Raw genomic sequence first — 113,333 nt, 5'->3', positions numbered from 1 at the left:
CTTCCCATCTGCCGCTCGATGCCCCGCTGACCAGCGACATAGAAGGCCTGGCGTCGCCGATGTCGAACTGGGTTGGCCGCGTCAAGGGGCCGGCCGATATTGTGCCGGCCGCAGAGGCGGCTTTCCGCGCCTCACTCACGCCGCCTGGCGTCACGACGCTGATCCTGCCTGCGGATGCCGCCTGGGGCGAAGTTGCTGCGATTTCACCTGGCAAGGTGGAGCTGGAGCCGCCGCCCGCCGTCGACATGGCTGTTGTGCGCACGATCGCCGAAGCAATCCGCGCCGCGCCGGGCCGTGTCGGCATGGTGGTGCGTGGGCAGGCGGCGCGCGCCGATGGACTTGAAATCGCAGGGAGAATCTCATCGGGAAGCGATGTCAGGCTGTTCAGTGAGGTTCTGATCGCCCGCATGCAGCGCGGCCGCGGGCGGTTCGCCCCGACCCGCATTCCCTATCCGGTCGATGCGGCGACGGCCACGCTCCGGGATATCGATTTGCTGGTGCTGGTCGGCGCCAAGGAGCCGGTTGCCTTCTTCGCCTATCCCGGCAAGCCCGGGCGGCTGGTTCGGGACGATTGCAAGGTGCTTTCGCTGGCGGCGCATGGCCAGGATCTGAAAGCGGCGCTGGAGGCGCTGGCCGACGAGGTCGGCATCAAGCCGACGCAGCAATTCGCCGCCGCAACCGCCTTTCCAGACGAACCGACGCTGAGCGGCAGACTGACGGACGATGCCATCGCGCTGTCGGTGGCGCGCAAACTTCCGGCCAATGCCATCGTCTGCGACGAAGCGGTCACCTCGGCGAGACGGTTCTTCGCGCTATCCGCCTTTGCGGCGCCGCACGACTACATGATGGGTACGGGCGGATCGATCGGCGGCGGCATTCCGATGGCGACAGGAGCAGCGATCGCCTGCCCGGACCGCAAGGTGATCAATCTCGAGGCCGACGGCAGCGGCATGTACACGGTGCAGGGACTGTGGACCCAGGCCAGGGAAAAGCTTGACGTCGTGACCATCATCTTTTCCAACCGGACCTACGCCATCCTGCATGGCGAAATGAAGAATGTCGGGGTCAATGAGATCGGCGAGAACGCCAGGCGCATGCTCGATCTCGACCATCCGGCGCTGGACTGGGTTGCGCTGGCCAAAGGCATGGGCGTCGAGGCGGCCCGCGCCGACACGTGCGAGCGGTTCGACGCGCTGCTCGACAGTGCCCTGTCGCGTCCGGGACCGTTTCTCATCGAAGCGGTGATCTGAGGCGGAGAGACTTACCAACGGGTCTTTTCGCCGGGTGCAGCCGGTTCGATTGCCAGCGCATGGACGCCGGCTTGCAGCTCCGCTGCGAGCAATTCGTTGACGGCGCGGTGGCGGTCGATGCGGCTCATGCCGGCAAAGACGGATGAGACGATGCGGACGCGAAAATGCGTCTCGCCAGTGCCGTCATAGGCAGCGTGATGGTCGGAGCCGTGGTGGTGATGACCGGCATGGAGATGGCTTTCATTGACGATCGCCAGGCGCTCCGGCGAAAACGCCTTGTTCAGCTTGTCTTCCATCGTCGCCTGTATGGACATCGCCATCTCCCTTCACCATATCTGCAAGGCGTGATCGGGAAATCGGGATCGATCCCGCCGGGCCGCCTCAAAAATCGCCATTCGCCCTGCTTTATGCCGCGATTCAGCGGTTAGGGCGATGATCGCGAAAATGTCAATTCTTGTTTCGCACGTGCGAACAGCCCATAAATGGGTGAGATGAAACCGTACCCCAAATATTTCGAGAAAATTCGGGTCCGTCCCGACAAGGATGCGGAGCTGAAGTCGCACTCGCCGATCTGCCAGTGGGACGGCTGCAAGGAGGCCGGTACCCACCGGGCGCCGGTCGGACGCATGAAGGAAGGCGAGTATTTTCAGTTCTGCTTCGATCATGTGCGCGAATACAACAAGGGTTTCAACTACTTCTCCGGCGTGCCGGACACCGAGATAGCCCGCTTCCAGAAGGAAGCGATGACCGGCCACCGGCCGACATGGAAGATGGGCGTCGCCGGTGCCTCGACGCGCTCCTCGCCCGATTTCGCCCAGCAGCGTTCCGGTCGCGCCGGCTATTACAACCGCATGCGCGATCCTTTCGACCTGTTCAAAGGGCCGAAGGATCCGCGCGAGGCGCGCGAACGCAAGGCCAAACCACTTGAGGCCAAGGCGCTGGAAACGCTTGGCCTTGATACAAAGGCGACTGGCAAGGACATCAAGGCGCGCTATAAGGAACTTGTGAAGCGCCACCATCCGGATGCGAATGGCGGCGATAGAGGTTCGGAAGACCGGTTCCGCGATGTGCTGCAGGCCTATCGCGTGCTCAAGCAGGCGGGTTTGTGCTGAGCAACCTAACGGTTCGTGTCGTTTTCCAACTTTCATAAGGGTGGAAAAGGCTCTAAGACCGCCCCCGGACAAAATCGATTGCCGGCGAAATCGGGCATTTCGCCAGTGGAGACTTGGATAGAGATGAACAAGGTCGATCGCGACATCGCCAATTTGCCCGACACGACGGTGTCGGTGAAAGACAAATTCGGCTTCGAGTCCAAGATGGTGGTGCCGGCCTATTCGGTGACCTCGGAACATGTGCCGGACATCGATCCGGACTATCTGTTCGACAAGGCGACGACGCTGGCGATCCTTGCCGGCTTTGCCTACAATCGCCGCGTCATGGTGTCTGGATATCACGGCACCGGCAAATCGACCCATATCGAACAGGTCGCCGCCCGCCTTAACTGGCCCTGCGTGCGCGTCAACCTCGACAGCCATGTCAGCCGTATCGACCTCGTCGGCAAGGACGCCATCGTTGTCAAGGATGGCCTGCAGATCACCGAATTCCGCGACGGCATCCTGCCCTGGGCCTACCAGCACAATGTCGCGCTCTGCTTCGACGAGTACGATGCAGGCCGTCCGGACGTGATGTTCGTCATCCAGCGCGTGCTGGAATCGTCGGGCCGCCTGACGCTGCTCGACCAGAGCCGGGTCATCCGCCCGCATCCGGCGTTCCGGCTGTTTTCGACCGCCAACACGGTCGGCCTCGGCGACACTACCGGCCTCTATCACGGCACGCAGCAGATCAACCAGGCGCAGATGGATCGCTGGTCGATCGTCACCACGCTGAACTACCTGCCGCACGACAATGAGGTGAACATCGTGCTGGCCAAGGCCAAGCACTATCGCGACGGCAAGGGCAAGGACATCGTCAACAAGATGGTGCGGGTCGCCGACATGACGCGCTCGGCCTTCATCAATGGCGATCTGTCGACCGTGATGAGCCCGCGTACCGTCATCACCTGGGCCGAAAATGCCGAGATATTCGGCAATATCGGCATGGCGTTCCGGCTGACCTTCCTCAACAAGTGCGACGAGCTGGAGCGTTCGGTGGTGGCCGAGTTCTACCAGCGCGCCTTCGGCGAGGACCTGCCCGAGAGCGCCGCCAACGTGGTGCTGGGCTGAGCAGAGCCTCGATGGCGGGTCCGGGCGACAACACGCGCAACAAGTCGAAGACGGGGTCTGAAGCCGACAGCTTCAAGCGTGCCGTCACCGTCTGCATGCGCGCCATCGCCGGCGACAAGGAGCTCGAAGTCGGTTTCGCCAAGGACCGCCCGGCGCTCGCCGGCAGCCGCGCCCGTCTGCCCGAACTGCCGAAGAAAGCGTCCAAGACAGACATCGCGATTACTCGTGGCCTGGGCGATTCCATGGCGCTGAAGCGCGCCTGCCACGATCAGCGCATCCACACCAAACTGGCGCCGGAAGGCAAGCTGGCGCGCTCGATCTATGACGCCGTGGAACAGGCCCGCGTCGAGGCGATCGGCAGCCGCGCCATGCAGGGCGTCGCCGACAATATCGGCTCCATGCTGGAGGACAAATACGCCAAGGCCAACCTTGTCGACGTCAAGGACAAGGCCGACGCGCCGATCGAGGAAGCGCTGGCGCTGATGGTGCGCGAGAAGCTGACCGGACGGCCGATCCCGAAGAGCGGCGAGCGGCTGGTCGAACTCTGGCGGCCCTGGGTCGAGGAGAAGGCCAAGGCCGATCTCGACGGACTGTCGGCCAAGCTCGGCGACCAGCAGGCCTTCGCCCGGGTCGTGCGTGAGATGCTGGCGTCCATGGAGATGGCCGAGGAACTCGGCGACGATCAGGAGACCGAAGACTCCGAGGACAATGACGAGAACCAGCCGCAAGGCGAGGAGCAGAGCGAGGAGGGCGGCGAAGAGGATTCCGGCTCCGAGCAGTCGCAATCCGAGGATGCCGAGGCCTCGGCCGACGACGAACAGTCGTCCGAGACTGAGGCCTCCGACGCCACTGCCGACGATCTTTCCGACGATGACGATGCGGACGCCGAAACGCCGGGCGAGGCGCGCCGTAACGACAACCCGTTCGCCAACCTGCCGAAAGAGATCGACTACAAGGTTTTCACCACCGCCTTCGACGAGACCGTCGGTGCGGAAGAGCTGTGCGAGGAAGAAGAACTCGACCGGCTGCGCGCCTTCCTCGACAAGCAACTGGCCAATCTCTCCGGCGTCGTCGGACGGCTCGCCAACCGGCTGCAGCGCCGCCTGATGGCGCAGCAGAACCGTTCCTGGGATTTCGACCTCGAAGAGGGTTATCTCGATCCGGCACGCCTGGTTCGTGTCGTCATCGACCCGATGCAGCCGTTGTCGTTCAAGCAGGAGCGCGACACCAAATTCCGCGACACGGTGGTGACGCTGGTGCTCGACAATTCGGGCTCGATGCGCGGTCGGCCGATCACGGTTGCCGCCACCTGTGCCGACATTCTGGCGCGCACGCTGGAGCGCTGCGGCGTCTCGGTCGAGATCCTCGGCTTCACCACGCGGGCGTGGAAGGGCGGACAGGCTCGCGAGAAGTGGCTGAAGGACGGCAAGCCGCCGAACCCCGGCCGGCTCAACGATCTGCGCCACATCATCTACAAATCCGCCGATCATCCGTGGCGTCGCGCCCGGCGCAATCTCGGCCTGATGATGCGCGAGGGCCTGCTCAAGGAAAACATCGACGGCGAGGCGTTGTTATGGGCGCACAACCGGCTGATCGCCCGGCCCGAACAGCGCAAGATCCTGATGATGATCTCGGACGGCGCGCCGGTGGACGATTCGACGCTGTCGGTCAATCCTGGCAACTATCTCGAGCGGCATCTGCGCGCCGTCATCGAGCTGATCGAGACGCGCTCGCCGGTCGAGCTGCTGGCCATCGGCATCGGCCACGACGTTACCCGCTATTACAGGCGCGCCGTCACCATCGTCGATGCCGAGGAACTGGCCGGCGCCATGACCGAGCAGCTGGCCTCGCTGTTTGCCGAGGAAAACGTGCGCGATACACGCCGCGGCGGCTACCGGCGCGCTGGATGATTTTTTTGCGCGGCGGGTTTCGGCAGATGCTCTTCGCGGTCACTGCCTTGTTCGGCATGGCGTTTGCGCCAGCCATCGCCGCCGGCCCAAGCGCGGTCGAGCCGGTCGAAGTCTCGGCGCGGCCGATCACCACCTTCAATATCGGCAGCGCCGACAAGCAGTTTGGGCTGCTGGAATTCGTCGGCGGTCTTGAGATGAACTCGACGACGCGCGATTTCGGCGCGCTGTCGGCATTTCGGTTCGTCAAACCCGGCAGCGATTTCATCGGCGTCGCCGATACGGGCTTCTGGTTCTTCGGCTCGATCACCCATGATGCCGACAAGCGGCCGTCCGGCATCCAGAATTTCCGCATGCAGCAGATGGTCGATGAAAAGGGCCGGCCGATCGACAGGAAATGGGAAGTCGATGCCGAGGGCCTTGCAGTCAAGGACGGCATCGCCACCGTCGGCTTCGAGCGCGATCACCGCGTCGCCCAGTTCAAGATTGACCCCAGCAACATGACGGCGCCGTTCAAGCAACTGAACTTTCTGGTTCCAGCCCGCGAACTGCGACAGAACCGCGGTTTCGAGACCGTCACCCACGCCAATCCCAACGGCCAGCACGAGGGCGGCCTCGTCGTGGTCTCGGAAAAGAGCTTGGACAAGGCTGGCAACATCTATGCCGCCATCATCGAAGGGCCGCACAAGGGCGTCTTCACGGTCAAGCGCAACGGTGATTTCGACATCACTGACGGCGCTTTCCTGCCGGATGGCGACCTGCTGCTTTTGGAGCGCAGTTTCTCGATGGCCGGCGGTGTCAGGATGCGGCTAAGGCGCATCTATGGCGAAAGCGTCGAGAAGGGCGCGGTTGCCGACGGGCCGGTGCTGATGGAAGCCGACATGGGCTACCAGATCGACAATATGGAAGGACTCGACGTCTGGACCCGCGATGACGGAGCGCTGATGGTGTCGCTGATCTCGGACGACAACCACTCGATCCTGCAGCGCAACCTCTATCTGGAATTCATCCTGCACCAGGATTGAGAGCCCTAAGGCTTGGTGGCGATCCAGATGACGTGGCGCGCGCCGCGCTTGCCATTGGCGCGCGTCTTCACCTCGTCCACGACAAAGCCCGCCTGCTTGAGCCTAAGTGTGAAGCCGGCATCGGGGCCTTGCGACCAAACAGCCAGCACGCCCCCGGGCCTGAGCGCTGCACGCGCCGCGCCGAGGCCGGCAGCGCCATAGAGGGCGTCGTTGCCCTTGTAGACGATGCCTTCGGGGCCATTGTCGACATCGAGCAGGATGGCGTCCCAGGCTGCCTTGTCGGATCTTATGATGTGCCCGGCGTCGGCTTCGCGAACCGTCACACGGGGATCGTCGAGACAGCCGGCGAAGACCGCCTCCATGGGGCCGCGCGCCCAGGCGATGACGGCGGGGACAAGCTCGGCAACGGTGATGCCTGCGTCGGCGCCCATTTGGGCAAGCGCAGCGCGCAGCGTAAAACCCATGCCGAGGCCGCCGATCAGGATTTTCGGTTGGGCGCGGCCGCCGATCTTTTCACAGGAGAGCTTGGCCAGCGCTTCCTCGGAGCCGCTGAGGCGGCTGTTCATCAGCTCATTGGTGCCGAGCATGATCGAGAATTCGCTGCCGCGCTGCTTGAGGCGCAGTTCCTGTCCGCCGTCAGGCGTTTTGGCCGAGCCGAGCTGGACCCAGGGAATCACGGCCTAGACAGCCACGGCCGGCTGGCTCCAGTGGGCGGCGAGCAGCCGGTAGGGGATCAGGGCCACAACAGCGATGATCAGCTTCACCGAGAGGTCGCCCAGCGCCCAGGAGACCCAGCGCATGGACTCGACCGGCAGCACGCCCATCAGCGGCGCCGTCTCCAGCGCAAAGCTGTCGTTCGGGCCGGCAAAAGCGAAGGCGGCCGAAAAGGCGATGCTGAAGAACACCAGGGTGTCGAACACCGAGCCGACCAGCGTGCCGACGATCGGCGCGCGCCACCAGCTCTGCCGGCGCAACCGGTTGAACACGGTGACGTCGAGCAATTGCGCGCAAAGGAAGGCCGCGCCGGAAGCTGTGGCGATGCGCACCAGCCGGTCGGCTGATGTCTCGAACTCGATCAGGCCGTGGCGAAACAGGAAGGGCGGGACGAGGATCGAGCAGACCACAGCGGTCATGAAGCCGACAAGGACGATGCGGCGCGCCACGGTCGGCCCGTAGCGGCGGTTGGCAAGGTCGGTGACCAGGAAGGAGAAGGGATAGGTGAAGGCGCCCCAGGTCAGGATGTCGCCCAGCGACAGACCGCCGGCCTGGCCCTGCATCGGGAACTGCACGAGGATGTTCGATGCCACGACGACAAGCGCCATGGCGGCCACAAAGGGCAGATATCGCGAGAAGGAAGTCATTTTTTTATCCTGGGTAATGGAACCAGCCAGGCGCTAGCCGAAGTTCGGGTCGCGCTGCCTTGCAAGTTTTGAGCATCGGATTGCTCCGATGCTGCTGCCTTAGAAGTTTTGAGCATCGGATTGCGCCGATGCTCAGGGCGGTCGTCCCCCGCCTTGATATCGTTAAGCGGCGGGCTGGTCGGCCAGCTTCTTGGCGATCTGCTTCTTCAACAGGCGCGCGCGCTGCGACAGTTCCTTGGCGTCGGCCTTGGCCAGGAAGGCGTCGAGGCCGCCGCGATGCTCGACCGAACGCAGCGCGTTGGCCGAAATGCGCAGGCGCACATTCTGGTTCAGCGCTTCCGAAATCAGCGTCACATTGACGAGGTTCGGCAGGAAGCGGCGCTTGGTCTTGTTGTTGGCGTGGCTCACATTGTTGCCGGTCTGGACTGCCTTGGCAGTGAGTTCGCAAGTGCGGGACATGGTTCTAACCTTCAGTTCTGTCTAAGCCTGCCAAACCTTGTTCGCCCGCGCCGGGTGGCGCGCGGTTTCAGTCAGGCGGCCTTATGGAAAAGTTGGCGTTCCTTAGTTGCATTTCGCCAATGCGTCAAGCTCCGGCTTGCCCACGACTGTGACGGGCGTTTCACATAAAGGCCGAAATTCAGCCTATAAGCGGTCGGACAGGGACATTCAAGCCGGAGTCGCCCGCCTCCGGTTAAAAAAATCAAGGACCGAGCCCGCCATGCTTCGCCCGTCACATGCCGTTGTCGCCATACTTGTCGCCGCCTTGCCGACATCAACCCTTGCCGCCGCGCCCGCAGCCACCGCACAGTCCTTCAAGGGCGAATACACGGTGTCGTTCCTCGGCCTTTCCGTGGCCAAGGCGACATTTTCCAGCCACTACGAAGGCGATAGCTATTCCATAGACGGCACCGTCTCCAGCGCCGGTCTCGCCACCTTGTTCGACGACACGAGCGGCACGATCTCGTCAAAGGGCAAGATCCTGGGCAAGCAGATGCAGCCGCAGGTATTTCGCGCCGATTATAAGTCCGGCAAGAAGGCTTCCATGGTCGATATCCGCTTTGCCAATGGCGCGGTGACCGCCACCCAGGTCATTCCCGAGCCGAAAAAGCGCAATCCCAAAAACTGGATACCGCTGGGCAGCAACGATCTGGCATCTGTGCTCGATCCGATGGCGGCTACCGTCATCCATGCCGACAGCCTCGACCAGGTCTGTGGGCGCAAGGTGAAATTCTATGACGGCGAGATGCGCGCCGACCTGACGCTGACCTACGCCTCGAAAGGATCGATCTCGGTCAAGGGCTACAAGGGCGACACCGTTACCTGCAAGATGAGCTTCGAGCCGGTGGCAGGCTACCGCAAGGGCCGCAAGGCGCTTAATTACCTGAAGAAGAAGAGCCAGATGATGGTGACGTTTGCACCGCTCGGCCAAACCGGCATATATGCCCCGATCCACGCCACGGTCGGGACGCAGATCGGCACCTTGACTGTCAGCGCGGGGCGGTTCGAAGCTACTGAATAGACGCGCCCACCCGAATAGAAATGGGGCGAGTCGCCGGAGACGGGCATGGGGCGCGCAACACTGATCGGTTTCTCGGCGGTCGCCATGTGGGCGCTGCTGGCGTTGCTCACCGATGCGTCGGGCGCCGTGCCGCCATTCTTGCTCTCGGCCATCACCTTCACCATCGGCACCGCGGTCGGGCTGGTTGCCCGGCTGTTCATGCCGGCGACCGATAAAAGCCTGAAGATCCCACGCCAGGTCTGGGTGATCGGCATTGCCGGACTGTTCGGATACCATTTCTTCTATTTCACCGCGCTGCGCAACGCGCCGGCGGTGGAGGCAAGCCTGATCGCCTATCTGTGGCCGCTGCTGATCGTGCTGGGATCAGCGCTGATGCCGGGCGAGAAGCTGGCCTGGAACCATGTCGTCGGCGCGCTGCTCGGGCTCGCCGGGACCGTGCTGATCGTCACCAAGGGTGGCGGCCTCGCCTTCGATGCTCGCTACACCTTCGGCTATGCGATGGCGGCCGTGTGTGCGCTGCTGTGGTCGTCCTATTCGCTGCTGTCGCGGCGCTTTCCGGCGGTGCCGACCTCGATTGTCACCTGGTTCTGCGCCGCCACGGCAGCCCTGTCTCTCGTCTGCCATCTTCTGCTGGAAAAGACGGTGCTGCCCGATGGTCCCGGCCAGTGGCTGGCGGTGCTTGGTTTGGGGTTGATGCCGGTGGGCGCGGCCTTCTACGCCTGGGATATCGGCGTCAAGCGCGGCAACATCCAGGTGCTCGGCGCGGCAAGCTATGCGGCGCCACTGCTGTCGACATTGGTGCTGATCGCGGCGGGCGTTGCCGAGCCGTCGCTGCGTATCCTGGCGGCCTGCGTGCTGATCACCGGCGGCGCGGCACTGGCGGCGAAATCGTTGTTCCTGCGCAAGGCGGCAACGGGTGGGGCAAGCGCATGACGATGCCGTTTGCCGGCGGCATCGACGCCAACGCCAATGCAACATTGATTTTTTCGCTGGTGGCGGCAGTGATCTACGCCTTCACCCTGGATATGCGGCCGACGCTGGCCCGCTCGGCGGCAAAGACGCTGGCCGTGGCCATGCTTGCGGCACTCGCCTTCATGCAAGGTGGGCCGCTGTTGCTCGTCGTCGCACTGCTGCTCAGCGGCGTCGGCGATGCCTTCCTGTCGCGTGACGGCGAAAAGGCCTTCCTCGGCGGGCTGGCCAGCTTCCTTGCGGCGCATGTCCTCTATGTGCCGCTCTTCCTGCGCAGCGGCGGCGGGCTGGATGTGCTCAGCACCGAGACATGGCGCGGCGCCATCGCGCTGGCCATGGCGGCCTTCGCAGTCGTCATGCTGGCAGCACTCTGGCGCCGTGTCAGTCCCGGCCTGCGGGTGCCGATCGCCGTCTATATCGCGGCCATTCTGGCGATGGGCATCTCGGCGTTGACGCTCGACAATCCGTGGGTCATCGGCGGCGCTGTTATGTTCATGGCATCGGACGGGCTGCTTGCCGCGGAGAAATTCCTGGTTCCGGCAATAGCACCCTATCGCGCCGGCATCCGTTATGCGGTCTGGGTGCTGTACTACGCCGCCCAGCTCTGCATAACTCTTGGTTTTCTTCTGGCCTAAGGCTGCCAGCCCGGCTCGGCCATTTCAAACGCGGCGAAGTCGAAGCCCGGCGCCACGGTGCAGCCGACCAACGTCCATTCGCCGAGGCTGCGCGCCGATTGCCACCAGCCGGCCGGCACGACGATCTGCGGCCGCTCGCCCGCCGCAAGTTCAATGCCGAGCACCTGCTCGATCACCTGGTTAACCTTTGGACTGCCTTCCTCCCAGATTGACAGCGCCAGCGGTGCTCCGGCATGGAAGTGCCAGACCTCGGCCGCGTCCTTGACCCGGTGCCAGGCCGAAATCTGGTCCTGTTCGAGGAGGAAATAGATCGCCGTCGAATGGCCACGCGCGCCACCGGCGCCGTCGCGAAAGGTCTCGGCATACCAGCCGCCTTCCGGATGCGGCTTGAGGCCGAGCGTGGCGATGATTTCAGCGGCGCTGGTCATGGCTGATCCCGGTACGATGCTCAGAAATTGTCCTTGCGCTTGCGGATTTCCGCGAACACTTCGGCGTCCGGGGCCGCCTCCATACCGAGATGCTTGCGGATCGCCGGGTCGTGCCAGCGCAGGAACGGATTGGTCGACAATTCCTCGCCGATCGTGGTCGGCAGCGTCGCCTTGTTGTCGGCGCGCAGGGTCTCGATTTTGGCGGCGCGTTCCCTGAGCGCCGAATTGGTCGGGTCGACGGTCAACGCAAAGCGGGCGTTCGAAAGCGTATACTCATGGCCGCAATAGATGACCGTGTCCGCCGGGAGTGCGGCGAGCTTCTTCAGCGACTCATACATCACCGGCGGCTTGCATTCGAACAGCCGGCCGCAGCCGAGCGCGAACAAAGTGTCGGCGGTGAACGCCACTTTCGAGGCCGGAAAATGATAGGAGACATGGCCCGCAGTGTGGCCGGGCGTGGCGATGACATCGATCCGCTCGCCGCCGAGATGGACGACCGAGCCTTGCCCGACGGTCTCGTCGATGCCGGGGATCTTTTCCTTTTCAGCCTCCGGTCCGACGATGCGCAGCTTGAAGCGCTCCTTCAGCGCCAGATTGGCCTCGACATGGTCGACATGGTGGTGGGTGGTCAGGATCATCGTCGGCTTCCAGCCGGTACGCTCGATCGCGGCAATGATCGGCGCTTCTTCGGGCGCGTCGATAATGGCGGTCTCGCCGCTTTTCGGGTCATGCACCAGCACGCCGAAATTGTCGCTGCGGCACATGAACTGTTCGATTTCGACGGGCATTGGCATCTCTCCATCTGTTGGCGCAGACATAGGGCGCTTGGCCGCCGATGTCACTCTAGCTTTGCAGAACGTGCCGGCTTTGTTGAACTTGGGCGGCATCGCAGCTACCGTCCCGCGCATGCATTCCGATATCGTCGATCTCCGCTCCTTCTATTCGACCACGCTCGGCCGCCTGGCTGAACGCTCGATCACCATGGCGCTGTCCTCAATATGGGCAACAGTGCCCAATGAGCGGCTGGTCGGGCTCGGCTATACCTTGCCGTGGCTGGAGCGGTTCGGCACCGATGCCGAGCGGGTGTTTGCCTTCATGCCTGCTACGCAAGGCGCCGTCGTCTGGCCGGCGAACGGGCCGACGGCTACGGCGCTGGTCTTCGACGAGGAACTGCCGCTGGTCGATTCCTGCATCGACCGCATGCTGCTCGTGCATTCGCTCGAACATGTCGAAAACCCGCGCGAGACGCTGAACGAGATCTGGCGGGTGCTGTCGCCGGCAGGGCGCGTCGTCATCGTCGTGCCCAACCGGCGCGGTGTCTGGGCGCGGTTCGAGCACACGCCGTTCGGCAATGGCCGGCCGTTCTCGCGCGGCCAGCTGACAGAATTGCTGCGCGAGGCGAATTTCACACCGGCTTCCTGGTCCGACGCGCTGTTCTTCCCGCCATCGCCGCGGCGCTTCATGATGCGGTTCCACAATGTGCTGGAGCGCGCCGGCCGGCGGTTCTGGCCGATCTTTTCCGGCGTCATCGTGGTCGAGGCGCAGAAGCGGCTCTATCAGGGCGTGCCGGTCGCGCAGCGCGCCTCGCGCCGTGTCTTCGTGCCGGTACTGTCACCGCACGGTGCGACGCGGCTTGGCCGCCGGGCGGAAGGGGTGACATCGACGACGCGTCAGGTGACACCTTCGTGATCATCATGAAAACTGGTGTTGCGTGGGTTTTTCCCACCTATCTGTCGCAGATGCATTCGCGGTCCGTTTGAGCGGCGGATGCCTTCAAGTCTCTCCATCTGGTTTCAGCAACGCTTCTGAACGCAAGGACCTCGTGCATGGCTGATCAACCGGACAAGTCCGCCACCGTTCAGCCGGTAACCGTCGAAGCCAGCAGCCTGCGCGATCAGGTAGCGACGATCAAACGGGCGCTGATAGGCTCACCGGTGCGCAAGTGGCTGGTCTGGACGTCGGTCGGCATTATGGCGGTCATCGTCGCGACGTCGATCGGCCAGGTTCTGCTCAACCGCTGGAACCAGCCTTTCTACGATGCGCTGGCGCGTCGCGACATGGCGGCCTTCCTGCATCAGCTGATGATCTTTGCCGTGATTGCCGGCACGCTGCTGCTGCTCAACATCGCTCAGACCTGGCTCAACCAGATGATCCGGCTGAAGCTGCGCGAGGCGCTGACGCTCGACCTGATCGACCAATGGATGCGGCCGGCGCGGGCCTTCCGGCTCGCCAATGCCGGCGCCATCGGCGTCAATCCCGACCAGCGCATGCAGCAGGATGCCGCGCATCTGTCCGATCTGTCGACGGACCTCGGCGTCGGCCTGCTGCAATCCTTCATCCTGCTGGTGTCGTTCGTCGGCGTGCTTTGGCAACTCTCGTCGGGCTTCGTCTTCCACATCAACGGCTGGTCGCTGGCGATACCGGGCTACATGGTCTGGGCCGCGTTCCTCTATGCCGGCATCGCCTCCTGGCTGAGCTGGCTGGTCGGGCGGCCGCTGATCCGCCTCAACAGCGACCGCTACACCCGCGAGGCCGAGCTGCGTTCCGGGATGGTGCGCGTCAACGAGAATGTAGACGCCATCGCGCTCTATCACGGCGAAGCCGATGCCAAGAGACGGCTCGAAATCGACCTTGGCACGGTGCTGGGCGCGATGCGAAACATCTACAAAGCGCAGATCAACCTTTCCTGGGTGACCGATACCTATGGCTGGATCACCGTGGTGGCGCCGATCCTGGTTGCATCGCCGGTCTATTTTTCAGGCGACATCAGCTTTGGCGGGTTGATGATGGCGGTCGGCGCCTTCAACCAGGTGCACTCGTCGCTGCGCTGGTTCATCAACAATATCGGCGGCATCGCCGACTGGCGCGCCACGCTGATGCGCGTTGCCGACTTCCGCATTGCGCTCGATGAAACCGATGTGTTGCACGACAAGGAAAAGCGCATCGAATTCGGCGATAACGCCAATGGCAGCCTGACCTTCGAGAAGCTCCAAGTGGCCTCGCCGGAGGGCTGCACCAAACTTTCAGGCAGCCATGTCGAGATCCATCCCGGTGAGCGCGTCATGATCACCGGCGACCCAGGCGCCGGCAAGACATTGTTCTTCCGCGCCATTGCCGGCCTTTGGCCCTGGGGCAGCGGGCGGATCGGCTTGCCGGCCGGAGAAACGCCGATTTTCGTGCCGCGTGTTCCGTATTTTCCTGCCGGCACGTTACGCGAAGTGCTGCATCCGAATGGCTCGGCGCCGGCTGGCGATGCTGATTTTGGGGCGGTGCTGGCCGAGGTCGGCCTCGAGCGGCTGTCATCCTCGCTCGACCGTTCCGCACGCTGGGAGCGTGAACTCAACGATGACGAACAGCGGTCGCTGGCCTTCGCCAGGCTGGCCTTGCGGCAGCCGAAATGGGTGATCATCGACGAAGCGATGGACGCGTTCGATGGTCCTTCGCTGCGAAGGGTACTGTCCATGCTGGAGAAACGCCTGCCGGAAACCGCGATCCTCAACATCGGGCGCGGACTGCACAATGGTCATTTCTTTCCACGCGCATTGAACATCGTGAAGGATACGGGTGCTGCGCCACTGAAACCCGCCCGAGTCAGGACCGGCGCCATCGACCCGCCGCCGAAAGCGGCCGTGCGGCGAAAGAAGTAGAAGGGGCTTTATTTCGCCGCGATCGCGGCGAAGATTCACGGGTCGAAACGTCCGTGGTGCGGCCATGCTCGATGCGCTCAGCCTGCTTGCCTGCCTTGCCTGCACCACGCCCGTGGCTGCCCCGGCCGTTGCCGTGGATGTCGAACTGGTGCTGGCCGTCGACATCTCACAGTCGATGGACGAGAGGGAGTTCGCGCTGCAGCGCGCGGGCTATGTCGAGGCGCTCAGGCATCCCGATTTCATCAAGGCCGCGCGCTCGGGAACCACCGGGCGCATCGCGCTTGCCTATTTCGAATGGGCGGGCGTCGTGCGCGAGGATGGCGTCATCGCCTGGCAGGTGATCGACAGCGCAGAGAGCGCCAGCGCCTTCGCCGACAGAATAGAAGCGCGGCCGTTCCGCAGCTTTCGCGGCACCTCGATTTCCGGTGCGCTTGCCTTCGGCGCCGGGCTGTTCGAGGGCACGGGGTTCGATGCGCCACGCAGCGTCATCGACATTTCCGGCGACGGTCCCAACAACACCGGGCCGCCCGTCGCCACGACACGCGATGCCGCTGTAGCCAAGGGTATTGTCATCAACGGCCTGCCGATCCTGATCAGCCCGTCGCCGACCTTCAGCCATCTCGACCAGTATTATGACGAGTGCGTCACCGGTGGGCCCGGCTCCTTCGTGTTGCCGATCTATGCGGCCTCGGAGTTCGCCACCGCCATACGCCGCAAGCTGATCCTGGAGGTGAGCGGCATCGCCGATGCGACCGTGGTCCCGATCGATGCCGCCGCACCCATGGACTGCCTGCAGGGCGAACGCGACCGGCGGCTATATTCCGACCCATATCTGCCGGAACTCGACAAATGAGGTTTGAGGCAGTTCGGAGGGGAAAGCCGCTGCTCGGCTTGTCGGCAAACTTCAGGCCGGCCGTGCACCGTATTTGTCGCGAAATTCGGCATAGAGATCGCGGCGCCAGCGCCGGCCGCCGACATAGCCACGCAACAGCTGCGGCAGCGAATAGCCAAGCGCCTTCGACGACCGGTTGGCCATATAGCCGGAGAACGCCTGCGAAACCCTGCCCTTGAGTGCATCGGCGATGAGCTGCCGGGCGATCATGTAAGGCGGAATGTAGGGGTAGCGGTCGGCGATATAGGGGTGCTTGTCGATCAAGCTCGCATAGGCTTCGACATAGCCGTCCCGGCGACCGGAGATCGAATTCTCCGAGTTGTACTTTTTCCAGTCGATCACTTCGGACAGCTGCGCGCCGCTGCGACGGGCAAAGCGCAGCAACAATTCGCGATCCTGCATGCGCGTGACGTCACTGTCGTAGCCGCCGATGGCCAGCAGCGACTCGCGCCGGGCGGTGATTGCCGACCCGGCAATGAAGATGGTCTGCGCGACAAGGGCCCGCTCCAGCGAGTCGCGGCTCAGCAGCGCCTCGCGGTTGACGCAGTTGGTGCGGCGATTGCCCTTCAGCGACACGAAGGAACTGATCAGCACTTCGAGCGAGGGATTGTTGTCGAACTGCTCCAGCGTCCGCGCCAGGCGATCCGGCAAATAGACGTCGTCGGAATCGAGGAATGTCACCACCGGCGCCTGCGCCCGCTCGATGCCGGCATTACGGGCGGCATTGGCGCCGCGCCATTTCGAGCCAACATAGATCAGCCGTGGATCGCGGATTTCGGCAAGTGCGGCTGCCGTACCGTCGGTCGAGCCGTCATCGACGACAATGTGTTCGAACCGGGGAAAATTCTGCGCCAGCACGCTCTCCACGGCGCGCACCACCTTGCTGCGGCGATTGTGCGTCGGTGTGATCACCGAGATCAGCGGAGCGAGGTCGGTTGCCTTGGACATGTTGCTTCGATTGTGCCCCGAAATGCCTGGAGGCCGGAGGTTTTGATGGTCGCCGTCCAAGCCTTACCCGGGATGGCATTCGATTCGACGCTACAAAAAACCAGCGGCAATGTCATCACAAACTGTTGAGCCAGGACGCCGGTAAGCCGGCCGATTACCCCAGACGTAATCGACCGATGGCCATCATGTCTGCAGATTGCGCCAACGAAGCCGGTCGTCGGGCTTCGATCTCACAGGGAGTTCAGCCATGGCCGCCTACGCCGTCGCCCATATGCGTCAAGTCACAATGGGCCCGCAGATTGTCGGGTATCTGCAGAGGATCGACGCCACATTGGAGCCGTTCGGCGGCCGCTTCCTTGTCCACGGCGGCGACATGGACGTGGTCGAAAACGAATGGCCCGGGCATCTGATCGTCATCGAGTTTCCGGACAGGGCGCATGCGTGGGGCTGGTACGATTCATCAGCCTATCGGGAGATTCTGGCCTTGCGCACCGACAACTCCCACGCCGATGTGATCATCGCCGATGGCGTTCAGCACCCGCACAAGCGACGGACGTGCTGGAATAGGGGCAAACTACCGCTTCAGCAAGAACACCGCTTGCTGGCCGAAGAAATTCCAGAACCACCATGGCATCGACAGGCCGATCTTCTGGCCGTTGCCGTCGAGCGCGGTGGCTTTCTCGACCGAAGCGCCGAGTTCCTCGACCAGATTGACGAAGTCGCGGATGGTGCAGAAATGGATGTTGGGCGTGTCGTACCAGGAATAGGGCAGGTCCGCGGTCACCGGCATCCGGCCATTGACGAACAGCGACAGCCGCACCCGCCAGTGGCCGAAATTGGGGAAGGAGACGATGGCGCGGTTGCCGATTCGCAGCAACTCGTCGAGCACCAGCTTCGGGTTGCGGGTCGCCTGCAGCGTCTGAGACAGGACGACGAAGTCAAAACCCTTGTCCGGATAGAATTCGAGGTCGGTATCGGCATCGCCCTGGATGACCGAGAGACCGCGCGCCACGCATTCATTGACGCCGCGCTGTGACAGCTCCAGCCCGCGGCCGTCGACCTGCTTGGTCTCCTGCAGGAGTTCGAGCAGCAGGCCGTCGCCGGAGCCGACATCGAGCACCCGCGACTGCGGCGGTATCAGGTTGGCCACGACTTCGAGGTCGACGCGCTGGCTGCCATTGACGCTCATGAGGCGAGCCCCCTTGCGCGGGCCGCCGAGCCGATGAAGCCCTTGATGGCGGCAAACAGTTCGGGTTCATCGAGCAGGAAGGCATCATGGCCGCGGTCGGTGTCGATCTCGACGAAGGAGACGGAGGCGCCGGCGGCGTTGAGCGCATGCACGATCGAGCGGCTCTCCTCGGTCGGGAACAGCCAGTCCGAGGTGAAGGACACCAGGCAGAAGCGGGTCTTGGTCCCGGCAAAGGCATCTGCCAACCGGCCGCCATGGTCGGCGGCGAGGTCGAAATAATCCATCGAACGGGTCATGTAGAGGTAGGAGTTGGCGTCGAAGCGGTCGACGAATGTCATGCCCTGGTGGCGCAGATAGCTTTCGATCTGGAAATCTGCGTCGAAACCGAAGGTCAGCGCTTCGCGGTCCTGCAGATTGCGGCCGAATTTCCGATGCAGGGCGGCTTCCGACAGATAGGTGATGTGGGCGGCCATGCGCGCCACGGCGAGCCCCTTTTCCGGGCGCTTGCCGTGCTCGAAATATTTGCCGCCATGCCAGTCCGGATCAGCCATGACAGCCTGGCGGCCGACCTCGTGGAAGGCGATGTTCTGCGAGGAATGGCGTGCGCCTGTGGCGATCGGCAGGGCCGAGAAGACGCGCTCGGAATAGCATGACGCCCATTCCAGCACCTGCATGCCGCCCATCGAGCCGCCGAGCACGCAAAACAGCTTTTCGATGCCGAAATGGTCGACCAGCATCAATTGCGCCCGCACCATGTCGCGGATGGTGATGATTGGCAGGTCGAGGCCGTAGGGCTTGCCGGTGGCGGGATTGGTCGAGGCCGGACCGGTGGAGCCGAGGCAGCCGCCGATGACGTTGGAGCAAATGACGAAGAAGCGGTTGGTGTCGATGATCTTGCCGGGACCGATCAGCACTTCCCACCAGCCGGGCTTGCCGGTCACCGGATTGGTGCTGGCGACATGCTGGTCGCCGGTCAGCGCGTGGCAGACCAGGATGGCGTTGGTGCGGGCATCGTTGAGGGCGCCATATGTCTGGTAGGCGATCTGGAACGGCGACAAAAGCGTGCCGGCGTCGAGCTTCAGCGGCTTGTCAGGGCCAAAACGCAACACAGGGCTCGACGGGTTGTCGGCCTCGTTGTTGGTTTTTGTAGCGCGGAGCGCGGCCATGTGACTCTCCTTGCCCGCCGTCAGGCAATAAAAAACCGGCAATGCGATCGCAAAGCCGGTTACGTCACGCAAACGGCCCTTTAGCGAGTTGTTTAACGTGGCTGCAAGCCGACCGGCCAAATCACCACGGAACTGTTGCGTTCTTCTAGAACTCGTGCGGCCCGGCGTCAACGGCCAGCTATTGCCCGCCTCTCGACATTCGCGGCTACGGCTTGTATTTCCGCTGCGGCCTCCGGACGGAGGCGTTCTCAACGGGTTTGCGACATGGACAAGACAGCGGACAAGGCACGGCCGACGCCCCGCGCGGGCATTATGGACATCGACGCCTATGTGCCGGGCAAGAGCACGGCACCTGCCGGCGTCGCCAAGGTCCATAAATTGTCGTCGAACGAGAACCCGCTCGGCCCGTCGCCGAAGGCGATCGAGGCCGCGCGCGAAGTGGCCAGCAAGCTTGATGTCTATCCCGACGGCACCGCCCGCCGGCTGCGCGAGGCGATCGCCGAGGTGCACGGCCTCAACCCGGCAAACATCATCTGCTCCAACGGTTCCGACGAGATACTTGGCCTGCTGGCGCAGACCTATCTTGCGCCAGGCGATGAGGCGATTTTTACCGAACATGCCTTCATGGTCTACAAGATCTACATTCAGTCGGCGGGGGCCAAGCCGGTTGCTGTGAAGGAAACCGAGGAGCGCGCCGACGTCGACGCGATCCTGGCCGCGGTGACGCCGCGGACCAAAATCATCTTCCTCGCCAATCCCAACAACCCGACCGGCACCTATCTGCCGTTCCAGGAGGTCCGCCGCCTGCATTCCGCGCTCCCGGGCAACGTGCTTCTGGTGCTGGACGCGGCCTATGCCGAGTACGTCAGGCGCAATGACTATGAGGCAGGTATCGAGCTGGCGGGCAGCGCGCAGAATGTGGTCATGACCCGCACCTTCTCCAAGCTCGGCCTTGGCGGCGCGCGCATCGGCTGGATGTATGGCCCACTGCACATCGTCGATGCCATCAACCGTGTTCGCGGCCCTTTCAACGTTAACGCAACAGCGATCGAGGCCGGCATTGCCGCCATCCGCGACCGCGCCCATGTCGAGCGCAGTTCGTTGCACAACGAGACCTGGCTTACCTGGTTGAATGAAGAACTGACGAAGCTTGGGCTGCGCGTGACGCCCAGCGTCGGCAATTTCGTCCTCATCCACTTTCCCGACGACAAGAAGCATTCGGCTGAGGCGGCGGACGACTACCTCACCCAGCGCGGCTATATATTGCGGCGCGTTACCGGCTATGGCTTTCCCAATGCGCTGCGCATGAGCGTCGGCACCGAAGAAGCCAATCGCGGCGTCATCGATGCCCTCACGACATTCCTGAAAAGCTGAAACAATGACTTCACCGATGTTTGAAAAGATCGCGCTGGTCGGCATCGGCCTGATTGGCTCGTCGCTGGCCCGCATCATCCGCCGCGAGGGCCTGGCCCGCCATGTCGCCATCGCGACGCGCAGCCCGACCACGCTGGCACGGGCGAAGGAGCTCGGTCTTGGCGAGAGCTACACCACCGACGCCAGGGAAGCGGTCCGCAATGCCGACCTGATCATCGTCTCGGTGCCAGTGGGATCGTCGGGCGAGGTGGCGCAAGAGATCGCGCCGGCGCTGAAAAAGGGCGCCATCCTCACCGATGTCGGTTCGACCAAGGCCTCGGTCATTGCGCAAATGCAGCCCTATGTACCGGACGGCGTGCACTTTATTCCGGGGCACCCGCTGGCAGGTACGGAGAAATCGGGCCCGGATGCGGGTTTCGCCGAGCTGTTCGAAAACCGCTGGTGCATCTTCACGCCCCTGCCGGGAACCGATCCGGCCGCGCTGGAAAAGCTGTCGGAATTCTGGCGGCGCTGCGGCTCCAACATCGACACGATGGACCCGCAGCATCATGACATGACGCTGGCCATCGTTTCGCATCTTCCGCACATCATTGCCTACAACATCGTCGGCACGGCCGACGATCTGGAATCGGTGACCAAGTCGGAAGTGATCAAATATTCGGCTTCCGGTTTCCGCGACTTCACCCGTCTGGCCGCCTCCGACCCGACCATGTGGCGCGACGTGTGCCTGCACAACAAGGATGCCATCCTGGAAATGCTGGCGCGCTTTTCGGAGGACCTCGCCTCGCTGCAGCGGGCGATCCGCTGGGGCGACGGCGACAAGCTGTTCGACCTGTTCACCCGCACCCGGGCCGTTCGCCGTTCGATCATCGAGGCCGGCCAGGATATCGACGTGCCGGATTTCGGCCGGCAGGCGGTCGAGCACCCGGTGAAAAGTTAAATCTGTTTCAGACGGGCCAGGTCGCCGCGACCATGGCCATTGCCTCGTCCCTGTTTGGCGCCCCCAGCCGGCCGCCGAAGCGCTGGCATTTGAGCGCGGCCGCCGCGCTGGCAAAGCGCAACGCCTGCTCGATCGGCATGGTTTCCGCCAACGCGACAGCAAAGGCGCCGTGGAAAACGTCGCCGGCGGCCAGCGTGTCGACCGCCTTGATCTTCGGCGCCGCGATGTGGCGCACGCATCCGGCGGACCGGTCATGCCACCAGCTTCCCGCGGCGCCGCCGGTCACCGCGACAAAGGCGTCTGTGCGGCTGGCGAGGTCGGCGCAGGCGGTTTCGGGATCCAGCGCGTGGTCGCAGATAATGCGTGCAGCCGTCTCCGAAGCGACGATGTGCGAAGCCAGCGGCAACAGACGCTCCAGCACCTCCAGCGGCGCCGTGTCGGCGTCGAGGATTGCCGGGCAACCGGCGTCGCGCGCGGCGGTCAAGGCAAGAGCGGCGGCGCCCGGCCAGCGCACATCGACCAGCACGGCATCGAAGCCGGAAAGATCGGCGACAGGCACCGCCTCGGGGTCGGCCTGCGCCTTTGGGTCGTAGAAGGGCACGATGATGCGCTCGCCATGAGCGTCGACCAGGATCGCGGCCAGCGCCGAGCGGGCGCCTTCGACGCGGCGGACAAAGCGGCAATCGACGCCCTCGGCCTCGATGCCGGCCAGCAATTGGTCGCCGACGGCATCGTCACCTGCACTTGCCCACAGGAACACCTCGGCGCCGAGACGGCGGGCGGCGCAGGCAGCACTTGTCGCCATGCCCGAGGCGATCTGGATGCCGTCCGAGGCGATGAACTTGCCCTGATGCGTGGGCAGGGTTTCGACGCGCAGGATGGTATCCAGCGTCAGCGCGCCAACGCTCAGCAGTTTCACCGGTCGGTTCATGCGTCGGCTTGCTCGAGCATGATCTCTCCCCAAAAGCCGTTGCCGCTCTTTGCGATCATGCTCTATCTCTTTGTTTTAACGCAATTCCGGACGGAAAACTGCTCACACTTTTCCTGGAATTGCTCTAATCGAGCGGCTTGATCTTGCCCAGCGGAATGAAGCCGAGCGAGACCTTGCCCTTCACCACCTTGAGCGGCATCGACGGTTCGTTGCCGAGCAGCGCCAGACCGGCAAAGCCTTGCTCGATCTGGCTCTTCTGCTCGGGGATTGCGGTGGCGAGGATTGCCGCCACGGCTTTGGGATCCTGCAGCTTGATCGTCAGGTCGGCATTGACCTGGCCGTTGGCGTCGACCGACACCGGGCCGGAGACGGTGATGCGCGCGGTTCCCGACGACAGATCGAGCTTGTGGATGCCGACCGCCTGGCCGCGCAGGCTCCTGGCCTGCGTCTTCATCAGCGCGACGCCGTTCTTCAGCGTCGCGTCGCCGCTGCCGTCGAGCGGCGGCAGCACGCGCCCGCCGATCGCGTCGGCGTCGATCTCAAGATCGGTGAAGCTTCCGGTATAGCCAAGGTCCTGACCGTCCGGCCGCAACTCGCCCGCCGCCGTTCCGGCGCTGAACAGTGAAACCGGGTCGGTGTCGTCGGCCGGATCGGTCTGGCCGGACAAGCTCTCGGCCTGCAGCGAAATGCTGCGTGGCAAGGGCCAGGAGAGCTTGGCATTGGCCTGCAGATTGTCCCAATCGATCCATAGCGGCGCCATCCCGGGCACCGAGGTCCGCAGTGGCCCGCGCAACTCGGCGGCGGGCGACAAAGGCCGGATGAGTTCTGCAACGAAGTTGAAGCTGCCTGCCGAGGCGGCAACGTTCCTGGCGTCGTCCTCGTAAGCCAGATTGTCACAGGAGATGGCAAAACGCAGGGGGTAGCCGCTGACGGTGAGGTTGGCGCAGCCGGCCTCGATGCCTTTGTCCTTGAGCGAGGCCACCGCCTTGTCGGCTTCGCTGCTGACGCGACCGGCGACATAGAACCAGACCGCGCTGTAGGCGCCGAACAGCATAACGACCAAGGCAGCGAGCCACATCAGCCGGTGGCGAAACTTCGACGGACGCTCGTCACTTGACGTCATGCTGCGGCTTTCATTAACGCGGGCGTGTTGCGGGTGGACTGTGGCTTACGCAACAAGCAAAAAGAACAGAAGAGCACCGATTCCGATGCGGCGGCGTCACTCTCGTGCAATCAGGCTTGGCGATATGGGCGATTTTTGGGTTTTTGGCTACGGCTCGCTGATCTGGCGACCGGGATTCGCCCATGTCGAGACACGGCGCGCGCGGCTTTACGGCTACCGCCGGTCGCTGTGCGTCTATTCCTTCGTGCATCGCGGCACGCGCCAGCGGCCGGGCCTGGTGCTAGGCCTCGACCGTGGCGGCTCCTGCATCGGGCTGGCCTTTCGCGTGCCCGGCGAGCTGCGCGATGAGGTGCTGACCTATCTGCGCGAGCGCGAATTGGTGACCAGCGTCTACCTCGAGCGTGTGCTCGATGTCAGCCTCGACGGGAATGGGGCGGCCGCGGGAGAGAGAGTGAAAGCGGTCGCCTATATCGTCGACCGCCAGCATGAGCAGTATGCCGGCGGGCTCGACCCCGCGCATGCGGCAGGTGTTATCCGTGGCGCCGTCGGCCAGTCCGGAAACAACGAGGACTATGTGCTCAACACGCTGCAGCATCTCGCGGCGCTGGGTATCAGCGACCACTGGCTGGAAGAGGTGGCGAAGCGGATCGCCTCGTGAGCCAGTAGACCACGGCGAGCCTGCAGGCGAAGCTCTCGCGCCTTTGTGAAGCGCTGGCCCGCTGGAAAAATTGGCTGAGGCCTTTGACCTCGGCGCGGCGAGACCTAGCTTAGCTGCGGCCCGAAGCATTCGGGTCGCCCGCCGCCAGCCCCACGGAGCCCCGTCTTGCAAAAACGCCGTCTCGGTCAAACCGACCTTTCCATCGCGCCGCTGGTCCTGGGCGGCAATGTCTTCGGCTGGACCGCGGACGAGAAGACCTCCTTCGACCTGCTCGACCGGTTCGGCGACGCCGGCCTCAACGCTATCGATACCGCCGATGCCTATTCGCGCTGGGTGCCCGGCCACGCGGGCGGCGAGTCCGAGACCATCATCGGCAAATGGATGAAAAGCCGCGGCAACCGTGACAAGATCATCGTCATCACCAAAGTCGGCTCGGATATGGGACAAGGCAAGAAGGATCTGTCCGCTGCCCATATCGAAAGGGCGGTCGAGGCGTCGCTTGAGCGGCTGCAGACCGATGTGATCGACCTCTATTTGTCGCACTGGCCGGACCCGACCACGCCGTACGAAGAGACGCTCGGCGCCTACCAGAAGCTGCTCGCTGCCGGCAAGGTCCGCCATATCGGCGCCTCGAATCTTGACGCCGGCCAGCTGCGCGCCGCGCTCGATGTTGCCAGCCTGCGCGGGCTGCCGCGCTACAGCGTGCTGCAGCCGGAATACAATCTCTACGACCGCTCATCCTTCGACGGGCCGCTGCATGATCTGTGCGTGGCCGAGGATATCGGCGTCATCACCTATTTCAGCCTCGCCAAGGGGTTTTTGAGCGGCAAATACCGTAGCGAGGCCGATCTCGGCAAAAGTGAACGCGGCGGCGGCGTGAAGGCTTATCTCAATGCGCGCGGCATGCGCATTCTGGCCGCACTCGACACTGTGGCGGCGCGCCATTCGGCCAAGCAGGCGGAAGTAGCACTCGCCTGGGTGATGGCGCAGCCCGGCATCACCGCGCCGATCGCCAGCGCCACGACGCTGGACCAGGTCGACAGCCTGGTGCGCGCCGCATCGCTGAAGCTCAGCGCGGAGGATCTCGTGGCGCTGGACAAGGCCAGCGCCTAGCCGCGCAGGTTCGGCACGATCGTCCAAGACGACGGCTGTCCGCCTTGCCACACTGTTCTCCATTATTGGGAGAAGAGGCAGCATGGCCGCAGACATTCTTTCGCAGGCGCAGCCCTGGCAGCAATTGCTGGCGCTGGTGCTGGCGGCAACCGTCGTAATGGGCAGTCCTGGCCCGGCGACGATCAGCGTCACGGCGATAGGGGCCGCCTTCGGCCTGCGCAATTCGCTTCACTACACATCGGGGATCATTTTAGGCACGGTCGCGGTGCTGCTGGTGGTGGCCACCGGCATCAAGGCTATCCTCACCTCGATGCCGGGCGTAGCGCCAGTGCTGGCGGTCGCTTCCGCCGCCTATATTCTCTACCTCGCCTACAGAATAGCGACAGCGCCGCCGCTGGCCGCGCGTGACAGCAGCGCGGTTCTGCCGACCTTCCTCGGCGGCTTCCTGCTCGCCGTTGCCAACCCGAAAGCCTATGTGGCGATTGCTGCGGTCCTTGCTGGCTCCGCGACCGCAGCCGGCGCCGATGCTCTCGGCATCCCGGCCAGGCTGGCGGTTCTCACCCTGATGATCGTAGCCATCCATGTGCTGTGGCTGCTGGCCGGCGCGGCCTTCGCCCGCACCCTGCGCCAGCCGCTGGCGTCGCGGATCATCAATCTGGCCTTCGCGGCGACGCTGGTGCTGACAACGGCGCTGGCGGCGTGGCCTTGAGCCGGCCCGCAGAAGAGATCAAGCTTTGGTCTTTTTTGTTTTGGCGCGATTCAGGACGGAAAAAACCGCTCACACTTTTCCTGGAATTGCTTTGGCGGCCGCGGCGAGTTCGGCCAGCCGCTTGACCGCCGTCGGCGGCATTTGCGGCGGGTTAGGAGCCTGCGATGCCTCGATCAGCAGCTGGTCGCAGGCGGCTTCCGTATCGCCGATCAGCCGGTCCATGAATTCGTCCTTGCCGAGCCCGGGCGGAATCGGCGGCAGGAAGCGGGCCTTGATGGTGCCGGGAAAGCGCAAGAATTTACGGCGAGGCCAATAGAGGCCGGCGACATGGGCGACCGGTACCACCGGGACGCCAAGCTGCGTATAGAGCTCGACAATGCCGTATTTGTAAGCCGGCTCGTCGCCTGGCGCTCGGCGCGTGCCTTCGGGGTAGATAATCAGCTGGCGCGGATTGCGCCCCATCTCCTGCTTTGTCGATGCAACGACCTGCTTCAACGCCTTGGAGCGGCTGCCGCGGTGAACCGGGATCATCCGCATCTTCAGGATGTACCAGCCGAAGAAGGGAATCCAGGTCAGCTCGCGCTTCAGGATATAAAGCGGGTCGTGTAAAAACGGAAAGAAAGCGATCGCGTCCCAAAACGACTGGTGTTTCGGCGCCAGGATGAAAGAGCCCTCGGGCAGGTTTTCGACGCCGGTGATGTCGCTCCTGGTGCCGGCGATCTTGTCGTAGAGCCACAGGCTGGTGCGCGACCAGAATTTAGGCACGAACCAGGCGCGATGGCGTGGCGAGAGGAAGTAGTAAGGGGTCCAGAGGACCATCTGGACGATCAGATTGACATAGAAGACGAAGTTGAACGCCAGCGAGCGGATATAGAGCATGCGGGGAAGGGCCCGTTGAGGAGGTGTGCGTTGGTTACACCAAGCGCGGGCAAAAAGGAAACGCCGCAATGGCCTGACATAGGCCGGCTCGCCACTGACTCAAGCCAGTCTCAACTCACCACGTCGCCTGCAATAGCCGCTGCTTCAGCCGCGGAGCGGCGAAATCGAGGAACGCCCTGAGTTTCACCGCCAGCAGGCCTTGGCCGGCATGGACGAGGCTCACCGGCCATGGCTGCGGCTCTAAGGGCCGCAAGACCGGGACGAGCACGCCGGAACGTACTGCGTCCGCAATCTGGTAGGAGAGCACCCGCGTCATCCCGGCGCCTGCAATCGCGGCATCGATTGCAGCTTCCGCCGTGTTGACGCGCAGCCGTGAGCGGATCGGCACGATCAGTTCGCCCTTGTCGCCGGCAAAGCTCCAGCTGGCGAGCGCTGCAGGCCCCTCGAAACTGATGCATTCATGCGCGGCCAGATCGTCCGGCGTCCGCGGCATGCCATGCGCGGCGATATAGGCGGGGCTGGCGCACACGATGCGACGGATCGCGCCGACGCGGATGGCAATGAGGCTCGAAGGCGCAAGCTCGCCGATGCGGATGGCAAGGTCGAGATGTTCCTCCGCCAGTTGGGTTATCCGGTCAGCCAGCGTCAGGCGAATGTTGACTTGAGGATAAGCCGCCAGGAATTCGGTGACGACAGGCAGCACGTGCAAGCGACCAAAGACGACCGGCGCGGTGATGAACAGGTCGCCGGTCGGCGTGCTGTATTCGCCGGCAGCGGTGCGTTCGGCTTCGCCGACCTCGCCGAGGATGCGGCGGCAGGCGGCGAGATAGGCCTGGCCGGCATCGGTCAGCGTGAGCTGCCGGGTCGAACGGTTCAGCAGGCGCGCCTGAAGGTGCTTTTCGAGGTCGGAAACCTTGCGGCTGACCGTTGCCAGTGGAATGCCGAAATGGCGGCCGGCAGCGGAAAGGCTGCCCGCTTCCACCGCGGCGACGAACAGCGACATGGCTTCGAGACGATCCATACTTTCTTCCGGAAATTGGAAGGATAGCTTGCAACTATGCCATCTACATCCAAAACATGGAAGGATCTACCTCTTCGCGTACAATGGCCGTGTTTCGGCCTCGCGGAGGCTTCCATGAATGCTCATACTTTCACCAGCGATGTCGCCTTCACGCCGACGGTCAAGGCGATCCAGACCCGCAAAGGTTCGCGCAAGGGCTATGCCAGCGCCGAGGAGCGCGGCGGATGGCGCGCCCATATGACGCCCGACCTCGCCGACTTCATCGCGGCGCAGACCAGCGTCTTCCTGTCGACGGCAAATGGCGAGGGTCAGCCCTACATCCAGCATCGCGGCGGGCCAGCCGGCTTCCTCAAGGTGCTGGACGAGAAGACCATCGGCTTTGCCGATTTCTCCGGGAACAGGCAGTTCATCACGCAGGGGAATCTCGCCGACAACAACCAGGCATTCCTGTTCCTGATCGACTATGCGCATCGCCAGCGCGTCAAGATCTGGGGCACGGCGCGCGTCGTCGAGGACGATGCCGAGCTTCTGGCAAGGCTGATGCCGCAGGACTACAAGGCGCGCCCCGAGCAGGTCATCTTGTTCACCGTCTCGGCCTGGGATGCCAATTGCCCGCAACACATTCCGCAGCGATTCGAGGCCGCCGATGTCGCGGCCGCACTCGCCGAACGCGACAAGCGGATTGAAAGCCTCGAACAGGAGATTGCGCGGCTGCGTGGCGCGGAAGCCGGCACGGCCAAGGGGTAATCGAGCGCCGTCAGAGTCGTCTGTCTGGACGCAATTCCCAAGGGAAAGCGTACGTGCTTTTCCCGGGAAAACCGCTACACACTTCCTGGAATTGCTTTAGTCCTTGGCGGTCGAAACCTCGGCCAGTGCGACGCTGTCGGCAGTCTGGCGGACCGGGACGACGCCGCGCGCAAGCGCCAGCAGGTATTTGCTGTATTCGGTCAGAAGCACGCGTAGCGCTTCCGGCTTGGTCAGCCAGTCGCCATTGTCCAGATTGGTGTTGACCACCGGATAGGGTTCAAGCCTGGCGCCGTGCAGCAGGCGGCCCATCTCGAGCAGGCTGCGCGGCATGTGGTAATTGTTGGTGACGAGGATGACGCTGCCATAGGCGTGGCTCTCCACCCATTTAGCGCTTTCCTCGGCATTGCCGATCGTGTCGAGCGCGGCGCGGTCGATGTCGACACAGCAGGAAAACAGCGCCTTGTCGCCGCCGGTAGCAGCCTGCAATTGGCGGCGGCTGGCAGAGGGATGCACGCCTGAGATCAGCAGCCGCTCGCCCTTGCCGGAGGCAAGCAGATCGAGTGCTGCGTCGAGGCGGGCCTGACCGCCGGTCAAGACGATGATCGCATCGGCCTTGGCCGGGTTGGTCGGGGTCGTCATGTGGCTGACCTTGCTGGCGAACCAGCCGAAGCCACCGGCAAACAGGGCCACCAGCAGCAGTAGACAGAGGGAGGCGAGACGCAGGGCGGTGCGCAAACGGCCCAGCCCGGTACGCACACGCAAACGCACCACTGGCATCTGTCCAGCCGTTCCGGTCGACTCCCGCGCGTTCATCATCCTATGGTTAATCCTGAAATGCCTTTTTGGTAAGGAAAAAAGCGCACATTGCGTTACGTCGGTTTTCGATCCGTGATCGTCCCTTCCATTCCTGTCCTTGCCCCCGAACTGTTTTCGCTTCTGCCCTCACGGGTCACCCCGCATCCGGCTGGCGGACATCGATGTCGCTGAGGTAGGCGACGACGGTGGCGTGCGAGGTCGCCGCCGTCAGTCCGCCGATCACCAGCACCATCAGGCCGACGCCGAGATAGCCTGCCGATCCGATGGCGAAATTGCCGAACAAAGCGGTGGCCTGGTCGGCCTGCGGCGTTGCCATGTTGCGCGACGACCACCAGGAAAAGACGATGAAAACCAGGATCGCGGCTGCGCCGCCGGCGGCTGCGCCCTTCATCCCGGTGACCAGGAAATGCCAGCGGAATTCGCGCGCGATGAAGCGCGCCTCGGCGCCGACGAAATGCAGCACTTCGATGATATGGCCGTTACCCGCCATGGCGCCGCGCGTCGCAAACACTACGGTCAGCACCGTCGCCGACAGCATCAGGACCAGCACGGCGATGCCGATGGTGACCGTGGTGCGGGCCATGGCGACCAGCCGGTCGACCCATGTACGGTGATCGTCGAGCGAAGCACTCGGCAGCTTGGGCGTGAGCGCCGCACGGATGGCGCTGAAGTCGGGCGGGCTGGTCTCGTCGATGGTGACGATGATCAGGCGCGGCACCGGCAATTCGTCGATATTCAGGCCCGAGCCCAGCCATGGCTCCAAAAGGCGCGCGGTGGCGTCGCGATCGATGATCCGGGTTTCCTTTACGCCGGGGAATTCGCCGACGATCTGCGAGGCCTGGGCAAGGGCTGCCTCCATGTCGAGGCCGTCGACCGGCTTGATCTGAATCGTGGCCTCGCGCGAGATCTGGTTTTCCCAGACCGAGGCAGTGTCGCGCACCAGCGTGACGGCGCCGAAAGTCAGGCAGGACAGGAAGGTCATGATGGCGATGACCAGCACCAAGGCGCGGCCGGCGATATTCTGCGCCGGCACGATCGGCGCCATGCGGCGCTGGACGCGCTGCGTCGTCGTTGCGGGCTCGGCGGCGTCTTCATGCAGCTGTTCGGCCGATAGCTCAGTCATAAATATCCAGCCTTCCGCCGGCCAGGATCATGCGGCGCGCGTCGACCTGCTCCATCAGGCCGAGATCGTGAGTGGCGATCACCACCGCGGTGCCGAGCCGGTTGAGCTCAATGAACAGCCTGAGCAACCGGCGCGCCAGCGGCGGGTCGACATTGCCGGTCGGCTCGTCGGCAAGCAGGATTTCGGGCTGTTCGATCAAGGCCCGAGCGATTGCCGCGCGCTGCTTTTCGCCGCCCGAAAGGACCGGCGGCAGCACATGCATGCGCTCGCCCAGGCCGACCCATTTCAAAAGTTCGGTGACGTCGGTGCGGTAGCTCGCTTCCTCGCGGCCGCGCACGCGCAGCGGCAGAGCGACATTCTCATAGGTGGTCATGTGGTCGAGCAGGCGGAAATCCTGGAACACCACGCCGATGCGGCGCCTGAGATGCGGCAGTTCAGCGCGCGAGATGCGCGAGCGGTCCTTGCCGAAGATGGTGATCAGCCCGCGTGTCGGCTTCAGCGACATGAACAGAAGGCGCAGCAGCGTCGTCTTGCCGGCGCCCGAGGGCCCGCTCAGGAACTGGAAGGAGCTCTCCGGAATGTGCAGGGAGATGTCGCGGAGGATTTCCGGACCCATGCCATAGCGAAGGCCGACATTTTCGAAGCGGATCACGTGCGACGACCTGAGGTGTGTGGCGGCGGCGTGCCAACCCTTTCTGTCCAACGACCATCGGCCGCCATGGTTAACCGTCGGTTAATTTTCGCTGTTTTTGAATGCGTCACAAGGGTTCCGGTGGGGAAGCGTTAACCATTTCCATTTACGCAAAAGAAACGAAGAGGCAACAGCGGGGCCATGATGGCTGAGCAACGAACCGCGCGCCCGGTTTCCGGCGAAATCATGACCGGGACAAGTGTCGCACCGGAATCGCGTCCTGTGGCGACCGACATCGTCGATGCGGATTATGAGGTGCTGCCGCAGCTGATCCCACTGATAGAAGCCATGCCGACGCCGGCGCGCGACATCGCGACGCCGTCGATGGAAGGCATGGAGATGCTGCGCAAATCAGATGCGTCAGCCGGGCGGCCGGCATCGCGTGGCGGGCCGATCTTCTGGATTGCCGGCATCGGTGCGGCGCTTGCCGCCTTCTGGGTCTCGGGTGGCCATGCGCTGGTGCGCCAGACGCCGTTCTGGTCAGTCGAACAGCCGGAGGGCGCCGTACTCAGCATTGCCGGCGTCACGTCGCGTGTCGACGCCTCGGGACCCGCCCCGGTGCTGTTCGTGGATGGCGAGGCCGTCAATGACGGTTTGAAGGCGGGACAATTGCCGCCGCTGGAGATACGTGTCACCGGCAATGACAGCCGCATCACCCGTTATACTCTGGGGACATCCAACCGTTCTCTGGCGCCCGGCGAAAGATTCGGCTTTTCCAGCCGCCTCGATGTGCCTAGAAACGGCGTCAAGGCCGTGGCGGTCACCTTCGCCGGCTAGTCGGTTCTCTGGAAAGGTTGTTGATGCCAGTTGTGCGCGGCAAGGACATCGAGGTCCTGTTTTCGGCGTCCGCGATCGCGCGGCGCAATCTCGAACTCGCCAAGGAGATCGCCGAGCACGACTATCACGACCTGCTGGTGATTTCGGTGCTGAAGGGCTCGTTCATCTTCGCCGCCGATTTGATCCGCGCCATGCACGATGTCGGGCTGTCGCCCGAGGTCGAGTTCATCTTCATTTCCAGCTATGGCGCCGGCACCACCAGCGGCGAGGTGAGGGTGCTGCGCGACATCGACAATGAGGTCGCCGGCCGCGACGTGCTGCTGATCGACGATATCCTGGAGTCGGGCAAGACGCTCTCCTTCACCCGCAACCTGATGCTGTCGCGCGGCGCCAAAAGCTGCGCCATCGCGGTGCTGTTGGACAAGCGCATGCGCCGCCAGACCGAGCTGAACGCCGACTATGTCGGCTTCGACTGTCCCGATTACTTCGTCGTCGGCTACGGCATGGACGTCGCTCACGCTTTTCGCGAACTGCCGTTTGTCGGTGTCGTCAAAGGCGATGCCTGAGAAAAGGCCCCCGACGCTTCAAATTTTCAGAAAAAGTCAACTTTTGCCCGCCAAATTCCGGCCCATGGCAAAGCTTCTGATCGTCGAGGACGATGAGTCCGTCCGCACCCTCGCCGCCCGCGCGCTCGAACGCGCCGGGCACTCGATCGATATCGCCGCCGACGGCGCGCAGGGGCTGGCGATGGTCAGTGCTGCAGGCGGCGGTTACGACCTCGTCGTCTCCGATATCCGCATGCCGGAAATGGACGGCATCGAGATGGCGATCGCCGCAGCCAGGCTTTTCCCTGACATGAAGATCCTGCTGATGACCGGCTATGCCGACCAGCGCGAGCGCGCCGAGGAATTGAACGGCATCGTTATCGACGTCGTGCAAAAGCCTTTCACGCTGGCCGAAATCCGCTCGCGGGTCGACCAGGCGCTCGCCTGCTTCGCCTGACACGCTTCAGGCGGCATCCTGAGACGCGGCGAGGACAGGCGCAGCGCTCCGGCGCCGTTCGGTGTTGAGCGCCAGCAGACCGGCGCCGATGATCAGCGCCGCACCGATGGCAGTGGTCGAGCGCGGCACCTCGTCGAAGAACAGGAAGCCCCACAGCGGCGACCAGATGATGCCGGTGTATTCGAAGGTGGCGACGCGGTTGGCGGGCGCCAGCCTGTAGGCCTGCGACAGCAGAATCATGCCGGCCGAAGCGACGAAGCCGCAGGCCGCCATCTTGAGGAAATCCGGGGTCGTCGGCCAGACCCACGGCCGCACCAGGAATTCGAGGCTGGGGTGGACAGCATGGGTTATGCCGGCAAGCCAGAATGTGCCGGCAACCGCAGCGGCGCCGACCAGATAGGCGCCGTTCTGGTAGAAGGCCATGACGGTGGAGGATTCGGTGTCGCCGATCTTGCGCGCCATCAGCTGTGAAAAGCCGTAGAGCAAAGCCGAGCCCAACGAAAGCAGCGCCGCCCAGTCGAACAGGCCGGCGCCCGGGCGCAGCATCACGACCACGCCCAGCATGCCGATCAGCACGGTGGCGAGAGCCTGCCAGGATACCCGCTCGCCGAGATAGGGCCCGGCTATCGCCATGATGAACAGGGGCGCCATGAAATAGAGCGCCACCGCGTCGGCGAGCGGCAAGGCAGCGATCGCCAGATAGTAGACCGTATAGGAGGAGAACTGGATGAAGGCGCGTATCGTCAGCAGGCCGAACCGCTTCGAGGCGATGGCCCGCAGGCCGACGTCGGCGCGAACGAGAAAGATCAGGATCGGCAAAGCGACGATCGAGCGGATCCACATCACCTCGGTCACGGGATAGCCGGCCGACACCGCCTTGACCAGCGGGTCCTGGAGCGAGAACACCAGCACGCCAAGGCACAGGCTGATGATGCCGAGAACGATCCGGTTGCGCATGTTGTTCTGCCGGCCCTTGCCTTGACTGCCCGCAGCCGCCCGGCCATGGGGTAAAAAGAACCCGCCACCGTTTCGGGCAGCGGGTATGAGTGAGGACTCTTTGATTGGTCCGCAGCCGATTTCGCGGCGGCATATCCAATGGGCGAGCGGACTATGCTGCGGCGTTTGACATGTTGCAAACGAATTGGAATGATACCAGCGATCAAATTTGCTTATGACGGATTCGATGCGGCCACCCCTCGACAGCGATCTCCTGCGCACCTTCGTCGCCATTGCCGAAGCGGGCAATTTCACCCGGGCGGCGGAGCAGGCCGGGCGCACCCAGTCGGCGGTGTCGATGCAGATGAAGAAGCTCGAGGAGCTGGTCGGCGACAGCCTGTTCGAACGCGGCTCGCGCGGCGTGGCGCTGACGCGCCGTGGCGGCGAGCTGATCGTCAATGCCCGCCGCATCGTCTCGCTGCTCGACGAGACGGCGGCATCGATGGCGGCGGCACCGCTTGGCGGGCCTGTGCGCATCGGCATTCCCGAGGAATATGGTCACGCCATCCTGTCGCGCGCGCTCGGCGCCTTCTCGAAGCGTCACACCAAGGTCGAGGTCACCGTGCGCTATGCACATTCGGGCGCCCAGCTGGCAGCGTTGGCGGCCGGTGAACTCGACCTCGCCGTGGTGTTCGAATGGCAGGATCCTTCCGGCGGCGAGGTGCTGATGCACGATCCGACCGTGTGGGTGACATCGAGCCTGCATCACATGCATGAGGAGCGGCCGGTGCCGATCGCGCTCTACAACCGGGCCGGCTGGTGCAAGGACTTTGCCATCAAATCGCTTGAGCAGCGTGGGCTGGCCTACCGTGTCGCCTATACCAGCGACACCACCGGCGGCCTGAAGCTCGCCGTCACCTCTGGCCTGGCGATCGCGCCGATCTCGCACAGCAATATTCCGGATGGCTGTCGTGAACTCACCGCCGCTGACGGGTTCGGTCATATCGATTCCTCGAATGTGGTGATGCACCGCAGCCCAAATGCCTCAGGCGAGGCTATCGACGGCATGCAGGAGGCGATCCGCGAGGCGTTCGTCAACCGGCCGGCTTAGTCTGTTGCATCCTCGTAGAAATGCAGGCGATTGCCGAAGGGGTCGCACGGGTCTGCCACGACGTGGTTTCGAGGCCCGGCCGGGCGTAGCGGTATCTCTTGCCGATCAGTTCGCGGTGCAATGCCGCGATGTCCTCGACCTTGATGCGCATGGCTATACCCGGCGCGCCGTCGCCATGATGTTCGCTCAGATGCAGGACACAGCCGTCGCGGATTACACCCATGTAGAGCGGCGCATTGTCGTCGAAGCGGTGCTCGAACTCGACCTTGAAGCCGAGAAAGTCGACATAGAATTCGCGTGCCTTGGCGATGTCGAAGATGCGCAGGATGGGCGTGACGGCACCGAGTTTCGGCATGGCGCTGATACCATTCAGTTCGACGGATGTTGCCTTGGAGGCTACTTCAGCTCCAGCAGCCGCTCGAGGTAGCTGCGCTCGATGTCGGGGCTGAGCGCGTTGCCGAGCCGCTTGCGAATCGCCTCGAGAATCTGGCGGGCGCGCTGCACGTCGATCTCGTCGGGCACCTTCACCGAATCGCCGAAATCGGGTCCGCGGCTGGCGCGCGGTCGGCCCAGCGGATCGCGGCCGGCGTCCTGTTGGCGGCCGCCTTCCTGGCTGCCGCCCTGGTCGCCCTGCATCGCCTGCAGCTGCTTCATCATCTCCTTGGCGCCCTTGCGCAGCGCTTCCAGCGCGCGACCCTGGTGGCCGACTGCCTGGTCGCCTTCGCCTTCGCCAAGCGACTTTTCGGCGTTGCCCATGGATTTGCCAGCGTCGCCAAACCCCTCATTGGGCTGCATGCCCATGCCTTCCAGGCCCTTCTTCAGCTTGTCGAGTTCGCTCTGCAACTGGCCCTGGCCTTCCTGCAGCTGCTTCATCGCATCGGCGAATTCCTGCGGTGTCATCGACTTCGGCCGGGCGAGAGGATCGCGATCCTTGCCGACGCCCGGCTGGTCCGGGTCGTCGCCATTGCCTTCGCCGGGCTGCTGATTATCTCCGCGCTGCATCTGGTCCATGCGGTAGGTGTCGTTCATCATCTCCTGCTGGCGGCGCATGATCTCGCCCAGCTTGTCCATCTGCTGGCGCATCTCGCTGTCCTGCTCGCCGCCCTGCTGCTGACGGCCGGCCTGCAGGTTGTTCATCATGTTTTCCAGCTGCGACAGCAGCTCCTGCGCCTTGTCGCGGTCGCCCGACTTCGCCAGGTTCTCGATCTGGTCCATCATGCGGTCGATATCACTCTGACGCAGCTCGCGACCATTCTGCTGCATCTGCGGCGCGTTCGGGTTCTGCTTGGCGCGCTCGGCGAATTCCTGCAGGAATTCGTTCATCGCCTCGCGCAGTTCCCTCATCGCCTTTTCGATCTCTTCGTCGCTGGCGCCGCGCTTGATGGCGTCCTGCAGCGCCTGCTGGGCCTGGCGGAGCCGCTTTTCGGCGGACGAGAGATTGCCTTCCTCGATGCCGAGCGCGATTTCCCAGAGATAGGCAACCTCGTTGCGCAACTGATCGTCGCTGTCCGACATCTTCAGCCGGCTGCGGGCGCTCATGATGGCGAGGTAATGCGACATGTTGTCGAACGTGTCCTCGGGCCGCAGCGTGATGGCGTCCATCAGGTCAAGCACGCGCGGCTTGGCATTGGCGTCGAGCGCCAGTAGGCGGCGCTGCTCGACCACCGCCCGCGCCAGCGGGTTGGCGAAGGGCCGCTCCGGCATCACAATAGTCTTGGTTTCGCTGGTCGCGGTGTGTCCGGCATCGTCGGTGGCGACAAGCGACAGCTTGATGCTGGCGCCGGCCCAGACGTGCTCGGTGAGGTCCTTGGTGGTCTTGGCGGCGTTCGCCTTGCCGCCGCGGCGCGGCAGCGCCAGCGGCAGGTCAGGCGGACCGTAGAGCGGATGCGCATCGGGCGCCGCCGGATCGGCCAGCGCGAAAACCGCCTTGGCGGTGGCCGCGCCATAGTCGTCGTCGATCTGGTAGTTGAGCTCGAAGGCGCCGTTGACGGCGCGCTTGGGCTCGCCGACGAAGCGGATCGTCGGCGGCTTGTCGGGGATCACCGCGAAGGCCCAGCGACCGAGATCGGCTTCGCCCGACTTCAGCGTCAGCGTGCCGTCGGCGGTCAGCTTGCCGGTGAACTGGCGCAGCTTGGGGGTCGCGGGGTTGACCGCCGCTGCCTTGACGGCCGCCACCTGTGGTCCCGACGGGTCGATGGCGCGAGCATTGCCGCCCTTGTCGGCAAAGCTTAGCGTTTCCTCGCCGGAGCCGCCGGTCACGCGCAGCGAGACGTCGCTGCCTTGCGGCACGGTGAAGGTGGCAACCGCCTGCTTGGCGTTGCCATCGATGACTGGCGCGGTCAAGAAGATGGGCGGCTTGCCGGTATAGGCCGGCGGGGTCACCCAGGCATCGATGCGCGGCGGTACGATGTCGCGCGCCGCATGGGCACTGAAACCATCGGACAGCCTGCCGCCGGACGGTCCGAAGGAAAAGGCAAAAGCGGTGACCAACAGCAGCGCCGCCATGGCACGCAATGCCCACGGATCGCGCTCCGGCACGCGGGTACGCGGCAGGTCGGCGCCAAGGCTGCCGAGCTTGTCGGCCATGCGCTTTTGGTGCTCGCGCCACAACGCCTGGGAAAAGATGCTTTCCTTGCCGCTGGGACGGTCGGTCTGCACCAGCACCGGGCTGTGCTGCAACTGGTTGGCGGCCTCGATACGGCGGTCGATTTCAGCGGCGGATGGAAGCTTGAAGAAACGCAGCGGATAGAGCGCCGCCAGCGTGGCAATACCGAACGCAGTGACCAGGATAATGCGCGCAATGTCAGGCAGCCGGGGGAAAAGGCCGAGCCAGGAGAGGCTGAGAAACAGGCTGGCGATGATGAGCAGCGGCAGAAGCAGCGGCCAGCCGCGCTCGACCGTCATCGAGACCCGTGTCGCCAGCCGGCTCAGGGCAAGCCGCCCGGCCAGGCTGCGATCGCCACTGGAAATGGGGCGTTCCGTCATCGGCCCTTCCTGCCCGGGCGGGATAGCCCGGACTCAACAAGCAGAAGTTTACCAGCAAACACGGCAAAGGCGAGGCGGTTCCGGAAAACTTGAAAAGCTTTGACGGGTTTGCGTCCCACTTCAGTCGAAGCAAGGTTTAGAATTTCGCCGGATCGGTATTCGAGCCGCAGACAAGGACGGCGATCCGCTCGCCCGGCGCCGGCGTGTAGCGGCCGGACAGCAGCGCTGCGAAGGCCGCTGCGCCGCCCGGCTCGGCGATGATCCGCACCCGCTCCCACAGCGCCTTTTGCGCGGCGATGATGGCGTCGTCGGTGACCAGGATGGAGCGTTCGACGAAGGCCTCGGCGATCGGGAACATCATCTCGCCGACGCGTTTGGGCGCCAGCGAATCGGCGGCGACGCCTTCGGCCGGCGCATCGACGGGGTGGCCGGCTTCGAAGGCGTGATGCAGCGTCGGCGCGCCTTCGGGCTCGATGGCGATGATCCTGATGCGGCCGGCAAACCAGGCGGCGATGCCGCCGATCAGGCCGCCGCCGCCGACAGCGACCAGCAGCGTGTCGATGTCGGGCAGATCGTTTTCGATTTCGAGGCCGAGCGTGCCTTGGCCGACCAATGTTTCCTCCTGGTTGAAGGCATGGATCTGCAGCGCGCCGGTCTTTTCAGCAAAAGCCTCGCTGGCGGCCAGCGCCTCGGCATAGCGGGCGCCGCCGACGATCAGTTCGGCGCCGTAGCCGCGGATGCGCTGCAGCTTGGCCGCCGGGCTGACTTCGGGAACGAAGATCGTCGCATTGTGGCCAAGCCGCATGGCGGCATAGGCGACCGCGGCGCCATGATTGCCGCCCGATGCGGCGACGACGCCGGCCGCAGGCACCGGCCGTTCGAGCAGATTGGTGAAGGCGCCGCGCGCCTTGAACGAGCCGGAATGCTGCAGGCATTCGAGCTTGAGGTCGACCGCCAGCGGCGGCCGGTCGAAATCGGCCATGTCGACGCGCAGCACCGGCGTGTGCCTGATATAGGGGCGGATGCGCGGTTCCATCGCGGCGATGCGTTCGCGCGTGACGGCGTTGCCGTTCGTCATGACCGTCTCCTTGGGATTGACAGCAATTAGTAACTTGGCAAAATGGCTAAATGCAAGAGGTTGATGTCTTCAAGGCGATCGCCAATGAACGCAGGCTGCAGATCCTCGACTGGCTGAAGGATCCGCAGGCCCATTTCCCGGCCCAGGCAGACGGCGATCTGGTCGAGGACGGCGTTTGCGCGCTGCTGATCGCGGAGAAGCTCGGCATTACTCAGGCGACGCTCTCNAGTTCAGACGTGTGCTCTTCCGATCTCAAGGATGCTCATCCAGAACCGGCTGTAGCGCAGCCGGCGCTGCGGCTTCTATTTCAGCCAGTCGGGCACCGAATCCAGGCCGATCAGCTCGTCATAGGTCTGGCGCCGGCGCACGACGTGGAAACGGTCGCCGTCGACCAGAACCTCAGGCACAAGTAGGCGGGTGTTGTAGGTGCCGGATTGCACCGCGCCATAGGCGCCGGCGGTGGTGACGGCGATGAGGTCGCCAGACTTGAGCCGGGGCAGGTCACGGTCGAGGCCGAGATAGTCGCCGGTCTCGCAGACCGGGCCGACGACGTCGACCGCCATGCGCGGCGTGTCGGCCGGCGGCTGCACCACCGGCTTGATGTCGTGGAAGGCATCGTAGAGCGTCGGCCGGATCAGATCGTTCATGGCGGCGTCGACGACGAGGAAGTTCTTGGCGTCGCCTTCCTTCACGAATATCACTTCCGAGACCAGGATGCCGGCATTGCCGACGATCAGCCGGCCCGGCTCGAACATCACCTTCACTCCAAGCTTTGTCAGATGCTTCCTGACGATCTCGGCATAGGCATCGGGCAGAGGCGGCGGGCTGTTGTCGGTGCGGTAGGGGATGCCGAGGCCGCCGCCGAGATCGACATGCTCGACGGCGTGGCCATCGGCGCGCAGCGCGCCGACCAGTTCCGCCAGAAGCGCGAAAGCATCGTCAAAGGGCTGCAACTCGGTGACCTGGCTGCCGATATGGGTATCGATGCCGATGGGCTTGGTGCCCGGCAGCCCGGCCGCGCGGGCATAGACCTGGCGCGCCCTTTGCCAGGGAATGCCGAACTTGTTCTCGGCCTTGCCGGTGGAGATCTTCCTGTGCGTCCTGGCGTCGACATCCGGGTTGATGCGCAGCGAGACCGGCGCCACCTTGCCGAGCGCGGTGGCGCGGGCCGACAGCAACTCCAGCTCCGGCTCGGATTCGACATTGAAGCAGAGAATGCCGGCCTCGAGCGCAAAATCCATTTCGCGCGCGGTCTTGCCGACGCCCGAGAATACGATCTTGCTGGCCGGGATGCCGGCGGCGAGCGCGCGGCGCATTTCGCCTTCCGAGACGGTATCGGCGCCGGCGCCGAGCTTTGCCAGCGTCCGCAGCACCGCCTGGTTGGAATTCGCCTTCAAGGCGTAACAGACCAGCGTGTCGAGCCCGGCAAACGCCCCGGCGAACACCCGGTAGTGCCTCGTCAAGGTTGCCGCCGAATAACAATAGAACGGCGTGCCGACGCTTGCGGCGATGTCTGGTATCGCCACGTCCTCGGCATGGAGCACGCCGTCGCGGTAATCGAAATGGTTCACGAGAGTGTTTCCGGAAGTTGGAGCACGAGACCTGGTCAGAAAGACCAAGCCAGTCTCATCGGCTCTAGATCAGCGGGTCGAGGATGAATTTCTTGTCCACGACCGGTTTTTCCGGCTCCGGCGGCACCGGCTGTTTGGCGCGCTCGGCGTCCTTGCGGGCCTGGACGGCCGCTTCATAGGGCGTGTCGAGACCGGCCTTACGGCCGCAAGCGGTCACGGCAGCCATCGCCGTCAGCAGCGTCAGCGTCACCAAAATCCTGCTTGCGGTCATCGATCCATCCGTCCGAAACTTTATGTGCTGCGCTTTTAACCGAGTTTTAGGCGCATTGCACCCCGGCATCATGCCTTGGCGATGCGCTTTTTCCAGCTGCGGATCTGCTTCCTGACCTCCGACGGCGCCGTGCCGCCGAAACTGGTGCGGCTCTTCACCGAATTCTGCACCGCCAGAACCGAGAAGATGTCTGCCGTGATGCCGGGGTTGATCGACTGCAGATCTTCCAGCGACAGCTTTTCAAGGCTCACCTTCTTCTCTTCGGCCACCGCCACCGCGCGGCCGGTGACATGGTGTGCCTCACGGAAGGGAAGGCCCAGCGCGCGCACCAGCCAGTCGGCGAGGTCGGTCGCGGTCGCGTGGCCCGAGCCGGCGGCTTTTTTCATGGCGGCGGCATTGACCGTCATGTCGCGCACCATGCCCGTCATCGCAGCCAGCATCAAATCGAGTGTTTCGGCAGCGTCGAAGACCGATTCCTTGTCTTCCTGCATGTCCTTGCCGTAGGTCAGCGGCATGCCCTTCATCACGGTCAGCAGCCCGACGAGATGGCCGGTGACGCGGCCGGTCTTGCCGCGCACCAGTTCGGCGGCGTCCGGGTTCTTCTTCTGCGGCATGATTGAGGAGCCGGTGGAGAAACTGTCCGACAGTCTGACAAAGCCGAATTGCGGCGTCGACCAGATGATGATTTCTTCGGCGAGCCGCGACAGATGCGTGGCGGAGATCGCCACCAGGCTCAAAAACTCCAGCGCGAAATCGCGGTCGGAGACGCTGTCCAACGAATTGCGCATCGGCTCGCGGAAGCCGAGCGCCTTGGCGGTCTTGTGGCGATCGATCGGAAAACTGGTGCCGGCAAGCGCTGCCGCGCCGAGCGGGCTTTCATCCATCCGCTCGATGGCGTCGCGGACGCGCGACAGGTCGCGCGAAAACATCTCGACATAGGCCATGCAATGGTGGCCGAAGGTCACCGGCTGCGCCGCCTGCATGTGGGTGAAGCCGGGCATCACGGTCGCCGCATGCTCCTCGGCGCGGTCGAGCAAGGCTGAGATCAGCCCCTTCAGCGCCTCGGCGACGCGAAAGCACTCGTCCTTGACCCAGAGCCGGAGATCCACCGCCACCTGGTCGTTGCGCGAGCGGGCGGTGTGCAGGCGGCCGGCGGCCGGGCCGACCAGATCGGCAAGGCGGGCCTCGATATTCATGTGGATGTCTTCCAGCCGGGTCGAGAACTCGAATGTGCCGGCCTCGATCTCTTTCAGGATCGTGTTCAGCCCGTGAGCGATTTTTTCTTGATCGGCCGCCGAAATAATGCCCGTTTCAGCCAACATCTCGCTGTGGGCGATCGAACCTCTTATGTCTTGCGCATAGAGTTTGCGGTCGAACGAAATCGACGCGTTGATCGCTTCCATGATCGCGGCCGGACCCGAGGCAAAACGTCCGCCCCACATCTGGTTGCTGGCCTTCTTGTCGCTCATCGCTATAACCCGTGCTCCGGAGCAGTCTTAGAAAAATGGCAGACGGTAACAGATACTTCCCGGCCCCGCGCCTGATCCTCGCCGCTTTGCTGGCGGGCGTGCTGGCCGGCGCGGTCGCGGTATATGTCAGCGAGAGCGGGTCTGGCAACAACGCAGCCACCGGCAGCGCACCTGCGGCCGGCGCGGGCAACAGCAAGGACGACGTCGCCTGCGCCGCCAAGAGCGACCGCGCCAAAAAAGTTGCCGCCGCGGCCACCGGCCAGGTTGCGGCATTGCTGCCCGCCGATCCGCCGCAATCGCTGGAAAGTCTCGCCTTCAACGGTCCCGACGGCAAGCCGATGACGCTCGCCGATCATGCCGGCAAGACCGTGCTGCTCAATCTGTGGGCAACGTGGTGCGCGCCCTGCCGCGCCGAAATGCCGGCGCTCGACGCCTTGCAGAAGGAAAAGGGCAGCGATGCCTTTGAAGTGGTCGCGGTCAATGTCGATGCCGGCGACGATGTGAAGCCCAAGAAGTTCCTCGCCGATATCGGCATCGGGTCGCTCGGCTACTACCGCGATTCGACGCTGGCGCTGTTCAACGATGTCAAGACGCGTGGCTTGGCGCTAGGCCTCCCCGTCACCATGCTGATCGATGGCGAAGGCTGCCTGGTCGCGCATATGAACGGACCGGCCGAATGGTCGGGACCGGATGCCAAGCGCCTGGTCGAGGCCGCACTCGCCCCTTAGAGCGGTTCACCGTTTCGTCGAAACGGCTACCCGCGCTAACTTTTTTGTTTCGACGCAATTTCGGACGGAAAACCGTTTCACACTTTTCCTGAAATTGCTCTAGGCTGAGCGCAGGGCCGCCGCCGGCGGCAGCATCAAGATGCTGCCGCCGCGTTGTTTGACGCTGGCGTCGTCGTGTGCCGCCGGCGCCGCGACGCCGGTCAGTTCGCTGAACGCCTCGATCGGGCTCGGCCGGCCTAGATAGTAGCCCTGGCCGATCTCGCAGGCCTCGGCGTCGAGGAATTTCAGCTCGCCCAGCGTCTCGACGCCCTCGGCCAGAACCGGCAGGCCGAGACCGCGGCCAAGCCCCAGAACGGCGCGCACGATGGCTGCCACCTGGCCGTTGCTGTCGACTGATTTGATGAATGAGCCGTCGATCTTGATCTTGTCGAAGGGGAAGGCGCGGAGATTGGACAGCGAGGAGTAGCCGGTGCCGAAATCGTCCATCGCCACACGCACGCCAAGCGCCTTCACCTGGCGCAAGGTCGCCAGCGCGCGCGGCATGTCCTTGACCAGCGCCGTTTCGGTGATCTCGAGTTCGAGCCTGCCGGGCGTCAGGCCGGAGCCGAGCAGGACTTCATGCACCTTGCGGCTGAAATTCGGATTGTGGAGCTGCACCGCCGAGACATTGACCGCGACGGTGAGAGGGTTCTTCCAGCGCGCTGCCTCGGCGCAGGCCGTCGCCAGCACCCATTCGCCGATCTGGATGATGACGCCGCTGTCTTCGGCCACCGGGATGAAGGTCGCCGGCGACACGTCGCCGCGCTGCGGATGGCGCCAGCGGATCAGCGCTTCGAACCCGACCATCCGCCCGCTGCTGATCTCCTTTTGTGGCTGGTAGACGAGGCGAAACTCATCGCGCGCCATGGCCTGGCGCAGTTCGTGCTCCATCACGCGCCGGTCTCGCGCCTCGGCGCCCATCGAGGCCTCGAAGTAACGGTAAGTGTCCTTGCCCTCGGCCTTGGCGCGGTAGAGCGCGGTGTCGGCGTGGCTGACCAGGAGTGTCGGCTCATCGGCGTCGAGCGGATAAAGTGCAATGCCGATGCTGGCCGACACCAGCCCGCCACCGACCGACAGCCGGTTTTCCTCGCGCATGGCCGCCAGCACCGCCTCGGCGATGCGGCCGGCCGCCTGCGGATCGGGAAGGTTCGGAGCGATGATGGCGAACTCGTCGCCGCCGAGACGCGCCAGCATCTGTCCGTGGCGGAGCACGGCGGAGGCGCATAGCGCCACCTTCTGCAGCATGGCATCGCCGGCGCCATGCCCGAACAGGTCGTTCACTTCCTTGAAGCGGTCGAGGTCGAGCAGCAGCAGCGCAAGATGCCCACCCTTGCCGCCGCGGTCCATTGCGGCAATTTCGGCCTCGAGCCGGCCGGAGAAACTGCGGCGGTTGGGGAGCCCGGTCAGCGGGTCGAAATGGGCGAGGCGCAGGATCTCCTGCTCGGCCTTCCTGCGTTCGCGGATGTCGCGCACGGCGACCACGCTGTGCCGCTTGCCGCAATAGTCGATGCTTCTGGCGATAAGTTCGACGGGGATGGTGGCGCCGTCATGGGCTCTGAGTTCGGCTTCCTGTGCCTGTCCGCTGCAGTCGGACATGCCGGCCGCGGTGCGTTCGGCGAAGAGGTCGCCAAGCAGCATCGCGTTCAGCACTTCCGGCGCAATGCCGGTGAGTGCCGCGATGCTGTCATTGGCGCTGACGATGCGGGCGCCGTCGCAGACGATCAGCCCCTCGACGGCGGCGTTGGCGAGGCCGTGCATGCGCTCGGCCTCGAGCTTGTGACGCCGGAAGCGAAGGTCGATCCACAATGCTGCGGCTGAAAGCACCAGGATAGCCATGCTGACTGCAGCGGCGGCGAAGGCCTGCGACACCGGTTCGACCGTGAACTGCGATATCTCGATGGAGGAGTCCGGGAAGATCGACACCGCGCCCATGGCGATGAAGTGCAGGCTGCAGATCGCCAGCGTCAACAGGATGGCGGCGGCGATTGTGGCCTGCATGGACGGCCGTCGCAACACGACCAGCAGCGCCAGCGCGGCGAGGGTGACGCCTGTCAGCACCGAGACGCCGACCAGCAGCGGGTTCCAGACGATGCGCCCTTCGACCTCGAAGGCGGCCATGCCGATATAGTGCATGGCGGCGATACCAGCGCCGAGGACCGCGCCGCCGACCAGAGGGTAGTCGATGCCCCGGCGCAAGGTGGCGATCCACATGCCCGCAGCGGTCAGGGCGACGGAACCGGCGAGCGAAAGCGCCGACATTTCCGTATTGTAGGCGTTGGGGATTCCGGGAGAAAAGGCAAGCATTGCGATGAAATGCGTCGCCCAGATACCGAAGCCGGTGGAAGTGGCTGCTATCATCAGCCAGGTATAGCGGTTGCGCTCGCTCGAGCGGTCGACATGGCGAAGCAGGTTGACCGCCGAGAAGGAAGAAATACCGCAAATGAGCGCTGCCAGTGCGACCAGTCTCAGATCGTGCTCATGCACGATACAATTATAGACCGTCAGCATCTCGCCCCACCTGCTCTCCCACAGCAATCAAGCCGTCCACTTGATTAGTATGCCACGCTTGACGAAGAATCGGTTATGCGAACTACAACTACAGCGGGTTTTTCGGGTTGTACGTTGCGGCGATCCTGTTCTCATTCCAGACGCACGGTTACAGCAGCGCCTGGCGCGATGCCGCTCGGCCGATCTCGATCTGGCCGAGCGCCGGTTTGGCGGCCGCACGGTGCAGGTGCGTGGCGCTGTCACGCGGGCCCTTCACGCATCGCTGGGCGGTCGGCGATCCTTGCAGGCCCACCATGCCCCATTCTATCGCTGAGCCGGCTTGGCATTTCTCTCTGTCCTCGTTGCAAGGCGAGGGGGCGCGAAGTTAGCCGGGTATGAAATTCACGAAACAGCAACAAATCCGTTGTCCGATTGTCATCAGCGACACATATTGCGTTCGCGGGAGCGCCCCTTTCGCCAATGACAAACGGGAGATGAAACATGAAGTTGTTCGGCTTTGCGGCCGGTGTTGCCGCCACCTTGACCCTGCTTTCCACCACCTCCGCCTTCACCGCCACCCAGATCAGTTGGTGGCATGCAATGACCGGCGCCAATGCCGAGGTGGTCGACAAGATCGCCAAGGATTTCAATGCCAGCCAGAGCGACTATGAAATTCTCCCTGTTTTCAAGGGCACCTATCCCGAAACGCTGAATGCCGGCATCGCTGCCTTTCGTGCGGGGCAAGCGCCCGACATCATCCAGGTGTTCGACGTGGGTACCGGCGTCATGATGGCCGCCGAAGGTGCGATCAAGCCGGTGGCCGATGTGCTGACCAGCGCCGGCGTGACCTTCGACAAGAGCCAGTATTTGCCCGGCATCGTCGGCTACTATTCGAAGCCGGACGGGACCATGCTGTCCTTCCCCTATAATTCCTCGTCGCCCATCCTCTACTACAACAAGGATATCTTCCAGAAGGCCGGGCTTGATGTGAACAATCCGCCAAAGACCTGGAACGAGGTGTGGGAAGCCGCCAAGAAGATCAAGGCGAGCGGCGCCGCTTCCTGCGGCTATACCTCGACCTGGTTGACCTGGATCCACCTTGAGGCCTTCGCTGCCTGGAACGACGTTTCCTATGGCACCAACCAGAACGGACTTGCCGGAACCGACGTTGAGCTCAAGATCAATGCGCCGATCTTCGTCAATCATTTCCAGGCGCTCGCCGACCTGGCCAAGGACGGCACCTTCAAATATGGCGGCCGTACATCCGAAGCCAAGCAGATCTTTCTTGCCGGAGAATGCGGCATCTTCACCGAATCGTCGGGGGGTCTCGGTGACATCGTCAAGTCGGGCATGAACTACGGCATCGGCCAGCTTCCCTATGATAGTGACGCCAAGGGCGCGCCCCAGAACACCACGCCGGGCGGCGCCAGCCTGTGGGTGTTCGGCAACAAATCGGACGAGGAATACAAGGGCGTCGCGGCGTTCTTCTCCTACCTGTCCAAGACCGAAGTGCAAGAGTATCTGCACCAGAAGTCGGGTTATCTGCCGGTGACGCTCGCTGCCTATGAAGCGACCAAGAAGTCCGGCTTCTATGACAAGAATCCGGGCCGTGAGACGCCGATCCTGCAGATGCTGGGCAAGGCGCCGACCGAGAACTCGAAGGGCGTGCGCCTCGTCAACCTGCCGCAGGTGCGCGACATCGAGAATGAGGAGTTCGAGAAGATGCTGGCCGGCCAGCAGACTGCGCAGCAGGCACTCGACAACGCGGTCGCACGCGGCAACAAGGCGATTCAGGAAGCGATCGGAAACTGAAGCGATTTGTCAGTTGAACCTCGTCCACGCGGACCCGCGTGGACGATTTCCTGAATAGCGAGGGAATCACCCTGTCTCCACGCGTCGTCTTTCCCAACAAGACCCTGCCTTACCTGCTGGTGGCGCCGCAACTCGCCATTACGCTGATCTTTTTCTACTGGCCGACCGGGCAGGCGCTCTACCAGTCGATGCTCAGGGAAGACCCGTTCGGGCTGAAGAGCAAGTTCGTCGGGCTCGCCAATTTTCGCAAGGTGCTGGCCGACCCGGCCTACCTCAACTCGATCAAAGTTACGCTGGTGTTCTCTCTGGCGACCGCGATCGTCGCCATGGGTGTGGCCCTGTTGCTTGCCGTCATGGCCGAGAAGGTGGTGCGCGGCAAAGGCCTCTATCGCACGCTGCTGATCTGGCCGTATGCGGTGGCGCCGGCGATTGCCGGCATGTTGTGGCTGTTTCTGTTCAACCCCTCGATCGGTTCGCTGGCCTACGCCTTGAGAGGTCTCGGCATCGCCTGGGATCCCTTGCTTAACGGCAACCAAGCCATGATCCTGCTGGTGTCTGCGGCTGCCTGGAAGCAGATCAGCTACAATTTCCTATTCTTCGTCGCCGGGCTGCAGGCAGTGCCGAAGACGTTGATAGAGGCGGCGGCCATGGACGGCGCCGGGGAGACGAAGCGCTTCTGGACCATCGTCTTCCCGCTGCTCGCACCGACGACCTTCTTCCTGCTGGTCGTCAACACTGTCTATGCACTGTTCGACACTTTCGGTATCGTTCATGCCGTCACCGGCGGCGGGCCAGGCAAGGCCACCGAGACGCTGGTCTACAAGGTCTACAATGACGGTTTCGTCAATTTGATCCTCGGCGATTCGGCCGCGCAGTCGGTCATCCTGATGGTCATCGTCATCTCACTCACGGCCATCCAGTTCCGCTATGTGGAACGCAAAGTCCACTACGGTTGAGCGCGAGCGATGATTGGTCAGTCCCCGCTTCGCGCCCTCATCGCCCACGCCGTGCTCATCCTGGGCATCCTGATCGTCGCTTTCCCGATCTACTACACCTTCGTTGCCTCCACGCAGACGCTGCAGACCATCCTCAAGCCGCCATTGCCTCTTTTGCCCGGCGACCAGGTCTGGAACAATTACAGCGAGTCGCTGTTCGGCGGTGTCGGCCGCATCGGCGGCGTCAGTGTCGGCCGATTGCTGCTCAACACCACGATCATGGCGCTCGGCATCGCGGTGGGGAAGATTTTCATCTCGATCCTTTCGGCCTATGCGATCGTGTTCTTCCGTTTTCCGCTTCGGATGGTCTTCTTCTGGCTGATCTTCATCACGCTGATGCTTCCCGTCGAGGTGCGCATCCTGCCGACCTACAAGGTGATGGTCGATCTCGGCATGATCGACACCTATGCCGGCCTGATCATTCCGCTGATCGCCTCGGCCACCGCCACGCTTCTGTTTCGCCAGTTCTTCATGACCATTCCAGGTGAGTTGGTGGAAGCGGCGCGTGTCGACGGCGCCGGACCATGGCGCTTCTTTTTCGACATCCTGCTGCCGCTGTCGCGCACCAACATCGCGGCGCTGTTCGTCATCCTCTTCATTTATGGCTGGACGCAGTACCTGTGGCCGCTGCTCGTCACCAACAGCAATGACATGAACACCATCGTCATCGCACTTAGAAAGATGGTCTCCTTCGCCGATGCCGATACCCAATGGCATCTGGTCATGGTCACCGCGATGCTGGCCATACTGCCGCCGATCCTGATCGTGGTGCTGATGCAACGCTGGTTCGTGCGCGGACTGGTCGATACCGAAAAGTGAGAAGCTGATGGCGACCATCGATCTGAAGGATGTGAAGAAAGTCTATCCCGGCGGCGTCGAGGCGGTGAGGGGTGTCTCGATCGCCATTCCCGACAAGGAGCTTTGCGTGCTGGTTGGGCCGTCCGGCTGCGGCAAGTCCACGCTGTTGCGGATGATTGCAGGGCTGGAGACCATTTCTTCCGGTACGGTCGCCATCGACGGCAAGATCGTCAACAGCATCGGCCCGACCGAGCGAGACATTGCCATGGTGTTCCAGAACTATGCGCTCTACCCGCATATGAAGGTCTACGACAACATGGCCTACGGGTTGCGCAACCGGGGTACTCCCAAGGACGAGATCGACAGCAGGGTTCGCTCGACCGCCAAGGTGCTGGAGCTCACGGCGCTGCTCGACCGGCGCCCGCGCGAGCTTTCCGGCGGCCAGCGCCAGCGCGTGGCCATGGGTCGCGCAATCGTGCGCAATCCGAAAGTCTTCCTGTTCGACGAGCCGCTTTCCAATCTCGACGCCAAACTGCGCGGCCAGATGCGGGTTGAAATCAAGAATTTGCAGCGCTCGCTCGGTGTCACCTCGGTCTACGTCACCCACGATCAGCTTGAGGCGATGACGCTGGCCGATATTCTCGTCGTCATGAATGGCGGGTTGGTCGAGCAGACGGGCGCGCCACTCGACATCTACGAGAAGCCGGCCTCGACCTTCGTCGCCTCTTTCATCGGTGCGCCGCCGATGAACCTTCTGCCTCTTTTGCAAGCATCGGCTGGTCCAGCGCTGACTGATGGCAAGGCGATTGACTTTGCGCCTGCGAAGGCCGCCACGCTTGGCTTCCGTCCCGAGGATGCCGACGTCACCTTCGGCGCCGAGGCACCGTCCGGCGCGCTTATTCTGCCTGCGGCGGTCGAGGCGGTCGAACCTGTGGGAGCCGAAAGCTTTCTTCACTGTGCCGCCGGCGGCAACCGCATCGTCGTGCGTGTGGCCGGCCGCGCCACGGCCAAACCCGGCGATCAACTGCGCGTCGTGGCCAGGGCCGAGAAGCTGCATTGGTTCGACAATGCTGGGAAACGAGTCGATTGACGCAGCCGCTCGCGCCAATCCGGCGCATCGGCAGTTCAGGCGAAGACATGCGCCTTGCCGGAGACGGTCAGGCGCACGATCTCGCCGACGGAAGGCGCGTCGATACCCGGTTTGCGCAGGATCAGCGGCGTGCTGCCTATTGCCGCGGCGTCGGGCGGATCGGGGTTGTTCAACAACCGCACCGCAATGGTGCACATCGAGCCGGCGAACTCCGAATCCGTCACCTCGGCGAAGATCGTACCTACAGGCCCCGACATGCCTTCGCGCGACGTGCGCTTCACCTGCACCTGTTCCGGCCGCAGCATGATGCGGGCGACATCCAGCCGCTCCTTCGAGTCGACCGCGATGCGGCCGAGCGAAGAGGTGGCAAAGCCGCCTGAAATCTTTGCCGGCAAGATGATGGCGTCGCCAAGAAACTCGGCAACCATGCGGTCTTTCGGCTGCAGATAGAGTTCTCGCGGTGTGCCGATCTGAGAGAACTTTCCGTCGCGCATGACCGCCACCTGGCTGGCGAAGGACAGCGCCTCGGCCTGGTCGTGGGTGACCAGGATGGTGGTGATGCCGGCGGCTTCGAGTAGTTCGGCGACGGCCTTGCGCATCGAGGCGCGCAGACCGGTGTCGAGCGCCGAGAACGGTTCGTCGAGCAACATCAGCCTGGGCTTCATCGCCATGGCGCGGGCCAGCGCCACGCGCTGCTGCTGGCCGCCGGAGAGCTGGTGCGGGCGGCGCTTGAGGATCGCCTTGTCCAGCCCGACGGTATAGGCGAGCTCGGCGATGCGCTCGGCGCGCTGGTCCTCGCCGCGGGCCATGCCAAAGCCGATATTGTCGCCGATGCTGAGATGCGGGAACAGGGCGCCGTCCTGCGCCACCAGGCCGATGCCGCGGCGGTGCGCCGGCACCGCATGGCCGCCATTGGCCAGCACCTCGCCGTCGAGCACGACGCGGCCCTGGTCGGGCGCCTCGAAGCCGGCGATCAGCCGCAGCAACGTCGTCTTGCCGCAGCCGGACGGGCCGACGATCGCGGTGCGACTGCCGCTTGCGGCGCTGAGCTCGATGCCGGCAAGGGCTGCGACCGGGCCGTAGTGCTTGGTGAGGCCACTGATTTCGAGAAAACTCATCGCCCGGCCATCCGTTTCGACTGGACATAGAGCAGCCAAGTCAGCGGCAGCGACATCGCCACCATGATGAAGGCGTAAGGGGCGGCGGAGGCATAGTCGATCTCGCCGCTATAGGACCAGAACGCCATGGCCAGCGTGCGCGTGCCGTTGGGCGCCAGCATCTGGGTGGCGGTCAGCTCGTTCATGATGCCGAGCGCGACCAGCGCCATGCCGGCCGCAGCCCCCGGCGCCGACAGGCGAATCGTTGTCGACCAAAGCGCCTTCAGCGGCGGCCGGCCAAGGCTGGCGGCGGCGCGTTCGAGCTCGACCGGCGCCTGTGCGATCGAGGCTCTGAGGCTGATCAAGGCGCGCGGCAGGAACATCAGGGCATAGGCGACCAGGATTGTGAACAGCGTCTGGTAGAGCGGCATGGCGATGCGCACGGTAATGGTGACCAAGGCCAGCGCGATGACCACGCCGGGCAGCGAACCGACAATGTAATTGCAGCCTTCGAGCAGCCGCTGCAGCGGTCCCGGCGCGCGGATCGAGATCCAGGCCATCGGCATGGCGGCGATGGTCGCAAGCAAGGCGCCGGCCAGCGCCAGGAACAGTGTCTGGCCAAGCGCCAGGCCGATCTCGTCCAAACGCCAGACATCGGCGCCGCCGGCGACCAGCCAGCGGCCGATGGTGACGAAGGGCACGCCGATGGCGAGAAGCGTGGCGATGGCAGGCAGAGCCAGGCAGGGCAGGGTGGCGCGACCGAGCCTGGTGCGCTGCTGGCGGCGCGCGGCACCCGAGCCTACGCGGGCATAGCGTTCCTCGCCGCGCACCAGCACCTCCAGCGCGAGCAGCACGAAGCAGCAAGTCACCAGGACGCCGGCCAGCATGTTGGCGGCGGGGCCGTTGAAGGTCGACTGGAACTGGTCGACGATCGCGGTGGTGAAAGTGTCGAAGCGGATGAAGACATAGAGGCCATATTCGGCAAGCAGATGAAGTCCAACCAGCAGCGCACCGCCGCAAATGGCGAGCCTGAGCTGCGGCAGCACGACGCGCCAAAACACGCGCCATGGTCCGAGGCCAAGCGCTGCGGCCGCATCTTCCAGGGCGGGATCCAGCCGGCGCAATGCGGCCGCTAGTGGCAAATAGAGGAATGGGAAATAGGCAAGGACCGACACCAGCACGCCGGCCCACAGGCCATGCAGTCCCGGCACCAGGGTAATCCAGGCATAGGAGTGCACGAAGGCGGGGATGGCAAGCGGCGCTACCGACAGCCAGGCCCAGAGGCGGGCGCCTGGCAGGTCGCTGCGCTCGGTCAGCCATGCCAGCGTCACCGACAGCACGGTGGCGATCGGCACGGTGAGCGCCACCAGAAGCACGGTGTTGACCAGAAGTTCGCCGACGCGCGGCCGGAAGACCAGGGCCGAAGCAGTGTCCCAGCCGATCTGCACGCCGATCCAGATGATGAACGCCAGCGGCAGCAGCGACAGCAGCGAGACAATTATGGCGACAAGCGCGATCCAGGACATGGGCTTCCGGCGGGACCGCCCGACTGTCTGGCCTGAACGTGCGAGATCGACCGCAGTTTGCATCAGCTCGACCGCGCCACTGCCGCCGGGGCGGGGGCGCCGCAGGCGCGGCCGGAAACGCAATGTGTCGTCATGGACAATGCCATCTCGAAAACAGAGCGCTCCTGCGGAAAGTCCGGCAGGAGCGCAATCGTTGCCCTTTTAGGACGAACCCAGCCTAAAGCAAGCCGGCTGCCGTCATCAGGTCCGTCACCTTTTTGGAGTTCAGTGTCGCCGGATCGACCTTCGGCGCCTGCAGGTCGGCCAGCGGCACCAGCTTGGGATTGGACTGCGCGTCCTTGCCGATAGCGTATTCGAAGGACGTGCCGGTCTTCAGCACGTCCTGGCCGCCTTTCCCGGTCACCCATTTGAGGAACGCCTGGGCTTCCTTCGGGTGCTTGCTCGAGGCGAGCACGCCGCCGCCGGAGATCGAGACGAAAGCGCCGGGATCCTGGTTCTTGAAATAATGCAGTTCGACGTTCTTGCTGTTTTCGCCGGTCTTTGCCTGATCGCCGAAATAGTAATAGTGGTAGATGATTCCGCCTTCGATCTCGCCGGCATTGACCGCCTTCATCACCGTGCCGTTGCCCTTGTAGGCGGTGAAATTCTCCTTCATGGCCTTCAGCCAGTCGGCGGTTGCGGCTTCGCCCTTGAGCTCGAGCAGCGCGCTGACGATGGCCTGAAAATCGGCGCCGGAAGGCGAGGCTGCCCAGCGGCCTTTCCAGGCGGGATCGGCGAGATCGAGCATCGATTTGGGCAGCTTTTCGGCCGTGAGCTTGGTCTTGTTGTAGGCAAAGACGGTGCTGCGCGCCGCGACACCCACCCATTTGCCGCTGCTCGGCTGGAATTCGGCCGGGACTTGCGCCAGCGTGTCGGCGTCGACCGGCGCGAAAAGGCCCGCCGCTTCGACCAGGGTCATCGCCGGCGAGTTTTCGGTCAGGAACACGTCGGCCGGCGAAGAAGCGCCCTCGGCGACGATCTGGTTGGAGAAATCGCTGTCGCCGCCATTGCGCAGCGTGACCTTGATGCCGGTTTCCTTGGTGAAACCTTCGACCCATTCCTTGGCCAGGCTCTCATGCTGGGCGTTGTAGACGATGATGCCGGCATCCGCGGCCATCGCCGGCCCGGCGATCATGCTCACGGCCAGCGCTGTGGCCCCCGCTAGGGTGGAGAGCGTGTATCTCATGGCGTCATCCTCAATCTCGGTGGTTCTGGTTTCGCAGGCTGCACCTATCGATACCTGACAGCAGTAGTCAACATTGCTCGGCTGCTTCAATCGGTCGCCGCTCCCGCAAACTTTCGTGATTTTGCGGCACTTTGGCTTGGACATCATTTCGCCGGACACGTAACAAATCGGTGCCGAGGCGCGAAGATCGGGGAGTGAACTCTTGTGAGCGGCAAGGATGAGGCCGAGCTTTCCCGGCTGATGCGGGCCGCGATCGCGGGAGATGAAAGGGCCTACGCCGACTTTTTGCACCGGATCGCCGCGCTGGTTCGCGGCTTTGCGAGGCGCAAGATCGTACAGGGCGGGGTCGATCCCGAGGATGTCGTGCAGGAAACCTTGCTGGCCATTCATGTGAAACGGCATACCTGGCGCCAGGACGCGCCGGTGTTGCCATGGATCTATGCGATAGCCCGCTTCAAGCTGATCGATGCTTTCCGGCGGCGCGGACGGCGCATCGAAATCGAGATCGACGAGATCGCCGAGACCTTTGCCGAGCCGGAAACCGAGACCGTCAGCGAACGCGACATCAACCGGGCGCTGGACGGACTGCCGGCTGCGCAGCGTTCCGTCGTTTCTTCGATCTCGGTCGACGGCCGCTCCATCGGCGAGACGGCGGCCAGGCTCGGCGTCAGCGAGACGGCGGTGCGGGTGTCGCTGCATCGCGGGCTTGCCGCGATCGCCAAGCGATTTGGGCAGGGGCGCTTCGGGCGGCAGTGACATGAGGACGGAGGATCTCATCAAGGCACTCGACGCCGACACAAGCAGCAAGGCGATGCCGCTGCGCTCGGCCTGGTTGATGGCGGCGGCAGCCGCGGCGGTGATCGCGGCTCTGGTCTTCTTTCTCACCATCGGCCCGCGTCCCGACATCATGACCGCCATGCACACGATGCGGTTCCTGGCGAAGTTCGTGTTCACCATCGTGCTCGCCGTCACCGCCTTTGGCCTGGTCCGGGCGTTGTCGACGCCGGGCGCTTCGACGGCAAGAGCCGCGGCCTGGATGCTGGCGGCGCCGCTGCTGGTGGCCGTGGCGGTGGCTCTCGAACTGTTCATGGTGCCGGAGCCGATGTGGAGCACGCGCATGGTCGGCTCCAACATGATGATCTGCATGGGCTTCATCCCGCTGATCGGAATCGGCCCGCTTGCCGTCTTCCTGTGGATGCTGCGCTATGGAGCGCCGACGCGGCCGGTGTTGGCCGGGGCGGTCGCGGGACTGCTCGCCGGCGGCCTGGCGGCGACCTTCTACGCCGCGCACTGCTTCGACGATTCGCCGCTTTTCGTCGCCACCTGGTACACGCTCGCCATCGCCGTCCTCGCCGGTCTGGGCGCGCTCGGGGGACGGTTCTTCGTGCGCTGGTGACCGGGCCGTCCAAGATCGCCCAATAATCACCGATCCTTAATCATGCCGGGAATTGTTTGCGGGTTCACCGTGTTGCCGGTGGCTCCGGCGCAACCTTTCCTTAAAATCGATCATCCAGTGTTTTTTGCAGAAATGTGTTGCGCATGGGGTGGCATGCACAGTGATGCGACGAGAGCGAAAAAGCCTGCGGGCTGACAGTCACGTGGCTTTGGTGCTTGCGGCCGGAGGGCTTTGCGCTGCCGTGGTCGCGCTCCTGCTGTCGCGGCTCGATGTCAGCGCCGAAGTGCTGAAACTCTGCCTGCAGATATCGGTGCCGGTCGCCGCCGTTGCGCTGATTCTCGCCGCCCTGTTCATTTACCGGATACTGGACGACCGCCGGCAGATCGCCGAAAGCGAGCAGCGTTTCCGCCGCGCCATGGAGGATTCGGCGATCGGCATCGCCATTGTCGGCCTCGACGGCCGCATCCATGAAACCAACCCGGCCTTCGCCGCCATGCTCGGCTATAGCAAGCAGGAGATCGAGGCGCTGACCTTCTTCCAGATCACCCATCCCGACGATGTGCAGATCGGCCGTGAGACGATGGACGGCATGCGGGCGGGCACCGTCAACGCCTTCCACTTCGAAAAGCGCTACCTCAGGAAGGACGGCACGCCGGTATGGGCCCATCTTGCCGGTTCCGTCATTCGCGACGAGAAGAGCGGGAGCCCGCTCTACCTGGTCTCCCAGATCGAGGATATCGATGCGCGCAAGCAATCCGAGGCGCGCATAGCCGAAGCCGAAACGCGCTGGAATTTTGCCCTGGCCAGCGCCGGACAAGGCGTCTGGGATCTTGATATGCGGAAGGGCGGCACCACCTACTCCGCCACCTGGGTGAAGATGCTGGGCTATGCCGATGGCGAACTGGACGGCGACCCCGACCGCTGGCTGGCGATGATCCACCCCGACGATCGCGAAAACGTCGCCGAAGCCGATCGTGCCCATCTGGAGGGCAGGACACCGTTCTTCGAAGCCGAGTTCCGGATGCGCCACAAGGATGGCCACTGGGTCTGGATCCTCGACCGCGGCAAGACGCTCGAACGCGACAAGGACGGACGGCTGGTCAGGGCCATCGGCAGCCTGACCGACATCACCCAGCGCAAGCAAACCGAGGAAAGCCTCATCGTATCGGCGGCAATGCTGGCCGACGAGAAGGAGCGGCTGAGGGTGACGCTGCAGTCGATCGGCGACGCCGTCATCTGCACCGATGCCGCCAACCGCATCACCTTCATGAACCCGGTCGCCGAAAAGCTCACCGGCGTTGTTGGCGCGGAGGCGCTCGGCAAGACGCTTGGCCATGTCTACTGGGCGGTGGACGAAGAAACCGGGCAAAGGATCGGCATGACGCGGCCGGCGCTCGGCAGCGCCAGCCCTGTCGACCAGAACAGTCGCGCCGTCCTCATCCGTCGCGACGACACACGCTGCAGCATCCGCCAGGTGGTGTCGCCGATCATGAACGACCGCCAGGAGTTCTGCGGTCTTGTCATTGTCTTCCAGGACTTCACCGATGCGCGCGCCTTGCAGCGCCAGCTCGCCTATGCCGCGGCGCATGATGCGCTGACTGGCCTTGCCAACCGTTCGAGCTTTATCCGCACCATGGAGGAACTGGTCGACCGGAGCCGCAAGGCCGGCACAGCCAGGCCGGCGGGCGAACATCATTTCATGTTCATCGATCTAGACCATTTCAAGCTGGTCAACGACACTGGCGGGCACGCCGCCGGCGACGCCTTGCTGAAGCGGGTTGCCGAGGCCATTCGCGGTGCGCTTGGGCCGGAGGATATCGTGGCCCGCCTCGGCGGCGACGAATTCGCGGTCATCCTGAAAGCCGGGCCGAGCGCCGGCGCCAGGATTGCCGCACGCTCGGTCATCGACGCCATCCGCGGCCTGCAGTTCAGCTGGGACGGCCGGCCGCATGCGATCGATGCCAGCATCGGGCTGGCGCCAATCCACAGCAACAGCGGTGAAGTCGACGAGATCATCGCCCGGGCCGATGCTGCCTGCTATGCGGCCAAGGCCGCCGGCCGCGGCTGTGTTTCCGTGGCGCCTGACGATACCGGGTCAAGAGGCCAAGCAGAGCCGCCGCTTGCAGCGGCGTCCTGAGGGAGCACGGAACTTTCGTTCTGGTGGTTAGCGCGTCGGAACCGGATGCTCGCCGCGATAGTCGTAGAAGCCGCGCCCGGTCTTGCGGCCGAGCCAGCCGGCCTCGACATATTTCACCAGCAGCGGGCAGGGGCGATATTTCGAATCCGACAGGCCGTCATGCAGCACCTGCATGATCGACAGGCAGGTGTCGAGGCCGATGAAATCGGCGAGCTGCAGCGGTCCCATCGGATGGTTGGCGCCGAGCCGCATGGCGGTGTCGATGGCATCGACCGAGCCGACCCCCTCATAGAGCGTGTAGATCGCCTCGTTGATCATCGGCAACAGAATGCGGTTGACGATGAAGGCCGGAAAATCTTCAGAGACGGTGATCGTCTTGTCGAGCTGTTTCACATAGGCCTTGGCCGCCTCGAAGGTCTGATCCTCGGTAGCGATGCCGCGCACCAGTTCGACCAGCTTCATTAGCGGCACGGGGTTCATGAAATGTATGCCGATAAAACGCTCGGGACGGTCGGTCTGCGCCGCAAGCCGGGTGATCGAAATCGACGAGGTGTTGGTCGCCAGAATGGCTTCCGGGTTGAGCTGGGGACAGAGCTGCGCGTAAATCTTGCGCTTGACCGTCTCGTCCTCGGTCGCCGCCTCGATCACCAGATCGGCACCGGCGAGATCAGCCATGGTGGGGGCTGCGGAAATGCGCGCCATCGCTTCGTTACGCAGCTTTTCCTCAAGCTTGCCGGAGCCGACCTGGCGGGCCATGTTGCCGCTGACCGTGGCAATACCCTTCTCGATACGGTCGGGCGAGACGTCGTAGATCAGCACCTTGAAACCCGAAAGTGCTGATACATGCGCGATGCCGCCGCCCATCTGGCCGGCGCCGATGATGCCGATCGTCTCGATCTTGGCCATTTGCAGCGATCCCGTCGAAAAGGCCTTTGCGGCCTGCTTTTTGTGCAGTGCAAACTAAAAGGGTGGGGCAGCTTCGTCTACCCCACCCTTTCACAATTTAATACGCTTTGGCAGAAAGCGTCAAAGCGCCTTTTGCAGTTCCGGCAGGATGACGAACAGGTCGCCGACCAGGCCATAATCGGCAACCTGGAAGATCGGCGCCTCTTCGTCCTTGTTGATGGCGACGATGACCTTCGAATCCTTCATGCCGGCAAGGTGCTGGATGGCGCCGGAAATGCCGACGGCAATATAGAGGTCAGGCGCCACGACCTTGCCGGTCTGGCCGACCTGCCAGTCATTCGGGGCGTAGCCGGCGTCGACGGCAGCGCGCGAGGCGCCGACGGCTGCACCGAGCTTGTCGGCGACCGGCAGGATGACTTCCTGGAACTTTTCCGAGGAACCGAGCGCGCGGCCGCCCGAAATGATGATCTTGGCCGAGGTCAGCTCCGGACGGTCGGTTTCCGAGAGTTTGTTCTCGACGAAAGTGGAGAGGCCGGGATTGGCCGCGGCCTTCACCGTCTCGACAGCTGCCGAGCCGCCCTCGGGGGCAGCCTGGAAGGAGGCGGTGCGCACAGTGATGACCCTCTTGGCGTCGGTAGACTGCACCGTCTGGATCGCATTGCCAGCATAGATCGGCCGCTTGAACGTGTCTGGTGAAACCACTTCGATGATCTCGGAGACCTGCGCGACATCGAGCAGGGCCGCCACGCGCGGCGAGACGTTCTTGCCCGACGAGGTCGCCGGCCCGATTATGGTGTCGTAGGCGCCGGCCAGTGAGACAACGAGTGCGGCGAGCGGTTCGGCGAGGCGCTCGGCCAGTTCGTCGGCCTCGGCCAGCAGCACCTTGCTCACGCCCTCGAGCTTGGCGGCGGCGTCGGCAGCGCCCTTGGCGCCTTTGCCGGCCACCAGCACATGCACGTCCGAACCGATCTGCAGCGCCGCCGAGAGCGCTTTGGCGGTCTGGTCGGAAAGAGTTGCGTTGTCGTGTTCTGCGATGAGGAGAATGGTCATTTTATCTGTTCCTTCCAGTCTCAGAGCACGCCGGCTTCGTTCTTCAGCTTGTCGACCAGTTCGGCGACGCTCTTGACCTTCACGCCCGCCTTGCGGCCGCTGGGCTCCTCGGTCTTGAGCACCTTCAGGCGCGGCTTGACGTCGGCGCCGTAATCGGCCGGGCTCTTTTCGTCGAGCGGCTTCTTCTTGGCCTTCATGATGTTGGGCAGCGAGGCATAGCGCGGCTGGTTGAGGCGAAGATCGGCGGTGATGATCGCCGGCATCTTCAGTTCCACCGTCTGCAGGCCGCCGTCGACTTCGCGCGTCACCTTGGCCTTGTCGCCGTCGATCACGACCTTGGAGGCGAAAGTGCCCTGTGCCCAGCCGAGCAGGGCGGCCAGCATCTGGCCGGTCTGGTTCGAGTCATCATCGATCGCCTGCTTGCCGAGGATCACGAGACCGGGCTGTTCGGCGTCAACGACGCCCTTCAGCACCTTGGCGACGCCGAGCGGCTCGGTCTGCTCGTCGGTCTTGACCAGGATGGCGCGGTCGGCGCCCATGGCGAGCGCGGTGCGGAGCGTTTCCTGCGCCTGCTGCGGGCCGACCGAAACGACGATGATCTCTTCGGCCTTGCCGGCTTCCTTCAGCCGGAGCGCCTCTTCCACCGCGATCTCGTCGAACGGGTTCATCGCCATCTTGACATTGGCGAGTTCAACCGCCGAACCATCAGCCTTGACGCGAACCTTGACGTTCGCATCCACAACCCGCTTCACGGGCACAAGGATCTTCATTTGCCTGTCACCTCTCCTGAGATATCCGGGCGCGCTATAGCAGCGTGCGCCTCCGCAGAGTTGTCGAAAGCCGACATTCCTGACTGAATTGCGGCCAAACGGAATCCTGGCCGGACGAATTCTGGTCTTCTGCCGCCTAGCGGTGGCGCTCTCCGTAGTTGTGGCGACGCAACACGTCAATATGCCACGGCAGCGGCCAAACCACTCAAATCGGTTCAGTTGTGACCGGAAGCGCCACCCCGGCCCCAACGCGTCTCAGGTTGCACGGGAGCCGGACCGGCTGGCGCCGGCCCAGTAGAAGCGGCTGGCTGATCGGCGGGTTGCGGCTCGCCGTCGTCACCGGCGAGCAGCGGCACGCCGCGGCTGCGCATGATGAGCACCAGCACGCCACCGGCAATGATGCCGCCAATGTGGCAGGCCCAGGATATCTGGTTTTCGCCGCCGGCGGCAAACATCACCACCTGGAAGCCGATCCACAGGATCAGCGGGATGAAGGCCGGGATACGCAGCGGAATGCGGGCAAAGACCAGCACCCACACTTTCACCCGGGGGTAGAGGACCAGATAGGCGGCGACGACGCCGGCAATGGCGCCGGAGGCGCCGATCAGCGGAACCTCCGAACTCCAGGCGACGAGCCCCTGGAAGAAGGCGCCGGCGATGGCGCAAAGCAGGTAGAAGATGAGGTAGCGGATGTGGCCGAGTGCGTCCTCGACATTGTCGCCGAACACCCACAGGAACAGCATGTTGCCGCCGAGATGAAAGATATCGGCATGCAGGAAGGCATAGGTAAGGTAACTCAGGCTCTCGGGAATGACGACGAATTGGGGCGAGAGTTCTGCCGTGTCGTGGACAACCGAAGGAATGAAGCCGAAGCCGAGCACGGCTGCGTTGTTGAAATTTTCGCCGCCGATCGTGGTGATGAGAAACACAAGCGCGTTGACCGCGATCAGGCCGATCGTCACATATTGCAGCCGGATGTGGCGCAACCTGTTGGAGTCGTAAAGCGGGATGAACATGCCCCAAGCCCTTTCCCGCCTTCGAAAATTCAGCGGTTCTTGCCGGGCACCCATAACACGTCGGCATTTCCGTTGTCATTGACCGCACGAGCGGCGACGAACAGAAAGTCCGAGACGCGGTTTATGTATTTCAGCCCCTCGCGATTGACATGTTCGGCCGGGTCCTGCGCCAGTGCCACCATGATCCGCTCGGCCCGTCGCGCCACGGTGCGGGCAAGATGAAGTGCTGCCGCCGCCGGCGTGCCGCCATTGAGCACGAAGGATTTGAGCGGCTGCAGATCCTTGTTGAGAAGGTCGATATCCTTTTCGACGCGCTCGGTCTGCGAGGCGATGATGCGCAGCGGTTCGTAGCCGAGCGGCTTGCCGTCGTCGGGCACGGCGAGATCGGCGCCGAGGTCGAACAAATCGTTCTGGATGCGGGACAGCATGGCGTCGATGGCGGGATAAGTTGCCGCTGTGTGCAGGCGGGCGATGCCGATGCAGGCATTGGCTTCATCGACGGTGCCGTAGGCATCGACGCGCAGGTCGGATTTCAGCCTGCGTTCACCGGTGCCGAGGCCAGTGGTGCCGTCATCGCCGGTGCGGGTGTAGATCTTGTTGAGCTTGACCACGTCGCCTCCCGAACGGCCGTCACTTGCGGGTGAAATACACCACCAGCAGGATCAGTGCCAACGCCAGCGCCTGCAGCAGCACGCGTGCCTGCATCAGCTTGTTCGAGCTCACACCGGAGCCGCCGCGCATCATGTTGATGAGGCCGCGGACAAGCACGATCACCACGGCGACCATGACGAGGACGAGGAGGACTTTGATGACGGTTGCCATGATCTGTTCCCAGTTCTCTTGCGGTCAGGCGCGTCTGGCCAGAACGCGGTAGAGCATCGATGCCGGCAGGATGCGCTTGAGCATCACGCCGATCCTGGCCGGCACTGTTACCACATAGTGCGGGCGTGGGCGCCGCGACAGAAGTGCATGGCGCAAGGCCGCATAGACCACCTCCGGCCCCTTTTTCAGCCGCGATGAACTGCCGCCGGCCCGAAGCCGTGCCAGCTGCGAGGCATAGGCGAGGTGGTGGACGGAATTCTTGTGGTCGATGTTCTTCAAGAACCAGAACAGCCCGTTGCTGGCGATTTTCGAGGTCACCGGCCCCGGTTCGATCAGCGAGACATGGATGCCGCTGCCCCTGAGTTCCTGCTGCATGCACAGCATCAGGCCTTCGATCGCGTGCTTGGAGGCTGAGTAGGCGCCGCGAAAAGGCACCGGCGCGAGCCCAAGGATCGAGGAACAATGAACGAGGCGGCCATGTCCCTGGCGACGCATTACCGGTACGATGCGTCGGGTGAGGTCGTGCCAGCCGAAGAAATTGGCCTCGAACTGCTCGCGCAATGCCGCAACCGGCAGGTCTTCCACGGCGCCGGGCTGTGCATGGGCGCCGTTGTTGAACAGGGCGTCGAGGCGTCCGCCTGTCCGCTCCAGCACCGAGCCCACAAGGGCTTCGATAGAGTCCGGCTCACGGTAATCGAGGTAAAACGCCTTCATGCCGTCCGCTTCGAGTGCGGCGATGTCTTCAGGCTTCCGCGCCGTTGCAAACACGCGCCAGCCATCCGCCTTCAGTGCACGGGCGCAGTAGGCGCCTATCCCGGACGAGGCGCCGGTGACGATGATGGTGCGCAACTCTTTGGCAGGCGGCATCGTGGTTTGAGCAAGGGTTGCCATTTGCCACAATCCCTTCCCATATTCGCGGCGTCGAGACAATCGAAGGGAACGCGGCTCTTGATGCGGAATATCGTCGTGCTGCGCCGCGTGCTCTATGACGCGCTTGGCCATTTCAACACCGATGACGGCTGGGCCATGGCCAGCCATCTGGCGATCACTTCGCTGATGGCGCTGTTCCCGTTCCTGATCTTCGCCACCACGCTGGCGAGCTTCCTCGGTGCGCAGGCGTTCGCCGATACTGCCGTGCACCTGGTCTTCGACACCTGGCCCGAACAGATCGCCAAGCCTATCGCGCGCGAGGTGCTCAACGTGCTGACCGTGCGGCGCACCGATCTTTTGACCTACGGCGTGCTTCTGGCGGCCTATTTCGCCTCCAACGGCATCGAGGCGCTGCGCACCTCGCTCAACCGCGCCTACCGCGTCGCCGAAACGCGCGGCATCATCTACCGCCGGGTGCAGAGCATTTTCTTCGTGCTGATCGCGACGGCCGGTTTCCTGGCGATCAGCGTGCTCCTGGTCTTTGCGCCTTTGCTGGCGCGGCTGGCGGAAGCTCATTTCGAGTGGATCAAACCCTATACGGGCACGATCACGCTGTGGCGCTACGTCATCGCCTCAACCGTCATCATTGGTGGCTTGTTTGCCGTCCACTACTGGCTGCCGGCGGGCAAGCGCCGCTTTGTCTCGCTGGTGCCTGGCATCATCTTCACTCTGGCTGCGTGGCTTGTCGGCTCGACGATGTTCGCGACCTACCTCGACCATTTCTCGTCCTATGTGACGACCTATGCCGGCCTCGCCTCGATCATGATCGCCGTGGTTTTCCTCTATATGCTGTCGGCGATCTTCATCCTCGGCGGCGAACTCAATGCGGCGATCAGCCGCTTTCTCGAAGCGCGCGCACGGGTCGGCAGCTAGGTTTTGGCTGGCCGAGCCGTGGCCAGCCCGACGCCGAGCGTCGCGATTGCCATGCCGACGATCTGCACGAGGCTGAGCTGTTCGCCGAACAGCGCCCAGGCGATGACAGCGGTGACGGCCGGCACCAGGTAGAACAGCGACGCGACCTTCGACATCTCGCCGTCGCGGATCATCACCATCAGCAGGAAGATGGCGCCGATCGACAGCACCAGGACCAGCCAGGCCATGGCGAAGATCAGTTCGCCGTTGATGATCACCGTGTGGGTCTCCAGTGCCAGCGAAGCCAGGATCATCAGCGAGCCGCCGCCGATATATTGCCACATCGTCGCCGCCACCAGGTCGCCACCCGAGGCATAGCGCTTCTGCCAGATGGTCCCGGCGCTCATGCCCAGCACCGAGACCAGCGACGCCGTCAGGGTTTCGGGCGTAACGCCGCCGCCGAGAGCGCCGAGCTTCGGCCACAGCACGATGATCACTCCCACAAGGCCGACGGCAAGGCCGGCCCAGTGGCGCGGCAGGATGTCCTCGCCGAGGAACCGGCCGGCAAGCACGGCGGTGATCAGCGGTTGCAGGCCGACGATCAGCGCCGAAAGCCCGGCGGGCATGCCCCTGTGGATCGCCCAGAACACGGCGCCGAGATAGATGCCATGCATGAGGATGCCGGCGACCGTGGCGTGAAGCGCTTCTGCCCTTGTGGCTCGCTTCGAGCCAAGCACGAGCATCAGCCCGGCAAGCAGCAAGGCGGCGATGACAAAGCGGGCTGCCAGAAAGGTGAAGGGCTCCGCCCAGGGCATGGCGTAGCGCGCGCCGATGAAACCTGTCGCCCACAGGACGACAAACGAGGCGGGGATGAACCGCTTGAGACTGTGCATTTCGGGGAAGCCGTTTCCGGTGGAGAGGTCCGATTCGGTGAAGAGACAAATACGGCAATTGCTCTAATGCGGTTCAATCCGGCAAGCAAAGTGAAACAATTGGTACATAAGCTCATCCTGATGTAGGAGGTGGCCGAATTCAAAGGGCGGCGTCAGGGCAATCGACTTCTGTCGATCGATCCGGCGACATGGCGTTTTGGCTTCGACAGGGAGCGCGCATGCTGTTGCATCTCGATACAAGCTGGCTGTTGATGACGGTGGCCAGTGTGGCCGTGTTCGGCTTCTTCTTCGGCTCAGCGCTCGACGCCATCATGCAGGAGGACGGTTTTGGGTCGACCGGCAACACGCTGCTGTTCACGCTCGGCTTTTTCGCCGCGGTCATGGCCGCGAACGAACATGGCATCGTCCTGAGAGATCTGAAGCTCGCGGTTGCCTGGGGACTGGGCGGCGCCTTCGCGTTTATCGGCGCGTTGGCGCTGCTCAAGGCGGGGCTGGCCCGGCTTTAGTCATAGCCCGGCCAGCCGCCTGACTTCGTCCGGCGACATGCCTGCCTGCCTCAGCACGGCAAGGCCGGTATCAGCAAAACTCTTCGACAGTTTGCGCCCATCCGGACCGAGTATGAGACGGTGGTGGAAATACTGCGGCTGGCCGAGGCCGAGCAATTCCTGCAGGAGGCGCTGGATGCCGGTCGCGGAATAGAGGTCGCGGCCACGCACGACATGGCTGACGCCTTGCAGAGCGTCGTCGACGACGACGGCCAGGTGATAGCTGGTCGGGATGTCGCGGCGCGCCAGAATGACGTCGCCCCAGTCCTGCGGACGCGCCTCGACACGCTGCGTCGCCGAAAGCGTCTCGTTGGTGAATTCGCGCCAGGACAAATCCGTGCCGACGCGCGCCAGCGCTGCATCAATGTCGAGGCGCCAGGCGAAGGGCGCATTTTCGGCGATGCGGCGGTTGCGTTCGCTGACCGGCAGCGCCTTGTCGGCGGCGGGATAAAGCGGCACGCCGTCCGGGTCGCGCGGCCAGCCGCGGCCGCGCTTTTCGCTGTCGGCGATGAAGGCCCTGATCTCGCCACGGCTCATAAAGGCAGGGTAGACGAGTTCTTCGCGGACCAGCCGGTCGAGCACGGCCTGATAGTCGGAGAAATGCTCGGCCTGGCGCCGCACCGGCTGTTCCCATTCGAGACCTAACCATTCGAGGTCGCGAAAGATGCCGGCCTCGAATTCAGGCGTGCAGCGGATCGTGTCGATGTCCTCGATGCGCAGCAGCAGGCGGCCGCCGGCCGCACGCGCCAGTTGCTGGTTGAGCAGTGCCGAATAGGCATGGCCGAGATGCAGTTCGCCATTCGGGCTCGGCGCGAAGCGGAATGTCAGGAGCGTCATCTCACAAGCGGCAATCGGGTTGTGCAGCGGTTTTGCCAATTGCTACCGTGAGGTCGGTTCAGGAACAAGAAAACATGCAACGCATCGCGACACTGGACGATATTGCGCGCGGGCTGGATGCGCTTTGCGCAATCGATCCGCGCCTGGAAAAGGTGCGCGGCATGGCCGGCGAGGTGCCGCTGCGGCTGTCGGAGCCCGGCTTTCGAAGCCTGGCCTCCATTATCGTTTCGCAACAAGTATCCCGTGCGAGCGCCGATGCCATTTTCGGCCGGCTGGTGAAACTGGTCGATCCGCTAACGCCGCAGGCGATCCTTGCCGCCGGCGAGGACATGTTTCGTGAGGCTGGGCTGTCGCGGCCGAAGCAGCGCGGTCTGATCGCGGTTGCGCAGGCCGTGGTTGAGGGGCTCGACCTGCATCACCTCTGTTCGCTCGACGCCGAAGAGGCGATCGCGGCTATGATCGCGGTGCCGGGCATCGGCCCGTGGACGGCGGAAGTCTATCTCCTGTTTGCCGCCGGCCACCCCGATATTTTCCCCGCGCGCGACGTCGCGCTGCAGAGCGCGGTTGGCCACGCGCTCGGCATCGAGCCGCGTCCGCCGGAGAAAACGCTGATCGCCCTGGCCGAATCATGGAGCCCGTGGCGAGGTGTCGCATCGCGGCTTTTCTGGTCCTATTATCGCGAAACCAGGGGCCGGGACGCAGCACCTCCGGCCTGAAACCGTAAAAAAGCATGAAAATCCTGCATTTTTGCCGCTTTTGGCTGATGACAATCCGCTTCACATCCCTGTCATGTCGGGCTTACAGTATCCGCGCCGATCGGTTCTAGAACGAGGAGGTCAACAAGTGACGGTTGCCGTATCTCCGGATGGGCTTCCTGCGCTGGTGCTGAATGCGGATTACCGTCCGCTCAGCTATTACCCCTTGTCGCTCTGGTCCTGGCAGGACGCCATCAAGGCGGTGTTCCTCGACCGGGTCAACATCGTCGCCGAATACGAGCATGCGGTGTCTTCGCCGACCTTTTCGATGAAGCTGCCCAGCGTCGTCAGCCTGAAGGCCTATGTGAAGCCGTCGAGGCACCCGGCATTCACCCGCTTCAACGTGTTCCTGCGCGACCGCTTCCAGTGCCAGTATTGCGGCACGCCCGAGGATCTGACCTTCGACCACGTCATCCCGCGCCATCGCGGCGGGGCGACGACGTGGGAGAATGTCGTGGCCGCCTGTTCACCCTGCAATCTGAGGAAGGGTGGCATGATGCCGGCGCACGCCAAGATGTGGCCGCTGCAGAAGCCCTACCAGCCGACCGTGCACGACCTGCACAACAATGGCCGGCTGTTCCCGCCCAACCATCTGCATGAAAGCTGGATGGATTATCTCTACTGGGATGTGGAGTTGGAGCCGTAGGGATTGGCCCGATCGGCCTTGCCAGGGCAATCGCCGATGTCAGGTGCTGCCCCTCATCCGGCTGCCGCCACCTTCTCCCCGTATTGTGACGGGGAGAAGGGAATTGGCTGCAAATCTGGCGCCCTTTTTTCAGCGTTCGGGATTGGCGAAACCATCGATGACTGCGTCTTTCTCCCCGTCACTACACGGGGAGAAATGCCCGGCAGGGCAATGAGGGGCGGTGCCAACATTTAGAGACTGGCCGCATGGCGCGACCTCGCACTTGATTAGTCGCGCGCCAGCGCGCCGCGGAAGGCGATGGCGGCGAGGATGAAGCTGGCGATGGCGTTCCAGCCGGCCAGCGACAGGCCGAGGATACGAAGGGCTGCCTTGTCGCAGGATGGCGGCACGAATTTGTCGAGCGCGTCGAGCACGCCCTTGCCGCCGGTGTCGACCGGGCCGGCGCCGGCCGTGCAATCGGCCGGGCCCTGCCACCAGGCCCATTCGACGCCCGAATGATAGACGCCGAGATAGAGGCCATAGAGCATCAGCAGGCCGCCGACGGCAAGCAGGCCGCGCGTCAGCCATGCGGGCGCGCTAAGCATCGAGGCAATCACCGCCAGCAGCATCAGCGGGGCGCCGATATAATAGGGCGTGCGCTGCTCCAGGCACAGATGGCAGGGGATGTAGCCGCCTATGTGCTGGAAGGCGAGCGCGGAGCCGACCGTGGCGGCCATGGCGACGGCGAGAAACAAAGCGGTGCGCGTCCGCTGGCGTCCGGTATCGGCTGTCATCGTGGCTGTCATGTTTCGTCCGTTGAATTCGCCGTCCGCCGGCATAGTCCTGACCCACCGCCCGCCTTGGGCGGTTAGAAGGCGTATTTGACGACGATATAGAGCAAAATCAGGGCGGCGGCGCCGGCGCCGACGATCAATCCCAAACGCTTCTCGATGAATTCCTTGATCTCCTCGCCATAGCGGCGCAGCAGCCAGGCAAGAAGCAGGAAACGAGCGCCACGCGCCAGGATGGCGGAGACGATGAAGACGACAAGATTGACGTGGAGGGCGCCTGCCAGAATGGTGACCACCTTGATCGGCGGCAGGTGGGCGGCACCCGATGTGACGAGCAGCACCAGCATCAGCCCGGTGCCGGCCGACTGCCACCTCTCGAACGCGTCAAGGCCGCCAAAGTGCTCCAGCATCGGCCGTGCTATCGTGTCGTAGGCATAGTAGCCGATCAGCCAGCCGGCAATGCCGCCCAGCACGGACGCAACGGTGGCGGTCAGCGCGTACCGATAGGCGCGTTCGGGCCGCGCCAACGCCATGGGCAGGTACAAGACGTCGGCAGGTATGAAAAACACCGAGCTTTCGACGAAGGCGATGAAGGCCAGCCACCATTCGGCGGATTTGCGGGCCGCCAGCGACAAGGTCCAGTCGTAAAGTCCGCGAAGCATCGGCTCTCCTGGATGCAGGTTGCCCAGACGCAACGCGCTTTGATGCGCATCTGTCTAGAAAGATTTTCCGCGCCGCACAATGGCAGGAGCGTCATGAAACAGAAAGGCGGGCTTTTGCCGCAAGCAGGGCACGGCGGCGCATTTGGCCAGTTGACGAACAGGCCTCCAACCGTATAGTCCGCGCCCATCCAGGCCTTTGGGCCTGAGCCCCTATGGCGGAATTGGTAGACGCGCTCGACTCAAAATCGAGTTCCGCAAGGAGTGCTGGTTCGATTCCGGCTAGGGGCACCATTTTTGATCTCACGCCGGTTCGCTTCGCTCACGGGCTCCGATGGGCGGCCTGACCGGCCGACGGGCGGTCGCCCTTGCGAACCCCCTTGGGTTCGAACAGTGCCTCGACACAGAGCCAACCGCGGCTGCTGCGGATGACAGCGAGGAGCGCCAATCAGCGGCGGCCGGCAGCCCAGCTCTGCCTGCTCTCAGGCCGCCGCACGGTGTTCTTCACGGGCAGCTTCCCACACTCCGCGGGCCGCGTCGGCGTTCATGACCGCGATCCCCAATCCCACAGCCAAATCGGGCCACGCGGAATGCCAGAGCAAGGCCGTGACCAACCCTGCGGCAATAATGGCGATGTTGGCCAAGGCGTCGTTGCGGGCCGACAGGAAGGCCGCCTTTGTGAGGCTGCCGCCACGATGCCGGTGCGCGGCCAGCATGTAGGCACAGGACAGGTTGACGGCGAGAGCGCCAAGTCCCGCCAAGGTCAAGGCGATGGGCTGCGGCGGCACCGGCACGTTGAACTTCTCCCAAGCCGTCCAGAGCGTTGCCAGACCCGGCATGAGAAGGATGAGCGCCAATGCCATCCCCACCCGCGCACGGGAGCGCACAGACCACCCAAGTGCGAGCAGGATAAGGAGGTTCACGGAAGCATCTTCAAGAAAGTCGATGCTGTCGGCGAACAGGGACACTGATCCAATGGCGAGCGCCACAGCGAACTCGATCCCGAAATAGGCAAGATTGAGAAGCGCGACGATGAGGACGATGCGGCGAAGGTTCATCTTCTGGCAGTATCCGAAACCAGTGTGTGGAGCTACAGCTTCGCGGTTTCCAAGGAAAGCCCCTGCTCGTTCCGGGTCCCGGCCGATGGGCGGTTGCCCTTGCGACCTTTTGCGTTCGAGCCGCGCCTCGAACACGGACTTAGCGCATATTCCCCGTATGCCCTTGCGAATACCGCCCCGGCTGTGGCCACACCGTCAGGCCGTGCGGCTCTGAGCCAACCCGAAACTTGGTCACCGCGCCTGATGTCGTGTCGATCATGTAGGCGGCACTGTCGAAGCGGCCGGACAGCCATAGTTGTTTGCCGTCGGCGCTGACATTGCCCATGTCGGGGCTGCCGCCGCCGGGGATCGGCCAAAGTGCTACGACCGCGCGGGTGGCGAAGTCGATCACGCTCACGCTGCCCGGTCCCTTTGCCTTGCCCTGCTCCATCTTGTGCGAGCCCCGGTTCGAGACATAGAGCCGCTTGCCGTCGCGGCTGACGACGAAGCCATGGGCGCCGATGCCGGTCGGGATGAAGCCGATCTCCTTGAAACTGTCGCCATCGACGAGGAACACGCCGTCATTCATCATGTCGGCGACGTAAAAAACCTTGCCGTCGGGCGAGAGGCGGATGTCCTGCGGCATGCCCATTTTCGAGAAGTCGAGATGGCCAAGCACCTTCTGGTTCTTCAGGTCGATCTTGGCCAACCCGCCATTGCCGTATTCGCAGGTGAAGATCGCGTAGGCGCCGTCGACGGAGAAATCGGCGTGGTTGATGCCGGGACAAGTGGGCGTCGGCAGGGCCGACTTCAGCGCCATGGTGTGAGGATCGCGGAAATCGAGCCGCTCCAGGGCTTCGTCGACGACGATGGCCGCGCCCGGCATGAAATACAAATTGTAGGGATCGTCCACGGCGATCTGCGGGCCGGGCTTGCCGGTCATCGGGTCGATCGGCGTCAGGCTGCCGTTCTTGCCGGTGCCATTGTTGGCGACCCACAGCGTCTTCAGGTCCCATGACGGCACGACGTGCTGCGGTTTGCTGCCGACCGGGAACCTGTCGACTTCCTTGAGCGTCATGGTGTCGATCACCGTGACGCTGTTGGAGGAGCGGTTCGGCACATAGACGCGCGGCAGTGCACCCAGCGTGGCCGGGCTGAGATGGCCGGCGGCGGTGTGGCTGTAGATGTTGATGGACGGCGCGGGCTCGCTGCAATCCTCGGGACAGCTATCGGCCCAGGCGCGGACAGGCAGCAGTGCAAGCAGCGAAAAGGCCGCACGGGGACCGGCGTGACGCAAAAAGGTTCTGATCATCAGGATGGCTTGTCGTGAAGGCCGGCCGAAATTGCCGCGCCGACCCATAGCTGGTGTCTTGCCGTTGATCCAGTGGCTATCGCCGTCCCAGCAAACTCTTCACGCGGTTGCGCAGCAGGCGGGCCATGTTGCGGGTCTCGCGGTAGAGATGCAACTGCGAGGCTGCCTGGCGGGCGAGGCGGTCGGCATCCGGAGTCAGCCCGATCACCAGCGAGCCCATCGGCTTGCGCTCGCTCCACAGCCGGCTCATCACCGGATGGTCGGGCACGGCGCAGGAATCGGTCATCATAATGTTGGGGTCGTCGAGATGCTGCCTGGTCACCTTGATCATCAACAGCGTGCCCGGCGAATAGGTCGCCAGCGTCTCGTCATAGGCGGTCTTCCAGGTGTAGGCGACGCCGGCCTCGACGAAGACGACCAGGCAGGCGATCGTGCGGCCGTCCAGCGTCAGCGAATGGATGCGGCACATGTCGTGCTCGGCCAGCCGGTGCACGGCTTCGCGGGCAAAGGCGGCGCGGTAGCGGTCGATGGCCATGGCGGTGCGCTCGCGGCCCTTCCAGCCGGCGGCTTCCAGCGTCAAAAAACTTTCGATGGCGTGGCGGATTTCGTCCGGTCCCCGCGCCACGACATGTTCCAGCCTGCCGAGATCCCCCAGGCGCCGCTTTAGGCGGCGGAATTCGCGGTAGTGGTGCGCGCGCAGCGATGCCTTCAGATACGCCTCGCCGTCGAGCGTACTTTCGAGCACCGGCCGGTCCGCCTTGCCGGTGGTGACCATCGTCAGGCCGCGCGTCTCGGCAACGGTGGCCAGCACGCTGGCCAATGGGCCGTCGAGGCGCATGTCGGGCAGCACGAAGACCTTCGGCAGCTTGAGATGCGGCCGCGACAGCATGCCGAAGAAATCCTCGACGACGCCGATCGGGTCGTCGTGGTCGACCAGCGGTGTGCCGATCGGGCCGAACGGGCTCGACCAGGTGCGCATCACCGGAACGCCGAGCGGCACGGCCGGCCTTTCGACCGAGAACGGCACCAGCAGGCGCAGCCGGTTGCGGTATTCGTCGCCGTCGCGGATCACCGCCAGCTTGACCTCGCGATCTTCCAGCCGGGGCATGGCCGGCGCAAGAAAGCGCGGGTTGAAGAAGACGTTGGGCTCGATCGTGCGGGTGCACAGAAAGTCGAGTTCCTCGACCAGCTCGAAGCCGGCCGAAGCCGGATAGATCGCCAGCTTGCGCAGCGGCCGGTTGCTGGCGAGGATCTCGAGATGCGCCGGATCGGCGTCGCGCGCCAGGCCGGCAAGGCCGGACACCATGGCGCCGGCCGGACCGCCGCTGGTTTCCTCGATCAGCGGGATGGCGGCCATCAGGCATCTCCCTTGGCGGCGGGCACGAAGATCAGCATGACGATGCCGAGCTTGCGCCAGACGGTGAAGGACAGGGCGCTGGCCTCGAAGACCATGGCGAGGCTGGTGGCGATCGCCGCCCCCCACAGGCCGAAGAACGGGATCAGCACCACGTTGAGACCGATGTTGAAGGCCAGCGTCATGGCATAGACGGCGGCGCAGATGTTCTGGTTGCCGCTCATCGTCAGAAGGCTTTCGCACGGGCCGACGGCGGCGCGCGCCACGACGCCGAACACCAGCAGGAACAACAGCGGATAGCCGGCGGTGAATTCCGGGCCGAACAGAACCAGCATCGGTTCGCCGAGCGCCAGCACCAGCAGCGCCATCAACAGCGACGGCCAGAACGTCCACGACACGGTCTCGCGGGCGAAGGCGGCGAGCTTTTCCGGTTCGCCATGGGTGAACTGCGCATAACGCTGGGCAACGCCGGCCTTGACGGAGAAATAGACGAAATGCACCAGCGCCAGCGTCTTGACGGTGGCGAAATAGACGGCGACGTCATTGGGCTGGAGATAGGCGCCGACCATCAGCACGTCGGCGTTGGTGAGCAGGAAGAAGAAGCTCTCGACCAGGAAGATCGGCAGCGAGACGATGAACCACTCGGCGAAATGCACCTTCATCGGCCCGGCCGGGATATTCCTGCCCATCCGCGTGGTCACGCCGATGAGCTGGCCGAGCGTGGTGGCGTAGGTGGCGGCGATCGAGGCGAAGATCGCTGTCCTGGCGTCGGGCGCATAGCCCATTGCCAGCATCAGCGCCATCAGCGCCAGGATCAGCACCGGCCGCACCAGATATGTCGGCGACAACGCAAACAACGCCCAGGAATTGGCGCGTGACTGGCCTTGCAGCAGATCGCCCATGGCGATCATCGGCAAGCAGAACAGGCCGAGGATGAAGGGCATCACATAGTAGCTCTCGATCCAGTTCGCGCACAGCCAGACGCCCAGTGCGCCAAGTCCGGCGATCGCGGTCGAGGCAATCAGCACGAACAGGCGGCTGGCGACCACGATGCCGCGCAGCTCGGCCAGCATGTTGCGTTCGCGATATTCGGGGATGAAGCGGATGACCGAGGTGTGGAAGCCGAGGCAGGCGAGGTTGCCGACGATGACCATCGTCACCCAGACGAGGACGAAGATGCCGTATTCGAACGAGCCCATCCAGCGCGCCATCAGCACCTGGCTGATGAAGGCGATGACGGCGCTGACGATGCGGATGGCAAAGGCGATCAGCGACATGCGGCCGGCTTCGCCGCGTTCGTCGGCGGTGAACAGCACCGCATCGATGCGGCCAAGCAACGGCCTCATGCGCAGCGCCAAGCGCTGCGGCAAGAACCGCCCGGCCGTCGTCGCCGCGGAAAAGCGCACCCCGATGTCTCTCCGTTTTCCGCCTCTTTTCAAGGTTTCGATGTAGCGGAGACACATTAAGAAAGGGTGGGCAGGTGGGCTCCCTTCTCCCGTCGCTATACGGGGAGAAGGTGCCGGCAGGCGGATGAGGGGCGGCGCAGGCCTTCGACTCGCATCAACCACTCGGAGCTACAGGGACGGCCACGGCAAGCATACCAACATAGTCGAGAGCTATTTCAGCCGTTGCGCCGGACGGTCGCCGGTCAGCACCACGTTTCGCACCGCTACCTTTTCTAGTACGCCAATCATGCCGCTTCGTTTGAAGACCACCGTCGCCGGTCGAATGGGGGCAATGCATTAGCCCTGCTTGGTGGCGCGCTCAATTACTCGGCATCGCGGATTTGACTGGTTACTGGCAACGGAACGCCACGTGAACAAGTAGTGAACAGACTAGCACTTGCTAAAATGCTCGGAATCGGCCCATTCTGCCCGGTGTGGTGTGTTCCGAGTCACAAAAGGGAACGGGCCAACGAGGTGTACCACCACCAAGTTGACCCGATTTGTAGAAGCCTCGCAACGGAGGCTGGATTTGCTAGCAGCCGTTTAAGGCGGCGTAGAAACGGATACGCCAGCCTTGGGCCGGAGTGGCGTCGTTAAGCAAACAGCAGAGAATCACCCAGCAAAATGAAAAACCCGCCTCAGCGGCGGGTTGTCGGCGCAAATCAACACCATAGTCGTAACCATAGCATAGTTGCGGTCACAACGCCACAAGGAAGATGGAAACGCGTTCCGCTGGCGGTCGGCTCGGACATCTCGGGCTTGGCCACATCGGAGGCAAAACAAAAGGGCGAGCGAACGCCGGGGAAGACTGGGGAGCCGGTCGGCGTTTCGCTCGCCCCTCCCCCGCCAAGGGGGATGGCCAGGCACCGGGCGTGTCCGGTGCCGGAGGTGTCGGGGCGTTACATCCCCTTCATCGCGTCGCAGGACACGTTCGGGTTCATGTCGGCGAAGGCGCCGGTCGGGTTCTGTTTCCAAGCCCAGACATGCAGTTCGTAGAACGGGCCGAGGCCGTAGCGGTTGGGGGCGCTGTTGAAGTTGAACAGCTGGCCTTCGAGCGAGGCCGGGCCTTTCGAGGTGATGTATTCGACCGCTATCAGCTTCAGGCTGCCGTCGGCCGTCGGCTCGTACATCACCGCTTCGGGCTTGGCGACATCGACGGCATCGTCCTTGAGATAGGCGCCGTTCACATAGTGGATGCCCATGGCGCCGCCGGTGATGCCGCTGGCGCAAGGGATTGGCGCGTAGCCTTCGGCGGTGGCGGCTGCCACATTTTCGAAGCGGCTGTTGGCGGCGCGCACCTTTTCGGCCAGCGGATTGGCGTCGTGTGCCTGCGCCGCACCGGCCGCGATCGAGATGGCGGCGAAGGCCGCGAAGCGTGTCTTCCAAAGAATTATGGTCATGGTCTTCCGTTCGTTTGTTGACGCTTGAGGCGACGGCGGCCGATGCCGAAACGCCGGTGGCGTGGTTTAAGAATTGGGGACAGTTTTGTCCCTGCCGGCTGTGCGATGGATATGCCGCTTCGGTTGCCGAGCTTTGACCTCCGCGCTAAAAAATTCAGCAAAATCAATGATCCCAAAAGTAATATTGCCAATATTCCTGCGGGGCTTCCCGCTCCGAGAGCCCGATGTCGCGCCTCAGATAGTCGCCTTCCGGGGGCAGGCGCCGCCTTTCAGACAGATACGCAGGCAGCTTCGACGCGAACCGCCATAGACGGCCGAGCACGGAGGTTGGCCGGCCGGTCTTTCCCAGGACAGGTCCGATTCCGCCGAGCGGCAGGCCATCAGGCAGTTCGCCATGGCCGCGAAGGACAGTTTGATGCTCATCATCGTGGCGACCGGACGCAGGATCAGAGGTAAAAGTAAGGGTCAAGAACCCGCACCTCCGTGATCTTGTCGACCGGCAGCGAGTTTTTCTGAGCCGTGCTGCGGATCGCTTCGGGCGTCGGCGCGTCGTAGATGCAGAAGCTGTGCTTCTTGTCGGGCGTGACGAAGGACTGGATCCAGGTGACGCCCTTTTCGGCATTGCGCATGACGACGCCGCCCACCGCAGTGGCGCCGATGTCGGTCATCGGAATGTTGAGGCCGTCCGGAAATGTGCGTTCAATCAGATAGCGAGGCATGGAAGGCTTCCTTTCCATTGGTTCACGCTCGATCGGAGCGCGGCTGGACGTTGACCACGCCGGCCCAGCCCGCGCATCGGAACGATTCCCCATATTGGACGGGACGATTCCCTATATTGGCGTCGTTCTTTGTGGAAAGAGGCACGGCAATGTGTGCAAAGTCACATTGCGGCGCTTTCTTCACGGGCTAATCGTGAGCGGCCCGCCATGGTGGGAAAACTCCGATCCTGTGAGACGATGACAATGATGCTTCTGGAACGGCAGACGCAGCTGCAGCAACTGGAGACACTGCTTGGCGATGCAATAGGCGGCCATGGCCGAGTCGCGGTGCTGGCGGGGGAGGCCGGCGCTGGCAAGACGGCGATTGTCGAGGCGTTCGCGGCCCGTGTCGGGCAGAGCGCGGCAATGTTGCGCAGCGCTTGCGAGGATCTGTCGATCCCCGATCCGCTGGGGCCGCTTTACGATCTGGCCCGTGAGGCGCAATGGGCGCTGCCGCGCGCAATCGACGCCCGGCATGGGCAGAGACTGCCGCTGTTTTCCGATGCGCTCGACGCCTTTGCGGCCAAGGGACCGAGCCTGCTGGTGATCGAAGACCTGCACTGGGCCGACGATGCGACGCTCGATTTCGTGCGCTTCCTCGGCCGGCGTATCGCCAACACCCACATCCTGCTGTTGCTCACGGCGCGCACCGACCGCAGCGAGGGACAGATGCGGGTGCGCCGCGCCCTGGGCGAAATCCCGGCCGGCAGCGTGGCGCGCATCGACGTGCCGCTGCTCAGCGAGGCGGCCGTGCTGTCGCTCGCCGATGCGGCCGGACGCGATGGCGACGCCATCTACCGGGCGACCGCCGGCAATGCCTTCTTCGTCACCGAATTGCTGTCGGCCGAAAACGAAATGGCACTGCCGGCAAGCGTGCGCGACGCGGTGCTGGCGCGGGCCGAGCGGCTGTCGGTTGGCGCCCGGGCCATGCTCGACGCGGTGTCGGTGTTTCCGCGCCGCGCCGACGCCTGGGCCTTGCAAGGCCTGTGCGGCGTCGCCAGCGCCGGCCAGTTGGCCGAGTGTGTCGCCAACGGCCTGCTTGACGATCTGGGCGACGGCTACGCCTTCCGGCACGACATCGCGCGGCGCGCCATCGAGATGATGCTGACGACCTCGCACAGGCGGCAATTCAACCAGCGCGCTTTGGCTGCGCTGCTCGAAAATGGCGACGTCTCCACAGGCCGCCTGGTGCATCATGCGGTCGAGGCGCACAATCTGGCGGCGGTGCGCGAACTTGCGCCAATCGCCGCGCGCGAGGCGTCGCGCGTCGGCGCCCATCGCGATGCCGCCGGCTATTACGAGATCGCCTTGCAGCAGGCCGACAGCCTGCCGGTGATCGAGCGCGCCGCGCTCTACGAAAGTCATGCCTTCGAGTGCCATCTCATCGGCAAGATCGATGAAGCGCTCGCAGCGCAGGGACAGGCGCGCCGGTTGCATCAGGCCCACGGCAACAGGCTGAAGGAGGGCGACAGCCTGAGATGGCTCTCCCGGCTGAGCGAAATGGGCGATGACCGCGAGGCGGCGGCCGCCTTCGGCGCCGAGGCTGTGGCGATGCTGGAAGCGGCTCCCGCCGGTCCGGAACTCGCCATGGCCTATTCGAACCTTTCGCATCTGGCGATGCTTTCGGAGAGGGTGGAAGACACGCTGTTCTATGGCGAGAAGGCAGCGGCGCTGGCTGCGCGCATGAACCGTCCCGACATCGCCTCGCATGCCCTCAACAATGTCGGCTGCGTCGAGCAGTGGCTCAATCCGGCCGCCGGACGCCTGCGCCTCGACCAAAGCCTTGAAATTGCGCTCCAAGGCAATTTCCAGGAACATGCCGCGCGCGCCTTCACCAACCGCGCCTGTTTCGAGATCACCCAGATGAGCTACGACGCGGCGCGGCCGGTGCTTGAGAGCGGCATCCACTATTGCACCGAAAACGACCTCGGCACCTGGCGCGACTATCTCAGGGGCATGCTGGCCGATGTGCAACTGCGCCAGGGCCAATGGGATGAGGCCGCCGCGACGGCAAGCGATGTCATCGACAATGAGCGGACAACCACCGTGGGCCGGTTTCCGGCGCTGCTGGCACTGGCGAAACTGCGCCTGAGGCGCGGCGATCCCTCGGCCGAGCCGCTGTTCGCCGAAATGGCGCGTCTGGCCGGAAGCGGCGGCGACCTGCAGATGCTGAGCTCTTACGCGGCGCTGATGGCGGAGCAGGCATGGCTGGGCCTGGCCGACAGGCAAGAGGCGCTGGCGCTGATCACCCGCGCCGAAACGCCGGTGCGCTCGCGTGCCCATGTCGGGGAGCTGGCGCTGTGGCGAACATTGCTCTCTCCCGATATGCCGGCCGGCGACACCGCCGACATGGCGACACCATACCGGCTGCTTCTAACCGGCGACTGGCGTTCGGCTTCGGCACTCTGGGCCGAATTGAATGCGCCATACGAGCGCGGACTGGCGCTCATCCTCGGCGACGACGAGGGGCAGCGGCTGGCATTGGATATTTTTGACGGCCTGGGGGCAAGGCCGGCAGCCCAGCGCCTGCGCGACATCATGCGCAAGAACGGCGTTGGCGGCATCGCCCGCGGCCCGCGCCGCTCGACGCGCGCCAACCTCGCCGGCCTCACCTTGCGCCAGATGCAGGTGCTGCAGCTGATCGAACGCGGCCTCTCCAACAAGCGGATCGCCGAGCAATTGACGATTTCGCCAAAGACGGTCGATCACCATGTCTCGGCGGTGCTGGGCAAGCTGGATGCGGTGTCGCGCGGCGAGGCGACAGCGACCGCGCGCGATTCGGGGTTGTTGTGAGGTTTTGACGAGGGTTGGACCGAGAGGTCGCGATCCTTCGCACCCCCCTCTGTCCTGCCGGACATCTCCCCCTCAAGGGGGGAGATTGGCTGTCACTGTGGCTTTCGCCAATTGTCGAAATTGAAAGAAGTTACGGCGCCGAAGCTGCTGATCTCCCCCCTTGAGGGGGAGGCCGGCAGGCCAGAGGGGGGTGCTGTCCCGCCGACCTAGCCTTCGAAATCAGGCAAACGCGCCGTGGCAGTGCTTGTATTTCTTGCCGGAGCCGCAGGGGCAGGCTTCGTTGCGGCCGATCTTGCCCCAGGTCGCCTGGTTGTTCGGATCGCGGTCTTCTGGAGCGACGATGGCGTTGCTCTCCTGGCGGACCAGAAGTGCGGTCTCGCCACCCTCGAAATCGTCCTCGCCCGTGGTGCCGTCAATGTGGCTGCCGAACATTTCAGGCGCTTCGGGCGGCGGCGCTTCGGCGGCCTGGCGGACCAGTTCGACGCGCATCAATTGCGCGGTGACGGCCTGGCGCAGATTGCCGAGCAGCGCCTGGAACAGCTCGAACGCCTCGCTCTTGTATTCCTGCAGCGGATCGCGCTGGGCGTAGCCGCGGAAGCCGACGACCGAACGCAGATGGTCGAGGTTGACGATGTGCTCNCGGCAGGTCGAGATTGAGGAATTCGGCGACCTCGGCCTTGAGGCCGGCGACGTTCCACTGCTCGGCATAGGCGTTTTCGGGGATGTTCTTGGTGACGATCTCCTCGATGACGCCTTCGCGCATCTCGGCGATCGTCTCGGACAGGCCTTCGCCGTCCATCAATTCGATGCGCTGCTCGAACACCACCTTGCGCTGGTCGTTCGAGACGTCGTCGTATTTCAACAGGTTCTTGCGGATGTCGAAGTTGCGCGCTTCGACCTTCTTCTGCGCCTTTTCCAGCGCCTTGTTGATCCACGGATGGATGATGGCCTCGTCTTCCTTGAGGCCAAGCTTCTGCAGCATGCCGTCCATGCGCTCGGAGCCGAAGATGCGCATCAGATCGTCCTGCAGCGACAGGAAGAATTTCGAACGGCCGGGGTCGCCCTGGCGGCCGGAGCGGCCGCGGAGCTGGTTGTCGATGCGGCGCGATTCATGGCGCTCGGTGGCGAGCACGTAGAGGCCGCCGGCGGCCAGCGCCTTTTCCTTCAGGCGCTCGACATCGGCAATGATTTCCTTTTCGCGCGCCTCTCGCTCGGGACCAGCAGGCATGTCGCCCAGTTCGTCCTCGATGCGCATCTCGGCGTTGCCGCCGAGCTTGATGTCGGTGCCGCGTCCCGCCATGTTGGTGGCGATGGTGATGGCGCCGGGTTTGCCGGCCTGGGCGACGATGGCGGCCTCGCGCTCGTGGTGGCGGGCGTTCAACACCTCGAAATCCTTGAACCCTTCCTTGCGCAGGCGCTCGGCCAGCTGCTCGGATTTTTCAATGGAGGTGGTGCCGACCAGCGTCGGCTGGCCCTTGGCGCGCGCTTCCTTGATCTCCTTGACGATCGCCTTGTACTTCTCCTCGACCGTCCGGTAGACCTCGTCGTCCTCGTCCTTGCGGATGACCGGCAGATTGGTCGGGATCTCGGTGACTTCGAGGCCGTAAATGTTGCCGAACTCCTCGGCCTCGGTCAGCGCCGTGCCGGTCATGCCGGAAAGCTTCTTGTAGAGGCGGAAGTAGTTCTGGAAGGTGACGGAGGCCAGCGTCTGGTTTTCCGGCTGGATCGCCACATGCTCCTTGGCTTCGAGCGCCTGGTGCAGGCCTTCCGAATAGCGGCGGCCCGGCATCATGCGGCCGGTGAATTCGTCGATGATGACGATCTCGTCGTTGCGGACGATGTAGTCCTTGTCCTTCTGGAACAGCCGGTGCGCCTTCAGCGCGTTGTTGACGTGGTGGACGATGGCGACGTTCTCGACGTCATAGAGCGACTCGCCCTTGAGCAGGCCGGCCGCGCGCAGCAGGTTTTCCAGCTTCTCGGTGCCTTCCTCGGTGAAGATCGAGGTCTTCTGCTTCTCGTCGATCTCGTAGTCGGCCGGGCCGAGCTGCAGCATGAAGGCATCGATGGTGTTGTACATTTCTGAACGGTCCTCGAGCGGACCGGAAATGATCAGCGGCGTGCGCGCCTCGTCGACCAGGATGGAATCGACTTCGTCGACGATCGCGTAATTGTGGCCGCGCTGCACCATCTGCGCGCGCTCATACTTCATGTTGTCGCGCAAATAGTCGAAGCCGAGCTCGTTGTTGGTGGCATAGGTAACGTCGGACGCGTAGGCGACGCGGCGTTCCTCGTCGGACAGGCCATGGACGATGACGCCAACCGAGAGGCCGAGGAATTTGTAGACGCGGCCCATCCATTCGGAGTCGCGGGTGGCAAGGTAGTCGTTGACGGTGACGACATGGACGCCCTTGCCGGCAAGCGCGTTGAGATAAACGGGCAGGGTGGCGACCAGGGTCTTGCCCTCGCCGGTACGCATTTCGGCGATGCCGCCATTGTGCAGCACCATGCCGCCGATCAGCTGCACGTCGAACGGGCGCATGCCGAGCACGCGGCGGGATGCCTCGCGGACGGTGGCGAAGGCCGGCACCAGCAGGTCATCGAGCGTAGCGCCGTTGGCGATATCCTGGCGGAATTTTTCCGTGCGGGCCTGAAGCTCGGCGTCGGACAGCGCCCGCATCTCGTTTTCCATGGCGTTGATCGCCTCGACACGCGGCCGGGTCGATTTTACGCGACGATCGTTGGAGGAACCGAAAACCTTACGGGCGAGACCGCCGAGACTGACCATCCGATGGTCCTTTCGATAGAATTCTCAATTTTGAGATGAGCGCCGGCCGGCCCCATCAATTCCGCGTGAAACGCGGACAAACACAAAAAGCGCCCGGAAAACGGTTCTGGACGCAAAGTCGTTGGACAGATAAGAGGGGGCTCAACTGATGTCAACGCCGCGTTAGCCCTATGGGCAGCGCCAAATTCCGCCACAATCCGGCTGATCTGCAAGCCCTACCAATCCCCCCTTGGAGTTAATCTTGATGTCCTTACTGTTTCGCCGTGCGTCGCTCGCCAGCCTTGGCTTGGCTTTCGGCCTGTCGGCCCTGTCGCTGTCTCCGCTGATGGCCCAGGAAGCCGCTCCCGCCCCGGCCGATGCCGCAGCAGCGCCGGCGGCAGCCCCCGTCGATCCGAACGCCGTCATCGCTACCGTCAATGGCCAGAAGCTGACCGAGGCGGACCTTGGGCTTGCCGAGGGCGAGCTGTCGCAGCAGTTCTCGCAGTTGCCACCCGAGCAGCGCCGCGCCGCCGCCCTTTCGGCGGCCATCGAAATCCGCGTCATGGCCGCCCAGGCGGTCGCTACCGGGCTCGACAAGGATCCCGAATTCCAGCGCCGCATGGCGTTCCTGCAGCAGCGCGCGCTGCATGGCGAGATGGTCGAGAAGGGCGTCGTCGACAAGGTTACCGATGCCGAGGTGCGCGCCCGCTACGACCAGGAAATCGCCAGCACGCCGCCGGTCAATGAGATTCATGCCCGTCACATCCTCGTGAAGACGAAGGAAGAGGCCGAGGCGATCATCAAGCAGCTCGATGGCGGCGCAGACTTCCAGAAGCTCGCCAACGAGCATACCAGCGATCCCTCGGGCAAGACCAATGGCGGTGATCTCGGCTGGTTCGGCCCGGGGCAGATGGTGCCGGAATTCGACAAGGCGGCAGTTGCGCTCGAAATCGGCAAATACACCAAGGAGCCGGTGCAAACGCAATTCGGCTGGCATGTCATCAAGCTCGAGGACAAGCGCACCAAACAGCCGCCGGCCTTCGACGACGTCAAGGACCAGGCCAAGCAGGCGGTGATCCGCGACAAGTATTTCGCACTGGTCAAGCAGCTGCGCGGCGCCGCCAAGGTCGAAATCCCCGACGCCAATCTGAAGAAGGCCGTCGACACGATGGAAGCCGGCAAGTAAGGCCGGCACCGAAAAAACATGCAAAGGGCGCCGTTCGGCGCCCTTTTCAATTGCGGGAGATGCCTGACATCACATAGCGGACAGTGGCACGGATTGTCGCCTCATCTTCGTCCAGCCGGTTGGTCAAAAGGTGTTTCCAGGCATAGGAAGCGATGAGGTCGGCGACCAGCGCTGCGTCGATATCGGCCGCAACCTCGCCGCGCGCCTTGGCGCGCTCGATGATCCGAGCGGTGTGGGACACGCGCCCATCGGCATAGCCAGTCAGGGCCGCGGCCGCCGCTTCGTCGGACTGGGCCTCGGCGATCAGCGAGCGGAATACGCTGCCCGAGGATGTGTCGCGCCAATGCGCGAAGAGGTTCCTCAGAAAACCGACGAGGTCGTCTTCGAGACTGCCGGTATCGGGGACGTCGACACGCTTTTGCCGCTTGTAAACCTCCAGCAGCAGGGCCGCCTTGCTCGGCCACCAGCGATAGATCGTGGGTTTGCCGGCGCGCGCCCGCCGCGCCACGGCCTCTATGGAGAAGCCGGCATAGCCGGCCTCGACCAGCACCGCCTCCGCGGCCTCGAGAATGGCCTCGGCGCTGTCTGGGTTGCGCCGCGCCCCGATCGATCTGCGGGCCGGATCCTCGCCCATGTCTGTCCTCGCCAACAATGTCTGCCCTCGCCAACAATCTCGCCGGCAATATAGGTGAGCTGGCAGACAAACGAAACGGCCCATTTCCAGCGCTTGTAGAAGCAGGTCTCACATTCGCTTCGCGGGGATTTCAGTTCATCGCTTGCGAGGTTTCCGAGGCGATACGCCACTGGCCGTCGCTCTTCACCAGCCCAAGCGTGACTCGTGCCTTGCCGGTCATGCGCGCCGCCGATTTGTCTTTCGACATATAGTCGTAGCTCATCGCGAACACGGCTTCGGCGCGGTTCTCGCCCTGCGGCGTCACCTCGAGGCTGCCGGGCTCGAGACTGAACGACCAGGATGCAAATTGCGCGAACCAGTCCGTCTTGAGCTTGACGACGGCGTCGCTGTCATAGCGCGTGCCGAAGATGGTGGCGGAAGGCGCATAGAGCCGCTTGACGGTCTCGCCGATCGCCGCGGCATCGGGCGCAAGATAGTCGTCGCGCAGGAATTTCTCGATTGCGGTCTTGTCGTCGCCTACAGACCGTTCGAGTGCCGCAACCTTTGTTTCGGGCGCCGGGGGGACGGCGGGCTTCGGCTGTGCGACCGTTTCGCCGCCGGGCACAAACTCAAACCGTTCGAGCAGCGAACCCTGTTCCCATGGGCGCTGTCCCTCGCGGGTTTCGGAGACCACGTCGCGGCGCACCGCGATCATCATGTCGTTGATGCTCTGGCCGGGCTCGGCCATGTGCCGCAGCAGGGCGGCGGCGAACGGCGAATTGCGTCCGGTGCCGTCCATGGCGACAGCGCCTGGCGCCGTCGAGAAGGCGATGAAGGAGCCGCGCGTCGAATCGAACTGCGCCAGACCGGCAAGCGCCGTTGCCGAGCGCGTGGTGGCGGTGCGGCTCAGGCTGCGGGCAAAGGGATTGTTGCGGCAGGCATCGAGAAAGACCAGGCTGACCTTGGTCTGCTGCTCCATGATGTCGAGGACTTCGTCGATCGGCACGGCTTCGAGCTGCAGCTTGACCGGCATGTCGAGCCGGGCGTCGACCGGCACGATGTAGTTGCGCCCTTCCACCTGCAGGCCGTGGCCGGCGTAATAGAAAAGCCCGACGCCCGCACCTTCCAGCGCATCGGAAAATTCGCCGATCTTGCGCTCGAGTTCGCGCTTGCCGAGATCGTTGCCCTCGATGACTTCGAAGCCGATCGAGCGCAGCTTGCCGGCAATATCGAGCGCATCGTTGACCGGATTGGTGAGCGTGCCGGCTTCGGCATAGGTGCCATTGCCGATGACCAGCGCCACGCGCCGTTCCGGCTGCGCATCGGCGCTCAGGAGCAAAAGCCCCATAAACGCCACCGCCAAGATCACCAGCCTGCCCATGGCCAATATCATAACGCCAGAGGCCCCGGTGACGCCAACGGATTTGAAATGCAAGCTTAATCCCTGGTGGCTTGCCGACAGCGGGGCCAAGAAAACGCCCTTGCGCCGGGCCGTGCTATCGGGCAAACCGGCCTTCGCCCAGCGTTTTTCCCTCGCCCGAGGTCTCCAATGTCCGCAACGATTTCGCCGCTCGCGCCGAAGAAATATCCCAAAATGCCTGCCATTGAGGGCGTGCGCATCGCCACCGCAGAGGCCGGGATCAAGTACAAGAACCGTACCGACCTCTTGGCCATGGTCTTCGATGCCGGCACAGCGGTTGCCGGCGTGTTCACGAAGTCGAAATGCCCCTCGGCGCCGGTCGACTTCTGCCGCGAGAACCTTGGCGCCGGCAAGGCGCGGGTGCTGGTCGTCAATTCCGGCAACGCCAACGCCTTCACCGGCAAGAAGGGCCGCGCCTCCACCCAACTGACCGGCGAGGCCGCGGCCAAGGCCGCAGGCTGCACGCCAGGCGAAGTGTTCCTCGCTTCTACCGGGGTAATCGGCGAGCCGCTCGACACCACCAAATTCAGCCATTTGCTCGCCGGACTGGTCAAGGACGGCAAGCCGGATCTGTGGACCGAGGCCGCAAAGGCCATCATGACCACCGACACCTATCCGAAAGTGGCGACAGCGACGGTCAAGCTCGGCGACACCGACGTCATCATCAATGGCATCTCCAAGGGCGCCGGCATGATCGCGCCCGATATGGCGACTATGCTGTCCTTCATCGCCACCGATGCGCCGATCGCCGCCCCCGTGCTGCAGGACTTGTTGTCGCGCGGCACGGCCAAGACCTTCAACGCCGTCACCGTCGACAGCGACACCTCGACCAGCGACACGCTGCTGTTGTTCGCCACCGGAGCCGCTGCCAAGCGCGGCGCGCCCGCCATCAGCGATCCCAAGGATGCGCGTCTCGGCGCGTTCCGCCGGGCGCTGGGCAAGGTGCTCAAATCGCTGGCGCTGCAAGTGGTGCGCGACGGCGAGGGCGCCCGCAAGCAGGTAGAAGTCACCGTTACCGGCGCCAAATCGGCGCGCTCGGCCAAGCGCATCGCGCTGTCCATCGCCAATTCGCCGCTGGTCAAGACGGCGGTTGCCGGCGAGGACGCCAATTGGGGCCGCGTCGTCATGGCCGTCGGCAAGGCCGGCGAGCCGGCCGATCGCGACCGGCTGTCGATCTGGTTCGGCGACAACCGTCTGGCGCATGAGGGCGAACGCGACCCGGGCTACTCCGAGGAAGCGACCTCGGCCTATATGAAGCGCGACGACATTCGCATCCGCGCCGATATCGGTATCGGCCGCGGCAAGGCGACGGTGTGGACCTGCGACCTCACCAAGGAATATGTCGCCATCAATGGCGATTACCGGAGCTGATGGAGTTGGCTTCCAGGCATCCGGCAAGCATGCTCGCCATCGTGCGCCGCTACGAGGCTGCGGGGTTTCGCGCCTGGCCGGCGGCGGCCGTGCATTATGACGGCACCTGGGTGGTGCGGCTGACAGCCGGCCATCCGGCCAAGCGGCTGAACTCGGTCAACCCGCTCGATCCCGGCGACACCCAGCACATTGCCGAGCGCATCGGCCGCGCCAGCCGGCGCTTCGACGCCTATGGCAGGCCGCTGACCTTCCGCATCTCGCCGCTGTCGGGGCCGGACCTGGCCAAGCATCTCGACAATGAGGGCTGGAGCACATTCGACGAATCCCTGGTGATGCGGCTGCCGCTGGCGGACGCGCAACTGGCGCCGGCCATGGACCAGATTCCGCTGAAGGATATCAGCCGCTTTCTCGGCGCGTCGCTCAAGGTCAGCGGCTCGGATGCATCGCTGCGGCCCGGTCTTTCGGAAATCATCGGCGCTATCCAACCCGAAGTCGGGCTGTTTGCGCTGGAGGAAGGGGCCGACCCTCTGGCGGTGCTGATCTGCGTCCATGACGGCGATCTTGCCGGTCTGTTCGAGATCGCCACCGCCAAGTCGGCGCGCAATCAGGGCCATGGCCGCAACCTGATCCTGTCGGCGCTGAAGTGGGCGAGGCTGCGTGGCGCTCGCGAAGCCTGGCTGCAGGTCGAGGCCGGCAATGCGCCGGCGCTGGCGCTCTATCGCTCGCTGGGCTTCGACGAAGTCTATCGCTACCACTATCGCCGGCCGCCGGGCGCATGAGCGAGATCACCGGCAAACGCCTGCTGCTGGTCGCCGCGTGCGCGCTGGTCGATACCGATGGGCGGGTGCTTCTGGCGCAGCGGCCCGAGGGCAAACAGCTTGCCGGCCTGTGGGAATTTCCCGGCGGCAAGGTAGAGCCAGGCGAGACGCCGGAACAATGCCTGATCCGCGAACTGCAGGAAGAAATCGGCATCGAGACTGACATTCCTTGCCTGGCGCCGCTCACCTTCGCCAGCCATTCCTATGATGATTTCCATCTCCTGATGCCCCTGTTCGTCTGCCGCCGCTTCCGCGGCATCGCGCAGCCCAGGGAAGGGCAGGCGTTGAAATGGGTGCGGCCAAAGCAGATGCGCGACTATCCCATGCCGCCGGCCGACGCGCCGCTAATCCAGTTCCTCATCGACCTGTTGTGATACAAAGCCATTTCGCGGTCTGATCTAGCCAGCGTTAATGGAAGATTTATCTCGTCGTGAAAAATTGCGGCAAAGCGGGTTCGCGGGGAGCGATTGCATGAGCCTCGACAGGGAATGGGACTCGATCCGGCCAGATCGCAGCTTTCGCGCCGCCGGCGTCGGCTTATTGCGCGTCACGCTGTTGTTCGGCTCGGCCGCAGTGGCGCTGGCGCTGATCGCGGTCCCCGTGCTGGACAACCAGACGCGATCATCCAGCCGCGATGCTCTTGCAGGCGGTCTCGACCCGATGAGCACGGGTTCGATCGGCTCGCGGGCCACCTATACGCTGCGCAGAAGCGTGCTGCAGCCCTCACCGAGCTCAGTCTGCATCATCCGCGCCGACGGCCAACGCAGCGGCGACTGCTGACCAACAAGGTCGACACCAGCTTGAGAACTTCCTCAACGCAGGCCATTTCACAGCCTGTTAAGCTTGTGCCGTTAACCTTTCTTAACAGGTCGGCGATATAGTCGGGGATGAGAGGGATCGACGATCATGAAGCCATTGCTGCGCCGATTTTTGCACGACGAAACAGGCGCCACGGCCATTGAATATGGCCTGATCGTTGCGGTGCTGTCGCTTGCCATCGTCGGGGGTGTCGGCAAGGCCAGCAATGCGATCCAGTTTCTGTTCAGCGACAACAACAGCAGGCTCGCAAACGCCTTCGCCGAGCACTGATCCGGAGCGCCGTCACCGCCCGCCGGGGTTTTCCAGTATCGTCTTCAGCGAGACCTTCGCCGAACCCGGTTTCAAGGGCTTTTGCTGCGAGGCATCGGGCGCCCAGCCCGACATCCAGACGATGGAAAAGCTTGCCCTGATGCGGCCATCAGCGTCCGAAAAGCGTTCGGCATAGATTTCGGCGGCACGGGTAAAAAGCTTTCGCGCTCCCGGTCGCCGGCTGCGATCAGTCAGCGCGCTGGTTTCGCCCATCGCCCTGAGATCGGCAATGAGGTCGAAGAGGGTATCGTAGCGGACGGTCACCGTTTCGACGTCGGCCACCGGCAGCGCCAGTCCGGCGCGCTGCAGCAGTGCGCCGGCGTCGCGAACATCGGTGAAGGGGATGACACGCGGGCTGGCGCCGCCATAGAGTTCGGNGTTCGGTCTCGGCGGCGAGCAGGCTTTCGCGCAATTCGGAAAGCGTGCCGGCGCCGGCAAAGGCGCCGAGGAAAAGCCCGTCGGGCCGCAGAGCGCGGCGGATCTGCACCAGCATGCCGGGAATGTCGTTCATCGCCTGCAACGACAGAAGTGAAACGACGAGGTCGAGGCTTTCCGGCTGGAACGGCACTGTTTCCAGCGGTGCTATCAGCCCTGGCCGGCCGTCCAGAAACGCTGGATCTGCCTCGACGCGCACGATCTCCGCTGCCTTGCCGCTTGCAGCGACCACGTCCGTTGCGTCCGGCGTCTGGCAAAACAGCACCGCGGCCTTGCCGAATTTCCGCTCGACCGCGCCGAGCCGGTCGGCAAGGTCTTCCGCCGCCCGCCGCATCAGAAAATCCGCGCCGGCTACGGGGTGGGCCAGCGCCCTGCGCTTGCGCACCAGCCAAAGTTCAGTATCGATGATCGGCTGCAACGGTAGACATCCCTGTTTGTCCGTCTAGTGATATCCTGGCGCGGACGACAAAACCACGTGGCCGATCCGGTGATGGAGATCAAGAGCCTCGCTCAAACCATGTTGAAACTGGCCATGTTGGACTGGCCGGCGCGGATGCTGTTCCCGCCGGTCTGTGCCGGCTGTCGCAGGCACGTCTCGCAACCCGGCGTTTTGTGCGGTGCCTGCTGGCCGAAACTCAGGCTGCTGGAGCGGCCATGGTGCGCGGTGATGGGCACGCCATTCACGCACGATATGGGCGAGGGATTCCTGTCGGCCGAGGCGATCGCCGATCCGCCGCCGTTCGAGCGGGCGCGGGCGGCCGTGGCCTATTCAGGTGTCGCCCGCCAGATGGTGCAAGGGCTGAAATACCAGGATCGCACCGATCTGGCGCCGTGGATGGCGCGCTGGATGCTGCGCGCCGGCGCTGAGGTAATTGCAGACGCCGATGTCGTCGTACCGGTGCCGCTGCACTGGCGGCGCTTCTTTCGGCGGCAGTTCAACCAGTCGGCGGAGTTGGCAAGGGCGGTTGCGCAGCTTAGCGGGCTGCCTTTCTCGCCCTCGGCGGTCCGGCGCGTCAAGCTCACGCGCCAGCAGGTCGGGCTGGAGCGGCAGGAGCGCGAGGACAATGTGCGCGCCGCCTTCCGTGTGCCTGCGGAAGCCGAAATCGAGATCACTGGGCGCCGCGTGCTTCTGGTCGACGATGTCTACACCACCGGCGCTACCGTTCGCTCGGTCGCCAAGGCGCTGAAGAAGGGCGGCGCCGGAGCGGTCGATGTGCTGACCTTTGCGCGTGTCCTGCCGGGGGACTTTCGGGCCGACGAGTCCGCGACTATATAAGGTCGAAGAAAGGCACGGACCGATGCTCGATGTGACGATTTACACCCGTATGATGTGCGGCTATTGCGCAGCGGCCAAGCGGTTGCTCGACCGCAAGGGCGTCGCCTACACCGAGCATGACGCTTCGTTTTCGCCGGAATTGCGCCAGGAAATGATTTCGCGGGCGCGTGGCCGCTCGACCTTTCCGCAGATTTTCATCGGCGACACGCATGTCGGCGGCTCCGACGACCTCCACGAATTGGAGGCGCGGGGCCAACTGGACAGGCTGCTTGCCAACGGCTCGACGACAAAGAGCGGTTCGTAGGGCCGCTCTATATCTTTGTTTTTATGCGATTTCGGACGGAAAACCGGTACACACTTTTCCTGGAATTGCTCAAAGAGGACGTGACGATGGGTGTTTTCAAGGCGGCGGCGATCCAGATGCGTTCGGGCGAGAGCCCCGAGCGCAACGCGGTAGATCTCGAACGGCTGGTTCGCGAGGCGGCAGGCCTCGGTGCAACCTACATCCAGACCCCGGAAATGACCGGAGCGCTGATTCGCGACAAGGAAGCCAGGGCTGCTTCCTTCACCTCGGAAGACAAGGACATCGTCGTGGCGACCGCGCGCAAGCTCGCCAGCGAACTCGGCGTCTTCTTGCATATTGGCTCTACCGCCATCCTGCGCGACGACGGCAAGCTCGCCAACCGGGCGCTGCTGTTTGGGCCGGATGGCGCGACGCTCGCCACCTATGACAAGATCCACATGTTCGACGTCGATCTCGACAATGGCGAGAGCTGGCGAGAATCCGCCGCCTATGAGCCGGGCACCGAGGCCGTCGTCACCGAGATCGACGGCGCCAGGCTCGGCTTTGCCGTCTGCTACGATCTACGCTTTCCACAGCTGTTCCGCGCCGAGGCGATGGCCGGCGCCGACCTCTTGTCGGTGCCTGCCGCCTTCACCCGCCAGACCGGCGAGGCGCACTGGCATGTGCTGCTGCGAGCCCGTGCCATCGAGAACGGCGCCTATGTGGTTGCTGCAGCACAAGGTGGCCTGCATGAGGATGGCCGCGAAACCTATGGCCATTCGCTGATCGTCGACCCATGGGGTCGAATTCTCGCCGAGGCGGACCATGACGATCCGGAGGTGATCATCGCCGAGATCGACACGGCGCAGTCGTCGGCCGCGCGTAAGAAAATCCCCAATCTCAAGAACGCGCGTGATTTTGCCGTCAATGCCGGCGCAGTGGAAGCGCCGCGGCTCAGGGGCGCGGCTTCGTGATCCGCTTTGCCCTGATCTGCGAGCACGAGCACGAATTCGAGGGCTGGTTTCGCAGCAATGACGATTTCGACACGCAGAAGAAGCGCGGCTTCGTCGATTGCCCGAGCTGCGGCTCGCACAAGGTGCAAAAGGCGCTGATGGCGCCAGCCGTCTCCACCGCGCGGAAGCAGGAAACAATTGCGCTGGCCATGGGCGAAACCCAGAAGCAGGCTTTGGCGCAACTGAAGGCGATGGCCGAGAAGGTGCGCGAGAATGCCGATTATGTCGGCGACAAGTTTGCCGAAGAAGCGCGCAAGATCCATTTCGGCGAGAGCGATGCGCGCGGCATCTATGGCGAGGCGACGTTGGACGAAGCCAAGAGCTTGGCCGAGGATGGCATCGATTTCATGCCGATCCCGAGTTTTCCCGAGGAGCGCAATTGAGCGATCAGCTGGCGCTATCGATCAATTTGCCAAGCAACTGAGCCAGTGCCCCCCGCTCCGTGCCGGTGAGCCCGGCGAGGATTTCATGCTCGTTGGCGACGTGGGCGGTCAGGGCTTCGTCGATCAAGGCCAGACCTTTTTCGGTCAGTTGCACGACAATGCCACGCCGGTCGTTGGGGTGCGGGCCGCGCAGGATCAGTCCGGCCTTCTCAAGCCGGTCGAGCCGGTTGGTCATGGCCCCAGAGGTCACCATCGTCGCCTCGTATAGAGCGGTCGGTGTCAGCGCGTAGGGCTGGCCGGAGCGGCGCAGCGTCGCCAGCACATCGAATTCGCCGGCCTGCAGTCCGAAACGGGCAAACAGCGGGGCGAGGCGCTCGCGGGCGATTAGCGACGAGGCTTCGTTCAGCCGCCCAAGCACCAGCATTGGCGACACCTCCAGGTCCGGCCGTTCCCGCTTCCATTGCTCCACCGCCTTTGCCGCGCGATCCATCTGTCTCACCGCTAAGTATCTTGACGTTAAGAATCTTTGTGGTATGCTACCTCAAGATACAGTTTCGACCCAGTGCCGCAAGTGAGTGACGGGACCATCCGATGAAATTTCTCTGGGAATCGGCGCTTGGCCTGCTGGTCGTCACCGGCGGCCTGCTCGGCCTGACCCTGCCGTTCGGCAAGCTGGCGACGGCTGCCGGCGTTCCGGCCATGGTCTGGGCCTTCGTCATCTCGTTCGGCGCCGGGGGCGTGCTGCTGTGCGCGTTGCTCGCGAACGGCGAGCGCATGCGGCTCACCTCGCACAGACTGCGCTATTTCTTCATCACCGCCGCCGTGTCCTACGCCGTGCCCAATCTGCTGATGTTTTCGGCTATCCCGCATCTCGGCGCCGGCTATACCGGCATCATGTTCACGCTGTCGCCGGTCATCACACTGGTGTTTTCGATCCTGCTCGGCGTTCGACGGCCAAATACGCTCGGCAGTATCGGTATCGCCGTCGGCTTCATCGGCGCCGTCATGGTGGCGGTGACGCGCGGCGAGGCCGGCCAGCCGGCCGATGTCTACTGGGTGCTGGCCGGACTTTTGATCCCGGTCAGCCTTGCCGCCGGCAATATCTATCGCACCGTCGACTGGCCCGAAGGCACCGGTCCGATCGAACTGGCCGTCGGCAGCCACCTGGCCTCGGCGACGCTGCTGCTGATCGGCATTCTCACGCTGTTCGGGGTCGGCGCCTTCGCCCCGCTTGGCGCCGTGCCGCTGGTCGTCGTGGCGCAGGTCGCCTCGGCCTCGGCGATGTTTGCCTTCTTCTTCCGGCTGCAGGCCGTGGGCGGTCCGGTCTATCTCAGCCAGATCGGCTATGTGGCGGCGGCCGTCGGCCTGTTTGCCGGAACCATCTTCCTCGGCGAGCACTACCAGTTGCTGACCTGGGCCGGCGCGGTGATCATCACCATCGGCGTGATCATCACCACCAAGGCGCAGAGCCAGAAGGCATAGGTTCTTTGTTTACGCAATTCCCTAGGCAAAGCGCTATGCGCTTTCCCGGGAAACCGCTTCACACTTTTCCTCGAACTGCTCAAGCTTAAATTTGGCTCGCGTCGAGGCGCTTCCGTAGCGCCGGCGGGGCGACGTTTCGCCAGGCCGTCCGAACGGCGCTGCGGAATGTCTGTTCGTCGCAGGCTTCGAGCATGATCGACGTCCATCCCTTTTGGCCCCAGCCGCCTGTCACGGGCCTGAAAACCGATGGCTCAGCCGCGGCCATCATCTCTTGCTGGTCCCGGTCGAGCTTGACGACAGCACGGTCGGCTTCGGGCAGCGAGACGAAGATACGGTTGCGGACGCGGAAGTCAGCCTTGCCGAAATGCGATTGCTCGACCGTTTCGGGAAGATCGAGCACCAGCTCTCGGGCCCTCATAGTGTCCACGGCCGCCCCTTTCGTTCAGACCGATCGTTTTTCCGCCAGCACCATATAGTTGACGTCCATGTCCTTGGAGCGTGCCCAGCGGTCGGCGAGAGGATTGTAGGTCACGCCGGTGCGGTCGATGATGGTCATGGCGGCGCTGCCGAGCGCCTTTTCAAGCTCTTCGGGCCGCACCAGCTTGCCGAACTGGTGGGTGCCGCGCGGCAGCCAGCGCAGCACATATTCGGCGCCGATGATGGCCAGGCCCAGTGCCTTCAGCGTGCGGTTGATCGTGGCGACGAACATGATGCCGCCGGGCTTGACCATCTCGCCGCACTTGCCGATGAACAGGTCGACATCGGCAACATGCTCGACGACTTCCATGTTGAGGACGACGTCGAATTTCTCGCCGGAATCGGCCAAATCCTCAGCGGTCGTAGCGCGATAATCCACCGTCACGCCGCCTTCGGCCGCGTGCAGCTTCGCCACCTCGATGTTGGTTGCCGAGGCGTCGGCGCCGACCACTTCGGCTCCAAGCCTTGCCATCGGCTCGCACAATAACCCACCACCGCAGCCGATATCGAGGAAACGCAGGCCTTCGAACGGCCGCGCCGCCCGCGGATCGCGGCCGAAGCGCGCCGCCACCTGGTCCCGGATATAGGCCAGCCGGACCGGGTTGAATTTGTGCAGCGGACGGAATTTGCCGTTCGGGTTCCACCATTCGGCGGCAAGCGCGGAAAAGCGTTCCACTTCTCCGGCATCGATTGTCGATCGTCGGGCCTCTGGCATGGGGCGGGTCTCCTCGGACGCTAGGAAGTCGGGTGCCGGGGCAAGAAAGTCAAGGCCGGTTTTATGCGACTGCTGGCAAGTCGACCTAGGGCCTCGAGATCACAATCGCCGCATGTCCCATCTCAACACTCGCGGGATCGATGGCCCGCATCGCTTCGCAATCGCCGATCTCGGCGATGATGCGGCCGGCGGCGGCGAGAGCCTGCTCGCGACTTCGCCAGCGCACGACATCGACCCAGCTGCCATCGTCCCGCCGCGCCAGGCAGCGGTTTACGAAACCAGGTTGCCGCGCCAGCCAGTCGGCGACCAGGTTGTTGGCGGCGGCAAAGCCCGCTTCCGCTCCAGGCTTGAGGCGAAAGGTGACGATTTCCAGGGCCTCGGTCATTTTGCGTCCAGCACGTCGCGCAATTTCGCCGCCAGCTGCTCGATGGTGAAGGGCTTGGCCAGGAAATGCACGTCATGGTCGAGCACGCCATTGTGGACGACGGCGTTCCTGGTGAAGCCGGTGGTGAAGATCACCTTCAGCTTCGGCATGCGCGCCAGCGCCTCCTCGGCGAGCTTGCGGCCATTCATCACCGGCATGACGATATCGGTGAACATGAGCGCCACACCAGGGTTGTCGCCCAGCTTTTCCAGCGCTTCCTGGCCGCTTGTGGCATGAATGACGGTGTAGCCGAGTTCGCGCATGGCATCCGTGGTGGAAGCCCGCACGCGTGGATCGTCCTCCACGACAAGGATGGTTTCGGTGACCGGCACGGCAGGATTTCCGGCTCGTTCCGAAGATATGGCGGCCTCTTCCGGGCCGAAGAAGCGCGGCAGGTAGATCCTGATCGTGGTGCCTTGGCCGGGTTCCGAGTAGATCTTGACGTGTCCGCCGGACTGTTTGACGAAGCCGAACACTTGGCTCAGCCCGAGGCCGGTGCCCTTGTCGACTGGCTTGGTGGTGAAAAATGGCTCGAAAGCCCGCTCCATGACGTCCGCCGGCATGCCGGCGCCGGTGTCGCTGACCGCGATCATTACATACTGGCCGGCTTTGACCTCGGCATGGGTGGCGGCGTAGCCCTCGTCGAGGTGGCTGTTGGCGGTCTCGATGGTCATCTTGCCGTCCTCGCCCATGGCGTCGCGCGCATTGACCGCCAGGTTGAGAATGGCATTTTCGAGCTGGCTCGGATCGGCATGGGTCTTCCACAGGCCGCCAGCCAGCACGGTTTCGATGCGGATGGTTTCGCCGAGCGCCCGCCGAAGCAGGTCCGACATGCCGGCGACCAGACGATTGGCGTCTACAACCTGAGGCGCGAGCGGCTGCTGGCGCGAGAAGGCAAGCAGCCGTGACGTCAAGTTTGCGGCCCGGGTCGCCGCATCGGTCGCCGCTTCGATGAATTTCATGATGTCGTGCTCGCCCCGCGTCAGCTTGCGCTGGGCGAGGTTCATGGCGCTGATGATCACCGCCAGCATGTTGTTGAAATCGTGGGCGATACCGCCGGTCAGCTGGCCCACAGCCTCCATCTTCTGCATCTGGCGGATCTGCGATTCGGCCTTTTCACGCGTCTGGATTTCGTTGCCGAGCTCGATGTTCTTGCGCATCAGCTCTTCCTGGGCGATGGCCACTGCGCGGAACCGGCGGCGCGAAAGGCGAACCGTGTAGGCGCCAAGCAGGAAGATCGCCAGCAGCGCCGCTATCGAGCCGATTCGCAGCCAGTTTTCGACCCGGTCGGTATGAGCGTCGCGCGCGGCGATGGCTGCGCCGCCAATGCGCCGGATCGTGTCCATGCTGGCCCGGATCTGGTCCATGGCGGCCTTGCCCTGGCCGCTGCGGACCAGTTCCAGAGCTTTTGCCGCATCGCCGCGATCGTAGAGTGCAATCGTCTCAGCCAATTCGGCCTGGTTTTGTGAAAGCGCGTCCTTGACGTGGTTGATCTGCTGCACGAGTTCGTCGTCCGGCGCGGTCATGCCGTCGATGCGGGCAAGCTGGCCCGGAATGGCGTCGACCGCCTGCCGATAAGGCTGGAGGTAGGATTTCTCGCCGGTCAGGAGATAGCCGCGCTGGCTGGTCTCGGCCTCCTGAGCCATCGCAAGCAAACCGGAAAGCAATTCCTGATACTCGACCGCCTCGCGCGCGGCCTCACGATTGGCTCTCTGGGTCTCGACCAGTACGGCGCGTGTGCCGACGATCAACGCCAGCACGGCGAAGCCGATGAACAGCGGCAGCGATTGCCACCGCATGGCGCGTCGAAGGCGAACAATCATTCGATATGCCGGACCAAAAGGAGTTTCCCGCGGGCAGCATTTGGTAAGCGGCGGCGGGGCCGAACGCAATATGCCGCGATCCTGAAGCCGGCATCCGCCGCCAGCCTTGCGAAACCGTGATCATTTGGCTAAGGAGGCGCGCATTCAGCGGCCGGCTTCTGTCGACCGCTTACTTCCCCTTTCGGTCCTGGGCCGGCTTCAGTCAAAGGCATTTCGCTTCCATGGCGCGCATCGTGATGAAATTCGGCGGAACCTCCGTCGCCGACATCGCCCGCATCCGCAATGTGGCGCGTCACGTCAAACGCGAGGTCGATGCCGGCCATGAGGTCGCTGTCGTGGTTTCGGCGATGGCGGGCAAGACCAATGAACTGGTTGGCTGGACGCGCGAAGCCTCGCCCATGCACGACGCGCGCGAGTATGACGCCGTTGTCGCCTCGGGCGAGCAGGTGACTGCCGGCCTGCTGGCGATCACACTGCAGAATATGGGCGTCCATGCCCGCTCCTGGCAGNGCAGGTGACTGCCGGCCTGCTGGCGATCACACTGCAGAATATGGGCGTCCATGCCCGCTCCTGGCAGGGCTGGCAGATCCCGATCAAGACCGACAACGCGCATGGCGCGGCGCGCATCCTCGAAATTGACGGCGCGTTCCTGATCAAGCGCTTCGGCGAGGGCCAGGTGGCTGTCGTCGCCGGCTTCCAGGGCATCGGCCCGGACAACCGCATCGCCACGCTCGGCCGCGGCGGCTCCGACACAAGCGCGGTGGCCATTGCCGCGGCGGTCAAGGCCGACCGCTGCGACATCTACACCGATGTCGACGGCGTCTACACCACCGATCCGCGCATCGAGCCGAAGGCGCGGCGGCTCAACAAGATTTCGTTCGAGGAAATGCTCGAAATGGCCTCGCTCGGCGCCAAGGTCTTGCAGGTGCGCTCGGTCGAGCTTGCCATGGTGCACAGGGTGCGTACGTTCGTGCGGTCGTCCTTCGACGATCCCGATGCGCCCGGAATGGGGGATTTGCTCAATCCTCCGGGAACGCTCATTTGCGACGAGGAAGAGATCGTGGAACAGCAGGTCGTCACCGGAATTGCCTACGCCAAGGACGAAGCGCAGATTTCTCTGCGCCGCGTCGGCGACCGCCCGGGCGTTGCCGCCGGCATTTTCGGCCCGCTGGCCGAGGCCAACATCAATGTCGACATGATCGTCCAGAACATCTCCGAGGACGGCAAGTTCACCGACATGACCTTCACCGTGCCGTCCGGCGACGTGGACAAGGCGTTGGCCGTGCTGGAGCGTCTGAAGGCTTCGATCGGCTATGACGTGGTGCAGTCGGAAGCCGGCATGTCGAAGGTTTCGGTCATCGGCATCGGCATGCGCAGCCATGCCGGTGTGGCCGCCACCGCTTTCAAGGCGCTGGCCGACAAGGCGATCAACATCCGCGCCATCACTACCTCCGAGATCAAGATTTCGATACTGATTGACGGTCCCTACACGGAACTCGCGGTTCGTACTTTGCATTCCGTGTACGGTCTGGATAAGCAGTAGCGAGAGCGATTTGAGTTGTTGCGTGTGCGCCGGTCGCAGTGGAAACTGCGGCGGGCAAAATGCCCATTGGAGAAGAAGCCGCGATGCGTGATACGGCCAGCGGCCCGCGCGTTCTGCTGAAACGGCTCCGCGAGCTCATGCAGGAGCCGCTGGAGCCGCAGGAGCGGCTCGACCGGATCGTGCGCGACATCGCCTCCAACATGGTCGCCGAGGTCTGCTCGCTCTATGTGCTGCGCGCCGATTCGGTGCTCGAACTCTATGCCACCGAAGGTCTGAACCCGAACGCCGTCCATTTGGCGCAACTGCGGCTGGGGCAGGGCCTCGTCGGCACCATTGCCGCGAGCGCGCGGCCGCTCAACCTCTCCAATGCACAGGAACATCCGGCCTTCGCCTACCTGCCGGAGACGGGCGAAGAGATCTACAATTCCTTCCTCGGCGTGCCGGTACTAAGGGCAGGGCGCACGCTGGGCGTGCTGGTGGTGCAGAACAAGACCATGCGCCACTACCGCGACGACGAGGTCGAGGCGCTGGAAACGACCGCCATGGTGATCGCCGAGATGATCGCCACCGGCGATCTCGCTCGCCTGACCCGGCCCGGCCTCGAACTCGATCTGCGCCGTCCCGTCAGCTTTACCGGCCTGTCCTTCAACGAGGGCGTCGGCCTCGGCCATGTCGTGCTGCATGAGCCACGCATCGTCGTCACCAATCTGTTCAACGAGGACAGTGAGGAAGAGGTGCGCCGGCTGGAGACGTCGCTCGGTTCGCTCAGGCTTTCTATCGACGACATGCTGGAGCGGCGCGATGTCGCCTTCGAGGGCGAACATCGCGAGGTGCTCGAAGCGTATCGCATGTTTGCCAACGACCGCGGCTGGGTGCGCCGGCTGGAAGAGGCGATCCGCAACGGCCTGACGGCGGAAGCGGCGGTGGAAAAGGTCCAAAGCGACATGCGCGCCCGCATGCTGCACATGACCGATCCTTATTTGCGCGAGAGGATGAGCGACTTCGACGATCTCGCCAACCGGCTGCTGCGCCAGCTGATGGGGCGCGGGCCTGACGACGTCGCGGCGTCACTGCCGAAGGATGCCATCCTGGTCGCGCGCTCGATGGGCGCGGCCGAACTGCTTGATTATCCCAGGGACAAGCTGCGCGGCGTGGTGCTGGAAGACGGCGCTGCCACCAGCCATGTCGTCATCGTAGCGCGCGCCATGGGCATTCCGGTCGCCGGCCAGATGAAGGGCGCCGTTTCCATGGCGGAAAACGGCGATGCCATCATCGTCGACGGCGAGGAAGGCACCATCCATCTGCGGCCGCAGCCCGACCTCGAAGCTGCCTATGCCGAAAAAGTGCGCTTCCGGGCGCGCCGGCAGGAAGTCTACCGGGAACTGCGCAAGAAGCCGTCGGTGACCAAGGACGGCGTCCAGGTCGACCTGCTGATGAATGCGGGCCTGGCCGTCGACCTGCCGCAGCTGGCCGAGGCGGGTGCCGCCGGCATCGGCCTGTTCCGCACCGAATTGCAGTTCATGGTCGCCTCGACCTTCCCGCGTGCCGAGGCGCAGGAGCGGCTCTACCGCGACGTGCTGGACGCGGCGCGCGGCAAGCCGGTCACCTTCCGCACCATCGACATCGGCGGCGACAAGGTTCTGCCCTACTTCAAGGGCGCCATCCAGGAAGAAAACCCTGCGCTCGGCTGGCGCGCGATCCGGCTGACGCTCGACCGGCCGGGTCTGCTCAGGACCCAGATCCGCGCTCTGCTGAAGGCCTGCGGCGGGCGCGAACTGAAGCTGATGCTGCCGATGGTTACCGAACTCGGCGAAATCGCCCAGGCGCGCGAGATCATCGACCGCGAAGTGCGGCATCTCTCCCGCTTTGCCCACCATCTGCCGACCAGCCTCAAGGTGGGCGCTATGCTGGAAGTGCCGTCGCTGCTGTTCCAGCTCGACGAGTTGATGAAGGCGGTCGATTTCGTCTCGGTCGGCTCCAACGACCTGTTCCAGTTCGTCATGGCGGTCGATCGGGGGAACACGCAGCTCTCCGACCGCTTCGACACGCTTTCGACGCCTTTCCTGCGGGTTCTGAAGCAGATCGCCGACGCCGGGGTTCGCAACCACACGCCGGTGACGCTGTGCGGCGAGCTTGCCGGAAAACCCATTTCCGCCATGGCGCTGATCGGCCTTGGCTACCGCTCGATCTCGATGTCTCCAGCCTCGATCGGCCCGGTCAAGGCGATGTTGACCGAACTGCCACTGGAGGAATTGGAGGCTTTCTTTGCCGACAATCTGATGGCGCCAGCTCAAGGGCTGCCGATGCGGGCGCTGCTGCAGGCCTTCGCCGACGACCGCTCCATCCCGCTATAGCATTAGCCATGGTCAATCTTCCCCGCGAGCGTATGGATCAGGTCGTCAAGCGTTTCGAGATGCTCGAAGCGCAGATGTCGGCCGGCCCGGCGGCCGATGCCTATGTGAAGATGGCCTCGGAATATGCCGAGCTGCAGGACATGGTGGCCAAGGTCAGGGAACTGCGCTCAGTCGAGCGCGAGCAAGCCGACCTCGAGGCGATGCTTGCCGACAAGGGCACCGATGCCGAGATGCGGGCCCTGGCGGAGGCAGATCTGCCCGGCGTCGAAGCGCGTATCGAAGAGCTGCAGAAGGACATCCAGATCCTGCTGTTGCCCAAGGATGCGGCCGACGACAAGAACGCCATCCTTGAAATCCGCGCCGGCACCGGCGGCGACGAGGCGGCATTGTTTGCCGGCGACCTTTTTCGCATGTATGAGCGCTATGCCGCCGAACGCGGCTGGCGCTTCGAGACGGTGTCGGCCAGCGACGGCGATGCCGGCGGCTTCAAGGAAATCATCGCCACCATTTCCGGTAGGGGAGTCTTTGCCCATCTGAAATTTGAATCCGGCGTGCACCGCGTGCAGCGCGTGCCGGCGACCGAGGCCAGCGGGCGCATCCACACCTCGGCGGCGACGGTGGCCGTTCTGCCGGAAGCCGAAGAGGTCGACATCGACATCCGCGCCGAAGACATCCGCATCGACACGATGCGCGCCTCGGGTTCGGGTGGCCAGCACGTCAACACCACCGATTCTGCGGTGCGCATCACCCATTTGCCGACCGGTATCATGGTGGTGCAGGCGGAGAAGTCGCAGCATCAGAACCGGGCGAAAGCCATGCAGATTCTGCGTGCGCGGCTTTACGACCTCGAGCGCAGCAAGGCGGACGAGGAGCGCTCGGAGTCACGCAAATCGCAGGTTGGTTCGGGCGACCGTTCGGAGCGCATCCGCACCTACAATTTCCCGCAGGGCCGCCTTACCGACCATCGTATCAACCTGACGCTCTACAAGCTCGACCGGGTGATGATGGGCGAGCTCGATGAGGTCATCAATGCGCTGATCGCCGACCATCAGTCGAAGCTGCTCGCCGATATTGGCCTCGATGGCTGACATGTTGCCCGGCGCGCTCGGGCCCTTGTTGCGAGTGGCGCGGGAGCGGCTTGCCGCGGCCGGCCTTTCCGACCCGGCGCTGGATGCCAGGCTGATCGTCGAACATTTTTCCGGCACGGACCGTACGCAGGCGATCGCCGACCCGCAACGGACGGTCGATGCGGGTGCGGTTGCCGCAATCGACGCTGCTCTGCAGCGCCGCATGGCCGGCGAACCGGTGCACCGCATCCTCGGGTTTCGCGAGTTTTACGGCCTGCGGCTGTCGCTGTCGCCGGAAACGCTGGAGCCGCGGCCGGACACCGAAACGCTGGTCGAGGCGGTCTTCCCTTTTGCCGGCGCGACGGCCGAAAGGCTAGGGCTATGCCGTATCCTCGATCTCGGCACCGGTACCGGCGCGATTGCGCTGGCGCTGCTCAGCGCGGTTCCGGCCGCGACCGCCACCGGGGTCGATATTTCGCACGACGCGCTGGCAACCGCGATACGCAATGCCGAGCAACTTGGACTCGCCGGCCGGTTCGTGGGGCTGCAGTCCGACTGGTTCGAAAAAGTTTCGGGCCGATACCATGTAATTGCCGCAAACCCTCCCTATATACCGTCTGGAGACATTGGAAATCTGCAGGACGAGGTCCGCGATTTCGATCCGCACAGAGCCCTTGATGGCGGTGTGGACGGTCTTGGCCCCTACAGGATCATCGCCGCCGAGGCGGCAAAGTTTCTGGAAGCACAAGGCAAGATAGCGGTCGAGATCGGCCACACGCAGCGCAATGAGGTCAAAGACATATTCGCGGCAGCCGGCTACAGGCTGGCCGGGGCATTTGTCGACCTTGGCGGAAACGACAGGGTTCTTATGTTTGAACAGGGAAAGCCTTGACGCAGTGCAAAAAAGCGCTTGGCAATGCCGGGGAATGCGGCTAGGGTCCGCCCTAACCGGATGAGACGAAGCAGGCAGTGCTCTTAGCGATTCGGTTTTCCTCGGAAATAGCTGCCTTCTTGCGCAAACGACGCCCAAGCTTCGTGCGGGAATCGTCCGGCAAGTGATGTAACCGGAACAGGATGACACGTGGCGCCAACGCAATTGATGCGGGCGAACGCCGGTGAAGAAACGAAACGGCTGGCTGCATGAGCGCCTCCGTTCGTGAAACGTTTTTCGAAAATTTCAAAATGAAGAGAGTCTTATGAGGCCACAACAGCAGAACAGGCGCATGCGCGGTCGCAACAACAATGGCGGCGGCGGTGGCAACAACAATAACAACAACAACAACCGCAAGGGCCCAAATCCCCTGACGCGCAACTACGAGAGCAACGGCCCGGACGTGAAAATCCGTGGATCGGCTCAGCAGATCGCCGAAAAATACGCCACTCTGGCCCGTGATGCGCAAAGCTCCGGCGACCGGGTTATGGCGGAAAATTACCTCCAGCACGCCGAGCACTACAACCGCATCATTGCCGCCGCACAGGCGCAGATGCCGATCCAGAATGCCCCGCAGAACCGCGACGAATTCGACGACGATGAAGATCGCGACGATTTTGACAATGCCGGCAGCGGCAATGGCGGCGAGACGCAAGCGCCGATGGCGAACCACGGCAACGGTCCGCAGCCGACGATTGAGGGCACGCCGGCCGAACTCGCATACGGCCAGGAAAACGGCCGCGAGAACAACAGTGGCCGTGATAATAATGGCCGTGACAATAATGGCCGCAACAACAACGGCCGCGACAACAATGGCCGCAACCGTGACCGCCGCCCCAATGGCGGCTATGGCCAGAACGACCAGCGTGGCGACTTTGCCCAGCGTGGCGAGCAGAACGGCCAGCGCGGCGACCAGCAGCGCTTCACCGAAACCCCGGCACAGGCGGAAACCGTTTCCGCGGTTGAGCCCGAAGCCGAGAGCGGTTTCTCCGAGCCGGCGCCGCTGTACGAAAACCTGTCGCCGGCGGCTCTTGCCGCCCGGGCCGAACTCAATGAGGCAGCCACCGANTTCCCTGAAGGCACCCGTAGCTCAGCTGGATAGAGCGCTGCCGCTGTTGACGTGGTGGATGCGGCGCCGGCCGAAAGCCCTGCCGGCGACCCGTTCGCCGTCGACGCCAACAACTGACCCATAAGTCGATGAAACGGCGGAGAGAAATCTCCGCCGTTTTCGTTTGCTCGGCCATGCAATATCATCAGCCGGACGTCTTGAGCGGCAATGGCTTGCGCCCCATATCTGGCGTGAACTGGACCCGGCTCGGATGAGCGGGTCCGTCACCGCAATCTGATCCGGTGCCGCAAAGCGGGCCGGTGATGGAAGGAGACAGATATGAACCTCGAGAAATACTCCGAGCGCGTCCGCGGATTCATTCAGTCCGCCCAGACCATGGCGCTCTCGCGCAATCACCAGCAATTCACTCCCGAACATATGCTGAAGGTCCTCGTCGATGACGATGAGGGGCTGGCCGCCTCGCTGATCGAGCGCGCCGGCGGCAACGTGCGCGACGTCAAGCTTGGCGTCGAGACCGCCCTTGAGGCCATGCCCAAGGTGGAAGGCGGCAACGGCCAGCTTTATCTCGCGCAGCCGCTGGCCAAGGTGTTTTCGACCGCCGAGGAATTGGCCAAGAAAGCCGGCGACAGCTTTGTCACGGTTGAACGGCTTTTGCAGGCTCTGGCCATGGAGAAGTCGGCCAAGACGGCCGATATCCTGTCCAAGGCCGGCGTCACAGCGCAGGCGCTGAACCAGGTGATCAACGACGTCCGCAAGGGCCGTACCGCCGATTCGGCGAGCGCCGAGCAGGGCTATGACGCGCTGAAGAAATACGCGCGCGACCTTACCGCCGATGCCCGCGCCGGCAAGCTCGACCCTGTGATTGGCCGTGACGACGAGATCCGCCGCACCATCCAGGTGCTGTCGCGGCGTACCAAGAACAACCCGGTGCTGATCGGCGAGCCGGGCGTCGGCAAAACGGCGATCGCCGAAGGTCTGGCGCTGCGCATCGTCAATGGCGACGTGCCGGAATCGCTGAAGGACAAGCAGTTGATGGCGCTCGACATGGGCGCGCTGATTGCCGGCGCCAAATATCGCGGCGAGTTCGAGGAGCGGCTGAAGGCCGTGCTCAACGAAGTCACCTCGGCGGCCGGCGGCATCATCCTGTTCATCGACGAGATGCACACGCTGGTCGGCGCCGGCAAGGCCGATGGCGCCATGGACGCTTCGAACCTGTTGAAGCCGGCGCTGGCGCGCGGCGAACTGCACTGCGTCGGCGCGACCACGCTCGATGAATACAGGAAGCATGTCGAGAAGGACGCGGCCCTTGCCCGCCGGTTCCAGCCGGTCTTCGTCAACGAGCCATCGGTGGAAGATACCGTGTCGATCCTGCGTGGCCTCAAGGAGAAGTACGAGCAGCACCACAAGGTGCGCATCTCGGATTCGGCGCTGGTCGCGGCGGCGACCTTGTCCAACCGCTACATCGCCGACCGTTTCCTGCCGGACAAGGCGATCGACCTTGTCGACGAGGCCGCGTCGCGGCTGAGGATGCAGGTCGATTCCAAGCCCGAGGCGCTGGACGAGATCGATCGCCGCATCATGCAGCTCAAGATCGAGCGCGAGGCACTGAAGGTCGAGAAGGACGAGGCGTCAAAGGACCGGCTCGCGCGTCTCGAAAAGGAACTCGTCGGCCTCGAGGAGGAATCGACCGAGATCACCGCCAAATGGCAGTCGGAGAAGCAGAAGCTTGGCCTCGCCGCTGACCTCAAGAAGCAGCTCGACGCGGCCCGCAACGACCTCGCCATTGCCCAGCGCAAGGGTGAATTCCAGCGCGCCGGCGAGCTTGCCTATGGCAAGATCCCGGAACTGGAAAAGAAGCTGAAGGAAGCCGAAGCCCAGGACGGCAAGGCCGGCATGGTCGAAGAGGTGGTCACGCCCGACCACGTCGCCCATATCGTGTCGCGTTGGACCGGCATTCCGGTCGACAAGATGCTGCAGGGCGAGCGCGACAAGCTGCTGCGCATGGAAGACGAGATCGGCAAGCGAGTCGTCGGCCAGGGCGAAGCGGTACAGGCGGTGTCCAAGGCCGTGCGTCGTGCCCGGGCCGGGCTGCAGGATCCGAACCGGCCGATCGGCTCGTTCATGTTCCTCGGACCGACCGGCGTCGGCAAGACCGAACTGACCAAGGCGCTGGCCAATTTCCTGTTCGACGACGAGAGCGCCATGGTGCGAATCGACATGTCGGAATACATGGAGAAGCACTCGGTCGCCCGGCTGATTGGCGCGCCTCCCGGCTATGTCGGCTATGAGGAAGGCGGTGCGCTGACCGAAGCGGTGCGGCGCCGGCCCTATCAGGTCGTGCTGTTCGACGAAATCGAGAAGGCGCATCCGGATGTCTTCAACGTGCTGTTGCAGGTGCTCGACGACGGGCGGCTGACCGACGGGCAGGGCCGCACGGTCGACTTCCGCAACACGCTGATCGTCATGACGTCGAACCTCGGCGCCGAATATCTGGTCAATCTCGGCGAAGAGCAGGACGTCGATGCCGTGCGCGACGAGGTTATGAGCGTGGTGAGAGCCTCGTTCAGGCCGGAGTTCCTCAACCGCGTCGACGAGGTGATCCTGTTCCACCGGCTGCGCCGGCAGGATATGGGCCGCATCGTCGAGATCCAGCTCAAGCGGCTGGAAAGCCTGCTCGCCGACCGCAAGATCACACTGTCGCTCGACCAGGATTCGATCGACTGGCTGGCGGCGAAGGGCTACGACCCGGCCTATGGTGCGCGGCCGCTGAAGCGGGTGATGCAGAAGGACCTGCAAGATCCGCTGGCGGAAAAAATCCTGCTTGGCGAGATACTCGACGGCTCGACCGTCAAGGTCACCGCCGGCTCCGACCGGTTGAATTTCCGGTCCAGGCCCACTGTGGTGCCGACCGACGCGGCAGCCTGATCCAACGCCGCGCGTCCGACCGGACGCGCGGCATTTTCTTATCAAACAACAATCCTTTGACGGGGGTGCAGATGACGCTGGACGACTACAACAGCTTCTGCGCCTCGCTGCCGCAGACGACGCATGTCGTGCAGTGGGGCGGGGCCGATGTCTGGAAAGTCGGTGGCAAGGTCTTCACCATCGCCGGCCATGACCGGGAGGGTGGCGTCTTCGTCACCTTCAAATGCTCTGAAATGGCTTATGACGTGCTGAAGGATCAGCCCGGCTGCCGGCCGGCGCCCTATCTCGCCTCGCGCGGCATGAAATGGATCCAGCGTCAGACAAGCCAGAGCATGGATGATGATGCGCTGAAGGACTATCTCGGCGAAAGCCACCGCCTCGTCGTCCTCAAGCTGACGAAGCAGACGCGCAAGGAATTGGGCCTGTAGCAACCAGTAATCCGCCATCTTCATGCCCGGTTCATGTTGGAAAGCTTATGTTGTGGTTTGCTGGCGAAGGGGTTTGCCTGCAGGCTTTTGACGATCAGGGCGTTCCTTGCGCATCCAAACGGTGGCGAGAACGTTCTGGTGGGAACACTGCCGGGCGGCGGCAATTACGCATGACCCCGAAAATCGAAATTCGATTTTCGGAAAGGATCATGCGCAGACATGAAGTGTTACAGCGTCCTTTGCGCGTCCAAACGGACGCGCGGCGCTGTAAGTACCGGAGAGTTCGACCACCATGTTCCGCACGATCCTTGCCTTTTCGGTGCTCGCCGCCGGGCTGCTCACGTCCAGCGCCATGGCATCGCCGACTGTGGACAACGCACTGCCGGCCGTCCGCGCCGCCGATAGCGGCGGCATTGTGCTTGCCCAGGACGGCAATCTCGACATCTATTACGACGCCAGGGGCAACCGCGTCATCGTCGATGCCGAGACCGGCAAGGTCATCGCCATCCAGCCGCCGCAGACCAGGCTCGACCGCCGCGCGCTGCGCCGGGAAATGCGGGCACGTGAGCTTGGACGCGCACCGGTCGAAGACGACGACCGCTACTATCTCGACGATCCCGAAGACATGGCGCGTTTCCGCCGTAGGCAACTGGACGATCAGGGACGAATCCCCGGCCCCCCGGTTGATGAATACGATCCTGAAAGCGACAGATTCCTGGGGGCCGCTCCGCAGGATGATGCCAATGACAGCGACACCTATCCGGAAGCGCCGAAATCCGCTGAACCGCGGCCCGTCAAGCGCCAGCCGCTGAACGAAGCCTCTATCGATCCCGCCGAACCGGCGGCGCCCGCCGACCAGGCCGCGCTGCCGCCGAAAGCCGGTGGCAAGACCGTGGTCGATCCCTCGCTTTCACTCGGCGCACGCCAGGATGTAGCCGCCTTGCAGGTGCTGCTCGACCGCGCCGGCGCTTCACCCGGCGTCGTCGACGGGCGCTTCGGCTCCAATGTCGACAAGGCGCTTGCCGCCTATAACCAGATCACCGGCAGCAATCTGCGCTCGACCGACGCGGTCGGCATCCAGGCTGCGCTGGCGCAAACCGGTGGCGATGCTTTCGCCAATTATACGATCACGCCCGAAGACGCGGCCGGGCCTTATGTCGCCTCGATACCGGAGGATTACAGCCAGAAGGCACAGCTCGACCGCATGGCTTACACCTCCGTCACCGAAGCCTTGGCCGAACGGTTCCACATGGACGAGAACTACCTGAAGGGGCTCAATCCCGAGGCCGACTTCAGCCGTCCCGGCACCATCATCAAGGTCGCCAATTTCGGCAGGCTGGTGGCGACGCCGGTTGCCCGCATCGTCGCCGACAAGGACAAGAAGCAGGTGTTCGCCTATGACGCCGGTGGCAAGCTGGTCGCGGCCTATCCGGCCACCATCGGTTCAGCCGACACGCCCTCGCCGACCGGCACCCATACGGTGTCGCGCGTGGCGCTCGATCCTAACTACACCTACAACCCCAGCATCAATTTCAAGCAGGGCCAGAACGACAAGATCCTGACCATCCCGCCGGGTCCGAACGGCCCGGTCGGCTCGGTGTGGATTGCGCTGGACAAGCCGACCTATGGCATTCACGGCACGCCCGATCCCTCCAAGATCGGCAAGACCGAAAGCCATGGCTGCGTGCGCCTGACAAATTGGGATGCGCGTGAACTGGCCAAGCTGGTGTCGCCGGGCGTCACCGTCGAGTTCGTCGGCGGTCCCTCGGCCGATGATATTGCGGAGCAAGTGAGCGCTCCAGCGCAGTGATATCGGCCTGCCCATAAGGCAGGCCGATATCCAAAGCTGGATTCATGAGCGCAGGGTGCTGGCTGGTTGTTGCCGGCCCGCAACAAGTCTAAGCAGACGCTCATGAAGTCTCCGAGCGAAGCCGCAGCCGTTCCCCTGAGCAGGGCGCTTTCCAACGGTACATTTTGCCCGCAGTCGCAGCGCAAGTTCGTGCTGGTAGCGGCGATCCTTGCGTCAGCGCTCGGCTTCATCGACGGGTCGATCCTGGCCATTGCCATGCCGGCAATGCGCGTCGACCTCGGCGCCAGCCTGGCCGAGGTCCAGTGGATTTCCAACGCCTATGCGCTGACGCTGTCGGCGCTGATTCTGGCCGGCGGCGCCGCCGGCGACCGGTTTGGCCTCAGGCGCGCCTTCGTTGCCGGCATTGCGCTGTTCATCGTCGCTTCGCTGGCCTGCGCGGTGGCGCCGAATGCGCTGGTGCTCATCGCCTTTCGCGCCATTCAGGGCATTGGTGCGGCGATCATGGTGCCGGGCAGCCTCGCCATCATCGCCAAGGCCTATCCGAAGAAGGAGCGCGGCCGGGCGATCGGCATCTGGGCCGCCGCCTCGGCGCTGACGACGGCGCTCGGTCCGGTGCTCGGCGGCTTCGTTCTGTCGGCCTTTGGCGGCGGTATCTGGCGGGCGATCTTCGCCGTCAACCTGCCGCTCGGGCTGATCTCGATCTATCTCCTGCTGGCCAAGATTCCCGCCGACGCGCCGACGGAGCAGCGAAGCCTCGATCTCGGCGGCGCCGCTCTCGCCACGCTTGCCTTCGGGGCGCTTGCCTACGGACTAACCTCGATGAGCGCCGAAGGCAGCGGGCTGATGTCGGGGCCGAGCATCGCCGCAGGCGCCGTGCTGCTTATCATCTTCATCGTCTTCGAGCTTCGGCAGCGCGAGCCGATGATCGATCTTAAGCTGTTTCGGATTGGCGCCTTCGCCGGCGCCAACCTCGCCACCTTCTTCCTGTATTTCGCGCTGTCGGCCAATCTGTTCTACCTGCCGATGCTGTTGATCGCCGGATGGGGGCTGAGCACCAAAGAGGTCGGTTTCATCTTCCTGCCGCTGTCGGCGTCGATCGCGCTGCTGTCGGGTCTCGTCGGCCAGTGGTCGGATCGCATCGGTCCGCGTTTTCCGATCGCCAGCGGCTGCCTGGTGGTCGCCATCGCCTTTGCCGGGCTGGCTCTGCTCACTCATGCCGGCATGCACAATTTCTGGACCGGTATCTTTCCGCTGATGGCGGTGATGGGGCTCGGCATGGCGCTGGTGGTGTCGCCGCTGTCGACGGCCGTCATGACCGCGGTCGAGGACAAGGATACCGGCGCCGCTTCCGGCATCAACAATGCGGTTTCGCGCATTGGCGGGCTGATTGCTGTGGCGGCGATGGGCTCGCTCGCGGCCTGGGTCTATTCGACGATGCTCGATACCAGCGTCAGGCCGGGCATTCCGGGGTTCGGAGAACCGGCATTGGCCGGCCTGGCGCCAGACCTTGATGCAACACGGCGCGCCGCCAGCGATTCGGCGTTCGCGGCCGTGTCGACAGTGACGGCCGTGCTTTGCCTGCTTGCCGCTGTTATCGCCTGGGCCACCGTTTCGGGGCAAAAGCTGCCTTGGTCACGAGCCGAAGAGAAGCAGTCGACCTGATTCGGAGCCGACCCGATTCGGAATGCTCTGATGGGGAATTATGATTCGCCGGCGTCGAGTGTGACGGCTTAAAGCGCGTCGCGCTGAAACGGATTCATACGACGCGCTTTAAGTGTTTGTTTTGGCGCATGTCCTTGTCCCAGAGCCGCGGCACACTTCTGGGCGACATGCATTAGCCTTCGATCTTGGCGCTCGCGACCTTCAGCGGATTGCTGTCTTCCTGCTTGAGCAGTTCATCGATGCGCTCGCGCTCGCGCTTGAAAGCGACCAGGTCGTCGCCCTTCAGCACCTTGCCGACCGGCAGGCGCACGCGCATCGGGTCGACCTTGGTGCCGTTGACGATCAGCTCGTAGTGAAGATGCGGACCGGTGGAGAGGCCGGTCTGACCGAGGAAGCCGATGGTCTGGCCCTGGCGGACATGAACGCCCGGTTCGATGCCTTTGGCAAAGGCGCTCTGGTGATTATAGGAGGTCTCGTAGCCATTGGCATGGCGGATGATGATCTGCTTGCCGTAGCCGCCGGCCCAACCGGCCTTTTCGATGGTGCCGTTGCCGGCGGCGATGATCGGCGTTCCGATCGGCGCCGCCCAGTCGACGCCGGTATGCATGCGGACATAACCGAGGATCGGATGCCGGCGGGCGCCGAAGCCGGAGCGGAATTTCCCGGCCGGCAGGGGATTGCGCAGCAGGAACTGCTCGGCGCTAGATCCGTCCTCGTCGAAATAGTCGGTCGAGCCGTCCTGCATCTGGAATCGGTAGAAATTGCGCGTCTGGCCGCCGAAGGTCGACGAGACATAGAGCAGTTCCGATTCGTCGGAGGCCTGGTCGTCGCCGTCCGGCTGCGAGAACAGCACGTCGATGCGGTCCGATGGATTGAGCCTGGACTGGAAGTCGACGCCGGAGGCCAGGAGCTTGACCAGTTGCTGGGTCAGCTTCTTCGACATGCCGTAGGAATAGGCGGCGCGGTAGATGCCGTCATAGACGTTCGGCAGATTGCCGCGCACCACCACCGGCGCCGACGAATCGTCGAACGCGGTCAGCAATTCGGGGTTCGGCTCCGGTTCCTGCGCCGGCACATACTGGCCGCGGTCGTCGAGCGCGATGGTGACGATGTGCGTTGTCTTGTCATAGACGCTGGTGCGAACGACCTTGGCGGCGTCGCCATGTACCTCGAGCCCGACGCGCAGCACGGTTCCGGTCTTCAGCGCCGGTGCGTTGAGCAGCTTGCCGATCGCCTCCGCCATGCCGGTGGCGTCATCGCCCGTATAGCCCGAATCAGCGAAAGCCTCGGCAATGTCGCGGTCCCTGGTGAAGGGAATGATTTCCTCGGCGAAAGCCGGGGTCTGGTCGTCGAGCGCGACGCGCGGCGCCACCGAGACGTTTTCCGGCACGATCTTGACGTCGTAGGAGCCGGCCATCGATTCGGCGAAGGCATCGCCGAATCGCTGCGGGTCGACATAATGCAGGGAGGCGACCTGCACGGCGCCGTCGCTGAGGTCGGTGCCGGCTTCGCGCACCACTTTTTCAACCTCGTCGGCGGACAGGTCGCTTTTTTCGTCGAAGGAGGCCGTCTCAACCGGGAAATCGACAGTCTTGAGGCTCATCTCGCTTTCGACCTTGGCGCCGTAGATCTGGCCGCCAACCGCGGAGGCCGTCGCCGGCTGCGCCGGCGTCGAGTCGCCATCGTCGCCGAACACCTGCATCGGGTCGAAAGGCGGATAGGCGCGGTTGGTGGTGTGGCCGGCTGCCAGCGCCATCTTGATCTGCACGAACGGCATGGTGTGGATAACGTCGCGGTCGCCGACCTTGGTCACCATCGACACTTCCATGCGCCGGCGGTCCTTGGCCTTGGCGATCTGGCGCGGCGCCACCAGCCTGGTGGTCTTGGCGACCTCGCCGGAATCGCCGCCGCTTTCGAGCTGGGCCAGTTCGGCGATTTCGGGCGGGGTTGCCAGCTGCTGGCGGCCGTCAAGGGCGGCAAACAACGCCACGCCCATCAGCACACTCGAGGTCACGCCGGTAAGAAAGGTGCCCGACAGCCAGCGCGCCGAAACCTCGCGCCGGTCGGGCGGGCCGCTGCGGCCATCCGCGATCAGCGGCGGCTCATTGCCGAGTTCGGCTATGACATCTTCCGTGTCTGGCATCCAGAAAGGCTGCTTCTTCCCCGGGCGGAACGGCTTTTCGCTTCTGTTGGGCCATGACATTTGCCTGTCACGGCGAGTGAAGTCAACGAAGCGGCGAAATCCCCACGCACACGCTCTGTTTTACAGCCCCTTATAGAGAGGCGACTTTATCCTCTTGTAGGAGGGTCCGAACCGGTGGATGCGCAGACCCCGCTTTGGCTCTTATAGGAAGGCACCTCGCGGGCCGCGCCGAGCCCTTCTTTGTTGGCCTTGGTGTCGAACGGCAATGCGGCGGCAATAGGGCTCCTTTTTAACAACGCCAATGTTCCCCTGGGGCAGTCCGCCGGCGCCAAAACTTCTGTCGCAAAAAGTTCAAAAACATCGTCGATGACTGTTGACAGTTCTGGTTGGTGGCGACTATATACGCCTCACGAACGAGGGCGGTGCG

Annotated in this window: 105 protein-coding genes, 1 tRNA gene, 6 pseudogenes and 1 riboswitch (1 of these 113 running past the window's edge); of the genes and pseudogenes, 57 read left to right on the top strand and 55 right to left on the bottom strand. The window is 63.8% G+C overall.

Annotation, left to right across the window (positions count from 1 at the left end; translation table 11 throughout):
* A protein-coding gene (locus tag X756_RS142045) for an acetolactate synthase large subunit (protein WP_023731084.1) crosses the window boundary here: on the top strand, positions 1–1,250 show its 3' portion. 304 nt of this gene lie to the left of the window's left edge; the window shows 1,250 of its 1,554 coding nt (coding positions 305–1,554); the start codon falls outside the window, past its left edge; its stop codon occupies positions 1,248–1,250.
* 11 nt (positions 1,251–1,261) lie between these two features.
* Here X756_RS142045 and X756_RS142050 read toward each other — a convergent pair whose 3' ends face one another.
* Entirely contained in the window at positions 1,262–1,564 is a 303-nt protein-coding gene (locus tag X756_RS142050) for a BolA family transcriptional regulator (RefSeq protein WP_023711704.1), read from the bottom strand.
* A gap of 168 nt (positions 1,565–1,732) precedes the next feature.
* Between X756_RS142050 and X756_RS142055 the strand changes: the two genes are divergently transcribed.
* The 4 genes from X756_RS142055 (at position 1,733) to X756_RS142070 (ending at position 6,404) form a co-directional block, all read left to right on the top strand.
* A complete protein-coding gene (locus tag X756_RS142055) occupies positions 1,733–2,362 on the top strand; it encodes a J domain-containing protein (RefSeq protein ID WP_032887126.1) in 630 nt (209 codons plus the stop codon).
* 123 nt (positions 2,363–2,485) lie between these two features.
* Positions 2,486–3,472: a cobaltochelatase subunit CobS gene (gene cobS, locus X756_RS142060; protein ID WP_023670677.1), complete on the top strand. Its 987-nt coding sequence runs from the start codon at positions 2,486–2,488 to the stop codon at positions 3,470–3,472.
* A gap of 11 nt (positions 3,473–3,483) precedes the next feature.
* A complete protein-coding gene (gene cobT, locus X756_RS142065; RefSeq protein WP_023685363.1) occupies positions 3,484–5,382 on the top strand; it encodes a cobaltochelatase subunit CobT in 1,899 nt (632 codons plus the stop codon).
* Positions 5,379–6,404 (top strand): esterase-like activity of phytase family protein, encoded by a 1,026-nt coding sequence (locus X756_RS142070; protein WP_023731083.1) that lies wholly within the window; start codon positions 5,379–5,381, stop codon positions 6,402–6,404. The genes cobT and X756_RS142070 overlap by 4 nt, the downstream gene beginning before the upstream one ends.
* A gap of 5 nt (positions 6,405–6,409) precedes the next feature.
* On the opposite strand, the gene X756_RS142075 is transcribed toward X756_RS142070, so the two are convergent.
* From X756_RS142075 to rpmB, 3 genes are all read right to left on the bottom strand, one after another.
* Entirely contained in the window at positions 6,410–7,081 is a 672-nt protein-coding gene (locus X756_RS142075; RefSeq protein ID WP_023686729.1) for a spermidine synthase, read from the bottom strand.
* A 3-nt stretch (positions 7,082–7,084) separates the two neighbouring features.
* Entirely contained in the window at positions 7,085–7,765 is a 681-nt protein-coding gene (locus tag X756_RS142080; protein WP_023731082.1) for a queuosine precursor transporter, read from the bottom strand.
* A gap of 162 nt (positions 7,766–7,927) precedes the next feature.
* Positions 7,928–8,224 (bottom strand): 50S ribosomal protein L28, encoded by a 297-nt coding sequence (gene rpmB, locus X756_RS142085; protein ID WP_023670682.1) that lies wholly within the window; start codon positions 8,222–8,224, stop codon positions 7,928–7,930.
* Positions 8,225–8,483: 259 nt separating this feature from the next.
* Between rpmB and X756_RS142090 the strand changes: the two genes are divergently transcribed.
* Genes X756_RS142090 through X756_RS142100 form a run of 3 tightly spaced genes read left to right on the top strand, consistent with a single transcriptional unit; the run spans position 8,484 to position 10,888 of the window.
* Complete coding sequence (locus X756_RS142090) at positions 8,484–9,284, top strand: DUF3108 domain-containing protein (protein WP_023711708.1); 801 nt, start codon at positions 8,484–8,486, stop codon at positions 9,282–9,284.
* 45 nt (positions 9,285–9,329) lie between these two features.
* Positions 9,330–10,217 (top strand): EamA family transporter, encoded by an 888-nt coding sequence (locus X756_RS142095; protein WP_023699112.1) that lies wholly within the window; start codon positions 9,330–9,332, stop codon positions 10,215–10,217.
* Positions 10,214–10,888, top strand: coding sequence for a lysoplasmalogenase (locus X756_RS142100; protein ID WP_023686725.1), 675 nt, complete (start codon positions 10,214–10,216; stop codon positions 10,886–10,888). The genes X756_RS142095 and X756_RS142100 overlap by 4 nt, the downstream gene beginning before the upstream one ends.
* Here X756_RS142100 and X756_RS142105 read toward each other — a convergent pair.
* On the bottom strand, positions 10,885–11,316 hold the full coding sequence (locus X756_RS142105; RefSeq protein WP_023731081.1) for a cupin domain-containing protein: 432 nt from the start codon (positions 11,314–11,316) through the stop codon (positions 10,885–10,887). The two genes, X756_RS142100 and X756_RS142105, sit on opposite strands and share 4 nt — an antisense overlap.
* A 20-nt stretch (positions 11,317–11,336) precedes the next feature.
* Positions 11,337–12,104: a hydroxyacylglutathione hydrolase gene (gloB, locus tag X756_RS142110; RefSeq protein WP_023701385.1), complete on the bottom strand. Its 768-nt coding sequence runs from the start codon at positions 12,102–12,104 to the stop codon at positions 11,337–11,339.
* Positions 12,105–12,222: 118 nt separating this feature from the next.
* Between gloB and X756_RS142115 the strand changes: the two genes are divergently transcribed.
* From X756_RS142115 to X756_RS142125, 3 genes are all read left to right on the top strand, one after another.
* Positions 12,223–13,005: a methyltransferase domain-containing protein gene (locus X756_RS142115; RefSeq protein ID WP_023670688.1), complete on the top strand. Its 783-nt coding sequence runs from the start codon at positions 12,223–12,225 to the stop codon at positions 13,003–13,005.
* Between the two features lie 137 nt (positions 13,006–13,142).
* Entirely contained in the window at positions 13,143–14,963 is a 1,821-nt protein-coding gene (locus tag X756_RS142120) for an ABC transporter ATP-binding protein/permease (RefSeq protein ID WP_023731080.1), read from the top strand.
* Between the two features lie 64 nt (positions 14,964–15,027).
* The gene (locus X756_RS142125) at positions 15,028–15,816 is read left to right on the top strand and encodes a DUF1194 domain-containing protein (RefSeq protein WP_023731079.1); all 789 of its coding nucleotides are present in this window, start codon (positions 15,028–15,030) and stop codon (positions 15,814–15,816) included.
* Positions 15,817–15,867: 51 nt separating this feature from the next.
* Here the strand turns inward: X756_RS142125 and X756_RS142130 are convergent, their stop codons facing one another.
* The gene (locus X756_RS142130) at positions 15,868–16,803 is read right to left on the bottom strand and encodes a glycosyltransferase family 2 protein (protein ID WP_023673297.1); all 936 of its coding nucleotides are present in this window, start codon (positions 16,801–16,803) and stop codon (positions 15,868–15,870) included.
* Between the two features lie 247 nt (positions 16,804–17,050).
* Here X756_RS142130 and X756_RS1000000168025 point away from each other — a divergent pair.
* A pseudogene (locus tag X756_RS1000000168025) lies at positions 17,051–17,275 on the top strand (DUF1330 domain-containing protein); the annotation flags it as partial.
* Positions 17,276–17,377: 102 nt separating this feature from the next.
* Here X756_RS1000000168025 and metW read toward each other — a convergent pair.
* Both metW and X756_RS142145 read right to left on the bottom strand, forming a co-directional pair.
* Positions 17,378–17,992, bottom strand: coding sequence for a methionine biosynthesis protein MetW (gene metW / locus X756_RS142140; RefSeq protein WP_023673299.1), 615 nt, complete (start codon positions 17,990–17,992; stop codon positions 17,378–17,380).
* Positions 17,989–19,158 (bottom strand): homoserine O-acetyltransferase, encoded by a 1,170-nt coding sequence (locus X756_RS142145; protein ID WP_023685352.1) that lies wholly within the window; start codon positions 19,156–19,158, stop codon positions 17,989–17,991. The genes metW and X756_RS142145 overlap by 4 nt, the downstream gene beginning before the upstream one ends.
* Before the next feature lie 60 nt (positions 19,159–19,218).
* Positions 19,219–19,296: riboswitch (SAM riboswitch) on the bottom strand.
* Between the two features lie 126 nt (positions 19,297–19,422).
* Between X756_RS142145 and hisC the strand changes: the two genes are divergently transcribed.
* Together hisC and X756_RS142155 are read left to right on the top strand one after the other, a co-directional pair.
* Complete coding sequence (gene hisC, locus X756_RS142150) at positions 19,423–20,532, top strand: histidinol-phosphate transaminase (protein ID WP_023731077.1); 1,110 nt, start codon at positions 19,423–19,425, stop codon at positions 20,530–20,532.
* 4 nt (positions 20,533–20,536) lie between these two features.
* Positions 20,537–21,472: a prephenate/arogenate dehydrogenase family protein gene (locus X756_RS142155; RefSeq protein WP_023731076.1), complete on the top strand. Its 936-nt coding sequence runs from the start codon at positions 20,537–20,539 to the stop codon at positions 21,470–21,472.
* A 7-nt stretch (positions 21,473–21,479) separates the two neighbouring features.
* Here the strand turns inward: X756_RS142155 and X756_RS142160 are convergent, their stop codons facing one another.
* Together X756_RS142160 and X756_RS142165 are read right to left on the bottom strand one after the other, a co-directional pair.
* Entirely contained in the window at positions 21,480–22,403 is a 924-nt protein-coding gene (locus X756_RS142160) for a sugar kinase (protein WP_023731075.1), read from the bottom strand.
* A 124-nt stretch (positions 22,404–22,527) separates the two neighbouring features.
* Positions 22,528–23,526, bottom strand: coding sequence for a DUF2125 domain-containing protein (locus X756_RS142165; RefSeq protein ID WP_023731074.1), 999 nt, complete (start codon positions 23,524–23,526; stop codon positions 22,528–22,530).
* A gap of 124 nt (positions 23,527–23,650) precedes the next feature.
* Here X756_RS142165 and X756_RS142170 point away from each other — a divergent pair, with 124 nt between their 5' ends.
* From X756_RS142170 to X756_RS142180, 3 genes are all read left to right on the top strand, one after another.
* On the top strand, positions 23,651–24,184 hold the full coding sequence (locus X756_RS142170; protein WP_023698719.1) for a gamma-glutamylcyclotransferase: 534 nt from the start codon (positions 23,651–23,653) through the stop codon (positions 24,182–24,184).
* A gap of 165 nt (positions 24,185–24,349) precedes the next feature.
* Positions 24,350–25,297: an aldo/keto reductase gene (locus tag X756_RS142175; protein ID WP_023731073.1), complete on the top strand. Its 948-nt coding sequence runs from the start codon at positions 24,350–24,352 to the stop codon at positions 25,295–25,297.
* Positions 25,298–25,379: 82 nt separating this feature from the next.
* Entirely contained in the window at positions 25,380–26,006 is a 627-nt protein-coding gene (locus X756_RS142180; RefSeq protein WP_023698717.1) for a LysE family translocator, read from the top strand.
* Between the two features lie 69 nt (positions 26,007–26,075).
* Here X756_RS142180 and X756_RS142185 read toward each other — a convergent pair whose 3' ends face one another.
* On the bottom strand, positions 26,076–26,885 hold the full coding sequence (locus X756_RS142185; RefSeq protein ID WP_023673308.1) for a 1-acyl-sn-glycerol-3-phosphate acyltransferase: 810 nt from the start codon (positions 26,883–26,885) through the stop codon (positions 26,076–26,078).
* Between the two features lie 115 nt (positions 26,886–27,000).
* On the bottom strand, positions 27,001–27,906 hold the full coding sequence (locus tag X756_RS142190) for a LysR family transcriptional regulator (RefSeq protein ID WP_023731072.1): 906 nt from the start codon (positions 27,904–27,906) through the stop codon (positions 27,001–27,003).
* 114 nt (positions 27,907–28,020) lie between these two features.
* On the opposite strand from X756_RS142190, the gene X756_RS142195 reads away from it, so the two are divergent.
* Positions 28,021–28,653 carry a pyridoxamine 5'-phosphate oxidase family protein gene (locus X756_RS142195; protein WP_023731071.1) on the top strand — a complete coding sequence of 211 codons (633 nt, stop codon included), beginning with the start codon at positions 28,021–28,023 and terminating at the stop codon, positions 28,651–28,653.
* Positions 28,654–28,749: 96 nt separating this feature from the next.
* On the opposite strand, the gene X756_RS142200 is transcribed toward X756_RS142195, so the two are convergent.
* The 3 genes from X756_RS142200 to ftsE form a co-directional block, all read right to left on the bottom strand.
* Complete coding sequence (locus tag X756_RS142200; RefSeq protein ID WP_023673311.1) at positions 28,750–29,469, bottom strand: YdcF family protein; 720 nt, start codon at positions 29,467–29,469, stop codon at positions 28,750–28,752.
* Positions 29,470–29,602: 133 nt separating this feature from the next.
* A complete protein-coding gene (locus tag X756_RS142205; protein WP_023673312.1) occupies positions 29,603–30,592 on the bottom strand; it encodes an ABC transporter permease in 990 nt (329 codons plus the stop codon).
* Positions 30,585–31,244 carry a cell division ATP-binding protein FtsE gene (ftsE, locus tag X756_RS142210; RefSeq protein WP_023685344.1) on the bottom strand — a complete coding sequence of 220 codons (660 nt, stop codon included), beginning with the start codon at positions 31,242–31,244 and terminating at the stop codon, positions 30,585–30,587. Before ftsE ends, X756_RS142205 begins: the two co-directional genes overlap by 8 nt.
* A 180-nt stretch (positions 31,245–31,424) precedes the next feature.
* Between ftsE and X756_RS142215 the strand changes: the two genes are divergently transcribed.
* The 3 genes from X756_RS142215 to X756_RS142225 all read left to right on the top strand — a co-directional run bounded on the left by X756_RS142215 (position 31,425) and on the right by X756_RS142225 (position 33,062).
* Positions 31,425–32,060: a hypothetical protein gene (locus X756_RS142215; RefSeq protein ID WP_023685343.1), complete on the top strand. Its 636-nt coding sequence runs from the start codon at positions 31,425–31,427 to the stop codon at positions 32,058–32,060.
* Between the two features lie 23 nt (positions 32,061–32,083).
* Entirely contained in the window at positions 32,084–32,626 is a 543-nt protein-coding gene (gene hpt / locus X756_RS142220; RefSeq protein ID WP_023673315.1) for a hypoxanthine phosphoribosyltransferase, read from the top strand.
* A gap of 64 nt (positions 32,627–32,690) precedes the next feature.
* The gene (locus X756_RS142225) at positions 32,691–33,062 is read left to right on the top strand and encodes a response regulator (RefSeq protein ID WP_023686708.1); all 372 of its coding nucleotides are present in this window, start codon (positions 32,691–32,693) and stop codon (positions 33,060–33,062) included.
* A 6-nt stretch (positions 33,063–33,068) separates the two neighbouring features.
* Here X756_RS142225 and X756_RS142230 read toward each other — a convergent pair whose 3' ends face one another.
* Positions 33,069–34,019, bottom strand: coding sequence for a DMT family transporter (locus X756_RS142230; protein ID WP_023694029.1), 951 nt, complete (start codon positions 34,017–34,019; stop codon positions 33,069–33,071).
* Positions 34,020–34,245: 226 nt separating this feature from the next.
* Between X756_RS142230 and X756_RS142235 the strand changes: the two genes are divergently transcribed.
* Positions 34,246–35,109: a LysR substrate-binding domain-containing protein gene (locus X756_RS142235; RefSeq protein WP_023698713.1), complete on the top strand. Its 864-nt coding sequence runs from the start codon at positions 34,246–34,248 to the stop codon at positions 35,107–35,109.
* Here the strand turns inward: X756_RS142235 and X756_RS01000000165915 are convergent.
* The 6 genes and pseudogenes from X756_RS01000000165915 to argH form a co-directional block, all read right to left on the bottom strand.
* Positions 35,106–35,464 (bottom strand): annotated as a pseudogene (locus tag X756_RS01000000165915) (glyoxalase superfamily protein). The gene X756_RS142235 and the pseudogene X756_RS01000000165915 overlap by 4 nt on opposite strands.
* A gap of 41 nt (positions 35,465–35,505) precedes the next feature.
* A complete protein-coding gene (locus X756_RS142240; protein ID WP_023731070.1) occupies positions 35,506–38,094 on the bottom strand; it encodes a TIGR02302 family protein in 2,589 nt (862 codons plus the stop codon).
* 136 nt (positions 38,095–38,230) lie between these two features.
* Positions 38,231–39,172: a threonine/serine dehydratase gene (locus tag X756_RS142245; protein WP_023731069.1), complete on the bottom strand. Its 942-nt coding sequence runs from the start codon at positions 39,170–39,172 to the stop codon at positions 38,231–38,233.
* 302 nt (positions 39,173–39,474) lie between these two features.
* On the bottom strand, positions 39,475–40,743 hold the full coding sequence (gene lysA, locus X756_RS142250) for a diaminopimelate decarboxylase (RefSeq protein ID WP_023731068.1): 1,269 nt from the start codon (positions 40,741–40,743) through the stop codon (positions 39,475–39,477).
* A 64-nt stretch (positions 40,744–40,807) separates the two neighbouring features.
* Complete coding sequence (locus X756_RS142255) at positions 40,808–41,014, bottom strand: hypothetical protein (protein ID WP_023673325.1); 207 nt, start codon at positions 41,012–41,014, stop codon at positions 40,808–40,810.
* 68 nt (positions 41,015–41,082) lie between these two features.
* Complete coding sequence (gene argH, locus X756_RS142260; RefSeq protein ID WP_023731067.1) at positions 41,083–42,483, bottom strand: argininosuccinate lyase; 1,401 nt, start codon at positions 42,481–42,483, stop codon at positions 41,083–41,085.
* 35 nt (positions 42,484–42,518) lie between these two features.
* Here argH and X756_RS142265 point away from each other — a divergent pair, with 35 nt between their 5' ends.
* Complete coding sequence (locus X756_RS142265; protein ID WP_023731066.1) at positions 42,519–43,211, top strand: TlpA disulfide reductase family protein; 693 nt, start codon at positions 42,519–42,521, stop codon at positions 43,209–43,211.
* Positions 43,212–43,310: 99 nt separating this feature from the next.
* Here the strand turns inward: X756_RS142265 and X756_RS142270 are convergent, their stop codons facing one another.
* Both X756_RS142270 and X756_RS1000000168955 read right to left on the bottom strand, forming a co-directional pair.
* Positions 43,311–45,758, bottom strand: coding sequence for an EAL domain-containing protein (locus X756_RS142270; RefSeq protein WP_023731065.1), 2,448 nt, complete (start codon positions 45,756–45,758; stop codon positions 43,311–43,313).
* A 148-nt stretch (positions 45,759–45,906) separates the two neighbouring features.
* Positions 45,907–46,053, bottom strand: coding sequence for a hypothetical protein (locus tag X756_RS1000000168955; protein ID WP_023685332.1), 147 nt, complete (start codon positions 46,051–46,053; stop codon positions 45,907–45,909).
* 185 nt (positions 46,054–46,238) lie between these two features.
* On the opposite strand from X756_RS1000000168955, the gene ugpB reads away from it, so the two are divergent.
* The 4 genes from ugpB (at position 46,239) to X756_RS142290 (ending at position 50,432) form a co-directional block, all read left to right on the top strand.
* Positions 46,239–47,549, top strand: coding sequence for a sn-glycerol-3-phosphate ABC transporter substrate-binding protein UgpB (ugpB, locus tag X756_RS142275; RefSeq protein WP_023726977.1), 1,311 nt, complete (start codon positions 46,239–46,241; stop codon positions 47,547–47,549).
* A 71-nt stretch (positions 47,550–47,620) separates the two neighbouring features.
* Complete coding sequence (gene ugpA / locus X756_RS142280) at positions 47,621–48,505, top strand: sn-glycerol-3-phosphate ABC transporter permease UgpA (RefSeq protein ID WP_023731064.1); 885 nt, start codon at positions 47,621–47,623, stop codon at positions 48,503–48,505.
* A 9-nt stretch (positions 48,506–48,514) separates the two neighbouring features.
* The gene (gene ugpE / locus X756_RS142285) at positions 48,515–49,363 is read left to right on the top strand and encodes a sn-glycerol-3-phosphate ABC transporter permease UgpE (RefSeq protein WP_023731063.1); all 849 of its coding nucleotides are present in this window, start codon (positions 48,515–48,517) and stop codon (positions 49,361–49,363) included.
* A gap of 7 nt (positions 49,364–49,370) precedes the next feature.
* A complete protein-coding gene (locus tag X756_RS142290; RefSeq protein WP_023731062.1) occupies positions 49,371–50,432 on the top strand; it encodes a sn-glycerol-3-phosphate import ATP-binding protein UgpC in 1,062 nt (353 codons plus the stop codon).
* A 35-nt stretch (positions 50,433–50,467) separates the two neighbouring features.
* On the opposite strand, the gene X756_RS142295 is transcribed toward X756_RS142290, so the two are convergent.
* The 3 genes from X756_RS142295 to X756_RS142305 all read right to left on the bottom strand — a co-directional run bounded on the left by X756_RS142295 (position 50,468) and on the right by X756_RS142305 (position 54,280).
* Complete coding sequence (locus X756_RS142295) at positions 50,468–51,550, bottom strand: ABC transporter ATP-binding protein (protein ID WP_023731061.1); 1,083 nt, start codon at positions 51,548–51,550, stop codon at positions 50,468–50,470.
* Complete coding sequence (locus X756_RS142300) at positions 51,547–53,118, bottom strand: iron ABC transporter permease (RefSeq protein WP_023731060.1); 1,572 nt, start codon at positions 53,116–53,118, stop codon at positions 51,547–51,549. The genes X756_RS142295 and X756_RS142300 overlap by 4 nt, the downstream gene beginning before the upstream one ends.
* 154 nt (positions 53,119–53,272) lie before the next feature.
* Entirely contained in the window at positions 53,273–54,280 is a 1,008-nt protein-coding gene (locus tag X756_RS142305; protein WP_023698702.1) for an iron ABC transporter substrate-binding protein, read from the bottom strand.
* Between the two features lie 204 nt (positions 54,281–54,484).
* On the opposite strand from X756_RS142305, the gene X756_RS142310 reads away from it, so the two are divergent.
* From X756_RS142310 to X756_RS142320, 3 genes are all read left to right on the top strand, one after another.
* Complete coding sequence (locus X756_RS142310; protein ID WP_023671665.1) at positions 54,485–55,036, top strand: sigma-70 family RNA polymerase sigma factor; 552 nt, start codon at positions 54,485–54,487, stop codon at positions 55,034–55,036.
* Between the two features lies 1 nt (position 55,037).
* Positions 55,038–55,676 (top strand): NrsF family protein, encoded by a 639-nt coding sequence (locus X756_RS142315; protein WP_023671666.1) that lies wholly within the window; start codon positions 55,038–55,040, stop codon positions 55,674–55,676.
* 202 nt (positions 55,677–55,878) lie between these two features.
* A complete protein-coding gene (locus X756_RS142320) occupies positions 55,879–57,813 on the top strand; it encodes a PAS domain S-box protein (protein ID WP_023731059.1) in 1,935 nt (644 codons plus the stop codon).
* Between the two features lie 27 nt (positions 57,814–57,840).
* Here X756_RS142320 and X756_RS142325 read toward each other — a convergent pair whose 3' ends face one another.
* The 7 genes from X756_RS142325 to X756_RS142355 all read right to left on the bottom strand — a co-directional run bounded on the left by X756_RS142325 (position 57,841) and on the right by X756_RS142355 (position 63,268).
* Positions 57,841–58,719 (bottom strand): 3-hydroxybutyryl-CoA dehydrogenase, encoded by an 879-nt coding sequence (locus tag X756_RS142325; RefSeq protein ID WP_023671668.1) that lies wholly within the window; start codon positions 58,717–58,719, stop codon positions 57,841–57,843.
* Positions 58,720–58,839: 120 nt separating this feature from the next.
* Entirely contained in the window at positions 58,840–59,769 is a 930-nt protein-coding gene (locus tag X756_RS142330) for an electron transfer flavoprotein subunit alpha/FixB family protein (RefSeq protein ID WP_023731058.1), read from the bottom strand.
* 20 nt (positions 59,770–59,789) lie between these two features.
* The gene (locus X756_RS142335; protein ID WP_023686691.1) at positions 59,790–60,539 is read right to left on the bottom strand and encodes an electron transfer flavoprotein subunit beta/FixA family protein; all 750 of its coding nucleotides are present in this window, start codon (positions 60,537–60,539) and stop codon (positions 59,790–59,792) included.
* A 215-nt stretch (positions 60,540–60,754) separates the two neighbouring features.
* Positions 60,755–61,555, bottom strand: coding sequence for a rhomboid family intramembrane serine protease (locus tag X756_RS142340; protein WP_023731057.1), 801 nt, complete (start codon positions 61,553–61,555; stop codon positions 60,755–60,757).
* Between the two features lie 29 nt (positions 61,556–61,584).
* Positions 61,585–62,166, bottom strand: coding sequence for a cob(I)yrinic acid a,c-diamide adenosyltransferase (locus X756_RS142345; RefSeq protein ID WP_023731056.1), 582 nt, complete (start codon positions 62,164–62,166; stop codon positions 61,585–61,587).
* 19 nt (positions 62,167–62,185) lie between these two features.
* Positions 62,186–62,377 carry a twin transmembrane helix small protein gene (locus X756_RS142350; protein WP_023671673.1) on the bottom strand — a complete coding sequence of 64 codons (192 nt, stop codon included), beginning with the start codon at positions 62,375–62,377 and terminating at the stop codon, positions 62,186–62,188.
* Positions 62,378–62,401: 24 nt separating this feature from the next.
* Positions 62,402–63,268, bottom strand: coding sequence for an SDR family oxidoreductase (locus X756_RS142355; protein ID WP_084569963.1), 867 nt, complete (start codon positions 63,266–63,268; stop codon positions 62,402–62,404).
* 60 nt (positions 63,269–63,328) lie between these two features.
* Between X756_RS142355 and X756_RS0135180 the strand changes: the two genes are divergently transcribed.
* Positions 63,329–64,180, top strand: a complete 852-nt coding sequence (locus X756_RS0135180) for a YihY/virulence factor BrkB family protein (RefSeq protein ID WP_023671675.1) — start codon at positions 63,329–63,331, stop codon at positions 64,178–64,180.
* Here X756_RS0135180 and X756_RS0135175 read toward each other — a convergent pair.
* Positions 64,177–65,052 carry a DMT family transporter gene (locus X756_RS0135175; protein ID WP_031195766.1) on the bottom strand — a complete coding sequence of 292 codons (876 nt, stop codon included), beginning with the start codon at positions 65,050–65,052 and terminating at the stop codon, positions 64,177–64,179. The two genes, X756_RS0135180 and X756_RS0135175, sit on opposite strands and share 4 nt — an antisense overlap.
* Positions 65,053–65,270: 218 nt before the next feature.
* Between X756_RS0135175 and X756_RS142360 the strand changes: the two genes are divergently transcribed.
* Positions 65,271–65,558, top strand: a complete 288-nt coding sequence (locus X756_RS142360) for a hypothetical protein (RefSeq protein ID WP_023671677.1) — start codon at positions 65,271–65,273, stop codon at positions 65,556–65,558.
* Here X756_RS142360 and gluQRS read toward each other — a convergent pair whose 3' ends face one another.
* Complete coding sequence (gene gluQRS / locus X756_RS142365) at positions 65,559–66,434, bottom strand: tRNA glutamyl-Q(34) synthetase GluQRS (RefSeq protein WP_023731054.1); 876 nt, start codon at positions 66,432–66,434, stop codon at positions 65,559–65,561.
* A 74-nt stretch (positions 66,435–66,508) separates the two neighbouring features.
* On the opposite strand from gluQRS, the gene X756_RS142370 reads away from it, so the two are divergent.
* Positions 66,509–67,150, top strand: a complete 642-nt coding sequence (locus tag X756_RS142370) for a DNA-3-methyladenine glycosylase (RefSeq protein ID WP_023685318.1) — start codon at positions 66,509–66,511, stop codon at positions 67,148–67,150.
* 127 nt (positions 67,151–67,277) lie between these two features.
* On the top strand, positions 67,278–67,835 hold the full coding sequence (locus X756_RS142375; RefSeq protein ID WP_008874122.1) for an HNH endonuclease: 558 nt from the start codon (positions 67,278–67,280) through the stop codon (positions 67,833–67,835).
* A gap of 266 nt (positions 67,836–68,101) precedes the next feature.
* On the opposite strand, the gene X756_RS142380 is transcribed toward X756_RS142375, so the two are convergent.
* Both X756_RS142380 and X756_RS142385 read right to left on the bottom strand, forming a co-directional pair.
* A complete protein-coding gene (locus tag X756_RS142380) occupies positions 68,102–68,620 on the bottom strand; it encodes a disulfide bond formation protein B (RefSeq protein ID WP_023731053.1) in 519 nt (172 codons plus the stop codon).
* Between the two features lie 62 nt (positions 68,621–68,682).
* Entirely contained in the window at positions 68,683–69,267 is a 585-nt protein-coding gene (locus tag X756_RS142385) for a YqaA family protein (RefSeq protein ID WP_023685316.1), read from the bottom strand.
* 206 nt (positions 69,268–69,473) lie between these two features.
* Between X756_RS142385 and X756_RS142390 the strand changes: the two genes are divergently transcribed.
* A tRNA-Leu gene (locus X756_RS142390) sits at positions 69,474–69,558 on the top strand.
* A 188-nt stretch (positions 69,559–69,746) separates the two neighbouring features.
* Here X756_RS142390 and X756_RS142395 read toward each other — a convergent pair.
* From X756_RS142395 to X756_RS142410, 4 genes are all read right to left on the bottom strand, one after another.
* On the bottom strand, positions 69,747–70,322 hold the full coding sequence (locus tag X756_RS142395; RefSeq protein WP_023731052.1) for a cation transporter: 576 nt from the start codon (positions 70,320–70,322) through the stop codon (positions 69,747–69,749).
* 139 nt (positions 70,323–70,461) lie between these two features.
* Entirely contained in the window at positions 70,462–71,613 is a 1,152-nt protein-coding gene (locus X756_RS142400) for a YncE family protein (RefSeq protein ID WP_023685315.1), read from the bottom strand.
* A gap of 76 nt (positions 71,614–71,689) precedes the next feature.
* Entirely contained in the window at positions 71,690–72,970 is a 1,281-nt protein-coding gene (locus tag X756_RS142405; RefSeq protein ID WP_023731050.1) for a GNAT family N-acetyltransferase, read from the bottom strand.
* The gene (locus tag X756_RS142410; RefSeq protein ID WP_023731049.1) at positions 72,970–74,373 is read right to left on the bottom strand and encodes a lipopolysaccharide biosynthesis protein; all 1,404 of its coding nucleotides are present in this window, start codon (positions 74,371–74,373) and stop codon (positions 72,970–72,972) included. The genes X756_RS142405 and X756_RS142410 overlap by 1 nt, the downstream gene beginning before the upstream one ends.
* 141 nt (positions 74,374–74,514) lie before the next feature.
* Between X756_RS142410 and X756_RS1000000170075 the strand changes: the two are divergent.
* Positions 74,515–74,786: pseudogene (locus X756_RS1000000170075) on the top strand (transposase); the annotation flags it as partial.
* Positions 74,787–75,311: 525 nt separating this feature from the next.
* Here X756_RS1000000170075 and X756_RS142415 read toward each other — a convergent pair.
* Both X756_RS142415 and X756_RS142420 read right to left on the bottom strand, forming a co-directional pair.
* Positions 75,312–75,812: a hypothetical protein gene (locus X756_RS142415; RefSeq protein WP_023731048.1), complete on the bottom strand. Its 501-nt coding sequence runs from the start codon at positions 75,810–75,812 to the stop codon at positions 75,312–75,314.
* Between the two features lie 446 nt (positions 75,813–76,258).
* Positions 76,259–76,531, bottom strand: coding sequence for a DUF4242 domain-containing protein (locus tag X756_RS142420; protein WP_023685308.1), 273 nt, complete (start codon positions 76,529–76,531; stop codon positions 76,259–76,261).
* A 243-nt stretch (positions 76,532–76,774) separates the two neighbouring features.
* Here X756_RS142420 and X756_RS142425 point away from each other — a divergent pair, with 243 nt between their 5' ends.
* Positions 76,775–79,363, top strand: coding sequence for a LuxR family transcriptional regulator (locus X756_RS142425; protein ID WP_031239264.1), 2,589 nt, complete (start codon positions 76,775–76,777; stop codon positions 79,361–79,363).
* Between the two features lie 219 nt (positions 79,364–79,582).
* Here X756_RS142425 and secA read toward each other — a convergent pair.
* Positions 79,583–82,148: pseudogene (gene secA, locus X756_RS01000000165910) on the bottom strand (preprotein translocase subunit SecA).
* A 244-nt stretch (positions 82,149–82,392) separates the two neighbouring features.
* Here secA and X756_RS142430 point away from each other — a divergent pair.
* Complete coding sequence (locus X756_RS142430; RefSeq protein WP_023686683.1) at positions 82,393–83,313, top strand: peptidylprolyl isomerase; 921 nt, start codon at positions 82,393–82,395, stop codon at positions 83,311–83,313.
* A 46-nt stretch (positions 83,314–83,359) separates the two neighbouring features.
* On the opposite strand, the gene X756_RS142435 is transcribed toward X756_RS142430, so the two are convergent.
* Both X756_RS142435 and X756_RS142440 read right to left on the bottom strand, forming a co-directional pair.
* Entirely contained in the window at positions 83,360–83,947 is a 588-nt protein-coding gene (locus tag X756_RS142435; RefSeq protein ID WP_023694003.1) for a TetR/AcrR family transcriptional regulator, read from the bottom strand.
* Between the two features lie 130 nt (positions 83,948–84,077).
* The gene (locus tag X756_RS142440; protein ID WP_023731046.1) at positions 84,078–85,307 is read right to left on the bottom strand and encodes a caspase domain-containing protein; all 1,230 of its coding nucleotides are present in this window, start codon (positions 85,305–85,307) and stop codon (positions 84,078–84,080) included.
* A gap of 168 nt (positions 85,308–85,475) precedes the next feature.
* Between X756_RS142440 and argJ the strand changes: the two genes are divergently transcribed.
* The 5 genes from argJ (at position 85,476) to X756_RS142465 (ending at position 88,624) form a co-directional block, all read left to right on the top strand.
* Complete coding sequence (argJ, locus tag X756_RS142445; protein WP_023672988.1) at positions 85,476–86,717, top strand: bifunctional glutamate N-acetyltransferase/amino-acid acetyltransferase ArgJ; 1,242 nt, start codon at positions 85,476–85,478, stop codon at positions 86,715–86,717.
* 29 nt (positions 86,718–86,746) lie between these two features.
* On the top strand, positions 86,747–87,496 hold the full coding sequence (locus X756_RS142450) for a GNAT family N-acetyltransferase (protein ID WP_023713717.1): 750 nt from the start codon (positions 86,747–86,749) through the stop codon (positions 87,494–87,496).
* Entirely contained in the window at positions 87,493–87,909 is a 417-nt protein-coding gene (gene mutT, locus X756_RS142455) for an 8-oxo-dGTP diphosphatase MutT (RefSeq protein WP_023685791.1), read from the top strand. The genes X756_RS142450 and mutT overlap by 4 nt, the downstream gene beginning before the upstream one ends.
* A 97-nt stretch (positions 87,910–88,006) precedes the next feature.
* Positions 88,007–88,315: a hypothetical protein gene (locus X756_RS142460; RefSeq protein ID WP_023694000.1), complete on the top strand. Its 309-nt coding sequence runs from the start codon at positions 88,007–88,009 to the stop codon at positions 88,313–88,315.
* A 126-nt stretch (positions 88,316–88,441) separates the two neighbouring features.
* The gene (locus X756_RS142465; RefSeq protein ID WP_023731045.1) at positions 88,442–88,624 is read left to right on the top strand and encodes a Flp family type IVb pilin; all 183 of its coding nucleotides are present in this window, start codon (positions 88,442–88,444) and stop codon (positions 88,622–88,624) included.
* A 12-nt stretch (positions 88,625–88,636) separates the two neighbouring features.
* Here X756_RS142465 and X756_RS01000000165905 read toward each other — a convergent pair.
* A pseudogene (locus tag X756_RS01000000165905) lies at positions 88,637–89,516 on the bottom strand (methyltransferase domain-containing protein).
* 99 nt (positions 89,517–89,615) lie between these two features.
* On the opposite strand from X756_RS01000000165905, the gene X756_RS142470 reads away from it, so the two are divergent.
* The 4 genes from X756_RS142470 (at position 89,616) to X756_RS142485 (ending at position 92,053) form a co-directional block, all read left to right on the top strand.
* On the top strand, positions 89,616–90,374 hold the full coding sequence (locus tag X756_RS142470; protein ID WP_245259891.1) for a ComF family protein: 759 nt from the start codon (positions 89,616–89,618) through the stop codon (positions 90,372–90,374).
* A gap of 22 nt (positions 90,375–90,396) precedes the next feature.
* Entirely contained in the window at positions 90,397–90,678 is a 282-nt protein-coding gene (gene grxC / locus X756_RS142475; RefSeq protein ID WP_023731043.1) for a glutaredoxin 3, read from the top strand.
* An 86-nt stretch (positions 90,679–90,764) separates the two neighbouring features.
* On the top strand, positions 90,765–91,631 hold the full coding sequence (locus X756_RS142480; RefSeq protein WP_023731042.1) for a carbon-nitrogen hydrolase family protein: 867 nt from the start codon (positions 90,765–90,767) through the stop codon (positions 91,629–91,631).
* On the top strand, positions 91,628–92,053 hold the full coding sequence (locus X756_RS142485; RefSeq protein ID WP_023672980.1) for a DUF1178 family protein: 426 nt from the start codon (positions 91,628–91,630) through the stop codon (positions 92,051–92,053). Before X756_RS142480 ends, X756_RS142485 begins: the two co-directional genes overlap by 4 nt.
* Positions 92,054–92,057: 4 nt before the next feature.
* Here X756_RS142485 and X756_RS142490 read toward each other — a convergent pair whose 3' ends face one another.
* Positions 92,058–92,543, bottom strand: a complete 486-nt coding sequence (locus tag X756_RS142490) for a MarR family transcriptional regulator (RefSeq protein ID WP_023672979.1) — start codon at positions 92,541–92,543, stop codon at positions 92,058–92,060.
* Positions 92,544–92,644: 101 nt separating this feature from the next.
* Between X756_RS142490 and X756_RS142495 the strand changes: the two genes are divergently transcribed.
* Positions 92,645–93,535, top strand: coding sequence for a DMT family transporter (locus X756_RS142495; RefSeq protein WP_023731041.1), 891 nt, complete (start codon positions 92,645–92,647; stop codon positions 93,533–93,535).
* Positions 93,536–93,620: 85 nt separating this feature from the next.
* Here X756_RS142495 and X756_RS142500 read toward each other — a convergent pair whose 3' ends face one another.
* From X756_RS142500 to X756_RS142515, 4 genes are all read right to left on the bottom strand, one after another.
* Positions 93,621–93,953 carry an MmcQ/YjbR family DNA-binding protein gene (locus X756_RS142500; protein ID WP_023731040.1) on the bottom strand — a complete coding sequence of 111 codons (333 nt, stop codon included), beginning with the start codon at positions 93,951–93,953 and terminating at the stop codon, positions 93,621–93,623.
* Between the two features lie 24 nt (positions 93,954–93,977).
* On the bottom strand, positions 93,978–94,727 hold the full coding sequence (gene ubiG / locus X756_RS142505; RefSeq protein WP_023672976.1) for a bifunctional 2-polyprenyl-6-hydroxyphenol methylase/3-demethylubiquinol 3-O-methyltransferase UbiG: 750 nt from the start codon (positions 94,725–94,727) through the stop codon (positions 93,978–93,980).
* Positions 94,728–94,812: 85 nt separating this feature from the next.
* Positions 94,813–95,112, bottom strand: coding sequence for a hypothetical protein (locus tag X756_RS142510; RefSeq protein ID WP_050588469.1), 300 nt, complete (start codon positions 95,110–95,112; stop codon positions 94,813–94,815).
* Positions 95,109–96,950: a CHASE3 domain-containing protein gene (locus X756_RS142515; RefSeq protein ID WP_023731038.1), complete on the bottom strand. Its 1,842-nt coding sequence runs from the start codon at positions 96,948–96,950 to the stop codon at positions 95,109–95,111. Before X756_RS142515 ends, X756_RS142510 begins: the two co-directional genes overlap by 4 nt.
* 245 nt (positions 96,951–97,195) lie before the next feature.
* Here X756_RS142515 and X756_RS01000000165900 point away from each other — a divergent pair.
* The 9 genes and pseudogenes from X756_RS01000000165900 (at position 97,196) to X756_RS142550 (ending at position 110,763) form a co-directional block, all read left to right on the top strand.
* A pseudogene (locus tag X756_RS01000000165900) lies at positions 97,196–98,517 on the top strand (aspartate kinase).
* Between the two features lie 83 nt (positions 98,518–98,600).
* A complete protein-coding gene (gene ptsP, locus X756_RS142520) occupies positions 98,601–100,871 on the top strand; it encodes a phosphoenolpyruvate--protein phosphotransferase (RefSeq protein WP_023693992.1) in 2,271 nt (756 codons plus the stop codon).
* 8 nt (positions 100,872–100,879) lie between these two features.
* Positions 100,880–101,959, top strand: coding sequence for a peptide chain release factor 1 (prfA, locus tag X756_RS142525; RefSeq protein WP_023672971.1), 1,080 nt, complete (start codon positions 100,880–100,882; stop codon positions 101,957–101,959).
* The gene (prmC, locus tag X756_RS142530; RefSeq protein WP_023731037.1) at positions 101,952–102,830 is read left to right on the top strand and encodes a peptide chain release factor N(5)-glutamine methyltransferase; all 879 of its coding nucleotides are present in this window, start codon (positions 101,952–101,954) and stop codon (positions 102,828–102,830) included. The genes prfA and prmC overlap by 8 nt, the downstream gene beginning before the upstream one ends.
* A gap of 304 nt (positions 102,831–103,134) precedes the next feature.
* On the top strand, positions 103,135–103,971 hold the full coding sequence (locus X756_RS01000000165895; RefSeq protein WP_050589302.1) for a DUF4167 domain-containing protein: 837 nt from the start codon (positions 103,135–103,137) through the stop codon (positions 103,969–103,971).
* 285 nt (positions 103,972–104,256) lie between these two features.
* Entirely contained in the window at positions 104,257–106,863 is a 2,607-nt protein-coding gene (gene clpB / locus X756_RS142535; RefSeq protein WP_023672968.1) for an ATP-dependent chaperone ClpB, read from the top strand.
* Between the two features lie 71 nt (positions 106,864–106,934).
* On the top strand, positions 106,935–107,291 hold the full coding sequence (locus X756_RS142540) for an MmcQ/YjbR family DNA-binding protein (protein WP_023685771.1): 357 nt from the start codon (positions 106,935–106,937) through the stop codon (positions 107,289–107,291).
* 292 nt (positions 107,292–107,583) lie between these two features.
* Positions 107,584–109,101 (top strand): L,D-transpeptidase family protein, encoded by a 1,518-nt coding sequence (locus tag X756_RS142545; RefSeq protein WP_023731036.1) that lies wholly within the window; start codon positions 107,584–107,586, stop codon positions 109,099–109,101.
* A 102-nt stretch (positions 109,102–109,203) separates the two neighbouring features.
* Complete coding sequence (locus X756_RS142550) at positions 109,204–110,763, top strand: MFS transporter (RefSeq protein WP_023731035.1); 1,560 nt, start codon at positions 109,204–109,206, stop codon at positions 110,761–110,763.
* 172 nt (positions 110,764–110,935) lie between these two features.
* Here the strand turns inward: X756_RS142550 and X756_RS142555 are convergent, their stop codons facing one another.
* On the bottom strand, positions 110,936–112,906 hold the full coding sequence (locus X756_RS142555) for a M23 family metallopeptidase (RefSeq protein WP_023701439.1): 1,971 nt from the start codon (positions 112,904–112,906) through the stop codon (positions 110,936–110,938).
* Positions 112,907–113,333 lie beyond the last annotated feature (427 nt).

Source organism: Mesorhizobium sp. LNJC405B00 (assembly GCF_000502615.1).
Classification (GTDB): Bacteria; Pseudomonadota; Alphaproteobacteria; order Rhizobiales; family Rhizobiaceae; genus Mesorhizobium.
This window is presented reverse-complemented; position numbering and strand designations above follow the sequence as displayed.

Coding starts and splice junctions, on each gene's coding strand:
- X756_RS142240 (WP_023731070.1), bottom strand. CDS start 38,094: ATGACGGAACGCCCCATTTCCAGTGGCGATCGCAGCCTGGCCGGGCGG.
- X756_RS142195 (WP_023731071.1), top strand. CDS start 28,021: ATGAATGCTCATACTTTCACCAGCGATGTCGCCTTCACGCCGACGGTC.
- prmC (WP_023731037.1), top strand. CDS start 101,952: ATGGCTGACATGTTGCCCGGCGCGCTCGGGCCCTTGTTGCGAGTGGCG.
- X756_RS142130 (WP_023673297.1), bottom strand. CDS start 16,803: ATGTCCAAGGCAACCGACCTCGCTCCGCTGATCTCGGTGATCACACCG.
- X756_RS142145 (WP_023685352.1), bottom strand. CDS start 19,158: ATGGCCGCGCTCCGCGCTACAAAAACCAACAACGAGGCCGACAACCCG.
- X756_RS142395 (WP_023731052.1), bottom strand. CDS start 70,322: ATGAACCTTCGCCGCATCGTCCTCATCGTCGCGCTTCTCAATCTTGCC.
- X756_RS142115 (WP_023670688.1), top strand. CDS start 12,223: ATGCATTCCGATATCGTCGATCTCCGCTCCTTCTATTCGACCACGCTC.
- argH (WP_023731067.1), bottom strand. CDS start 42,483: ATGAGCGACAAGAAGGCCAGCAACCAGATGTGGGGCGGACGTTTTGCC.
- X756_RS142435 (WP_023694003.1), bottom strand. CDS start 83,947: ATGGGCGAGGATCCGGCCCGCAGATCGATCGGGGCGCGGCGCAACCCA.
- X756_RS142415 (WP_023731048.1), bottom strand. CDS start 75,812: ATGACCATAATTCTTTGGAAGACACGCTTCGCGGCCTTCGCCGCCATC.
- X756_RS142165 (WP_023731074.1), bottom strand. CDS start 23,526: ATGACGTCAAGTGACGAGCGTCCGTCGAAGTTTCGCCACCGGCTGATG.
- X756_RS142170 (WP_023698719.1), top strand. CDS start 23,651: ATGGGCGATTTTTGGGTTTTTGGCTACGGCTCGCTGATCTGGCGACCG.
- X756_RS142335 (WP_023686691.1), bottom strand. CDS start 60,539: ATGAAGATCCTTGTGCCCGTGAAGCGGGTTGTGGATGCGAACGTCAAG.
- X756_RS142300 (WP_023731060.1), bottom strand. CDS start 53,118: ATGCAAACTGCGGTCGATCTCGCACGTTCAGGCCAGACAGTCGGGCGG.
- X756_RS142200 (WP_023673311.1), bottom strand. CDS start 29,469: ATGATGAACGCGCGGGAGTCGACCGGAACGGCTGGACAGATGCCAGTG.
- X756_RS142490 (WP_023672979.1), bottom strand. CDS start 92,543: ATGGATCGCGCGGCAAAGGCGGTGGAGCAATGGAAGCGGGAACGGCCG.
- X756_RS142190 (WP_023731072.1), bottom strand. CDS start 27,906: ATGGATCGTCTCGAAGCCATGTCGCTGTTCGTCGCCGCGGTGGAAGCG.
- grxC (WP_023731043.1), top strand. CDS start 90,397: ATGCTCGATGTGACGATTTACACCCGTATGATGTGCGGCTATTGCGCA.
- ugpB (WP_023726977.1), top strand. CDS start 46,239: ATGAAGTTGTTCGGCTTTGCGGCCGGTGTTGCCGCCACCTTGACCCTG.
- X756_RS142185 (WP_023673308.1), bottom strand. CDS start 26,885: ATGCTCTATATCCGCTCGCTGGCGTTCAACTTCGTCTTCTATGTCAAT.
- X756_RS142325 (WP_023671668.1), bottom strand. CDS start 58,719: ATGGCCAAGATCGAGACGATCGGCATCATCGGCGCCGGCCAGATGGGC.
- X756_RS142215 (WP_023685343.1), top strand. CDS start 31,425: ATGATGGCTGAGCAACGAACCGCGCGCCCGGTTTCCGGCGAAATCATG.
- X756_RS142270 (WP_023731065.1), bottom strand. CDS start 45,758: ATGCTGACGGTCTATAATTGTATCGTGCATGAGCACGATCTGAGACTG.
- X756_RS142070 (WP_023731083.1), top strand. CDS start 5,379: ATGATTTTTTTGCGCGGCGGGTTTCGGCAGATGCTCTTCGCGGTCACT.
- X756_RS142090 (WP_023711708.1), top strand. CDS start 8,484: ATGCTTCGCCCGTCACATGCCGTTGTCGCCATACTTGTCGCCGCCTTG.
- X756_RS142440 (WP_023731046.1), bottom strand. CDS start 85,307: ATGGGCAGGCTGGTGATCTTGGCGGTGGCGTTTATGGGGCTTTTGCTC.
- X756_RS142500 (WP_023731040.1), bottom strand. CDS start 93,953: ATGAGGGCCCGAGAGCTGGTGCTCGATCTTCCCGAAACGGTCGAGCAA.
- X756_RS142330 (WP_023731058.1), bottom strand. CDS start 59,769: ATGACCATTCTCCTCATCGCAGAACACGACAACGCAACTCTTTCCGAC.
- prfA (WP_023672971.1), top strand. CDS start 100,880: ATGGTCAATCTTCCCCGCGAGCGTATGGATCAGGTCGTCAAGCGTTTC.
- X756_RS142125 (WP_023731079.1), top strand. CDS start 15,028: ATGCTCGATGCGCTCAGCCTGCTTGCCTGCCTTGCCTGCACCACGCCC.
- X756_RS142430 (WP_023686683.1), top strand. CDS start 82,393: ATGTCCTTACTGTTTCGCCGTGCGTCGCTCGCCAGCCTTGGCTTGGCT.
- X756_RS142495 (WP_023731041.1), top strand. CDS start 92,645: ATGAAATTTCTCTGGGAATCGGCGCTTGGCCTGCTGGTCGTCACCGGC.
- X756_RS142095 (WP_023699112.1), top strand. CDS start 9,330: ATGGGGCGCGCAACACTGATCGGTTTCTCGGCGGTCGCCATGTGGGCG.
- metW (WP_023673299.1), bottom strand. CDS start 17,992: ATGAGCGTCAATGGCAGCCAGCGCGTCGACCTCGAAGTCGTGGCCAAC.
- X756_RS142290 (WP_023731062.1), top strand. CDS start 49,371: ATGGCGACCATCGATCTGAAGGATGTGAAGAAAGTCTATCCCGGCGGC.
- X756_RS1000000168955 (WP_023685332.1), bottom strand. CDS start 46,053: ATGGTGGGCCTGCAAGGATCGCCGACCGCCCAGCGATGCGTGAAGGGC.
- ugpE (WP_023731063.1), top strand. CDS start 48,515: ATGATTGGTCAGTCCCCGCTTCGCGCCCTCATCGCCCACGCCGTGCTC.
- X756_RS142480 (WP_023731042.1), top strand. CDS start 90,765: ATGGGTGTTTTCAAGGCGGCGGCGATCCAGATGCGTTCGGGCGAGAGC.
- ubiG (WP_023672976.1), bottom strand. CDS start 94,727: ATGCCAGAGGCCCGACGATCGACAATCGATGCCGGAGAAGTGGAACGC.
- X756_RS142400 (WP_023685315.1), bottom strand. CDS start 71,613: ATGATCAGAACCTTTTTGCGTCACGCCGGTCCCCGTGCGGCCTTTTCG.
- X756_RS142470 (WP_245259891.1), top strand. CDS start 89,616: ATGTTGAAACTGGCCATGTTGGACTGGCCGGCGCGGATGCTGTTCCCG.
- X756_RS142515 (WP_023731038.1), bottom strand. CDS start 96,950: ATGCGGTGGCAATCGCTGCCGCTGTTCATCGGCTTCGCCGTGCTGGCG.
- cobT (WP_023685363.1), top strand. CDS start 3,484: ATGGCGGGTCCGGGCGACAACACGCGCAACAAGTCGAAGACGGGGTCT.
- rpmB (WP_023670682.1), bottom strand. CDS start 8,224: ATGTCCCGCACTTGCGAACTCACTGCCAAGGCAGTCCAGACCGGCAAC.
- X756_RS142155 (WP_023731076.1), top strand. CDS start 20,537: ATGACTTCACCGATGTTTGAAAAGATCGCGCTGGTCGGCATCGGCCTG.
- X756_RS142205 (WP_023673312.1), bottom strand. CDS start 30,592: ATGACTGAGCTATCGGCCGAACAGCTGCATGAAGACGCCGCCGAGCCC.
- X756_RS142360 (WP_023671677.1), top strand. CDS start 65,271: ATGCTGTTGCATCTCGATACAAGCTGGCTGTTGATGACGGTGGCCAGT.
- X756_RS142230 (WP_023694029.1), bottom strand. CDS start 34,019: ATGCGCAACCGGATCGTTCTCGGCATCATCAGCCTGTGCCTTGGCGTG.
- X756_RS142460 (WP_023694000.1), top strand. CDS start 88,007: ATGAGCCTCGACAGGGAATGGGACTCGATCCGGCCAGATCGCAGCTTT.
- gloB (WP_023701385.1), bottom strand. CDS start 12,104: ATGCCCGTCGAAATCGAACAGTTCATGTGCCGCAGCGACAATTTCGGC.
- X756_RS142255 (WP_023673325.1), bottom strand. CDS start 41,014: ATGACCGCAAGCAGGATTTTGGTGACGCTGACGCTGCTGACGGCGATG.
- X756_RS0135175 (WP_031195766.1), bottom strand. CDS start 65,052: ATGCACAGTCTCAAGCGGTTCATCCCCGCCTCGTTTGTCGTCCTGTGG.
- X756_RS142550 (WP_023731035.1), top strand. CDS start 109,204: ATGAAGTCTCCGAGCGAAGCCGCAGCCGTTCCCCTGAGCAGGGCGCTT.
- X756_RS142465 (WP_023731045.1), top strand. CDS start 88,442: ATGAAGCCATTGCTGCGCCGATTTTTGCACGACGAAACAGGCGCCACG.
- X756_RS142510 (WP_050588469.1), bottom strand. CDS start 95,112: ATGACCGAGGCCCTGGAAATCGTCACCTTTCGCCTCAAGCCTGGAGCG.
- X756_RS142305 (WP_023698702.1), bottom strand. CDS start 54,280: ATGAGATACACGCTCTCCACCCTAGCGGGGGCCACAGCGCTGGCCGTG.
- X756_RS142545 (WP_023731036.1), top strand. CDS start 107,584: ATGTTCCGCACGATCCTTGCCTTTTCGGTGCTCGCCGCCGGGCTGCTC.
- X756_RS142340 (WP_023731057.1), bottom strand. CDS start 61,555: ATGTTCATCCCGCTTTACGACTCCAACAGGTTGCGCCACATCCGGCTG.
- X756_RS142555 (WP_023701439.1), bottom strand. CDS start 112,906: ATGCCAGACACGGAAGATGTCATAGCCGAACTCGGCAATGAGCCGCCG.
- X756_RS142100 (WP_023686725.1), top strand. CDS start 10,214: ATGACGATGCCGTTTGCCGGCGGCATCGACGCCAACGCCAATGCAACA.
- X756_RS142540 (WP_023685771.1), top strand. CDS start 106,935: ATGACGCTGGACGACTACAACAGCTTCTGCGCCTCGCTGCCGCAGACG.
- X756_RS142105 (WP_023731081.1), bottom strand. CDS start 11,316: ATGACCAGCGCCGCTGAAATCATCGCCACGCTCGGCCTCAAGCCGCAT.
- ptsP (WP_023693992.1), top strand. CDS start 98,601: ATGCGTGATACGGCCAGCGGCCCGCGCGTTCTGCTGAAACGGCTCCGC.
- X756_RS142265 (WP_023731066.1), top strand. CDS start 42,519: ATGGCAGACGGTAACAGATACTTCCCGGCCCCGCGCCTGATCCTCGCC.
- X756_RS142315 (WP_023671666.1), top strand. CDS start 55,038: ATGAGGACGGAGGATCTCATCAAGGCACTCGACGCCGACACAAGCAGC.
- X756_RS142245 (WP_023731069.1), bottom strand. CDS start 39,172: ATGACGAACGGCAACGCCGTCACGCGCGAACGCATCGCCGCGATGGAA.
- gluQRS (WP_023731054.1), bottom strand. CDS start 66,434: ATGACGCTCCTGACATTCCGCTTCGCGCCGAGCCCGAATGGCGAACTG.
- clpB (WP_023672968.1), top strand. CDS start 104,257: ATGAACCTCGAGAAATACTCCGAGCGCGTCCGCGGATTCATTCAGTCC.
- X756_RS142160 (WP_023731075.1), bottom strand. CDS start 22,403: ATGAACCGACCGGTGAAACTGCTGAGCGTTGGCGCGCTGACGCTGGAT.
- X756_RS142380 (WP_023731053.1), bottom strand. CDS start 68,620: ATGACAGCCACGATGACAGCCGATACCGGACGCCAGCGGACGCGCACC.
- X756_RS142450 (WP_023713717.1), top strand. CDS start 86,747: ATGCTCGCCATCGTGCGCCGCTACGAGGCTGCGGGGTTTCGCGCCTGG.
- X756_RS142385 (WP_023685316.1), bottom strand. CDS start 69,267: ATGCTTCGCGGACTTTACGACTGGACCTTGTCGCTGGCGGCCCGCAAA.
- X756_RS142080 (WP_023731082.1), bottom strand. CDS start 7,765: ATGACTTCCTTCTCGCGATATCTGCCCTTTGTGGCCGCCATGGCGCTT.
- X756_RS142405 (WP_023731050.1), bottom strand. CDS start 72,970: ATGGCCGCCATCCCGCTGATCGAGGAAACCAGCGGCGGTCCGGCCGGC.
- X756_RS142370 (WP_023685318.1), top strand. CDS start 66,509: ATGCAACGCATCGCGACACTGGACGATATTGCGCGCGGGCTGGATGCG.
- X756_RS142295 (WP_023731061.1), bottom strand. CDS start 51,550: ATGAGTTTTCTCGAAATCAGTGGCCTCACCAAGCACTACGGCCCGGTC.
- X756_RS142050 (WP_023711704.1), bottom strand. CDS start 1,564: ATGTCCATACAGGCGACGATGGAAGACAAGCTGAACAAGGCGTTTTCG.
- X756_RS0135180 (WP_023671675.1), top strand. CDS start 63,329: ATGCGGAATATCGTCGTGCTGCGCCGCGTGCTCTATGACGCGCTTGGC.
- X756_RS142350 (WP_023671673.1), bottom strand. CDS start 62,377: ATGGCAACCGTCATCAAAGTCCTCCTCGTCCTCGTCATGGTCGCCGTG.
- X756_RS142120 (WP_023731080.1), top strand. CDS start 13,143: ATGGCTGATCAACCGGACAAGTCCGCCACCGTTCAGCCGGTAACCGTC.
- X756_RS142420 (WP_023685308.1), bottom strand. CDS start 76,531: ATGCCTCGCTATCTGATTGAACGCACATTTCCGGACGGCCTCAACATT.
- hpt (WP_023673315.1), top strand. CDS start 32,084: ATGCCAGTTGTGCGCGGCAAGGACATCGAGGTCCTGTTTTCGGCGTCC.
- cobS (WP_023670677.1), top strand. CDS start 2,486: ATGAACAAGGTCGATCGCGACATCGCCAATTTGCCCGACACGACGGTG.
- X756_RS142425 (WP_031239264.1), top strand. CDS start 76,775: ATGATGCTTCTGGAACGGCAGACGCAGCTGCAGCAACTGGAGACACTG.
- hisC (WP_023731077.1), top strand. CDS start 19,423: ATGGACAAGACAGCGGACAAGGCACGGCCGACGCCCCGCGCGGGCATT.
- X756_RS142355 (WP_084569963.1), bottom strand. CDS start 63,268: ATGGCAACCCTTGCTCAAACCACGATGCCGCCTGCCAAAGAGTTGCGC.
- X756_RS142225 (WP_023686708.1), top strand. CDS start 32,691: ATGGCAAAGCTTCTGATCGTCGAGGACGATGAGTCCGTCCGCACCCTC.
- X756_RS142055 (WP_032887126.1), top strand. CDS start 1,733: ATGGGTGAGATGAAACCGTACCCCAAATATTTCGAGAAAATTCGGGTC.
- argJ (WP_023672988.1), top strand. CDS start 85,476: ATGTCCGCAACGATTTCGCCGCTCGCGCCGAAGAAATATCCCAAAATG.
- X756_RS142180 (WP_023698717.1), top strand. CDS start 25,380: ATGGCCGCAGACATTCTTTCGCAGGCGCAGCCCTGGCAGCAATTGCTG.
- X756_RS142235 (WP_023698713.1), top strand. CDS start 34,246: ATGCGGCCACCCCTCGACAGCGATCTCCTGCGCACCTTCGTCGCCATT.
- mutT (WP_023685791.1), top strand. CDS start 87,493: ATGAGCGAGATCACCGGCAAACGCCTGCTGCTGGTCGCCGCGTGCGCG.